Genomic DNA, 101,258 nt, shown 5'->3' with positions numbered 1-101,258 from the left:
CTGCGAAGATCATCGCTGAAAGCGCGGGTCATATTGCCTCCGACCAAATCACCAGTCGGATCATGGAATCAGAAATTGCACCGTAACGGAATCCTTAATCCGATTCCGAGTTCAATGGACGTGCTCTAAAAGCTCACCTCATATCCTCGCCTTGCTCCAAAGCGTTCACCTCAGTTGCAGAGGACTGTCGTGCCACATCCGATGGTCACAACGACAGCGAAGCGATGATTGCAAAATCGATTGCTTTTGTCGGCCAACGGGCAGATCTCTCAGATCGTGAACATCCTGTTGGTGCTGGGGACACGGATACTGCTGCGGCATACCGCAATCTTTCAAGCAGTTGTATCGTCTCGACTATCGACGGATAAGTCCAATTCATATCCCTCTACGAATTTTTGACGCTGCACGCACTCATCAAGAGATGCGATCTGCATCGCTTTATATAGTGACCAGCAATCATCGCCTATCTTGTAAGGCGAGTATATGCCCTTCTTGAACAAGCTATGACGCACCTTCGAAAGTCTTATTATCTCTTTATTGACAACGTCAGATCTCAATTCATTTTTGAAGAAACTTTCTCTCTTCTTGCCGCCGTTGTCACCGGGAAAGCGCTGAGTGATCGCCTCGAATGCTAGCCACATCAATATAAACGTCTCTTCCGGATAAGATTGAGAGAAAGCCTTCTCCAATAGCAGGGAAGCCTCCTTTGGGATTTTGACGATCTTCGCTTCGTGGAGAGGGGGATCCTGGAACCGGTTAAAACCTTGTGAATCGAAGAAGGACGCATAGCCAATTTCGCTAAATGGCCCTCGATATGGTTCATCGCGTGAAAAATCCGAGTGAAGGACCAAGTGCCTTGCTGCGGAAACTCCGAACATAAGACGGATGCCGCTAATTGCAGCCAAAATGTCCCTATCACCGTTCAAGCGTTCCTGCTCGGTAGCAAAAGCGAATGTTAATTTCAGATGATTACTATTCGCTGCGATTGGAATTTCGCATTGAGCACTGTGTGGATTACCTTTGTCATCATAATACTTATTCCAGATTGACCTTTTTGCCCCTTGAGAAGGACGAGCTAGGCATATGTCAAAATTTTTAAAGCTATTTTTGCGAAGGAAGAAATCAATTAATTCTATGTCTGAGCGCTCTGCGTTCGATGAATACAATCTCTCATCATAGAAATATAAGCCGACTTCACCGAAGGATTCTATCAGTCGGTCTCGCGCCTCGAACATCCAAACACCTCAAGCAAATAAAGCCAGCGTTCAAATATCAACATCATCCGATTTTTTATTCAGCCCCCTCATCCGCCCTTCGGGCACCTTCTCTCCGAGGGGAGAAGGGATCACCTCACCGCCCCGGCCGTCCCGTCTTGCCCTTTGTCCGCCCCTTGCGCTTGACCTCGGCCGGGTCCTCGTAGGAGCCGACGCCGACCTTGCCGCGCACGAGGGGGCGGGGATCGTCCGGGGGGGCTGCCCCCTCATCCGCCCTTCGGGCACCGTCTTCCCGTGGGGGAGACGGGAGAACCGGTTTCTCCGGCAGTCTGCCGGGCAGCGGCTTTTCCGTGCGGCCGACGGTCATTTCGTCCAGCGTGTTCTTGCGGAACAGCGGTCCCCGGGCCGAGCCCGAGGATGACGGGATGGCCGTGTCGGTGCCGGGCCCCATGTCGTCCAGCGAGGGTTTGGCGAAGTAGGACGAAGCCTCATCCGCCCTGTCGGGCACCGTCTCCCCGCGGGGGAGACGGGAGGTCGCGCTTGCGGCGGGCCGGCCGCTCTCCGGCGCCAGCGACTGACGCGTGGCTTCGGCATTGCGGCGCACGCCTTCCTGCGCCCGGGTTTCCTCGCGGGCAATCGGATCGTCCATGCTCGCCAGTTCGACGGCCTTGAGGCGCTTGATCTCGTCGCGCAGGCGGGCGGCCTTTTCGAAATCGAGATCGGCGGCGGCGTCGCGCATCTGCTTTTCCAGCGCGTTGAGGTGGCTCTGCAGGTTGTTGCCCACCAGATGCCCGCCATCGGCAAAGCCCTTGGCGCCGCCCTGCACATTGGCGCCGGAAATGTCGGCGCGGACGTGGTCGCGTTCGTAGACGCTGTCGAGAATGTCGGAAATGCGGGCCTTCACCGATTCCGGCGTGATGCCGTGTTCGGTGTTGTAGGCCATCTGCTTTTCGCGGCGGCGGGCGGTTTCCTCCATCGCCCGCTTCATCGAGCCGGTGATGTTGTCCGCATAAAGGATGACCTTGCCATCCACGTTGCGCGCCGCACGCCCGATGGTCTGGATGAGCGAGGTTTCGGAACGCAAGAACCCTTCCTTGTCGGCGTCCAAAATGGCGACGAAGCCGCATTCGGGAATGTCGAGGCCCTCGCGGAGCAGGTTGATGCCCACAAGCACGTCGAAGGCGCCGAGGCGCAGGTCGCGGATGATCTCGATGCGCTCCAGCGTGTCGATGTCCGAATGCATGTAGCGCACGCGAACGCCCTGTTCATGCAGGTATTCGGTAAGGTCTTCCGCCATGCGCTTGGTGAGCACGGTGACCAGCGTGCGGTAACCCTTGAGCGAGGTCTCCTTGATCTCGCCCAGCACGTCGTCCACCTGGCTGCGGGCCGAGCGCACTTCCACCGGCGGATCGATGAGGCCGGTGGGGCGGATGACCTGTTCGGCAAACACGCCGCCGGACTGCTCCAGCTCCCAGCCGCCGGGGGTCGCGGAGACGGCGACCGTCTGCGGCCGCATCGCATCCCATTCCTCGAAGCGCAAGGGGCGGTTGTCCATGCAGGACGGCAGGCGGAAACCGTATTCGGCCAGCGTCGCCTTTCGGCGGAAGTCGCCGCGATACATGCCGCCGATCTGCGGAATGGTGACGTGGCTTTCGTCGATGAAGATCAGCGCATCGTCCGGAATGTATTCGAACAGCGTCGGCGGCGGCTCGCCGGGGCGGCGGCCGGTGAGATAGCGCGAATAGTTCTCGATGCCGTTGCAGGAGCCGGTCGCTTCCATCATCTCGATGTCATAGCGCGTGCGCTGCTCCAGCCGCTGCGCCTCCAGCAGGCGGCCGGCCTTTTCCAGCTCGGCAAGCCGGTGCTTCAGCTCGTCCTTGATCGCCTTGATCGCGCCGTTCAGCGTCGGCCGCGGCGTGACATAGTGCGAATTGGCATAGATTTTCACCGATTTCAGGTCGCCGGTCTTCTGGCCGGTCAGCGGATCGAATTCGGTGATCGCATCGATCTCGTCGCCGAACAGCGAGATGCGCCAGGCGGCATCCTCCAGGTGGGCCGGGAAAAGCTCGATGGTATCGCCGCGCACCCGGAAGGAGCCGCGGACGAAGTTGATGTCCTGGCGCTTGTATTGCTGGGCGACGAGATCGGCGAGAAGCTGGCGCTGGTCGATGCGGTCGCCGACCGACATCTGGAAGGTCATCGCGGTATAGGTTTCCACCGAGCCGATACCGTAGATGCAGGAGACGGAGGCGATGATGATGCAGTCGTCGCGCTCCAGGATCGCCCGCGTCGCCGCGTGGCGCATGCGGTCGATCTGCTCGTTGATCGAGCTTTCCTTCTCGATATAGGTGTCCGAGCGGGGCACATAGGCCTCCGGCTGGTAATAGTCGTAGTAGGAGACGAAATATTCCACCGCATTGTCGGGGAAGAAATTCTTGAACTCCGAATAGAGCTGGGCCGCGAGCGTCTTGTTCGGCGCGAGGATCACGGCGGGGCGCTGCGTCGCCTCGATCACCTTGGCCATGGTGAAGGTTTTCCCCGAACCGGTGACGCCGAGCAGCACCTGGGAGCGCTCGCCGGAGTTCAGCCCGTCGACGAGATCGGCAATCGCCGTCGGCTGGTCACCGGCCGGCTGGTAGTCGGACACCATGCGGATCGGGATGCCGCCCTCGGATTTCTCCGGCCGGGCGGGGCGGTGCGGCGTCCACAGCTTGCCGTCCTTGAACAGCGGATTGCCGCTCTCGATCAGCTTCGCCAGCGCATCGACGGTGGCGGTGACCGCGCCCGGCGCAAGCGACTGGGCCTCTTCCAGCGACACATCCATGCCGGCGACCGGATTGAGGCCGGCGGCGGCGCGCGTCTTCGGATCGGAGGAGGCGCCGATGGATACGCCGCGGGAGGTTTTTTGCGAGGTGGTGTTCTTCGCGGTCGTGGATTTTCCGGCCGGCGTGCTGCGCTTCGTTCTGGCGGCCTCTTCCTTCGCGCGCGCGGCTTCCTCCTCCTTCGCCTCGCGGATCGCCTGTTCGCGGGCGGCGATCTCGATCTTCTTGCGGTGCTTGCCGGCCTTGGAGGCGATCTCGCGCTGGGTTTCCATCGCGCCTGCCTCGGCCTCGGCCTCCAGCTGGCGCACCCAGTCGGCCACCGAGCCCTCCAGGGGCGCTCCTTCGAAGGCGGCCTGCGGCGCTTCCTCGAAACCGTTGCCGGAGGTCTGGGGCGGGGATTTTTTCGGCGATCTGGACATGCCGCGAATATGGAGGGAGTCCGGCCGAAAGGGAAGGGTGCCGGCGAAACAAATTGGGAACGCAGCACGCCCGCGCGCGGTCATCCTGGCGCAAGATGCGGCTGTCTATATCCGACTATTCGGAATCATGCGGGCGCTCCCATGCGCCGGAAAGGACATCATGCAAACGGTCGAGCAGCGCCAGCGCCTCAAGGAAAGCATGCCGCAGACCACGCTCGGGCTGCATCATACGGAACACTGCCGGCTGCTGCCCAATCGCAGCGAGCTTCTGCTGCGGCTGCCGCGCGGCGGGGTCTGCGCCGAGATCGGCGCCGCCTATGGCGATTTCACCGCCGACATCCTGTCGATGAACCATCCCGCCCAGCTGCACCTGATCGACGCCTGGGACACCGACCGCTATCGCATCGGCCTGGAGCAGATCCGCGACAAGTTCGCGCCGCGCATCGAACAGGGGCAGCTGCAGATCCACCAGGGGCTCTCCACCGTGAAGCTGCAGGAGTTTCCCGATCAGTTCTTCGACTGGGTCTATATCGACACCAACCACACCTTCCACACCACCTGGGAGGAACTGGTGCTGAGCCATCGCAAGGTGAAGAAGGACGGGCGCATCTGCGGCCATGATTTCTGCACCGGCAACATCATCACGCCCGTCGTCTATGGCGTGGTCGAGGCGGTGACGAAGTTCTGCAACGATGCCGGCTGGCAGTTCGAATACCTCACCATGGAATCGCACGGTCACTTTTCCTTCTGCCTGCGCCGCCTCTGAGGGGGGGGCGCGTCGGCGGACGGCGGGCAGGGCGGGGATCACGCCGTCGTGCGGCAAAGGCATTGGCCTTTCGCCGCCGCTTGTTCTAGACACGGAGATCATCTGCGTCCGCCGCATTCCCGCCGGCGGGCCGATCGCCGGTCTGGAGGCCTCACCCGAAAATGCTGTCCCTCGAAAAGCGGCAGGCGCTGAAGAACAGCACGCCGCGCACCATGCTCTCGCTGCACCACACGGAAAACTGCCGGCTGCTGCCGAACCGCACCGAACTGCTGCACCGTCTGCCGCATGGCGGCGTAGCGGCCGAAATCGGCGTCGCTTTCGGTGATTACACGTGCGAGATCATGGCGCATAACCGCCCCGCCCGCCTGCACCTGATCGATGCCTGGGACCTCACCCGCTACAACGAGGGTTATGAGACGGTGCGCTCCGCCTTTGCCGGGGAGATCGAAGAGAGCAAGGTGCAGCTGCATGTGGGCGGCTCCACCGACATGCTGCCGACCTTCGCCGATGCCACCTTCGACTGGGTCTATATCGACACCGACCATTCCTATGCCAATACCTGGAACGAACTGGTGCTGTGCGACGCCAAGGTGAAGCGCGACGGGCGCATCTGCGGCCATGATTTCTGCACCGGCAATGTGATCAAGCCGGTGGTCTATGGCGTGGTGCAGGCGGTCAACAAATTCTGCGTCGCGTATGGCTGGCAGTTCGAATACCTGACGGTGGAGCCGGATGCTCATTTCTCCTACTGTCTGAAGCGGCTTTGAGAGGGCGACCGCTCAGGGCGCGACCGTGAGCCGCACGTCCGCCTGATCGAGCCTGGCGCGCAGAACGGCATCGGGCTCGGCATTGCAGACGAGTTCGTGAACGTCGCTGACATGGGCGAGCTTGACGAGGGCATGGCGGCCGAACGTGCTGTTGTCTTCTGCGAGAGGTCGCTGCGGAACCGTTCGTTGCAGGTGCTGAAAGTTCAGCAGGCACAAGGCGCCATCCTCAGCCATGGCTGGTCCGGCGGGGCTGAAGATGGTGGCGCAGCCGCGTGCATGGCAAGGCGCGAAACGCTGGAGCGTCGCGTCACCGGTTCCGTTTCCATGATTGCTATCGGTGGCCCGTGCGGTACAGGGGAAATGCAATTCCATCTGCTGCCGCGAATCGCCCGTCTGCGCGCGGAGCAACAAGCGCGAGGGCGCGATTGACATGCTGGTCTATGATCCCACCCGACCCCTGGTCTCGCTGCACCTGCCGAAGACCGGGGGCACCAGTTTCCGGCAGGTTCTTCAAACCTGGTTTCCAGAAGGGACACTGCACCTGCACTATAGTCTGAATGGCCAGCGGCCGGAACGACACGATCTCAAGGCCGGCGACTGCGTGCATGGTCACTTCAATGGCGCGCGCGGCTTTGGAGTCTGGCACTACGATCCGGAAGCGCGCCAGTGCATTGCCTTTTTCCGTGAGCCCTTCGATCTGTTTCTCTCCTATTGGTTCTTCATCCGCAAACAACAGGCTCTTGGCCATCCCGTGAAGGATCTCGAGGACGATCCGAGCTTCGAGGTCTGGCTGCTGCGCCGGGCCGCCGATCAGGCCGAGGGGCACAACAGTCACTCCTTCGTCTGGCAGATGCCCGTTGCGCCCGGAACCGAGGATCTGGACAGGCTCCTGGACGAACGTTTCGTGTTTGTGGGCATCATGGAACGCTACGAGGAGTCGGTGACGGCACTCGCAAGGTTGCTTGGCAGGCCATTGATCGATCTGCCGCATGTCAACATCACGGAACGCGACAGCGATTTCAACGCGTGGCGGCGGATCTATGAGCGGTGGTTCCCCGATGAATACGATATTTACGAAAAGGCACGTGCGCGCAATGCAGCGCTCATTGCCGGGATCTGACGGCGCCGCAACGCCCGTCGGCAGGCATGACCCGGGCAAGCGTTGCCGAGGTGGCGGTACGACACGCGACTGTTGAGCCGCCGCGCCTTCTCCTTTAAGCCTGTGCTTGCAAGGGTTGTGCAGGCGGGCGAGGGAACCAGGCTGCGGTTCTCGCGTTGGCGGGTCCGAAAATGGCCGCAATCTCAGACTGCTTCCGTCACAATCACACGCCATGTTTCCGCAAGTTGCAAAGGGTGATTTCATGGCCGTTCCCACTTCGATCCTTGCCGCGCGGCGCTTCGGCTATGGCCTGAGGCCGGGTGAAACACCGCCGGCCGATGTGGACGGGCTGATGCTGCAGCTGCGACGCGGGGTGGCCGCCAAGCCGCGTTTCCCCCGCGAGGGCGTGGCCGGACGCCGCGAAACGATCGGCAAGATGCTGACGGTGAGGGCCGTGGAGGCCAAGGCTGCCGTCGAGGGGCGGCCCAATCCGGGTCTGCGGCAGGAAATGCAGGCGGAGGTGCGCCGCATCTTCCGTCGCGATGCGCTGGCACGGATGGCCCAGGCCGTTTCCTCCGAAAACGGTTTCTTCGAGCGTCTGGCGAGCTTCTGGCTCGACCATTTTTCCGTCAGCGCCCGCAAGGCCTACGAGATGCGCATGGTGGTGCCGCTGTTCGAGGCGGAAGCGCTGCGGCCCAATCTGGCGGGCCCGTTCCGCACCCTGCTGCGGGCGGCCGTGCTGCATCCGGCCATGCTGATCTATCTCGATGCCGAGCCGGTGGCGGCCGGCGCGGCCTCGCCGCTCGCTGCGCAGAACGAGCGGCTGGCGCGCGAATTGCTGGAATTGCATACACTGGGCGAGGACGTCGCCTATGGTCCGGGCGACCTGCAGGCTGCGGCGCGCATTCTGGGCGGACTTGCCGTCGATTCGCGCTCGCTCGATGTGTCGTTCCGGGCGGCAGCCGGCAGCGCAGGCGATCTTGCTCTCCTCGGGCGCAACTATGCCGATCGCGCCGCCTCTGCGCATCTTGCCATGCTGGACGATCTCGCAGCGCGCGCCGATACCGCCCGCCACATCTGCACGAAGCTTGCCATGCATTTCATCGCCGACCATCCGCCGGAGGATCTGGTCGCCGCCATGGTGGCCGCCTGGCAGGATACCGACGGGCGGCTGGATGCCGTCTACCGGGCGATGCTGGAGCATCCGCGCGCCTGGGACCCCGCGCCCGGCAAGGTGATCGCGCCCTTCGATTTCGTGATTTCCGGCTTTCGCAGTTTCGAGCGGCAGGGGGGCGAGTTTTCCGCCGTCGCCCGCGCCGCCGAGGAGGGCAATGCCGACTGGCGGCAGGCGGCGCCGGTGGCAAGGCGCGGCGCGGCCGTCGAACAGCCGGATGTCGCCTATGCGCTGACGCTGGAGGCGCTGGCCCGCATGGGCCAGCCGATCTGGCAGCCGCCGAGTGCGGCGGGCTTTCCGGACGGCGAGGCCGTCTGGCTCTATGCCGGGCAGTTGCGCGAGCGGCTGGCCTGGGCGCGGCTGGTGGCGCGCACGCTGGGGCAGGGCATTGCGCCTTCCGATTATGTCGAGATGGCACTTGGCGGGGCAGCGCGGGATGCGACGCGGCAGCTGGTGGCTGACGCCCCGAGCCGGGTTCAGGGGCTGACGCTCGTGCTTGCCTCGCCCGAGTTCAACAGGAGATGACGATGGCCGATGCTTCTCTCTTCAGGCTGTCCAGGCGCGGCTTCCTGTGTGGCGCGACGGGTGCGGCCAGCCTTGCCGTCCTGCCGACGGCATCGTTGGCCGCCGGCTCTGGCGATAATCGTCTGGTGGTGCTGATCCTGCGCGGTGGCATGGATGGGGTCGATCTGGTGCGGCCGCACGGCGATCCCGGCCTTGTCGCGCTGCGCCCCGGCATGGCGCTGTCGCCGGACGCAGATCTGCTCGATCTCGACGGCTTCTTCGGCCTGCATCCGGCGGCGGGCGACCTGATGGGCCTGTGGCAGGCGGGCGAACTGGGCTTCGTGCACGCGGTCGCAAGTTCCTATCGCGGCCAGAAGCATTTCGAGGCGCAGGACGTGCTGGAAACCGCCGAGGCGGAGGGCAAGGCCGGGCGTACCGGCTGGCTGAACCGGGCACTGTCGCTGATGCCGCGCATCGGCCAGCGACGGGCGGTGGATATTACCGCTGCGGTGGAGCCGATTCTTTCGGGTCCCAATCTCGTTGATGTCTGGGCGGCGCGACCCGACCGCCCGCTTGCCAATGACGAGATGCATGGTTTTGGCGATCTTTTCGCCGGCGATGCGGCCTTCGCCGCCTCATTCCAGGATGTGGCGAATGCGGGACCGGGCGGGTTGTTCGATGCCGCGGCGCGGCGTGCCGGCCTCATCGAAATGGCCCGGCAGGTTGGCGCGATGCTGAACGGCGATTACAGGGTGGCGAGCTTTTCGCTGGAGGGCTGGGATACGCATGTGGACCAGCGCGGCCAGTTTCCGCAGGCGGCCGGCGATCTTTCCGCCGCGATCCTCGCCTTGCGCGAGGGCATGGGCCCTGCCGCCTGGAGCGGCACGATCGTGCTGGCGCTGACCGAATTCGGGCGCAGCCTCCGGCTGAACGACCGGGGCGGCACCGATCATGGCGGGGCAAGCTGCGCGGTGCTGGCCGGCGGCGGTCTTTCCGGTTCCGGTCTGTCGCGCAAGACGGTGATGGGCCGCTGGCCTGGCCTTGCGCCGGAGGCACTCTACGAAGGACGCGCCCTGATGCCGACCGGCGATGTGCGCGACGTGGCAGCGGCCGTGCTGCACCGCCAGTTCGACATCACGCCGGCCAACATTACCTCCAAGGTGTTTCCCGGCCTTGCCTTTGATGGCGCGGCATCGCTGCTGCAGGCAGGCTGAGCGAGGCGGCGGTGCCGCGGTGAAACCGCGCCGCCTAGGCAACAGTCAGGGCTTTGCCGGTGCAAACAGTTCCATCGGACTCCAGATCGCCAGAACCCCGATCAGGCTGAACACCACCGAGAGGGCGACGAGGGCGAGGATCGCGCCGAACACAAGTTTTCGCATCATGGTCTGTCACCGGATCGGTTTGAGAAGACGCAGCGCATTCATCGTGACGAGCACGGTTGCGCCGGTATCGGCGAGAATCGCCGGCCAGAGGCCGGTGATGCCGATGATCGTGGTGACCAGAAACACGGCCTTGAGGCCGAGCGCAAGCCCGATGTTCTGCCAGATGTTGCGCATGGTGCGGCGCGACAGGTCGATCATCAGCGCGACGTCGCCCACCCGGCCGTGCAGAACGGCGGCATCGGCCGTTTCCAGCGCGACATCGGTCGCCTTGCCCATGGCGATGCCGACATCGGCGGCGGCGAGCGCCGGGGCGTCGTTGATGCCGTCGCCGATCTTGCCGACCACATGGCCTTCCCGCTTCAAGTCGCCGACGATGCGCTGCTTGTCTTCCGGCAGCAGTTCGGCGCGCACCTCGATGCCGAGCGTGGCGCCGATGGCCTGTGCCGTACGGCGGTTGTCGCCGGTCAGCATGACGGTTCGGATGCCGGCATTGGTGAGGCGCTTCAACCCTTCGGCGGCATCGGCGCGCGGTTCGTCGCGCATGGCGATGGCGCCTGCCAGCCGGTTGTCGACGATCAGCACGGAGACCGTCTTGCCCTCGTCGTTCAGCGCCGCGATGCGCCGGGCATGCGCCATCGGCAGCGTCACACGCTCGCCGGCGGCGACGGGCGAGCCCAGGAATACCTCGACACCTTGTACGCGGGCCATGACGCCCTTGCCGCCGAGCGCCCTGGCATCCGAGGCGGGCAGCGGTTCAATGTCCTCTTCCCGCGCCTTGTCAAGAATGGCGAGCGCCAGCGGGTGGCTGGAGCCGGCCTCGAGCGCCGCAGCCTGGCGCAGCACCTCTGCGCTGTCGAGACCGAAGGGGATGATGTCGGTGACCTTGGGGCGTCCCTCGGTCAGCGTGCCCGTCTTGTCGAAGGCGATTGCCGTAAGCTTGCCAAGGTCTTCCAGCACGACGCCGCCTTTCATCAGCAGGCCGCGGCGCGCACCGGCGGCAAGGGCTGCGGCAATGGCGGCCGGCGTCGAGATGACGAGTGCGCAGGGGCAACCGATCAGCAGGATGGCAAGCCCCTTGTAGACCCATTCGCCCCAGGCGCCGCCGGCGACCAGCGGCGGCAGGATCGCGACGAGGGCCGCGACCGCCACGACGCCCGGCGTATAGTAGCGTGAGAAGCGATCGATGAAGCGTTCGGTCGGCGCCTTGCTCTCCTGCGCTTCCTCGACCAGTTTCACGACGCGGGCAATCGTGTTGTCCTCGGCGGCGGCGGTCACGCGCACGCGCAGTGCTGCATCGCCATTCACCGTGCCGGCAAAGACCGTGTCATCGACGCTCTTGCGCACCGGCACGCTTTCGCCCGTCACCGGTGCCTCGTCGATGGCGCTGTCGCCGGAAAGGATCACGCCATCGGCGGAGATGCGGTCGCCCGGCCGCACGAGGATGACGCTGCCGACGGCAAGCGTTTCGGCCGCGACCTCGCGCGTCTTGCCGCCTTCCTCCAAAAGCGCGGTCTTCGGCACCAGCGCCGCCAGCGACTGGATGCTGGCGCGCGCCTTGCCGGCGGCAACGCCTTCCAGCAGTTCGCCGACCAGAAACAGGAAGACGACGGCGGCCGCCTCTTCGGTGGCGTCGATCACCAGCGCGCCAAGGGCGGCAATGGTCATCAGCATTTCGATGGAAAACGGCGTGCCGGCCCGCGCTGCCATCACCGCGCGGCGCGCGATCTGCACCAGGCCGACCAGCATGGCGGCGATGAAGGCATAGGTGCCGATCGCGGGTACCAGATGGCCGAGCGCATAGGCCGCAAGCAGCGACAGGCCGGCGAGAAGTGTGGCGCGCCCTTTGCGACTCTTCCACCAGGGGCCATCGCTCGGGCCATGGTCGTGGCCGTGCAAGCCTTCCGGCCGGGATGCCTCGTGCGCGTGGTCGTGCCCGCCGCTCTCCGGCGCTTGCGGCCTGTTCGCCGGTCGCTCCATCGGTGCGATGCTGTAGCCGAGGCGCGTCACCTGCGTTGCGACCGCCGAAAGGTCCGTCTGCGGACGATGCGTGAGCGTCATCGTGCCTGAGGTGACGGAGACCCGCACATCCTCGACGCCGGCCTGGCGGCGCATGGCGGTCTCGATCTTGGCGGCGCAGGAGGCGCAATCCATGCCACCGATGCGGAACCGGGATTCTGCCGACGCGGCGTTGCCGGCGGCTGGTTGCGCGTGCTCGCCCGTTTCAGGCGATGACGGTGAAAGAGGTGGATGGTCATGCGGTTCGCGATGTGCGTGGCCGTCATGGTCATGGTCATGGTCATGATCGTGGGCGTGATGGTGGTGCGTGCAGCCGGGGCCGTGCTCATGAGGATGCGCTGCGGGAGGCGCGTGATCGCCTTGGTCATGATGGCGGTGCGCCGCCTTTTCCGCCGGCACCCGTCCGATCGGCGCAGCCGGATAGCCGAGCCCGGTCACGATGCGGCCGATCGCCTGCAGATCCTGCGCGGCCGCATGGGTGACGGTCATCGTGCCTGAGGTGACCGAGACGGCGACATCCGTCACGCCCGGCATCCGCCGCACCGCCGTGTCGATCTTGCCAGCACAGGAGGCGCAATCCATGTTCTCGATCCGAAATCTCGTCTTCACCGCGTCGGTCATCACACCTGTCCTCTATTGACGCGAGGAGGTGTACGACCTCCAGTGACTAGAGGTTCAAGCGGAAAATGAAGAGAGAAACGGAAAAAGATGCAGGCGCTGCGTGTGGCGAAATCCGGGGCGGCGCCGGTTGCCGTCGCAGCCGGCAGCCTCCCTCGGGTAAGACCGGTCTGCTGGTCCCCCGGCGCTCAGTCTGCCGGCACCGGGCGCGGCTGGCCTGTCTCGTCGAGCGCCACCATGATGAATGTGCCTTCGGTGACCTTCTCCAGCATGCCGATGCGCGAGCGGTTGACCCAGGCTTCCACCTGCAGCGTGATCGAGGTGCGGCCGATGCGGGTGACTTCGGTGTAGATGCTGAGCGTGTCGCCGATCTTGACCGGGCGCTGGAAGGCCATTTCCTTCACTGCGGCGGTGACGACGCGGGTTCGCGCCCGTTCGCCGGCGCGGATGCCGGCCGCGAGGTCCATCTGCGCCATGACCCACCCCCCGAAGATGTCGCCGGCGGGATTGGCATCCCCCGGCATGGCCAGCGTGCGGAGCGTCAGTTCTCCCTCGGGCAGGGTCTGTTCGGGCATGGGGCGATCTCCTGTTGCCGTCTTGTGCAGTGCACACTTCCCAAACCTTAGATCCGGCCCGCACGGCTGACAACGGCTTTCCCGCAAGGGTGCACCCGTAGAATTGCAAGTCCTGCGTTTACGGAGCGGAAAGCACGCGCATCATACGCTTTTGCGGCATTCTGTGTGCGAAGAGGTGCAGCATGACGAAATTCCGTCTTTCGACGCGGCTTTACCTGCTGGTGGCGCTGGCCGTCATCATTCTCGTTGCCACCATGGTCCTCAGTCTGTCCCACAATTTCGGCGCGCTCGAAAAGGAGCGCAAGGCCTCGCTGGCGGCGATGAATGCCAATGCGCTGAGCCTGATCAAGACCTATTACGACCAGGAAGTGGCCGGCAAGCTGACGCGCGAACAGGCGCAAGGGGAAGCGAAGCGGCTGATCGGCACCATGCGCTATGACAATGGCAGCGGCTATTTCTGGATCAATGACATGTATCCGCGCATGGTCATGCATCCCATCAAGCCGGAACTGAACGGGTCCGACCTGACGCAGAACAAGGATCCCAACGGCAAATTCCTGTTTGTGGAATTCGTCAACACCGTCAAGGCCACCGGCCAGGGTTTCGTCAATTACGACTGGCCGAAGCCCGGCGCCGAAAAGCCGGTGGAAAAATATTCGCACGTGGCGGGATTTGCCCCCTGGGGCTGGGTCGTTGGCACCGGCGTCTATGTGGATGACCTCAAGGCGCTTTACTGGCAGATGGCCCTGCGCTTTGCCGCCATGTCCGGCATCGGCATGTTGCTGCTGGCCGGCAGCGCGCTGATGATCGTCAAGAGCGTGACGCAGCCGGTCGGGCGCATCCGTGCGGCAGTGCAGCGCATGGCTGCCGGCGAGCCATCGATCGCCATCGACGGTGTGGAGGCGCGGGACGAACTTGGCGACATCGCCCGTTCCCTTGTCGTGCTGCGCGATGCGGTGGATGAGCGTGCACTGCTCCAGAAGCGCGATGCCGACCAGCAGCGGGCCCTGGCGGAGGACCGCGAGCGGGCGGCCGGCGTGGTCCGGCAGGCGGCCGAGCGGCAGTCGGAGGCCATGCAGGCCCTTGGCGCGGCGCTGGAGGCTCTGTCGCGCGGTGATCTGTCCGTGTCGCTCGGTGATCTCGGAGCCGATTTCGCCAAGGTGCGCGATGATTTCAATTCGGCCGTCGGTTCGTTGCGGCGGACCATCGAGGAGATTTCCCGCACGGGCCACGTGGTGGGCGAAAGCGCGCTCGAGATCAGCCGCGCCACCGGCACGCTGCAGCAGCGCACCGAGCAGCAGGCCGCAGCCCTGGAACAGGCGGCGTCCGCGCTGGAGGAAATCACGGCGACGGTGAAGACCGCCTCTGAGCGGGCTGCGGAAGCACGCGCGATGGTGGCCGATACCAAGACCAGCGCCGGCCGTTCCGGCGAGATTGTTCGCGATGCCGTGGATGCCATGGGGCGCATCGAGGACTCCTCGAGCCGCATCGGCCAGATCATCTCCGTCATCGACGAGATTGCCTTCCAGACCAACCTTCTGGCCCTGAATGCCGGCGTCGAGGCGGCACGTGCCGGCGAGGCCGGACGCGGCTTTGCGGTGGTGGCGCAGGAAGTGCGCGAACTCGCGCAGCGTTCCGCCCATGCGGCAAAGGAGATCAAGGCGCTGATTAACAGTTCGGCTCGCGAGGTGGAGGCCGGAGTGTCGCTGGTGCGCACCACCGGCGAGGCGCTGGTGGATATCGTTCGCCTGGTCGAGAAGGTGAATGCCCAGGTGGAGGGCATTGCCACCGCAGCACGCGAGCAGGCCTCCGGTTTGCAGGAGATCAACACCTCCGTCAACCACATGGACCAGATGACGCAGCAGAACAAGGCGATGGTGCACGAGTCGGCCGCAGCCGGGCAGACGCTGGCCGCCCAGAGCCAGCAGTTGCGCGACCTGCTGGAAGGCTTTCGCCTTTCCGGCACCGGCACCGGCACCGGCACCGGCACCGGAATCGGGATTGCCCTGCCAAGACACGCCGCCTGACGCTGCTCGGGCTTGACGGCCGGGACTGGCCTGCTTCCCCGGGGAGCAGGCCTTTCTGTTCGGAGCCTGACCCGGCGGAGGGTCGGGCGGGTCCGGGCACCGCTGCTGCAGCCGGCCATTGTCAGGACAAACGGCACAAGGGCGCATGTCGCGCTCCTTGCCGAACTCCATCCTCATATCGGAGTTGTGCCGGCCGTTCACGCGCTGTCGCGGCGGTGTCGAAGCGTCGCCAGGCGCTTTCCTATCCCGTTACCGCTGACGCACCGTTCTCCGGCGTTACCGGTGTTTCCGACGAAACGATCTGCGCGATCGGCCTTCTTGCGGCCTGCGCATGCTCCGTCTCAAAATAACTCATCCTCGGATTGTGCCCTGAGTTTGCAGGGGTGCAAAATGACTCTTTTTGGGAAAGTTTTCATTTACCTTATCTGGTTACCGTTTCGGCGCTGGGACTCTTCCCGAAACGAGACAGGTGAGCAGTCGGAATGGCACAGGCGACTACCTACCGGCGGGCACTGGCCTTCCTGATGGCAACAGCGCTTGTGGCGGGGTGCTCCTTTACCGATATCGTGCCGCCGGCGCCGATCGACCGTGGCACGCGCGTTTCCGCCATCCAGCCTTCCGGCATGACATCCCCCGTGCAAAGCGTTCGTGACGGCTATCCTGGTCCACCGCAGCCGGTGACATACCTGCAGGGTGGCGAGGCAACGGGCGTGCAGACCGGCACGCCGGGCCATCTCGTCATTCCCGAGGGCGGCGTCAACATGGATGCCGAGCTTGGGGTTGCTCCGCCCGACCCGGCGATGGCGGGGAACGGCCGGGTGGTGGGGCTTGCCGAGGAGCAGCAGTTCGATATTGCCGAGGGCAATGCCGTGCATCCGGTGGTCGATGGCATCGGCACCGATACGCCTGTCCAGCGCCCCTCCGCGATGCCTGTGGAACCGCGTCGCAACGAGCCGCGTCGTCTGGAGGTCCGTCGCCAGCCGGGAGCGGGCGACGAGCTGCTCGGGCCGGTCACGCGTCGCGCGCCGCCCGAGCGCCGCGACAGGGTGGCGGCAGCGCCGCGCTGGAGCGACAACCGGCCCGTGGTCGCGCCGAGCCGGGTACCGGTCGATGAACCTTTCGATGGTCCGTTCGATGCTCCCATGGATGCACCGATGGCCGCACCTCCGCTTGCTGCGCCGCGGCAGGTGGCCATGGTGATGCCGCAGAATCCCGCCTATCCGCCCCGCCAGAGCGACTGGGGCATGAGCCCCATTCCCGAGCCGATGCCCGCATCCGAGATCGCCTGCCGTCGTGAACTGGTGCGGCTTGGCGTGCAGTTCCGCGACAAGCCGCGCATCTATGGCGGTCCGAGCTGCGGGATCGAGCATCCCGTGGAGTTGACCGGTCTTGCCGGCAATATCGGTGTGCGGCCGGGCGTGACGCTCAATTGCCAGACGACGCTCGCCTTTGCCCAGTGGGTCAGGAACGAACTGGCGCCCGCCGCACGGGCGCGATACCTCACCGGCGTGCGCACCATCGAGCCGCTCGGCGGCTATTCCTGCAGGCGCATGAACAACAGCCGCCAGGCCTATAACCCGATGTCGGAACATGCCCGCGGCAATGCCATCGATGTCGGCAAGTTCGTGCTGAAGAACGGTCACGAGATCGACGTACGCCAGAAGGGTTTCTTTGCGTTCCGCGAACGCGGGCTGCTGAATGCCGTGCGCTCCGACAGCTGCCGCTACTTCAATACGGTGCTGGGCCCCGGCAGCAATCCCGAGCATTGGAACCACTTCCACTTCGACCTCAGGAACCGCGCGTCCGGCAACCGGATCTGCGACTGAGAGGCTTTTCACCGGATTGTGAGAGCGGTCCAACTTTCGACACAGACGGGTTGATGCATGGCGGCCGTGTTCCACCAGCGGTCGCTTTCATCCTCCGTGCCGCCTCTTCACGAAAAAGGAAAACCTGCATGAGCCTTCTCACCGTCGGCGTCCTCTATGGTGGCCAGTCGGCCGAGCACGATGTCTCCCTGATGTCGGCCGCCAATGTGATGAAGGCGATGGACCGCGCCCGCTACCGGGTGGTGCCGATCGCAATCGGCCGCGACGGGATCTGGTGGCTGAACGCCGATGCGGGCGAGGGCCCCGTGCCGCAGCCGGGCAGCGGGGTCAGCGTTGCACTGGTGCCGGGCGGCCGCGGTCGTCTGGTGGCGGTCGATGGTGCGCCCGCCGAGCTTTTGCCGACGCTCGACCTGCTGTTTCCTGTGCTGCATGGCCGTTTTGGCGAGGACGGCACGGTGCAGGGTTATGCCGAAATGGCGGGCCTGCCCTATGCGGGCTGCGGCATTCTCGGATCGGCGGCGGCCATGGACAAGGATGTCGCCAAGCGTCTGCTGCGCGAGGCCGGGGTGCCCGTTGCCCGTTCGGTGACGCTTGCGGCCGGCGAGGGTGTCGATGCGGACCAGCTGGCTGACCGCTTCGGCTATCCCTTCTTCGTCAAGCCGGCGCGGCAGGGGTCTTCCTTCGGCGTGTCACGCGTCGATGGCGCCCAGGCGGTGAAGCCGGCGCTGACCAAGGCCTTCGAGTTCGACGACAAGATCCTCGTGGAAGAATTCCTGCACGGCCGCGAGATCGAATGCGCAGTGCTGCAGCATGCCGATGGCCGGCTGACCATTTCGCCGCCCGGCGAGATCGTCACCGCCGCGCATCATGATTTCTACAACTACGAGGCAAAGTATTTCGATCCGGACGGCGCAAAGGTCGTCATTCCGGCCGAGGTGCCGGAGGCGGTGGTGGAGGAGGCGATGGCGCTCTCTGCCCGCGCCTTCCGGGCACTGTCCTGCGAGGGGATTGCGCGCGTCGATTTCTTCCTGCTGGAGGACGGACGCCTGTTCCTGAACGAGGTCAACACCATGCCCGGCTGCACCAATCGCAGCATGTATCCGCTGGCGCTGGCCGAATGCGGCGTGAGCTATTCCGGCTGGATCGACGTGGCGATCGCCTTCGGCCTGAAACGGGGCTGAGGCGTTCCGCACCGGCGGCGGCTCACACAGAGTGCGCCGCCGTTCGCCCTCGCCATTCCGGTTTCGTGCCTATATAAGACGCAGCATCCTGCCCATATTTCATGCGTGCGTTCCCCGAACATGTCCTCCATCGTTTCCGTACACTCCCTGACGAAGACCTATGCCAACGGGTTTCAGGCGCTGAAGGGCGTCGATCTCGAGATCCGGCAGGGCGAGATCCTGGCACTGCTCGGGCCGAATGGTGCTGGCAAGACGACGCTGATCTCGATCATCTGCGGCCTCTCCATGCCGTCCTCCGGCCAAGTGCTGGTGGGTGGCCATGACGTGGTCAGCGAGTTTCGCAAGACGCGCCGGCTGATCGGGCTGGTGCCGCAGGAACTCACCACCGACCAGTTCGAGACCGTGTGGAACACGGTCAGCTTTTCGCGCGGCCTGCACGGGGAAAAGAGCAATCCGGCGCTCATCGAGCGCATCCTGAAGGATCTGTCGCTCTGGGAGAAGCGCGACAACAAGCTGCGCGAACTCTCCGGTGGCATGAAGCGGCGCGTGCTGATTGCCAAGGCCCTGGCGCATGAACCGCGCGTGCTCTTCCTCGACGAGCCGACGGCGGGTGTCGACGTGGAGCTTCGGCGCGGCATGTGGACGGCGATCGACCGGCTGCGCGAGACGGGCGTCACCGTCATCCTCACCACGCATTACATCGAGGAGGCGGAGGAGATGGCCGACCGCATCGGTGTGATCCGCGCCGGCGAGCTGTTGCTCGTTGAGGAGAAGAAAGCGCTGATGGACAAGCTCGGCCGCAAGCAGCTTCGGCTGGAGCTGAAGGCGCCGCTTGCCGTGCTTCCCCAGTCGCTTGGTGCGCTCGGCGTGTCGCTGACGCCCGATGGTCGCCAGCTGGTGCACGAGTATGGCAACGGTGCGGGTGATGGCCGCATCGGCCAGGTGCTGGCGACGGTCGAGGCGGAGGGCATCGCTTTCACCGACCTTTCGACCCGGCAGAGTTCGCTGGAAGACATTTTCGTTTCGCTGGTGGGAGCACGCGCATGAACTGGGAGGCGATCAAGGCCATCTACCTGTTCGAGATGATGCGCATGAAGCGCACGCTGCTGCAGAGCGTCATCTCGCCTGTCATCACCACCTCGCTCTATTTCATCGTGTTCGGCACGGCGATCGGCTCGCGCATCAACGAGGTGGGCGGCGTTTCCTACGGCGCCTTCATCACGCCCGGCCTCATCATGCTGACGCTTCTGTCGCAATGCATCAGCAATGGCGCGATCGGCATCTATTTTCCGAAATTCACAGGAACGGTCTACGAGATCCTTTCGGCGCCGGTCTCGATGGTGGAGATCGTCATCGGCTATGTGGGGGCGGCCGCCAGCAAGGGGCTGATCATCGGCCTGATCATTCTCGCCACCGCCGCCTTCTTCGTGGATTTGAGGATCGAGCATCCGTTCCTGATGCTGCTCTTCATGGTGCTGACGGCGATCACCTTTTCGATGTTCGGCTTCATCATCGGCATCTGGGCCGACAATTTCGAGCAGCTGAACCTGGTGCCGATGCTGGTGGTGCCGCCGCTGACCTTTCTCGGCGGCAGCTTCTATTCCATCGACATGCTGCCGCCGTTCTGGGCGGCCGTCAGCCATCTCAATCCGGTGCTCTATCTCGTCTCCGGCTTCCGCTGGAGTTTCTACGAGATTTCCGACGTCAATCCGCTGATCAGCCTCGGCATGATCGCGGTCTTCCTGACCATCGGATTTTGCCTGCTGCAATGGATCTTCCGCACCGGTTACCGGCTGCGCAAGTAGCGCCCGCTCAGTCGCGCAGGCGCAGCTGGTCGGTCTGCATCTGCAGGGAACCGAGGGTGGAGAGAAAACTCATGCCGAGCAGGCTTTCCTCCAGCCGCCCGCGTTCGGCGACCAGCGCGCGGATGCCGGTGCGGTCGATCGGGCCGACGGCGACGCTGTCGAGCGTGACGGGTGCTGCGCGGGCAGCCCCGTTTGCCGTCATCACCCGCACCGAATAGGCAAGACGCGCGGGGTCGAGCCCCAGCCGTTCGGCATCTGCATAGGACAGCACGATGGTGCTGGCGCCGGTATCGACCAGCATCGGGATCGTCCGGTCGTCGATCTCGACATGCGCCTTGAAGTGGCCGTCGCGGGCGCGGTAGAGCACCACCTCCTGGCCACCCTCGCTCGTCGTCATCACCAGCGGACTGCCGGGAATGAGGCCTGCGCTCATGCGGGCGGCGAACTGGTGCAGGTCCATGCGGTAGAGATAGCCGGCGACCAGCGCCAGCACGATCACGAGCCAGAGCGCGATGTTGCGCAACACCTCGCCGATCGGCCCGCGCCGTCCGGCCATCACGCCGGCAGCCAGCAGCGCGCCGATGGCCGAAAGCTGCACCAGCCGGGCAAAATCGTCATTGGCCAGCCCGAAGGTGAGGCCGGACTCGTGATTGAAGACGAGGAAGGCGAGGCCCGCCGCGAGGATCGCCAGAAGCACGCTCAGCATGGATCGTCCTCCCTGCTGCGGCTCGCCAGTTGCCGACGCCTTGTCTCGCGGCGCGGGCGCCGTTCGATGCCCTCCAGACGGGCCGGCAGCGCCGCCATGATCGCCTGCCGTTCGCCATCCGTATAGGTGGTCCAGAGGCCGATCTCGTCGCGCGTGCGACCGCATCCCAAACACAGGCCGGTCTTGTCATCCAGCGAACAGACGAGAATGCAGGGCGTGAGCATGAAGACTATATCATCCCTTCAGACTGCAACCGCAAGGGTGCACAGCAGTATCGTTTCCGTGATCTGCTGGGTGGCGCCGATCGTGTCGCCGGTATGTCCGCCGATGCGCTGCCGCACGAAGCGGGTGAAGAGCGTGGCGCCGAGGGTGGACAGCGCGAGCGCCAGGAACAGGGTCAGCAGCGGCAGGCCGGCGGGCACCAGCAGCAGGCTGAGCCCGAAACCGGTGACGAGCGCCAGAGTGCGCGCCTCCGGCAGCGGCTGGCCGACGGCAACCGCCGTTCCGTTGGCGCGCGCCGGCGGCAGGGCGCGCCAGTGCCAGACCATCAGCGCCCGCGACACGGCCGCGGCCGCCAGCAGGGCGCCGGCGCCAAGCCCCGGCGAGACGAGCAGCGACAGCGCGACGAGGGCGGAGGCACGCAGGCCGAAGGAGAGAATGAGCGCTATCACGCCAAAGCTGCCGATGCGGCTGTCCTTCATGATGAGGAGCGCCTGATCGCGGTCGCGGCCGCCGAGCAGCCCGTCGGAAGCATCCGCCAGCCCGTCCTCGTGCAGCCCGCCGGTGAGAAGCGTCATCAGGCCGAGCGCCAGGAGGGCGGCCAGCGGATCGACGGCCGGGCTGGTGGCAAAGGTTGCCAGCACCAGCGCCGGCGCGAGCGCCACCAGCCAGCCGGCCAGCGGAAAGGCCCGGCAGGCGCGCGCGCTCGATCCGTCATGCCCTTCGAAGACGCGGGCCGGCACCGGCAGGCGCGAGAGAAAGGCGATGGAGCGGGCGAGGTCGGTGAAAAATTCCGCGGCGTTTGGCAGTTGTTCCTCCGTCGATGCCTGATAAACAGGGGACCAGCAAATCAGATTCCGCTGCCGAAACCTAGGGCAGGGGAACAAGAGCAAAGGAAGATTGATCCGATGAGCATGAGCGGCCTGCCTTTCGACGATTTCAGGGCTTTGCTGCGCGAGCTTCCCGGCCCGGATACCCGCGCGCTGGTGGCGGCCCGCGAGCGCGACAAGCAACTGACCAAGCCTGCGGGTTCGCTCGGACGGCTGGAAGAAATCGCCTTCTGGCTGGCTGCCTGGAGCGGCCGTCAGCCGGCCGTCAACCGGCCGCTGGTGGCGATCTTTGCCGGCAATCACGGCGTGGCGCGCCACGGCATCACCCCCTATCCGCCAAGTGTCACGCAGCAGATGGTGGAAAATTTTGCGGCCGGCGGCGCTGCGATCAACCAGATCTGTGCGGCCTATGACCTCGGTCTCAAGATCTTCGATCTGGCGCTGGACTACCCGACCGGTGACATCACCAGCGAGGCGGCACTGTCGGAGCGCGATTGCGCCGCGACCATGGCCTTCGGCATGGAAGCGATTGCCGGCGGCACCGATCTTCTGTGCATCGGCGAAATGGGCATCGGCAACACCACGGTGGCGGCGGCCATCAATCTTGCCCTCTATGGCGGCGAGGCGGAAGACTGGGTCGGCCCCGGCACCGGCTCGCATGGCGAAATGCTGGAGCGCAAGATCACGGCGGTGAAGCAGGCGGTGGCCTTCCACAAGGACCATCTGTCCGACCCGCTGGAAGTGCTGCGGCGCCTTGGCGGGCGCGAGGTGGCTGCCATGGCCGGCGCGATCCTCGCCTGCCGCGTCGAAAAGATTCCGGTGCTGATCGATGGCTACGTGGCGACTGCCGCCGCCTCGATCCTGAAGGCTGCCAATCCGGCCGCCCTCGATCACTGCCTGATCGGCCACGTCTCGGCCGAGCCCGGCCATCTGCGCGCCATCGAGAAGCTCGGCAAGACGCCGCTTCTGGCGCTCGGCATGCGGCTTGGCGAAGGGACGGGTGCAGCGCTCGCCGCCGGCATCGTGAAGGCCGCCGCCGCCTGCCATTCCGGCATGGCGACCTTTGCGCAGGCGGGGGTCACGACCGCCGGCCAGCCGGTGCCGCACCAGCATTGAAGAACAGGACCGGGCGGGGCTCCGACGGCTTCTTTGCCGGAGAGGCCCCGTCGGTAGGGCGCCCCGCCAGAAGGTGGCGTGCGTTGCTGTCACGGCCACCTCATCTGCCTGCGGGCATCGTCTCCCCACGGGGATAAGAGATCGGCGGCGGCGCCCTGCCGCAGTCAATGCCGGTGGAGCCGCTTCGCGCTGATGCAGGATGTCGCATCCGACTCGTCGGACGACCGTGCGCCGCAAGCCGTGCAGGTCGTCAGCGTTCAGATGGAAAGATGCCGTGCGGCCGTCTCGTCGTCCGTGCCGTCCAGCGGCAGAGATGAGCTGGCAAAGGGCAGGGTGCCGTCCGTCGTGTTAGCGCAATCCTGATCGTCATCAGACGCCAGCATCAGCACGAGGCGCGCGATCTCGTCCTGCCGTTCGGGCGGCAGACGGCGTGCAATGCCGATGGCCTGTTCGAAAAGACGCGTCATTGTCACAGTATGTGTTAGAAAACCTGAAAGTGACAGCGCGGATTACGCGAAACTTCTGCGGCGCGGTTCGACCGCTGGGGTATCCTCCACGGCCGGCAGGCTCTGCAGCACGCGGGTAGCGGGCAGGATGGCGATGGCTTCGGTGCCTTCGCGCAGCTTCGATTTCAGGATGAACTGGCCGTCATGCTTGGCAAGGATCGCCTGCACGATGGGAAGGCCGAGCCCGGTGCCCTGCTCGGCGCTCTTGATGGCGATCGCGCCCTGGCCGAAGGCCGAGAGCACGACCGGGATCTCTTCTTCCGCAATGCCGGGGCCGTTGTCCTTGATCGCCACATACTGTCCGCCGCCGGCTGTCCAGCCGACCTTGACCACCACCTCGCCGCCCTGGCTGGTGAATTTCACCGCATTGGAGAGCAGGTTCAGCAGCACCTGGCGGATCGACTTCTCGTCGGCCCAGACCTGCGGCAGCTTCGGTTCGAACTGCTGGTGGATGGTGATGTTCTTGGCGCGGGCACGCAGCTGCACCATGCCGATGCAGTCTTCCGCCACGTCGAGCAGCGAGAGTGCCTCCTCGGAAAGCTCGTAGCGTCCCGCCTCGATGCGCGACAGGTCGAGGATCTCGTTGATGAGGTTGAGGAGGTGCTGGCCGGATCGGTGGATGTCGCCCGCATAATCCTTGTAGGTGGCGTTCGGCATCGGCCCGAGCACTTCATGTGCCATGACCTCGGAAAAACCCAGAATGGCATTCAGCGGCGTGCGCAGTTCATGCGACATCGAGGCGAGGAAGCGCGACTTGGCGAGATTGGCTTCTTCCGCGCGGCGCCGGGCTTCGTCAGAAACGGATTTCGCCACTTCCAGTTCGGCAATCAGGTCGTCCTTTTCCGACTGATAGGACATCAGCGTGACGCTGGAGCGATAGAGCCGGTCGGAAATATAGTGGAAGAGCGCCAGTGCCGTGACGCACATGCCGGTGAGCCCGATATCCAGCATGGTGCGCGACAGGACGGCGTTGAGGCACAGGACGGCGATCACCGGCAGGAAGGACATCAGCAGCGCGCGGCGCAGCAGCACATTGCCCATGGCCGAGATGGAAATGGCGACCAGCAGCACGCCGCCCTTGTAGAAATAAAAACCCTCGCCGCCACAGGCGCGGCAATCGCCGAAGGCAAAGACGGCCCAGCAGAAGCCGAGGAGAAGCTGGCCGGTCAGCAGGCGGCGGTGCCAGGTCTTGCTCTTTTCCGCCCCCCACTCGCTGCGGGCGGCGCGGCGCGCCAGAAGCAGGTTGATGGAATGGGCGGCGAGCGTCAGCAGCGCCCAGGGAAGCAGGCGCGCATCGCCGCTGAGATAGAGGCCGGCGCCGGCCACGAGGGCAACGAAAAGCGGAAGGATCAGAGCCCCTTGCAGCATGGTCTTGATGTGCAGCCCGAGCATGTCGCGCTCGAAAACCTGCACGCCCTTGCCGCTGCTCTGCAGCCGTTCACGAGTCGCGCGCACGGCCTTAGACACCGCCTTGTTGCGATGGCTGCGCGATTTGTCCACGATGATCTTGTCTGTGGAGCTGCTGACGCCGCTACTCATGGCCTGGGTACTCTTCCGGATATGGCAATCCTAGGGCGAAAATCTTAATAAGATCCTGCCGGGCAAGAAAGCGTTTGCCATCTTCGCCAAGCTTCCGTTTGCAATTGGGGCCCAACCATGTCCAGACGCTTCCATGCCGTGCCGGGAAGGAGGCTTGTCCGCGACCTCGCGCTGACGGCCGCCTTTCTGCTGCTGCTGGCGCTGCTCGCCGCACGGTGGGGCAACGAGGGAACGGATCAGGTCTTCAATGGACCTTTTGCCGTGGTGGATGGCGATACGCTGGCTGAGCACGGACAGCGCCTGCGCCTGACAGGCATCGACGCCCCGGAAATCGACCAGACCTGCGCGCGGGCTGACGGCACTGCCTGGCCCTGTGGCCGGGTGGCGCGCGCAAGGCTCTCGGCGCTGATCGCCCAGGCTGAGCCGCAATGCCGCGGCGCGGCGGTTGATCGCTACGGGCGACCGCTCGTCACCTGCGAGGCCGACGGCGATGATCTGAACGGTCGACTGGTGCGGGAAGGGCTTGCACTGGCGAGCGGATCGGTGCGTTATCGGGCCGAACAGGCGGCGGCGGAAACAGCCCGGCGCGGGCTGTGGAGCGGTTCCTTCGAGACCCCACGCGACTTTCGCCGGCGTGCAGGGCTCGGCGACGACGAGGCGGCGGAGGCAAGGCGCCTGTGGCAGTGGCTTGCGGAGAGGTTTGCGTGGATCTGGGGGTAGGCGAGACGGAGCGCGAGGCGAGGCTTTCGGACCTGCGGCAGGCGATTGCCGGTTGCCGCCTCTGTCGCGATGTGCCGGCACGCGGCATCGCGGACCGGCTGCCGCATGAGCCGCGCCCGGTTGTGGTGTTGTCGGCGCGCGCCCGCATCCTGATTGCCGGGCAGGCGCCGGGGCTTCGCGTGCACGAGAGCGGATTGCCCTTCAACGATGCCTCCGGCGACAGGCTGCGCGACTGGCTCGGCGTGACGCGCGAGGAATTCTACGATCCCGACCGTTTCGCGATCCTGCCGACGGGCTTCTGCTTTCCGGGCTATGACACCAAGGGCAGCGACCTGCCGCCACGTCGGGAATGCGCGCCGCTCTGGCGCGAGGCTGCGGTGCGGGCCATGCCGCAGGTGGAACTGGTGCTGGCGATCGGCGCGCATGCACAAGGCTGGCACTTGCCGGGCCCACACCAGAAGGGCATGACGGAAACGGTCCGGAACTGGCGCCAAAGCTATTTCGTCAATGACGGGCCGCGCGTGCTGCCGCTGCCGCATCCGAGCTGGCGCAACAGCGGCTGGCTGAAGCGCAATGCCTGGTTTGAAGCCGAGGTGCTGCCCGTTCTGCGACAGCATGTGGACAGCCTGATCCGCTGAAAGAGTTTTCGGTTACAGGCGCCGTTTTTCCCTGTATGAAGAAAAATAATCCAAGAGGGAGTGAAAATGGACCGCCTCGACCGCAAGATTCTGCGCATATTGCAGGAAGATTCGACGCTCGCCGTCGCCGATCTCGCCAAGAAGGTGGGCCTGTCGACCACGCCCTGCTGGCGGCGCATCCAGAAGATGGAAGAGGACGGCGTGATCAAGCGGCGCGTGGCGCTGCTCGATCCGGTCAAGGTCAACACCAAGGTCACGGTTTTCGTGTCGATCCGCACCGCCAGCCACTCCATCGAATGGCTGAAGCGGTTTTCCGAAGTCGTGGTGGATTTCCCGGAAGTGGTGGAATTCTATCGCATGAGCGGCGACGTGGACTATCTGCTGCGCGTTGTGGTGCCGGATATCGCCGCCTATGACGCCTTCTACAAGCGCCTGATCGCCCGCATCGAGATCCGTGACGTATCCTCGGCCTTTGCCATGGAGCAGATCAAGTACACGACCGAGCTGCCACTCGATTACATGGTGCTGGACAACCAGAAGAGCGGCGAGGACTGAGCGACGACAATCCGGCGGCGCTCTGCCGGGTAAAATCGCCAGGCCAATCGCAACTGGATCCGATGAAAAAGGGCCGGAGGCGCTAGCTGCGCCTCCGGCCCTTTTTCTGTTCGCATCTGTCTATGGCGTGATCAGGCCCGCGCCCGCTGGCCGACGGCGCGTGCGAGCGAATTGACCATCTGGCGGGCAGGCGAGGCGTGGGAATACTGGCCGGCGGCCGGCATGGTCTGGCCTCGGCCGGGCAGCTGGAAGCTTGCGATGAGAACGCGCAGCTTGTCTGCCTCGCCGGCAAGATGCGAGCTGGCGGCTGTTGCCTCTTCCACCATGGCCGCGTTCTGCTGGGTCACCTGGTCCATCTGGTTGACCGCCGTGTTGACCTCGGAGAGGCCGACGGACTGTTCCCTGGCCGACGTGGCGATTGCATCCAGCTGTGTGTTGATGGCCACGACATGCCCTTCGATCACCTTCAGCGCCGTGCCCGTTTCGGTGACGAGGCGCACGCCGTTGTCGACCTCGGTGGCGGAGGTGCGGATGAGATCCTTGATCTCCTTGGCTGCCTGGGCCGAGCGCTGGGCGAGTTCACGCACTTCCTGCGCGACGACCGCAAAGCCCTTGCCGGCTTCCCCGGCGCGTGCGGCTTCCACGCCGGCGTTCAGCGCCAGAAGATTCGTCTGGAAGGCGATCTCGTCGATCACGCCGATGATGTTGGAGATCTGGTTGGACGACTGCTCGATGCGCTGCATGGCGTCCACGGCATTCGCCACGACCTGGCCCGACTGGTGCGCCGAACGGTTGGCTTCGATGGCAACCGAACGCGCTTCTTCGGTGCGCTTCGAGGAACTGGAGACGTTGGCCGTGATCTGGTCGAGCGCGGCAGCGGTCTCCTCCAGCGACGCGGCCTGCTGTTCGGTGCGGCGTGACAGGTCGTTGGCGCTGTCGCTCATCTCGCGAGATCCGGAATCGATGGCGCCGGCCGAAACGGCAACCTGACTGAGCGTGTCGCCGAGCCGTGCCACGGCGGCGTTGAAGTCGCGGCGCAGACCTTCGAAATCGGAGGCAAACGGGGTTGCCAGCTGGAAGGCCAGATTGCCGTCGGAGAGCTGGCGCAGCCCCTCGGCGAGGCCCTGTGTGGCCTGTTCCATCTCGCTTGCCCGCTGACGCGTCATTTCCGCGTTGCGCGCCCGATCGGCCTCGGAGGTTGTCCGCGCTTCGGCCGCCTGGCGGTCGCTTTCCAGCTTGTTGACGGCGGTCTGCCGGAAGGTTTCGACCGCCTCGGCCATCTCGCCGATTTCATCCTTGCGGCCACGGCCCGGAATGGTGATGTCGTTCTGGCCGCGCGCCAGTGTGAGCATGGAGGCGTTGATACGGGTCAGCGGCCTGACCAGGGCACCATTCAGCATCAACAGGCCGAAACCGGAGATGGCAATCATGCCGATGCCGCCCATGGTCGCCGTGGTGCGTGCCAGTTCGCCGGCCTCGATGGCAGCCGTCTTGCGCACGGCCAACAGACTCGTCTCCGCATCCAGCAATTCCTTGACCTTGCCGCGGATCGCATCCATCGACGCCTTGCCGGCCCCGGAAATCTCGATCTGCCGCGCCTGATCATGGGTGGCCGGGTCGCTCATGAGTTTGGTTTCGGCGGTAACGACCTTTGACGTCCAGGTTTCCGCGAGGGCAGCCATCTCCTTGAGGCGCGTCTGCTGGGCCGGATTGTCGGCAGTCAGCTTCTGGGCGGCTGCGAGGTTTTCAGAAAATGCCGCAGCGCCGGCGATCTGGGGTTCGAGAAACTTCTTGTCGCCTGCGAGCAGGAAGCCGCGCATGCCGGTTTCCTGGTCGATCATCGCGGCGAGCGCGCCATTGACCTTCGACATTACCTCATAGGTGTGGTCGGTCATGTACGCATTTGCGGACTGGATGGAACTGGAACGGTAGCTCACCACCGAAATGACAAGACTGACGACGATGAGTGCAGCAATGACCACTGCAATCTTTGAGATGATCCGGGCATTTTCGAGCAACTTCAAGGGTGCCTCCACGTTCGGGCCTTGAAGCATTGGGCATACGCGATGCGCTCAGGGACCTGGTTAAACAGCCAGAAGCTAGGCCCAAAGCATTAAATTTGAATTTCAGGATGTTATAATATTTAGCCTGTATCGCTGCGTTGATCGCGCGTAGCCCGGGCGATCAGCGCATCCCGCGGATGGAGGTGCGGCAGAGGAAGGGGCGCCGGAGGACGGTCCTCCGGCGCATGGGTGGTCGGCTACTTCTCCAGCCGCGCAAGCAGCGAGGACGTGTCCCAGCGATGGCCGCCGAGCTTTTGCACCTCGGCGTAGAACTGGTCGACAAGGGCGGTCAGCGGCAGCGTGGAGCCGTTGCGCTTGGCCTCGGTCAGCACGATGTCGAGGTCCTTGCGCATCCAGTCGACGGCGAAGCCGAACTCGTAGCGACCCTCATTCATGGTCTTGTGGCGGTTCTCCATCTGCCAGGAGCCGGCCGCACCCTTGGAAATGACATCGACAACCTTTTCAATGTCGAGGCCGGCTTTCTTGCCAAAATGAATCGCTTCGGCCAGGCCCTGCACGACGCCGGCGATGCAGATCTGGTTCATCATCTTGGTGAGCTGGCCGGATCCGACAGGCCCCATCAGCCCGACCATGCGGGCATAGGCATCGATCACCGGCCGCGCCTTTGCAAAAGTCTCCTCGTCGCCGCCGCACATCACGGTCAGCACGCCGTTTTCGGCGCCGGCCTGCCCGCCCGAGACGGGAGCATCGATGAAGGCGCAGGATTTTTCCCGTGCGGCGGCATCAAGCTCACGGGCCACTTCGGCAGAGGCGGTGGTGTTGTCGATGAGGATCGCGCCGGGCTTCATGCCGGCAAACACGCCATCGGCGCCGATCGTGACGGAGCGCAGGTCATCGTCGTTGCCAACGCAGGTGAAGACGAAGTCCGCATCGCGGGCAGCTTCCGCCGGCGTCTTGCCATGGGTGCCGCCAAATTTCTGCACCCAGCTTTCGGCCTTCGCGACCGTGCGGTTGTAGACCGTGACCTCGTGACCGCCCTTCGTCTTCAGATGCCCGGCCATCGGAAAACCCATGACCCCGAGACCGATAAACGCAACCTTCGCCATTTCGCAAACAACCTCCAGCGATTTCTGACGGACGGTCTATTGCCTTTTGGCCCGCTTGGGAACCGTCCGTTTCGTCCTGATGCCGTTCATGCCGACGGTCAGAACGGCTTGACTTCGGCAAGCAGTACCACGACGACGGTGGAGACGAGCACGATCGGCATGCCCTTCGACACGAAGGCCGGCGGATCGAGCAGGGGATTGGCCTCCATGCGGCGCAGCCAGGCGCTCTGCATGCCGTGCAGCGCCGAGAGCATCACGACGATCAAAAGCTTCAGGTGCAGCCAGCCGCCGGAAAAGCCGATATAGCCAAAGGCGAGGATGAGGCCGAACAGCCAGACGCCGGCCAGCGCCGTCGTCGTCACCAGCCGGTCGTAGCGGCGCAGCGCGGTGATTACGCCACCACGGATCGGCGGCGGCACCATGGCGATCACGAAGGCATTGATGAGCATGCCGCCCACCCAGATGATGTCGGAGGTTACGTGCAGCCCCTTGATGATGAAATACAGCATTGATCAGCCCCAGATCTGTGTTTCGGAAAAGCCAAGTTCGGCAAAATCGGCACGCCGCAGCGCCTCTTCGCCGACGGAGAAGAATTCATCGAGTTGCGGCGGCGCGACGGGCGTGCCCGACAGCATGGCATGCACCTGGCCGCGATGGTGGATCTGGTGCTGGAAAAGATGCAGCAGCAGGCGGTCAGTCCGTTCTCGCTGCTCGCTATGGGCGCGCGGAATGACGACGATGCGTGACAACTCGTCCGTCTGGATCTGGCGACAGTGATCGATCAGCCGACGATCGATGGCGCGCTGTTCGCGCTCCAGATCGGAGAAATCCTGAAAGGGAATTTCCGTGTCGAAAGCCGCATATCCCATCGGCCGGCCTTCCAGCGCGCTCACATAGAACCAGTCCACCGTCAGAATGTGGTTCAGCGTATGAATGATCGAGGGAAAGAAGCTCGTGCGGCTGGCGGCGAGATCGTCGGCCGAAAGCTTGCGGCATGCGGTCAGCAGGCGGTGATTGGCCCAGGCATTGTTGTAGGCCTGGGCGAGGAAATAGCGTTGCGGCGACATGGCGACTCCCATCCGGTCGCACGAAATCTAGTGTAAGGGCCTGCATCTGACCAGCCATGCGTCCGGTCTTGCGGGAATTGCCGGGCAGGGCGTTGATACGGCGCGATTTCATCTGGTCCAGTCGGGCGGCCTGACGTAGCATCGTGCATGTGTCACTGCGCGAAAGGATCGGGACGACGATGTTCCTCGACCTGCAAGGCTATTACCGGCGCGAGCCGGACCCGCCGCCGGAAAATCCGCCGCGGCCCTCGCTCTCCGCCAGCCAGCAGAAGCTGCTGGTCTGGCTGATCTGCTTCAACCTGTTTTTTCTGCTGGTCGCGCCGATCGGTGGCGCCACGGTGATCGACGCGCTTCTGGCGCTTCTTTCCGGCTGAGGCACGGCCGGCGGTCATCTGTGACGCCGCCGGCGGTCAGCGGGCTCTCGTTCAGCCGCGCAGGCGGGCAACGACCAGATGGCCGGGCGTCGGTTCGCCATCCTGCATGCGCACGTTGATCTCGGTGATATCGACGAGATCAAAGCCCGTGGCATTCAACCGCTCGCGCACATAGGCTTCCGAATGGGCAAAGCGCTGGTGCGGGCCGACCATGTAGGGGCGGCCGGCCATCACCGCGTCCGGCAGGGTTTCGGAGGAAAAGACGAGAATGCCGCCGGGCACCATGTTTTCGGCTGCCCCGAAGAACAGCGGTTCGAGAGCACCGAGATAGGGCAGCACATCCGTCGCGGTCACGATGTCGAAGGCATCGTCGTCATTGTCCTCGAGAAAGTCCTCGATCTCGGCGACGTAGAGCGTGTCGTAGAGATCCTTCTCATGGGCGATCTCGACCATGTTTTCGGAAATGTCGATGCCGGTGATGTCTTCCACGATGTCGCGCATGGCGCCGCCTGTCAGGCCCGTGCCGCAGCCGAGATCGAGCATGCGCTTGAACGGTCCGAGATCGAGTTCCTGCAGGCGCTGCAGCACCATCAGCGGCACGGCATAGCCGAGCTGCTCGACAAGGATTTCCTCGAAATCCTCCGCATGCTGGTCGAACAGGGTTTCCACATAGGCATCCGGTGCGCGCGTCGGGGCTTCCCCGCGACCAAGGGCAGCAATGCGAACCGATGCGCCGCCGTGATCCTCGGGATCGATGGCCAGCACCTCGTGATAGGCGGCGACGGCGGCGTCGATCTCGCCGGCCTTCTCATGGGCGAGCGCCCGGTTGTAGGCTTCTGCCAGGGCTTCTTCATCGATCTTCGTCATGGCCGCCTCGTTTCATCCGTGCCGGTGGGTCTCTCTCCCCGCGGCTTTAAGGCCACGGGGAGGGCTTGGCAAGGAGAAGCCGATGTCGGCGGGCGATGGCCCACGTCAATGCAGGATGAATTCGCCCTTCAGCGCCCGCCATTCGCTGGCGGCGATCATCTTGCGGTGCACGTAGCGTACCGAATGCAGCGGGCCGTCGAGCTTTTCCTGCCAGAATTTCAGAAAACCGCGCATTTCCGGAAAATCCGGTGCGAGATCGTAATGCTGCCAGATATAGGTCTGAAGCAGCGCCGGATGATCGGGCAAGCGATAGAGGATCTGCGCGGTGGTGAGGCCATAGCCTTTCAGCATCATGTCCATGTCAGGTGTCATCATCGTTCGTTTCCCTCGGAGTTGACCCCGCCGGCGTCGTTGCGCCGGGACTGCCAATTGCAGCACTGCCGGCTTAACCGAGGCTTAACGGCACGTCTTCACGAAGAGTTTTTATCTCTTGTTTTCAAAGTCTTAGCACTCAATATGAACTTCTGCTGCCAGAGGAATTCAGCTTCGGTTCATCTGGCTCTGCTTCTTTTGCCGTGGAACCAGAACGGCCCCAGCTCCGTTATCGCGCGCCCTTGACGGTGCCCGACGGGCCGCCGGATCTGGGCGAAGCAAACGCCAGGGAGAAAACATGGCCAAGCGAACCGGATACCTTGCCAGCGTGGCAATGCCGTTGATGTCGATGAGCCTCCTGGTGCCGCAGGCGCACGCCATGCCGATCAGCATGGCGCCGATGGCACCGGTCGGCATCGCGCAGGATGTGATCCGCGTGCAGGACAATGGCGCCGCACCGCAGGATGGCAGCGCGCCGCTCATCAAGCCGCCACACAAGCCGCAAGCCGGTGGCGGGCAGGAGCCGCCTGCTCACGAAGGACAGCATCCCCCCGCACATGAAGCCGCACCGCCACGCGAAGCTGCACCGCCACGCGAGGCGCCGCCGGCCCGAGAACCGGCCCCGGCGCGCGAGCCCGCGCCGCAGCGCGAACCGGAGCCCGTGCGCCCGCCTCCGGCCCGTGAACCCGCACCACAGCGCGAACCGGCACCGCAGCGCGAACCCGCGCCTGCCCGCGAAGCCGCCCCGCCGCGCGAGGCCCCGCCCACCCGCGAACCGGCACCGCAGCGCGAGCCGGCGCCCGCGCCCAAGCCCGTCGCCCCGAAACCTCCGGCCGCCGAGCCGCCGGCCGCAGAACGTCCGGCCCGCGTGCCGGCGGCGCCCGCCGAAGCTCTGAAGCCGCAGCGCGAGCCACAGCCCGCTGCGGGAGAGGCACCGCGTCCGCGTCCGCAGGAGCCTGCGGGTGCCGAGCGGCCTGCCGCGCCGGCCGAATCCTCCGCCCCGGACGGCCAGAAACCGAACCGCCGTCCGGAACCCGGCGCGGACGCGCCGGCAGACGGCAAGCCGCGTCCGTCGCCCGAAGCGCTGGCGCCTGCCGCACGCCCGGGCACCGCACCGGCGGAAAACCCTGCTGCACCGCGTCCGGTCGAGCCGCCGAAGGATGCCGCACGCCCGCAGCCGACCGAACCCGGTGTGCCGGTAAAGCCGCCGGTTCCACCGGCGGGTGAGGCGCCGCCGAAGCCGCAGGGTGGGGCAGCCGTACCGAGCCCGGCGCCGCAACCGGGCACCCCCGGCAAGCCGCCGGTTCCGCCGGCAGCCCCTGGCGCTCCTGCAGCACCGGGCGCTCCCGCAGCACCGGGTGCAGAACCCGTGCCGCTGCCGCCCGGCCAGGCCGGTCGCCCAGTCGCGCCTGGCAACGAACAGGCGCGTCCGGCGCCAGGCGTTGCGCCGCCAATGACGCCGGAAGAAATCGAGCGCGCTCGTCGCATTGCCGAAAATCCGGCCTCCAGCAACCAGCCGATCGTCCTGCCGGTGCAGAACGGTGCGGCGGTGCTGGACAGTGCCAAGGAGGCACCGGCACCGCTTCCGCCCGGTGCACCGCCGCGTCCCGATGCGCGTGGTCCGGGCGCCGGCCCCCGTCCGGTTGCCGCGCCGGATGCACCGCCCCCGCCGCCGCCGAAATCAGACGCGGACGCCCAGGCCGGTGCCCCCGGCCGGCCCATGCCGCCGATTCGCATCGAGCCTGTTACGGCCGAGCGCGGTCAGGTGATGCAGGCGCCGCCGCGCTACGACATCCCGCGCGGCTTCGAGGATCGGCGCCCGGTGGAGGACAATCGCGTCATCTTCCAGATCGACAACCGCACCTTCGTGCGCCACGACGACAGCGAGCGCTTCTACGAGCAGGGTTATGAACCCCGCTATGAGCAGTTGCGCGGTGGCCGCGTGCGCCAGATCATCGAGCGGGACGGCGGCGTGCAGATCGTGACGATCCGCGACCGGTACGGCAACATCCTGCAGCGCTCGCGCATCGACCGTGACGGCCGCGAAGACGTGCTCTACTATGCGCCGGACCTGCCGGAGGACCGTCCCGGCAATGGTGGCTGGTACGATCCGGGCCGCGACCTGCCGCCGATGCGGCTGACGGTGCCCGTCGACCAGTACATCATCGACACCTCGACGCAGCCGGATCGCGACTACTACCGCTTCCTGGAACAGCCGCCGGTGGAACGCGTCGAGCGCGTCTATTCGCTCGATGAAGTGCGCTATTCGGCCCGTATCCGTGACAAGGTGCCGCGCATCGACCTCGATACGATCACCTTTGCCACCGGCAGCGCCGAAGTGCCCATGAGCCAGGCGAAAACTCTGAGGCGGGTGGCCGATGCCATCCTGGAAATCCTGAAGCGCAATCCGAGCGAGACCTTCCTGATCGAAGGTCACACCGACGCCGTCGGCTCGGACGAGAGCAATCTCGTCCTCTCCGACCGCCGCGCGGAATCGGTCGCCAACGTGCTGACGGATGTTTACGGCATTCCGCCGGAAAACCTCGCGACCCAGGGCTATGGCGAGCGCTATCTGAAGGTGCTGACCGACGGTCCCTCGCAGGAAAACCGCCGCGTCACCATCCGCCGCATCACCCCGCTGGTGAAGCCGGTGGCGCAGAACCGCTAAGCGGTTCCATATAGACAGCGAACAAGGCGGCCGCCGGAGCGATCCGGCGGCCGTTTTCCATGGCATGGGCGCCGATGCCATGATTGGACCGAACCCGCGGGATCAGCTGACGTTATAGCGCAGTGCCGTCCTGCCTTTGTCGATGAATGCTTCGTCGGCCCCCAGAATGGTCAGGAACGAGGGAAGCAGGCCCATGCCGTTCGCCTCTGCCTCGTAGTGCATGACGCGCACGCGACATTTTGCGGCCCGGGAGAGGTTGCGGATCAGGCGGGGATAGTCGAGGTCGAAGCACTTGATCTCCGACATCCTGATGACATTCGTCTCCTCGGCCTGCTGCGTGTACCAGTCCAGCGGATGTCGGGCGCCCTGACGGGTCTGCTCGCGATAGATGGCCTGGATGTAACTCGTCCGTTCACGCAGGTAGAGGATGATTTCGATGCGATAGCCGAGCGCCCGGACCCTGTTGCAGAACTCTCGCAGCTGGTCGGGTCTCGTCGCCACAAATTCGAGGTCTTCGGAGGACACGACAACAACGGGATGCAGGACGTCGCGCAGTTCCGCGATCAGGTCGCTGATCGGGTCCAGGCTCGGATCGATGCGCTTGTCCCGCAGCATCTGCCAGGGCAACAGGTGATGGCCGGCATATTCGGGCGGGCGGCCGGCTTTGGGAACATAGATGCCCTGCCGGTCAAGGTCTTCCCTGTGGTCGTAAAGAAAATGCTGGATTGACGTCGTGCCCGTCTTGTGGGTGCCGACATGCAGGAAGAATGTCTTCTGCTGAGCGCCTGTTGCACGCTGGCATAGCCGCCAGCCGAACTGCCGGACAGCGGAAAGACATGACGAAAGAAGGTTGGCGAGCGACATGTCTCCGTCATGCCATCAGGCGCGACCGACGGCAATCCTTGTGGTCTCCGCCCGGCCACTTTGAGGAAGGTTATTGTCCCTGCCGCAGTCCCGTCACCGTCAGAACGAAATCGGCGATCGCGCCGGTGTCGTCGAGATCGAAGACCGGAAGGTGGATCTCCTCAACGGGATGGTCGGCGGCAATCGCGGCAATGTGCGGGTCGGTCGGGGCCAGCGGCTCGCGTCTGGCCGCCTCCAGCCGGCGGGCCTCGATCTTCGGCACCGGCTCGCGCTTGTAGCCCTCGATCAGCACGAGATCGCAGGGGGCAAGGCGGGACAGGATTTCCTCGAAGCTCGGTTCGGGCGCGCCGCGCAGTTCGTGCATGATGGCAAAGCGGGTGCCGGAGACGAGCGCGACCTCATGCGCACCTGCCTGCCGGTGGCGATAGCTGTCGGCGCCGACCTTGTCGATGTCGAAATCGTGGTGGGCATGCTTGATGGTGGAGACGGTGAAGCCGCGGGCGGTGAGTTCGCTCACCAGTCGCACGGCAAGCCCGGTCTTGCCGGAATTCTTCCAGCCGGCAATGCCGAAGACCTTGGGTCTGCTGTTCGTCATGGATGTGTTTCCAGAAACCGCCGGGCGGTCTCGAGATCGTCCGGCGTGTTGACGTTGAGGAAGGGATCGAGCGGACCAAGTGCGGTAACACGGAGCTCGAAGTCGACGACGGACGTCTTCTGGCCCTCGAGAAAGCCCTTGACCCGCGGTTCGTCGGGACCTTCGAGAAAGGTTTGCAGCGTGTCGGCGAGCGAGACGGGCCACAGGCCGCAGACCGGATGAAGGTTGCCGTCCGAGGAGGCGATGGCGATCGCCTCGCTGGTGGTCGCGACCTCCGCGAAGCGCGCCATCAGATCGCCTGGCAGGAAGGGGCTGTCGACCGGCACCGTCAGCACATGCGTCACATGCGGATGGCTGGCCGCGGTGTGGCGCATGGCGGCGAGAATGCCGGCGAGCGGCCCGCGCCGGCCGGGCAGCGTATCGGGCACGCGGGGCAGGGCAGTGCCCCGGCCGTCGTCCTTGATGTCCCCGAAGGCATCTTCTGCCACATTGAGAGCAAGCGTGGAGACCTGCGGACGGATGCGGTCCACCACATGCGCCAGCAGGGTCTTTGGGCCGAGGAGGACATCTGCCTTGTTCTGCCCCATGCGGCGCGAACGGCCGCCGGCCAGGATCACGCCCGGAGGATTGAGGGGGTCGTCACCGGTCAAAGTCGCACATCCTTCCATTGGGCGGCACCTCTGGCGGCCGCGTTGACGTCAATGCGGCACGCGCGGTTCGGTTGCGCAGGCCAGCGGGCTGGCCCGTCGCTTTTCACGATAGAAGGCATAGAGGCCGGAGGCGACGATCAGGCTGGCGCCGATCGCCATATAGGCATCCGGCTGCTCGCCGAAGAAATAGAAGCCGAGGCTCAGCGAAAAGATCAGGCTCGTATAGCGGAAGGGCGCAACCACCGAGATCTCGCCGGAGCGCATGGCGATGACGATGGTCTGGTAGCCGGCCATCAGCAGCACAGCCGCTGCCGTCAGATGCATCAGCGCCGTGCCGCTGACCGGGCTCCAGCCGCCGAACGGCAGGATGAGGGCCGCGCCGAACACGGTGTTGGTGAGGGCGGCAAACAGCGAGACGAGCAGCGTCGGCAGCGCCGGTGGCAGACGGCGGGTGGTGAGGTCGCGCCCGGCCGTGAAGAACACCGCGACGACGGCGAGCAGGGAAGCGGGCACAAAATCCTCCGGGCTCGGCCTCAGCACCACCAGCACACCGACAAAGCCGACCATGATCGCCGACCAGCGCCGCCAGCCGACCGGCTCCTTGAAGATCAGCCAGGCGCCGAAGGTGACGGCAAGCGGCAGCGACAGAAGAATGGTCGCGGCGACCGCGAGGTCGATATGGGCAAGCGCCGAGATATAGGTGATCGCCGCGCCGATCTCGAAGGTGGAGCGCAGGATGACCTTCCGATGCAGCATCTGCCTGATGTCGCGGAGCAGGCCGGCCTGACGGGCGAGCAGCAGCAGCATGGCCGTCGTCATCAGTCCGCGCAAGAACATGATCTGCCCGACATTCATCTCCGGCGTGACGAGCTTCACGAAGGCATCATTGGTGGTGAAGACACCCATGGCGAGCGTCATCATCACGGCGCCGCGCGCATTCTGCGACAATGGCATTTCCGATTCCCTAGACTGCTTTTCCCAAGGCTTAAAGCACACGGGGGCAGCCTGCCACCCTTGCCGTGTGCACAAATGCGACCGCAACTCGTCTTTTTGTCGAATCCGGCACAGGGTGCGGAAACGTTAACGGATGTGCAAGCTTTCGGGGCCAATTTCCGACAGGCCCGCATGAGGAGGGATGACCAGCGCTGCACGCCGATGACCGGCTGTCGCTTCGCCGTGCACGGAGAGGTGCAATGTCGTTCCTGGATCGTCTTCTCCAGAGCCGCCGGATTGTCACCAAGGTTCTGCTCTTCGTCGTGCCGCTGGTGCTGCTGATTGCCGGCGTGGGGCTCGCGGGCTTCTACACCGCGCGCATGCTGAACGGCCACATGACCGTGACCCGCGCGACCATTGAAAACATCGACGATTTCGAACGTTTGCAGGCAGCCCTCCTTGGTTTTCTCGCAGCGCCCGAAGCCAGCACGCTGAAGGCGCTGCAGGAGGCAATCGCCCGGCAGGATGGCGGCGTCAACCGCCTCGAGAAACTCGTAGCCGACGCGGACGATCGCACGCGGCTTGCCGTCGTGCAGCAGACGGCGCCGGCGCTTGCCGAGCGCACCGCCGCGCTCTGGGCGCTGGAGCAGCGCATCACCGGCACCGAACAGGCCATGCAGGCGAGCATCGATGAAATCCGTGCACTGGCCGGCGGCGTCAGCGCCCAGTTCGAAGGCGTGCGCAAGGAGGGTGAGAGCAAGGAGAAGTTCGCCAAGGGCGCACTTTTTGATGCCTTTGTGTTGAAAAGCATGGCCAACCGCATCGACAACCTGGCCGATTCGATCCGCAATGCCGACAATGATGCCACCCTTGCCCGTGCCGCTGGCACCTATCTCTCCGCGCTGATCAAGGAATTCGACAAGGTGGCGGGTCGCGGCACCTCCAAGGTGGAGCGCATGCTGGAAGCGCTGAAGGCACAGGCGCTCGACCTCGACCGGCTTGTGAAGGGCGATCTTGCCCCCGCCGACAAGGCGGAGGCCATTCGCCAGGCGGTGGCGGCACTCCTGCCGGTGCGCGATGTCTACCGCACCGAGATGGAGAAGAGCACCTCCAATGCCGCAGACCGCTTCGCCAACCTTGAGGGCGATCTGCAGGTGAACCGTGCGCTGGTGACGGAGATTGCCGAGGCCCTTCGGCTCAACGATCTCTTGCAATTGCATGTGGAGCGCCTTCGCGTGACGCTGACCGAGGCGGCACGCAAGGACGTGCTGTCCGATATCGCCGCGCTGAAGGCGGCAGGCGGCCGTGTCTCCGATCTCGGCCAGAAGAAGGAGGCGATGAAGAATTTTGCACCGCAGCTTCTGCCAATCCTCGACAGGCTGACTGGCCATGCCCAGCAATTGCTCGACCTTGCCGGCCAGTGGAAGGCTGCCCGGACGGCCACCGAGCAGACGCTCTCCGCCGGCATGCAGGGGCTGAAGAGCTTCGTGGCGGAGGCGCAGGAAGCGGGCAAGCAGGACAGCACCCTCTCGGCCAACCTGTCGCTGGCGGCGACCGTGATCGGCACGGTGCTGGCGATCATCGGTGCGCTGATGCTGGTGGAAACGTTGCGCGGTCCGCTGCGCCGGGTGACGGAGATCATGACCCGGCTCGCCAATGGCGATCTGGAGGTGAAGATCGAGGGGCGCGAGCGCGGTGACGAGATCGGCGACATGGTCCGCTCGGTCAGCGTGTTCCGCGATGCGGCGCTCGAAAACATCCGGCTCGAACAGGAGGCATCGGCCGCGCGCGAAGCCTCCGGGCTGGAGGCCGAGCGGCGTGCTGCCGAGCGGGCGCGCATCAGCAACGAGCAGCGCCAGGCGCTCTCGGCGCTCTCCGAGGTCCTGCACCGCCTGGCGGGGGGCGATCTCGAACAGGAGATGAGCGAGGCCCTGCCGGAAGACTTCGTGGACATGGCGCGCACCTATAACCAGGCGGTGCGGACCTTGCGTGCCACGCTCGCCGATGTGCGGGCCGTGGCCGACGACATCAACAGCGGAACCGGCAATCTGTCGGCATCGGCCGATGATCTGGCGCGCCGCACCGAGCAGCAGGCGTCTGCTCTGGAGCAGTCGACGCGGGCGCTGCGGCAACTCAGCGATCTCGTCAAGTCCACCGCCGGCAGCGCGCAGCGTACCGCCCAGTCCGTCAACCAGACGGAAGCCTTCGCCACGCAATCCGGTCAGGTGGTGACGAGCGCGATCGCGGCGATGGACGAGATCAGCCGCTCCTCGGAAAAGATTTCCACCATCATCGGCGTGATCGATGAAATCGCCTTCCAGACCAATCTTCTGGCGCTGAATGCCGGGGTGGAAGCGGCGCGTGCCGGCGAGGCGGGCCGTGGCTTTGCGGTGGTGGCGCAGGAGGTGCGCGAACTGGCGCAGCGCTGCGCCAACGCTGCCCGGGAGATCAAGGGGCTGATTTCCGTCAGTGCCCAGCAGGTGGGTAACGGCGTGCATCTGGTGGAACAGACAGGCCTGGCGCTGACCGAGATCATCGCCCATATCGCGACCGTCCAGACACTGGTGGCCGACATTTCGGCCGCCACCGGCGAGCAGTCGATCGGCATCGGCGAGGTGTCGCAGGCGCTCGGCGAGGTGGAGATGATCACCCAGCGCAATGCCGCGATGGTGGAAGAAAACACTGCCGAAATCCACGGCCTGCGCGGTCGCGTCGAGGCACTGGCGGAGAAGATCGAGCATTTCCGGACCAATGAGCCGGGGGCTGCCTCGATGCGCAAGGGATGGGCGGCATGAGCGAATTTTCCGCCACGGTCGCATTCCGGTCGGCAGAACGGTGGCTGCGCGACAAGCGCTTTCCAGAAGGAATCGACGCCATCCTGTCGCGAAGCAATGGTTCTCCGATTGAAACGAATCTGAAAGATTTCCTGCCGGGCAGGGTGAAGCGCTGGGCGCTGGAAAAGGGCCCGATTCCCATTTTTCTCGCCAATGATGAGCGAGCCGAGGCGGCTGTGGCGCTCATTGAGCGGGTGTTGGGTCCCAATGTGTTTTCTGTTCAACCGCAACGCACTCTAGTGCTCGACAATCCGGGTATGATGATCTGGAAGAAAGCAGCTGCCCAAAATATCAAGTGTCTGGAGAAGGTCTGTATCGGTAATGTCGGCAGTGCCCCCCGATCCGCGGCCTGGAATATGGATGTCGTTGCAGTCAGTGGTCACTTCCAGAGAACTCTCTGCATCAATATCGATTCGCCTGCCGGTCACCTGGCGACCTTCGACCAGGTGGTTCACGAATTCGGCCATGCGCTGGGGCTCGGCGATCATTTTCCGGGCTTCGGCGAGCCTGATGGGGCGCCGGCTGTGGATGATGCGTTCTGGCCGGCGCTGGTTCGCCTCTACCAGCTTTCGCCGGGAGACGAGTATGCGGATGCATCGCCGCCGGCGTGACGCCCGCCGCGTCAATCGATCGGGCGCAGTCGCCTGACCTTTTCACCCACATAGACGATGAGATAGCCGCCAGCGGCCTCCGCCTGCCCGGCAAGCAGCCGCAACCCGCTGGCATAGGGTTCGCGGGCGGCGGCGTCCGGCTGGTCCGGACGGACGAGAACGGTCGTCTGCGGTCCCTGCCGGTAGATCATCAGCCCGGCCTTGTCCGGCTTCCATTCGGGACCGAGTGACGGGTCGGTGCGCCAGAGACAGAGGAAATCGCGGCAGAGCGCCGGACGGCGTTCATAGATGCTGCAGCCCTTTGCCGCGATGCCGTGGCGACAGAGCCGGTTCGCCGGCTTGTCCAGCGCCGCGATCTCCGGCAGATCGCAGCAGAGCGTGCAGGTGCCACAGCTGCGCCCGGCAAGCGGCATTTGGGCCGTCTCGGACCTTCTTTCCGTGAGCGTGGTTTGCGTCATGCGAGACGGTGTAGCGGATGAACCGGCCAACCGCCAGCCGGAACGGAAACGGCCCGCCATCGCTGAAGAGGGCGGGCCGTTGTTGCAGGACGGGACGCAAGCATGGGGCTGCGCCCGCTCTTCGGGTGTTTACCGGCGCGCGGCGGCGGCAGCACTCGCGGCCGTGCCGGCGCCGTTGCGGCGATAGAGGAAGAGCGTCGCGGCGAGACCGCAGACGGCGGCAAAGCTCATCCAGTAGCCGGGGGCGGCCTTGTCGCCCGTGACTTCGATCGCCCAGGTGGAAATGGCCAGCGACGAACCGCCGAGCGTGGTGGCGAGGCTGTAGGCGAGCGAGAAGCCTGCCGTGCGCACCGTCACTGGCACCACCTCGGTAAGGCCGACCACCATCGCGCCATTGTACCAGGCATAGATGAAGGAGAGCCACAGCTCGACGATGACCATATGCGCAAAGGTGATGTCGGAGGCGAGCCAGGCGAGTGCCGGATAGGCGGTCAGCACGGCGAGCAGCGTGAAGGTGATGAGGATCGCCTTGCGGCCGATCCGGTCTGAGGCGGCACCGGCGATCGGCAGCCAGATGAAGTTGGAAATGCCGACCGCCATGGTGGCGAGCAGCGCCTGCGATTCGGTCAAATGCAGCACCGTCTTGCCGAACGAGGGCGTGTAGACGGTGATCAGGTAGAAGGAGACGGTGGTCATCATCACCATGCCGACACCGCCGAGCACGACCTGCCAGTTGCCGAACAGCGTGCGGAAGATTTCCGCCGTCGACGGCTGGTGCTTGCGCTCGGAAAACTCTTTGGTTTCCTGCAGCGAGCGGCGGATGATGAAGATGAAGGGAATGATCATGCAGCCGATGAAGAAGGGAATGCGCCATCCCCAGTTCGAAATCTGCGACGGCATCAGCGTGTTGTTGATGATGAAGCCGAGAAGCGCGGCCACCACGATCGCCACCTGCTGGCTGGCCGATTGCCAGCTGACATAGAAGCCCTTGTTGCCGGGTGTCGCCATTTCCGAGAGATAGACCGAGACGCCGCCGAGTTCCACGCCGGCGGAAAAGCCCTGCAGCAGCCGGCCGGTCAGCACCAGGAGCGGGGCGGCGATGCCGATCGTCGCATAGCCCGGCACGAAGGCGATCAGGACCGTGCCCATCGCCATGATCGCCAGCGTGACGATCAGGCCCTTGCGGCGGCCGATGCGGTCGATATAGGGGCCGAGCGTCAGGGCGCCGATCGGGCGCATGACGAAGCCCGCCGCAAAGCTGAGAAAGGTCGCCATCAGCGAGACGAAGGGATTGTCGTTGGGGAAAAATGTCGCGGCAATATGCGATGCATAGATGCCGAACAGGAAGAAATCGAACATTTCGAGGAAGTTGCCGCTTGTGACGCGCAGCACGGTCTTGATGGTTTCGGTGCGTGTTTCCTTCACGACCGTTCTCCTTGCAGTGAGGAATGCCGATGGGGCTGCCGGTTTGGGAAACCGGCTGGAGCGCCGCACGGGGCAGGTGGACATACCTTCGCGATAACAGATGTGCTGGCGATGCCGAAACAGCGGCGCCCGATGGACCGCAGGGCTAAGGTCCGTGCAACGGCTGCAATGGAATCGTCAGAAAAACAGGACTGCGACCGAAAGGCGGCGAAAATCGGTCAAAAAGTGTGATGATTGGGAAAGCATGGCGAAGGGGGCGACTGATCCAAAATCAGCCGCCGGTGACGCTCATGTGGCGGGCAACGGCCGGGCGGTTGTTGCGGTCGATGATGAAGTCGTGGCCCTTCGGCTTGCGGGTAATCGCCTCGTCGATGGCGGCGGAGAGATAGGCGTCATCCTGCGATGCGCGCAGTGCCGTGCGCAGATCCGCCGCATCGTTCTGGCCAAGGCACATATAGAGCGTGCCGGTGCAGGTGAGGCGCACGCGGTTGCAGCTTTCGCAGAAATTGTGCGTCATCGGCGTGATGAAGCCGAGGCGGCCGCCGGTTTCCTTCACCGTCACGTACCGGGCCGGACCGCCTGTCTTGTAGGCGATGTCCTCCAGCGAAAACGTTTCTTCCAGACGCGCACGCAGCTCGGAAAGCGGCATGTACTGGTCGGTCCGGTCCTCGTCGATCTCGCCCATCGGCATGGTCTCGATCACGGTGAGGTCCATGCCGCGCCCGTGGGCGAAGCGCAGCATTTCCGGGATTTCGTGATCGTTGAAGCCCTTCAGCGCAACCGCGTTGAGCTTGATCTTCAGCCCCGCCTTCTGCGCGGCCTCGATGCCCTCCATCACCTTGGAAAGATCGCCCCAGCGGGTAATGGCGCGGAATTTTTCGGAATCGAGCGTGTCGAGCGAGACGTTGATGCGGCGTACGCCGCATTCGTAAAGCTCGGCCGCATGGCGGGCGAGTTGCGAGCCGTTTGTGGTCAGCGTCAATTCGTCCAGCCGGCCGGCCTCGATGTGGCGCCCGAGCGCGCGCACGAGGAACATGATGTTCTTGCGCACCAGCGGTTCGCCGCCCGTCAGCCGGAGCTTGCGCACCCCCTTGGCGATGAAGGCCGAACAGAGCCGGTCCAGCTCTTCGAGCGTCAGCAGGTCCTTCTTCGGCAGGAAGGTCATGTTTTCCGCCATGCAATAGGTGCAGCGGAAATCGCAGCGGTCGGTCACGGAGACACGCAAATAGGTGACCGCGCGACCGAAGGGATCGATCATCGCACGGCTGTCGGCCGTCAGCGGGTGGGAAGCGGCGGGCGGATTGACCAGACTGTTCAAGCGATGTCCTCCATCCGCGGAATCTGGGTTGGCAGGCGCGCGGCGTCAAGTCCAAACTCTGGTCCGGGTGAATGGTCCTGTCACAAAAGAGGGATAGGACCGCCGGCTCACTATTTCTGCCGCTGCCTGTTCGAGCGTGACCGGAAGGGCGGACTGGAGGGCGGCCGCGACAGCGTCAAATGGGACATGATCCGCCACATCCTGGTGGCGACGCCGAAGAACCGGGCGCGCTATGCCGAGCTGTTCCAGCAGATCACGGTGCCGAAGATCCGGGTGGAGTCGCCCGCCGCCCTGCATGCGCTTTACGCGCGCTGGGGGCTTCAGCGATAGCAAGCGGGACGCCCGGCTGCTATGGCAGGACAAGACGCCGTCTGGCGCCCCTTGCCAAGACAGCGCGACAATCCATCTTGCAGGAAACGGATGACGACCATGAACAGCACACCCGATCATGCCTGGCCCACGGAACTGCGCGTCTCGCAGGACAGGCGCACCCTGACGGTTGCCTTCGATGACGGCGCGCGCTTTGCGCTGCCCGCCGAAATGCTGCGCGTTCTCTCACCTTCGGCCGAGGTGCAGGGCCATGGCCCCGGCCAGAAGGTGACCGTGCCCGGCAAGCGGCAGGTGGGGATCCGCAACGTGGTGGCGGCCGGCAATTATGCGGTGCGCATCGCCTTCGACGACGGACATGACAGCGGCATCTACACCTGGCGCTATCTGCGCGAGCTCGGTGAGGACGGCGCCACGCTGTTTGCCGCCTATGAGGCGGAGCTTGCAGCCAAGGGGCTGAACCGCGACACGCCCGCCATGGCGCGTTAGCCCGCATGACAGAGCGCCCCGCAGCGACAGGTCACGGCGCTGGCATACAGAGGAGAGGGCGTGGGAGAGGGCGTGACGATGCTCCGCCCGACACCGGTGACGACTGGCTGCGGGACGAGCCGCAGGGTGATCGCGAGGTTGGCTTCCCTGAACTCTTTTTCGACCTTGTCTTCGTCTTTGCCCTGATCCAGCTGTCGCATGCCATCGTCAGTGACCTGACCCCTGTCGGGCTTTTCGAGGGCGGCCTTGTGGCACTTGCCCTCTGGTGGGTTTGGAACCATACCGCCTGGGTGATGAACACGCTGGATCCGCAGCGCACACCCGTGCGGGTGCTGCTGTTCGCCCTGATGTTCTTCGGTCTGTTGATGGCGTCTGCCATCCCGGAAGCCTTTGCGGAAAAGGGGCTGATGTTTGCAGGCGCCTATGCCGCCATGCAGGTCGGGCGCTCCCTGTTTGCGATCTATGCGTTCCGTCAGGTGCGCCCGGCCCTGCGCCGGAATTTCCTGCGCGTCTTCCTGTGGTTTTGTCTCTCCGCTCTCTTCTGGATCGGAGGCGCGATGTGCGGCGAGGAGATGCGCCTGTTGCTGTGGGCGCTGGCGCTCGTCCTCGAATATGCGGCGCCTGAACTGCGCTTCTTCGTGCCCGGTCTTGGTCGCTCGCATGCCGGTGACTGGGATATTTCCGGCGAACACATGGCCGAGCGCTGTGCGCTCTTCGTGATGATCTGTCTTGGCGAGAGCATTCTGGCGATCGGCCGCAGCTTCGCCGACGAGGACCTTTCCCCGATGCTGGTGGCCACCTTCATCGGGGCCTTCTCGGTGACGGTGCTGATGTGGTGGATCTACTTTCACTTCGGGCAGGCAAAGGCGAGTCGCGAAATCGAGGAGGCAGACCAGCCGGGCGAGGTGGCGCTGCATGTGTTTACCTATGGCCACATGCCCGTTGTCGCGGGCATCATTCTTTCGGCGGTGGCGGCCGAGCATCTGCTGGCCCATCCGGGCGAGGCGGGCGATCTCGGCCGTGCTGCGGTCATCCTCGGCGGACCGGTTCTCTTCCTGGCGGGCAACCTTCTCGTCAAACGGCTGAGCACCGGACGGCTGCCGCGATCGCATCTGGCCGGTCTTGCGCTGGCGCTTCTTGCCGTTCCGCCTGCCCTCTTCGTCCAGACCCACTGGACCGGACTTGCCGGGCTTGTGGCCCTCCTGCTCGTCGCAAGCTGGGAATATCGCGGCCTGGCGCGCACGCCGCATGCTTCCGGCGAGGTGGGCGAACTGGAAGGCGAATGACCGGGCTTGAGGCGTCCGGCGAACATCGCTAGCGTGCGCCGGCCAGCACAGGAGGACCTCATGGCGATCATCACCAGCCCGGAACAGTTGCGCGAAATCTACAGCGGCTGCTCGGAAGCCTCCCTTGCCAAGGTGACGCCGCGGCTGACGGAGGAATACCGGCAGATGATCGAGGCCTCGCCCTTCGTGGCGCTGGCAACCGTCGGTCCGGAAGGGCTGGACTGTTCGCCGCGTGGCGATCTCGGCGGTGTGGTGCGCATCGCGGACGAACGCACGGTGCTTCTGCCGGACTGGCGCGGCAACAACCGCGTCGATTCGCTGATGAACATCGTGCGTGATCCGCGCGTGGCGCTGATGTTCCTCATTCCGGGTTCGAGCAGCGTGATGCGCATCAACGGTCGTGCGGTCGTCTCGATCGAGCCGGCGCTGCTTGCCAGTTTCGAGATGGATGGCAAGCATCCCCGCACGGTGATCGTGACCACGATCGACGAGGTCTATTTCCAGTGCGCGCGTGCGGTGATGCGGGCGGAACTCTGGAACCCCGAGCGCTTCCTGGATCCGCAGAGCCTGCCGACGCCCGGCGCCATGCTGAAGGCCGCCAAGGCGGATTTCGACCAGGAAACCTACGACCGCGAATGGGCCGCCCGCGCCGCGGCAACGATGTGGTGAGCCTTCACTGCTGGTAGATCAGCCAGCCCTTGCCGGAATATTCCTTGCGCATGCCGTCCTCGAACAGCACCGTGCGGTTCTTGCCACCGTGCTTGGCGCAGTAAAGGGCGATGTCCGAACGCACGTAAAGTTCGCCGGGATCGGCGGCCTGCGAGCCCATGGCAAAGCCGATCGAGGCGGTAACCGGTCCGTAGTCGACACCGGTGCGTGAGTTGCGGAAGGGACGGCTTTCCAGCGCGCGGCGAATGCGTTCGCAGATCGCCATCACCTCCTCGGGCGTCTTGTGCTCGAGGATGACGGCGAATTCCTCGCCACCGGTGCGTGCGACGAACATATCCCTGGCAAGGCTGGAGCGGATGATCGCGCCGACGGATGCGAGGATCTTGTCGCCGACCGGATGGCCATGCGTATCATTGATGCGCTTGAAGTTGTCGATGTCGGCGAGCACCAGCGCCGTGACGGGCAGTTGCATGGGCTCGTCATAGATGGCAGCCAGCCGCTCATCGAAAGCGCGGCGGTTTGCAAGCCGCGTCAGCGAATCCGTGTTGGCGATGCGCTTGTATTCGTCGAGTTCCCGGCGGACCTCCTCCATTTCCTGGGAATGGTGGGCAACGCCCTCGGCCGTCTTCTCGCCGTTCGCCAGCGTTTCGTCGGTGGCGGCGGCCAGAATGTCGATGACGTTGCGCAGGAGATCGACCGACAGCGTGCTCTTGGCGCTGATGCGGCTCGCGGTTTCGCCGAGCAGCCGGTTGTAGGTTTCGAGAGAGGCATGCTCCTGCCGAAGCAGGGTCAGCAGCGCATCAAGCTCGCCTTGAAGCCGGCTTTGGGCGCGCTCCACCAGCGCTGCCCCATTGTGACCGAGATGGCTTGCTGCCAGCGCATCCAGTTCCTCCTGCCGCGGCGCACGCAGGGCGAACAGCGAAAGCTCGCGGGTGAGCGCCGGATTGGTGCCGATATAGGCCTCATAGAACAGCTGGTAATTGCGCGGGATGGCGGCCACGCCCATACTGCGCATGGCGTGCATGATCTGCGTCGCGATATCGGAGGCTTGCGCCTTGTGCGCCACGGCCGACGTCATTCTGCCACTCCGGAGCTGCTGGCTTGTTCCGGCACGATGATTAGCGGCAATTGATGTGAAAACCATTAAAACTGAATATAACCGCGCTGCGACCCATGCCGCACGCGATCTCAAAGCTTTTTGGTATCAGGATGTTGCCAGCAGGGGTTGAGGTTCTTGCTGAGCAATACCGCGGTGGTGGGCGCGACAGGGTTCTGCCGGGCAGGACAGGGGCCGCCCGGCAGAAGATGGCGTGCCGCGGCTTACTTCGGGCCGATCATGTTTTCCGGGCGGACATACTGGTCGAACTCTTCGTTCGTCAGGTAGCCGCCGCCAACGGCCTCTTCGCGCAGCGTCGTGCCGTTCTTGTGCGCGGTCTTGGCGATCTTGGCGCAGGCGTCATAGCCGAGCCTGGAGTTCAGCGCCGTTACCAGCATCAGCGAGTTTTCCACGCCGCGCTTGATATTGTCCTCGCGGGCCTCGATGCCGACCACGCAATTGTCGGTGAACGAGACGGCGGCATCGCCGAGCAGCTGCACCGACTGCAGGAAGTTGTAGGCCATCATCGGATTGTAGACGTTGAGCTCGAAATGGCCCTGGCTGCCGGCAAAGGTGATGGCGGCATGGTTGCCGAAGATGTGGGCGCAGACCTGGGTCATGGCTTCCGACTGGGTCGGGTTGACCTTGCCCGGCATGATCGAGGAACCGGGCTCGTTTTCCGGGAGCGCCAGTTCGCCAAGACCGGCGCGCGGGCCGGAACCAAGGAAGCGGATGTCGTTGGCGATCTTGAAGAGGGCTGCCGCGGCGGCATTGATCGCGCCATGGGCAAAGACCATCGCGTCATGGGCGGCGAGCGCCTCGAACTTGTTCGGCGCGGTGACGAAGGGCAGGCCGGTGATCTTGGCGATCTCTTCGGCGACCTTTTCGGCAAAGCCGACCGGAGCGTTAAGACCGGTCCCGACGGCGGTGCCGCCCTGGGCCAGTTCATAAAGGCCGGCCAGCGAGATTTCGAGGCGCTTGATGGCAGACGCGACCTGGGCGGTATAGCCGCCGAATTCCTGGCCGAGTGTCAGCGGCGTCGCATCCTGCGTATGTGTGCGGCCGATCTTGATGATATGGGCAAAGGCCTTCGACTTGGCGTCGAGAGCGGCATGCAGGTGCTTCAGGCTCGGGATCAGGTGACGCACGATCTGTTCGGCGCAGGCAATGTGCATGGCCGTCGGATAGGTATCGTTCGACGACTGGCTCATGTTGACGTGGTCATTGGGGTGCACGGGCTTCTTGGAGCCCATCACGCCGCCCAGCATCTCGATGGCGCGGTTGGAGATCACCTCGTTGGCATTCATGTTCGACTGGGTGCCGGAACCTGTCTGCCAGACGACGAGCGGGAAATGATCGTTGAGCTTGCCGTCGATGACTTCCTGCGCGGCGGCGATGATGGTCTCGCCGATCTTGGCGTCAAGCCCGCCGAGTGCGATGTTGGCGCGGGCCGCCGCCTGCTTGACGATGCCGAGCGCGCGCACCACGGAGAGCGGCTGCTTTTCCCAGCCGATCTTGAAATTGCCAAGGGAACGCTGCGCCTGGGCGCCCCAGTAACGGTCGCTGGCGACCTCGATCGGGCCAAAGGTATCGGTTTCGGTGCGGGTGGTCATCGTCAAGCCTCTGTATGACTGAAAGGTGGCACGGGAACCGCAGCCCGGGGCCGACGGTCGCGTGCAAGCTCGCGGCGAATTACTATACGAATGGGGGGCGACTGCAAGCACTGCGAAGGGCGGATGCGGTAGTTATACTGACACCTGATTTCGTACTCCGGAGGCGCTCCTGTGCCCAGCGGAGGGACCGGGGCGTGCCCTCGCTGCAACGCCCGGCGATAAAGTTGCGGTCTGGATTGCTGGTGTCACGCCAGCGTGAAGGCCGGAATTCGCCGCGTCAGTAAAAATTTAACGAATGGTTTCTTAATCTTCTGGAAACGATATGGCGAAGCCCGTGCTGCCATCGGCACCGAAGCCCCGTCATTCGTTTGCTTTCCACGGCGCGGAGCTTGCATTAGAGACATGCGCAACAGGCTCAAGGCTCGCTGATTCATAGCTTACAAGGTGACGGGGACGAACATTGTCGCACTCCCAGAAAAAGACCAGACTCGCACTTGCCCTTCTTTCGGGCATTTCCTCCGCATGCATGGGGGCTGTCGATGCCCACGCGTTGACCCTCATGGACATGCTGCGTGGCAAGACCCGCGACAGCGTGCAGGAGCAGGTGGAGGGCCAGGCGCGTCCCGCTCCCACCCAGCGCGAGATCGATCTCAGTGATCCCGAGCCTCTGCCGAAGGTCTCCGCACCCAAATACCTGACCTACCGCACCGATGCCATGCGCCAGATCAAGGCGCAGGCTTTCCCGGCCGCGCAGGCGGCCGATGCGACGCGATTCCTCGCCTCCGCCCGCGTATCCGCACCGGCTGATGTCGCTGCCGCCGTCGAAGCCTATTACGCCAAGGGTGGTGCACCGCTCTGGGTGGAAAAGGGGGATGTCAGCGAGCGTGCCCGTGCGGTTCTCGCCCTGTTCGACAAGGCCGCCGACTACGGCTTCGACCCTGCCGACTACAGGCTGCCGGTTCCCTCTATGACGACGGCAAGCGTCGCGGACGCATCCGCGATCCCGGCCGCCCAGCCCGTGGCGTCCACGGATGGCGCAGCGACCGCCCAGCCCGCTGATGCGACCCAGCCTGCCCCGGTGGCAACGCCGGTTGCGCCTGCTCCCGTCGTTGCCGGCGACCAGCGCGATCGCGACCTCATGCAGTTCGAACTTGCCATGTCGGCCAAGGTCGTGCTGTTTGCGCAGGACATGGTGCGCGGTCGCATCGATCCCAACCGCATCTCCGAATATCACGACCTGAAGCGCCGCGACGCCAAGCTCGATCTGGTGCTGCCCTTCATCCAGACCGCACCGGATACGGTGGCCTATCTGCAGGGCCTGGAACCGAAGAGCCCGGAATATCTGGCCCTGAAGGCCGAGTTGACGCGCCTGCGCGCCGAAAGCGGCAATGCCCCGCAGGTCGCCCGACTGCCCGACAATCTGGTGCTGAAGCCCGGCAACAGTAGCGCCGATCTTGCCAATCTCGTCGCCGCCATCGAGCGCCGCGCCTCCGACACGCTGAAGACGACGCATGCGGCGACGCTTGCCGCCTATCGCCAGACGCCGGAATACGGTCCGGACCTGGTCGAACTCGTCAAGGGCTTCCAGAAGGAAGCCGGCCTCAAGGCAGACGGTGTGGTCGGTCCCGCCACCGTGCGTGCCATTGCCGGCCATTCGACCGACGACAAGATCGAGAAGGTCGTCATTGCCATGGAGCAGACGCGATGGCTGCCGGATACGCTCGGCGACCGCTACGTCTTCATCAACCAGCCGGCCTTCCGCGTCTATTATCACGAGCAGGGCCGCGAGCAGTTCTCGATGCGTGTTGTGGTAGGGTCGCCCAGCCACCAGACCTTCTTCTTCCATGACGAGATCAAGACCGTGGAGCTGAACCCCTACTGGGGCGTGCCGCAGTCGATCATCATCAACGAGATGCTGCCGAAGCTGCGCCAGGACCCGAGCTATCTCGACCGCATGGGTTACCAGGTGGAAGTCGGCGGCAAGGCGGTGTCCTCCACGGCCGTCAACTGGTTCGCTTCGACCCAGTCCGTCTCCGTGCGCCAGCCGCCGTCCAGCGACAATGCGCTCGGCGAACTGAAGATCCTCTTCCCGAACGCGCATGCCATCTACATGCATGATACGCCGCAGAAGAGCTTCTTCCAGCGGGACATGCGCGCGCTCAGCCACGGTTGCGTGCGCCTTGCCGAACCGCGCAAGATGGCGGCTGCCGTCCTCGGCATCACCGAGCAGGATCTCGCCGGCCGTATCGCCCAAGGCAAGAACATGGCTGTTCCGGTCACGGCGAAGATCCCGGTCTATGTGTCCTATTTCACGGCCTGGCCGAACAAGGACGGCAAGGTCGAGTTCTTTGACGACGTCTATGGCCGCGACAGCGCCGTGGAAAAAGCCTTTGCCGCCACCAGCAAGGCGCGCGGCGCCTGAGGTTTTCGAGAACGGATGGCACAACGCCCGCGGTGACGAGTCGCGGGCGTTTTGCGTTTTGGGGAATGGGCGAACATCCGCAGGGCGTCGTGTCTTCGATTCGACCCGCTTCGTCCGGCAGAGACAATCAGGCTGCCGATGCCTCCGCAATCACCGTTTCCACCAGATCTGCCGTCAGTTCCTCGAAATGGCTGATGATCCGGGTCGGCGCAAGCGTGGCGACGGGAACATCGGAGTATCCAAAGGTGACGCCGACCGAGCCGATGCCGGCATTCTTGGCGGCCATGATGTCGTTGATGCTGTCGCCGATCAGGAGGCTGTGGGCGGGGTCGCCGCCGGCGCGTTCGATGGTGCCGAGCAGATGGCGGGCATCGGGCTTGCGCACGGGGAAGGTATCGCCGCCGGTGATCGCGGCGAAGCGCCTGGTCAACTGCATCTTGTCGAGAAGCGGCAAGGCCAGTTGCTCCAGCTTGTTGGTGCAGACCGCAAGGCGCATGCCGGCGGCCTCAAGCCGGTCGAAGCAGTCGGTCAGGCCATCATAGAGCCGGCTCTTGCCCGGCATGTGCGCGCTGTAGTGCTCGAGAAAGCGGGCGAGCAGCGGTTCGACGTCGCTGTCCTCCAGCGGCGCTTCGCGCAGGGCAAAGGCGCGGCGGATCATGACGCGGGCGCCCTGGCCGACGAGGTGCGTCAGGTCGTCGAAGGTAACGGGAGCAAGCGCGCGCGCCGCGATCGTGTGGTTCAGGCTGTCGATCAGATCCGGAGCGGTATCGATCATCGTTCCGTCGAGATCGAAGACGACGAGGGTATTCGTCACGGGCGTGCCTTTCCAAGCGCAGAAGGTTTGGCGCCATGTCTTGCTGCATGGCTGGCTCTTCGCTTAAGGCCTCGGGCGCGTTTTGGCAATTTCGCGGGGCCGCTAATCTTCGGGATGCAGGGCGACGGGGCCTTTTGTTTGGCGGCTGGCCCGTGTAAACAGCGATCGGCGAAACAGACGGGAGCTTGTGGCGCATGGACGCCCGCGAAATGAAGGTGAAGGCGGCAGAGGCCGCACTTCAGCACGTTGAAGACGGTATGCGGCTTGGCATCGGCACCGGGTCCACCGCGGAAGAATTCGTTCGCCTTCTGGCGGAAAAGGTGGCCGAGGGGCTGAAGGTTCTGGGGGTTCCGACCTCCGAGCGCACGGCGCGCCTGTGCCTGGAACTCGGCGTTCCCCTGAAATCGCTGGAAGAGCTGCCGGAACTGGACCTGACCATCGATGGCGCGGACGAACTGGATTCGGCACTGAGCCTGATCAAGGGCGGCGGCGGCGCGCTTCTGCGCGAGAAGATTGTTGCGGCGGCCTCGGCCCGCATGATCGTGATTGCCGACGAGACCAAGCTGGTGGAGACGCTCGGCCGCTTTCCGCTGCCGATCGAGGTCAATCCGTTCGGGCTTGCCGCGACCCGCATCGCCATCGAAAAGAGCGCTGCGCGCCTTGGCCTGACCGGCGAGATCCGGCTGCGCCGGGCGGGAGAGGACGTGTTCACCACGGATGGCGGACACTTCATTCTCGACGCATCTTTTGGCCGTATTCCTGATGCAGAGGCTCTATCCATCCAGCTGCATTCCATACCCGGTGTCGTGGAGCACGGGCTGTTCATCAACATGGCGTCCTCTGCGATCATCGCCGGCCCGGCGGGGGCACGGACGCTGAAGGCGAATTAAAGACAGGAGCATTGAAACCAATGATCAGACAAGCGGTTTTCGGCCGCGCAGCGGCGCTTGCAATCCTCTTCTCCGGCGCCGTTTTCGGTGCATCCGCCCAGGCCCAGGAAGTGACCGACGCCCATCTGAAGGCGGCGCGCGACGTGATTGCGGCCCTGAACGCCACCCAGCGTTATGATGAAATCCTGCCGAGCCTCGCCGAGCGGCTGAAGAGCGAATACACGCTGACCTCGCCGAACTATCAGGACCAGATCAACAAGGCCGTCGATGGTGAAGCGCTGGCGCTTGCGCCGCGTCGCGCCGACCTGGAAAAGGAAGTGGCCACCATCTTCGCCCGCTCCTTCACCGAGGACGAGCTGAAGAAGATCGCTGCCTTCTACGCCTCCGATGTCGGCAAGAAGTATCTGAAGACGCTGCCGCTCATCCAGCGCGAATCGGTGCGTGCCGCCCAGATCTGGGCCAACGGCATTTCCCGCGACCTGACGACCAAGAGCTCCGACAAGCTGCGCAACGTCATCGATGCATCTGCCGTCAAGGCGCCGAGCACCCAGGTGGATGCGCCGGCAGCCAAGCCCTGATCGCGGATATCCCCCAAAAGAATATCGAGGAGCCCGGAGCAATCCGGGCTTTTCCTTTTGTGCCTCGCGACATTATATCAGCGGCACCGTAGCAGCTGCCGCCGGGTGCGGGTCCGCCCACGCTCTTTGCCGGCATCGACAGGAGTTTTTCGATGGCCACATTTGATTACGATCTTTTTGTTATCGGCGGCGGTTCGGGCGGCGTGCGCTCGGCACGGCTCGCGGCCGGACTGGGCAAGAAGGTGGCGATTGCCGAGGAATACCGCTTTGGCGGCACCTGCGTGATCCGCGGCTGCGTGCCCAAAAAGCTGTTCGTCTATGCCTCCCAGTATCACGAGCATTTCGAGGATGCTGCCGGTTACGGCTGGACGGTCGGCGAAAGCAGCTTCGACTGGAAGGCGCTTGTCGCCGCCAAGGACAAGGAGATCGCCCGTCTGGAAGGTCTCTATCGTCGCGGACTGGAAAATGCAGGCGCGGAGATCCTCGAGACGCGCGCCGAGCTGGTTGGCCCGCACGAGATCCGCCTGCTGGCGACCGATCGCGTCGTCACTGCCGAGACGATCATTGTCGCGACCGGCGGCACGGCCAATCCGCATGCGGCATTGCCCGGCCATGAGCTTTGCATCACATCCAACGAGGCCTTTCACCTCGAAGAGCTGCCGAAGTCGATCCTGATTGCCGGTGGCGGTTACATCGCGGTGGAATTCGCCAATATCTTCCACGGCCTCGGCGTCGATACCACACTGATCTATCGCGGCAAGGAAATCCTGTCGCGCTTCGATCATGACATGCGCCAGGGTCTGCACAAGGCGATGGAGGCCAAGGGCATCCGCATCGTGCTGACCGACGTGATCGAGGAGGTGACCGCCTCGCCGGCCGGCGGGCTTTCCGCCCGAACCAAGGCGGGCGCGACGATTGCCGCCGACCAGGTGATGCTGGCGCTCGGCCGTGATCCCAACACCCAGGGGCTCGGGCTCGACAAGGCAGGCGTTCTCCTCGACGAGCGCGGCGCCGTTGTCGTCGATGCCTATTCCCGCACCAACGTGCCGCACATCTTCGCGCTCGGCGACGTGACCGACCGCGTGCAGCTGACACCGGTCGCGATCCATGAGGCGATGTGCTTCATCGAGACCGTCTACCGCAACAATCCGACCGCGCCTGACCACGACCTGATCGCGACCGCCGTCTTCTCGCAGCCGGAAATCGGCACCGTCGGCCTGTCGGAGGAAGAGGCTGTGAAGAAGTTCGACGAGGTCGAGGTCTACCGTGCCGAGTTCCGGCCGATGAAGGCGACGCTTTCCGGCCGTGCGGAAAAGATGATCATGAAGCTCGTCGTCAATGCCGCTGACCGCAAGGTCGTGGGCGCCCATGTGCTCGGTCACGATGCCGGCGAGATGGCCCAGCTTCTCGGCATCTCGCTGAAGGCGGGCGTCACCAAGGACGATTTCGACCGCACGATGGCGGTACATCCGACGGCGGCCGAGGAACTGGTCACCATGTACAAGCCGAGCTACCGCGTGAAGGGCGGCCAGCGCATCGACGGCTGACCGGACCGGGTCTGTCTGTTTCCCGATCTTCGGCGGGCTTTGCGGCTCGCCGGAGATTTTTTGTGGCTGGCGCGGAATCAGCCGGTGAGGCGGGGTGCGCTGATCACCTTGCGAAACAGCGACTGCATGGCCTCCTCGATGCCATCATTGGGGCCGACGGCGAAGAAATAGCCGGGCGAGGCGCAGGCCTGCATGTGGGGCGAGATCTTCGCGTCGAACGGCTTGATCCAGTTCTTCCACCAGCTGTCGTTCGGCAGCGGCAGATAGGTGGTGTAGAGCACGGCGATCTTGACGCCGTTCTGTTTCAGGGGCGTGCAGAAGCTCGTATCGATCGGCTCCTGACAGCGCGTGCCCTTCAGTTCCTCGCTGCAGTTCGGCTTTGCGGCATCCGCCACGCCATCGGAGACGAAGAACAGAACCTTCTGGCGATTGCTGTTTGTGGTGCCTGTGCCGCCGGTGCCGATAATGGTTTTCAGCTTGGTCAGCGCCGCATCGAAATCCGTCAGCTGGTTGCTCTTGTAGTTGTTCTTCGGTGTCGTCATCAGGTCGAGTGCGTCGGTGGCGGTGCGGACCTTGGCCATGTCGTCGCTCATGGGCGCGACTTCCGTCAGTCCCGCCGTATCGGCGGTCGCGCCGAAACTGTAGACCGCCATGCGATACTGGCCGACCGTCTGTGCGTATTTTGTCGCGTCATGGGTCAGTTCCTGGGTGGCCTCGCGCACCACGTCGATGCGCATGTTGACCCCGATCGACTTGGCCACGAGGTAGTAATTGTCCGGGTTCTGCGTCTCGTGGCAGGCAAAGGCGCAGCTGTCCGGCGTGTTTCGCTGCATGGCGGCGATGTCGGCGGCGGTGGCGCCAAGCCCCATCGAAGGTGTGTTGTCGAGCAGCATGTAGAAATCGACGAAGGCGTTTGTCTGGTAGGTGGCGGTCGCCGTGCCGCTGATCTGCATGCTGTCATAGCCGAAGATGGTCATGAAGGCGGTCGGGACTTCGGCGGTGAAGGTGAGGGAGGAATAGAGGTCGCCGCCGCTACGGCTGATGTCGATATCGACTCTGGTGACCTTTGCGCCGCTCTGCCCGCCGAGCTGGCCTTCGAAGAGATGCCGGGCATCCTGCGAGCCGACCGCAACCGTGCCGTCGCCCGTCATGGCAAGGGCTGCCGCAACGCCCGCCGATTTTTCCGAGAGTGCGCCAACAGCTGCCGCATCGGCTGCTGCCATCAAGGTGGTGCGTTGATCGAGTGCATAGCCGATATCGACCGCCATGCCGGCAACGCCGACCAGCGGCGCGGCAATCAGCGCTGTCATGATGCCGAAATTGCCGGTCCGATCGCGAAGAAAGCCATGGAGAAAATCGATAAGCTGCATGCCGGGACGCCATCAATCACAAAATGGAACAGTGAAACGCGGCATCATGCTGCGGAAGGGAAGCGACATTGCCCCCATTTGCTGTCAAGCCTAAAGGGTTTTCGTTTGGGAAGCGCCAACGAACAGGGTGAACAAGTGCTTGCGGCGTGGACAGAGTGGCCGGTTTTTCGCGCTAGGCAAGCGAGCTGCAAAGGTTTATAAGCCGCCGACTTGAGAGATCGCTGCGGCCGGGCCGCGGCAAGGAACGGATGACGACGATGGTACAGAACTGGACCCCGACCTCGTGGCGGCACAAACCGATCCAGCAGGTTCCGGACTATCCGGACATGGAGGCGCTGAAGGCGACCGAAGCCCAGCTCGCCACCTTTCCGCCGCTCGTCTTTGCCGGTGAGGCCCGTCGCCTGAAGAAGAGCCTGGCGCAGGTCGCCGAAGGCAACGGCTTCCTGCTGCAGGGTGGCGACTGCGCCGAAAGTTTCATGGAACATGGCGCAGACACCATCCGCGACTTCTTCCGCGCCTTCCTGCAGATGGCCGTGGTGCTGACATTCGGCGCCCAGCAGCCGGTGGTGAAGGTTGGCCGCATTGCCGGCCAGTTTGCCAAGCCGCGCTCCTCCAACATCGAGAAGCAGGGTGATGTCGAGCTGCCGTCCTACCGCGGCGACATCATCAACGGTATCGAATTCACCCCGGACGCCCGCGTGCCGAACCCGGAACGCCAGCTGATGGCCTACCGCCAGTCGGCCGCCACGCTGAACCTGCTGCGCGCCTTCGCGATGGGCGGCTATGCCAACCTCGAAAACGTGCACCAGTGGATGCTGGGCTTCGTCAAGGACTCACCCCAGGCCGAGCGTTACCGCAAGCTTGCCGCGCGCATTTCCGAAACCATGGACTTCATGAAGGCCATCGGCATCACCTCGGAAAACAATCCGAGCCTGCGCGAAACCGATTTCTTCACCAGCCACGAGGCGCTGCTGCTGGGCTATGAGGAGGCGCTGACCCGCGTCGATTCCACCTCCGGCGACTGGTACGCGACCTCCGGCCACATGATCTGGATCGGCGACCGCACCCGTCAGGCCGATCACGCGCATGTGGAGTTCTGCCGCGGTATCAAGAACCCGATCGGGCTGAAATGCGGTCCCTCGCTGCAGCCGGACGATCTGCTGCGCCTGATCGATATCCTGAACCCCGCCAACGAGGCCGGTCGCCTGACGCTGATCTGCCGCTTCGGCCATGACAAGGTGGCCGACCACCTGCCGAAGCTGATCCGTGCCGTGGAGCGCGAGGGCCGCAAGGTCGTCTGGTCCTGCGATCCCATGCATGGCAACACGATCACGCTCAACAACTACAAGACGCGTCCCTTCGAGCGGGTCCTGTCGGAAGTGGAAAGCTTCTTCCAGATCCACCGCGCCGAAGGTTCGCATCCGGGCGGCATCCATGTGGAAATGACCGGCAAGGACGTGACCGAATGCACGGGCGGTGCCCGTGCCGTCTCCGCCGGCGACCTGCAGGACCGCTACCACACCCATTGCGACCCGCGCCTCAACGCCGACCAGGCCCTGGAGCTTGCCTTCCTGCTGGCCGAGCGGATGAAGACCGGCCGCGACGAAAAGCGCCTCGCCGTCGCCAACGGCTGAGATCGGCATTCTCTGAATTGAATGGACAAGGCCGGCGCCCCTCGCGCCGGCCTTTTCGTTTGCGCCCATGTTCAGGCGTTCTGAAGCCTTGCTTCATCGGAACCTGTTTGACCTTTTCCCTCCATCCGTTGACACTGGATCTTCAGGTAACGCAGGAGTGGCGGATGGATGGGACGGAGCATCACGGCGGCTGTGTGTGTGGCAGCGTGCGGTTCAGGACGACGGGTGCGCTCGGGCCGGTGATTGCCTGCCATTGCTCGCAGTGCCGCCGGCAGACAGGCCTCTACTATGCTACCACCGATGTTGCCCTCGACATGATCCGTATCGACGGCGAGGATGCTGTCACCTGGTATCGGGCGAGCGACAAGGCGGCGCGCGGCTTTTGCAGCCGCTGCGGCTCGGCGCTGTTCTGGCGGGCCGACGGTGCGGAACGGATTGCGGTGATGGCCGGCGCCTTTGACCAGCCGAGCGGTCTGGTGATGGACCACCACATCTATTGCGCCGACAAGGCGGATTTTTATCAGATCAGCGACGGCCTGCCGCAGTATGACACCTATCCGCCGGCGTCAGGCGAATAAGGGAAGGCGGAGGGGCGGGCTGCGGGTTGATCGGTGTTCGCGACGTTGCCGGGCGGCGCGGTTGTAAAAATTTCACCCGCGCCGGCGTTGCTCCGTGGCGGAGCGCACGTTAAATCAGGCGCATGACCCAAGCACACGCCCATACGCTTCGCATCGCCCTTGCTCAACTCAACCCGACTGTCGGCGACGTGGCCGGCAATCTGGCGCTGGCGCGCGAGGCGCGTCGCGATGCGGCCGGGCAGGGTGCGGATCTCGTGGTGTTCACCGAGCTTTTCCTCTCCGGCTATCCGCCGGAAGATCTCGTGCTGAAGCCATCCTTCCTGAAAGCCTGCTGGAAGGCGCTGGAAGCGCTGGTGGAGGACACCAGGGATGGCGGCCCGGGCATCGTGATCGGCCTGCCGCGGCAGGGTCCGAAGGGGCGACACAATTCCGTGGCGATCGTCGATGGCGGCACCATTATCGGCCTGCGCGACAAGATCGACCTGCCGAACTATGGCGAGTTCGATGAGAAGCGTGTGTTCGATGAAGGCGAAATGCCGGGCCCGGTGAATTTTCGCGGGGTGCGCATCGGCGTGCCGATCTGCGAAGAAATATGGAACGATCTCGGCGTCTGCGAGACGCTGGCCGAAAGCGGCGCCGAACTTCTGATCGTGCCGAACGGCTCGCCCTATTATCGCGGCAAGGTGGATGTGCGCCATCAGGTGGCGCTGCGGCAGGTGATCGAGAGCGGCCTGCCGCTGATCTTCGTCAACCAGCTGGGCGGGCAGGACGAACTGGTGTTCGACGGCGCAAGTTTCGGTTTCAATGCCGACAGGACGCTGGCCTTCCAGATGACAGAATTCGAGACGGCTCTGGCCGTGACCGACTGGCACCGCGACGGCGACACGTGGCGCTGCACGCATGGCCCGGTCGTGACGGTCCCGGAGCGGGAGGAGGCCGATTACCGGGCCTGCCTGCTGGGCTTCCGCGACTACGTCAACAAGAACGGGTTCAAGAGCGTGGTGCTCGGTCTCTCCGGCGGCATAGACTCGGCGGTCTGTGCCGCGATTGCCGTCGATGCGCTCGGCGCCGAGCGGGTGCGCACCGTGATGCTGCCCTATCGCTACACCTCCGAAGACAGCTTCAAGGACGCCGCCGATTGTGCGAAGGCGCTCGGCTGCCGCTATGACATCGTGCCGATCTCCGAGCCGGTCGAGGGCTTTCTCTCGGCTCTCTCCGACACCTTCGAGGGCACCGAAGAGGGCATCACCGAGGAAAACCTGCAGAGCCGCACGCGTGGCACGATCCTGATGGCGATCTCCAACAAATTTGGCGCCATGGTGGTGACGACCGGCAACAAGTCGGAAATGTCGGTCGGCTATGCCACGCTCTATGGCGACATGAACGGCGGCTTCAACCCGATCAAGGACCTCTACAAGATGCAGGTCTATGCGCTGGCCGAGTGGCGCAACCGCCATGTGCCGACGGGTGCGCTCGGGCCGGGCGGTGAGGTGATCCCGCACAACATCATCGCCAAGGCACCCTCCGCCGAACTGCGGCCGAACCAGACGGACCAGGATTCGCTGCCACCCTATCCGGTGCTGGACGATATCCTGGAATGCCTCGTCGAGGGGGAGATGGGAACCGAGGAGATCGTGGCCCGCGGCCATGACGTGGCGACCGTGCACCGCATCGAGCATCTTCTCTATCTTGCCGAATACAAGCGCCGGCAGTCGGCGCCGGGCGTGAAGATCACCAGGAAGAACTTCGGTCGCGACCGGCGCTATCCGATCACCAACCGCTTCCGTGACCGGGGGTAAGGCCCAGTCGTTGGGCACGGAGTGCGCTGTCAATGCAACACCCCAGTGTTCAAGGCGGACGCGACACGACGAAATGACTGGTCATCAGGATTGTCCTGTGCGCAGAATGAGTTTTTAAGGATCTGCTCATGCGCCTTGCGATCTCGACACTGACTTTTTTCGTGCTTGCCTGCGGCGCAGCCCAGGCCGTGGAGCGCCCGACGGTCGTGACCCTCACGGATCAATCCAAAGTCCAGCAGTTCAAGGGCGTCTCCACCACCGGTGAATCGAAGTCCTACATCGTCAAGACATCGGGCACGCGCAAGGTGACCTTCCACATCGAGGCGGACAACGAAACTTGTGGCGCCGAACTGCGCACCGATGCCGAACTCGGTTTCATGCCGGAATTCCGCCAGTTCCCGACGACCCGCGTCGAAGAGGCGGAGGCGGGCGAAACCTTCCGCATTTCCCTGTTCCAGACGCGCGCCGCCCGCCTCAAGGGCACGCCCTGCAACTTCCTGCTGTCAATCGAGTAAGGCGCCGCCCGCCTTTCAAGACGCGGCCCTGTGACGGAACAGCACCTTGATGACGAACGGTCATCGGGGCTAAGGAAATCCTGACGCCCGAGCCCAGCGACGCGTCCCAGGATCGGGAGGACCATGTGCGCAGTTCCATCGAAATCTATGATCTTGCAAGCCGTTCGTCGCGTGTCGTCTGGCAGACGCCTGATCTGTTCGAGGCCCCGAACTGGTCGCCGGATGGATGCTTCCTGATGCTGAACAGCGAGGGGCGCATGTATCGTCTGCCTCTGTCGGGGGAGGCGATCCCGGAACCGATCGACACCGGCTTTGCCATCCGCTGCAACAATGACCATGGCATTGCACCGGATGGCCGCCACATCGCGATTTCCGACAAATGCGAGTTTGGCAAGTCCGCCATCTACATCCTGCCGGCGGACGGCGGGGTTCCGAAGCTGGTGACGCAGAACCTGCCAAGCTACTGGCACGGCTGGTCTCCGGATGGTGCGCGCTTCACCTATTGCGGCATCCGCAACGATGTCTTCGACATCTACACCATCCGCACCGATGGCAGCGATGAGCAGCGCCTGACGCATGGCGAAGGCCGCAATGACGGCCCCGATTATTCGCCGGATGGTCGCTTTATCTATTTCAACTCCAGCCGCAGCGGCCGCATGCAGGTCTGGCGTGTCCCGGCAGAGGGCGGCAAGGCCGAACGGATCACCGAGAGCCCCTATGGTGACTGGTTTCCCCATCCTTCGCCGGATGGGCGCAAGGTCGTCTTCCTGTCCTATGACGGAGATGTCTTCGACCACCCGCGCGATCTTAATGTCCGGGTGCGGCTGATGAACCCGGATGGCAGCGGCGTGGAGACGCTGTTCGAGCTGTTCGGCGGGCAGGGCACCATGAATTCGCCCAACTGGTCACCTGATGGTGCAGCCTTTGCCTATGTGCGTTATTTTGCGGCGGAGTGAGCGAGCATGAACGACCCCGAAAACCCCTGCGGCCCGGCTGCAGGGCTTGCACCGGCCGGTCCCTTCGCGGATGCCGAGCGCGCCGCGATCTATCATGCCATCCATACACGGCGCGACGTGCGCGACCAGTTCCTGCCGGACCCGCTGCCCGAGGATCTGCTGCAGCGCCTGCTCAACGCGGCCCATGCCGCACCGTCCGTGGGCTTCATGCAGCCCTGGAGCTTCATCCTGATCCGCGATGCAGACCTGCGCCAGCGGGCCTGGGAGGCGTTTTCGAAGGCCAACGACGAAGCGGCGGCCCTGTTTGCCGATGAGAAGCAGTCGCTTTACCGCAGCCTGAAGCTGGAGGGCATCCGCAAGGCGCCGCTCTCCATCGTCGTCACCTCCGATCCGGACCGCGCAGGGCCTGTGGTGCTGGGACGCACCCACAATCCGCGGATGGATGTCTATTCGACCGTCTGTGCCGTGCAGAACCTGTGGCTGGCGGCGCGCGCCGAAGGTGTCGGCGTCGGCTGGGTCAGCATTTTCCGCGACGAGGACGTGCGCGCCCTGCTGGGTATTCCCGACCGCGTCGAGATCGTCGCCTGGCTCTGCCTTGGCTATGTCGAGGAACTCTATCAGGCTCCGGAACTGGCGCTGAAAGGCTGGCGACAGCGTCTGGATCTCGATGACCTTGTCTTTTGCGAGCGCTGGGGCGAGCCCGAACGCACGGAATGAGGGCGCCGGCCTACTGGGTCGGCTGCGTCTGCGGTCCTGCCGGATGGGTGAGATCGATCCTCGGATCGTTGGGGAAGAAGGCCGGGCCAACCATCCGCACCGGCTTGCTCGGGTCCCAGGGGCGATCCGGCGGACCGGCGCGACGGGCCGATTGTTGCGGCTCGATCTTGCCCTGCAGGGGCGCATAGACCGAGGAGGCCGGCGCGGCTGCCGTGGGTTTCGGCGGCTGCGGCGGTTCCGGCAGGATGGCGGCGCGAGGCTTCATCCTTTCCTGCTCGAGCGCCGAAAAATCGATCTCTCCACAGCGCAGAGCCTGCATTTCCCTGCGGATATCCGCCTCGTTGCGGCCGAGCGACCGGATCACCTGCTTCGGTCCCTGGCGATTGGCGATGATCGCGCGCCGGTTTGTTTCCATCGACGCCAGCCGCGCGGTGATGTCGGCGCAGGGGTCCGGATAACCGTCCTGGTAGGTGAGCGTGCTGCTGCCCGGCTGGCCGATGCGGCAGCCGAGCTGCTGGATCTCCACACGGATCTCGCGGATTTCGCGGTTCTGTTCGGCCAGTGCCTCTGCGAAGGTGCGCACCTCGGCACTGTTGCCGGTCACTGTCGGCGTGGCGGCGATCTCCTTGCCGAGCGCCAGGCAGCGCGCGGCATTGTCTGCCGCCATTGCGGTTGCCGGCACGAAGGCCAGCAGGAGGGAAAGAAGCGATGTCACCCGCATCGAAGGTTTCCGGCTCTCGTCGATCGAGGCGGCAGGATGCCGCCCCGAGATTGACAATCTGATAAGGTCCGGATGGAACCTAGCGCAAGGATCGCGTTTAGCCAGTGGTGGCGAAATCCGCATGCGAGGCTTCGACCACCGCAAGGGCTGCCATGTTGACCACGCCGCGCGAGGTGACCGATGTCGACAGGATATGCGCCGGCTGGGCCGTGCCGAGCAGGATCGGGCCGACATGCAACGCGTCCATCATGGTGCGCGCGATGCCGAGCGAGATGTTGGCGGCATCGAGGTTCGGGAACACCAGCAGGTTGGCCTCGCCGGAGAGATCGCTGTTGGGCATGGCGCGCTTGCGCAGCGATTCCGAAAGTGCCGATCCCGCCTGCATCTCGCCATCCACCTCCAGATCCGGCGCCCGTTCGCGCACCAGCTCCAGCGCGTCGCGCATCTTGCGGGCGCTTTCGGAATTACGCGATCCGAAATTGGAATGGCAGATCAGCGCAGCTTTCGGCGTGATGCCGAACCGGCGGATTTCCTGCGCGGCAAGCACGGTGATCTCGGCGATCTCCTCATGCGTCGGATTGTAGTTGACGAAGGTGTCGGTGAAGAAGACCGGCCCCTTCTGGGTGATGAGCAGGCTGAGGCTGGAAAAGGCCTTGACGCCCGGACGCTTGCCGATGATCTGGCCGACATCCTTGAGGTGGCGGTCGAAGCGGCCTTCGACGCCGCAGATCAGCGCATCCGCCTCGCCGCGCTTGACCGAGAGCGCACCGATCACCGTGTTGTTGGTGCGCACAATGGTGCGGGCGGCTTCCGGATTGATGCCGGCGCGGCCAACCAGTGCAAAATAATCATCCACGTAATCGCGGTAGCGCGGATCGTCTTCCGGATTGACCACGGCAAAATCGACATTGGGCCGGATGCGGATGCCGAAGCGCTTCAGGCGCGCCTCGATGACCGAGGGACGGCCGATCAGGATCGGCACGCCGGTCTTTTCCTCGAGCAGAACCTGGGCGGCGCGCAGCACGCGCTCGTCTTCGCCTTCGGCAAAGATCACCCGCTTCTTCTCCGCCTGCCGGGCGCTGGTGAAGATCGGCTTCATGACGAAGCCGGAGCGCCAGACGAAGCGGTTCAGCTGGTCGAGATAATGGTCGAAATCGGTGATCGGGCGAGAGGCGACGCCGGTCTCGGCCGCAGCCTTGGCAACGGCCGGAGCAATGCGCAGGATGAGGCGCGGATCAAACGGCGAGGGGATCAGGTAGTTCGGGCCGAAGACCGGCGTCTCGTCCGCATAGGCGCGGGCCGCGACATCGGAAATCTCTTCGCGGGCAAGGCCGGCAATGGCCTTGACGGCCGCCATCTTCATCTCTTCGTTGATGGTGGTCGCGCCGCAATCCAGCGCGCCGCGGAAGATGTAGGGGAAGCAGAGAACGTTGTTGACCTGGTTCGGGAAGTCCGAACGGCCGGTGCAGATCATCGCGTCGGGGCGTGCCGCACGCGCCAGTTCCGGCATGATTTCCGGCGTCGGGTTGGCAAGCGCCATGATCAGCGGCTTTTCCGCCATCTGTTCCAGAAGTTCCGGCTTCAGCACGCCGGCGGCCGACAGACCGAGGAAGACATCGGCGCCGCCGATCGATTCGGCGAGCACCCGCTTGTCGCTCTTCTGGGCGTAGACTTCCTTCCACGGGTCCATCAGCACGTTGCGGCCTTCATAGACGAGGCCTTCGATATCGTGCACCCAGATGTTTTCCCGCCTGGCGCCAAGCGAGACCAGCAGGTTGAGACAGGCGAGCGCGGCGGCACCGGCGCCCGAGGTGACCACCTTGACGTCCTCGATCTTCTTGCCGGCAAGTTCCAGGCCGTTGAGGATCGCGGCCGCCACGATGATGGCCGTGCCGTGCTGGTCATCATGGAACACCGGGATGTTCATCCTGGCGCGCAGCTGGCTCTCGACCTCGAAGCATTCCGGGGCCTTGATGTCTTCCAGGTTGATGCCGCCGAAGGTGGGCTCCAGCGCCGAAATGGTCGAGACCATCTGGTCGACGGTGTCGGCGGCGATTTCGATGTCGAAGACATCGATGGCGGCAAACTTCTTGAAGAGGACGGCCTTGCCTTCCATCACCGGCTTGGACGCCAGCGGGCCGATATTGCCGAGGCCGAGCACGGCCGTTCCGTTGGAGATGACGGCCACGAGGTTGGCACGCGCGGTGTAATCGGCTGCGGTTTCCGGATTGTCGCGGATGGCAAGGCAGGGGGCGGCCACGCCCGGCGAATAGGCGAGCGCCAGATCGCGCTGGTTGCCGAGCGGCTTGGTCGGCACGATCTCCAGCTTGCCGGGGCGCGGATAGCGGTGGAAGAAAAGCGCCTGTTCGTCCAGGTCCGCCTTGGCCGGGGTCGTTTCGGGCATCCCCTTCTGCTGCTGCTCCATCGCCAACTCCTTGTGTCAGTCGTGTCAGTCTTTCGTCTAGGGCGTCTCTTACATCAAACGGAAGGCAGGAACAGCACTGAAATATCGGTGATCACCGCCGAAAAATGTTGCGCAGGCGCCGATTCTGGCTGTTGCCGTGGACTGGATCCCCTAATCCGCCGCCGCTGTCATGTTCCTGATAAACGAGTCTGGTTTGGAACAATCAGAGGGCGGTGTGTGTAGAAAGGGTGAATTTCGTGACCGAGGCAGCCGAGACACGTCATTTCCGGGCTCTGTTCATTTCCGACGTTCACCTGGGATCGAAGGCCGCGCGCACCGATTTCCTGCTCGATTTCCTGCGTCATCACGAGGCGGACACGATCTATCTCGTCGGTGACATCGTCGACGGCTGGCGGTTGAAGCGCAGCTGGTACTGGCCGCAGGGCTGCAACGACGTGATCCAGAAGCTGCTGCGCAAGGGCCGCAAGGGCGCGCGCATCGTCTACATTCCCGGCAACCACGACGAATTCCTGCGCGATTTTCCGGGCATTCACTTCGGCGGCATCGAGGTGGTGGAACGCACGGTGCATGAAGCGGCAGACGGCAAGAAATATCTCGTGCTGCATGGCGACGAATTCGACGTCGTGGTGCGCAACATCCGTCTGCTCGCCTATCTCGGCGACTGGGCCTATGATGCGGCGATCGCCATCAACGTGGTCCTGGCCGCCGTCCGTCGTCGCCTCAACCTGCCGTACTGGTCGTTTTCGGCCTGGGCCAAGCTGCAGGTGAAGCAGGCCGTCAACTTCATCGGCGAATTCCAGAAGGTGGTGGCGGAGGAAGCGCGGCGTCACCAGGTCGACGGCGTGATTTGCGGCCACATCCACCACGCGGTGATGGAGGATATCGAGGGTATCCGCTACATCAACACCGGCGACTGGGTGGAAAGCTGCACGGCGATTGCCGAGCACATGGACGGGACATTCGAACTGATCAACTGGCAGCGCTCGAGCGTCATCCAGAGCGATAGCGAGGTGCTGGAGCCGATTGCGCTGCCGCAGACACTGGTGTCACCCGCAAGCGACATGCAGGCCGCCTGACGGGCGCGATCCCGTCTTCCTTGCATGCAGGCGGATAGGCAGGACGGACCGGTCGTGCTAGAGGCCATGGCATCCCGCCCGATGCCATGCCGGAGCCCCCGTGGCCCAAGTTTCAGTCTCCACCCCGCCGATTCCCTCTCTGTTTGCTGCCCGATGTGCCTTCGCCTATGCGGTCGCGCTTGGCGTGAACGGCGTTCTTCTGCCCTATTTTCCCGTATGGCTTCGGTCGCTTGCGCTGAACGATGTGGAGATCGGCCTCATCCTGTCGCTGCCGATCGTGCTGCGTGTCATGAGCGCGCCGCTCGCCGGCCTGCTGGCCGACCGGCTGTCAGAGCGGGCGCGCATCCTGCTGATTTCGGCCATCCTGTCTATCGCAACCGCGATCGGCCTGATGGTCGTCAACGGCTTCTGGCTGGTGCTGGTGATCTTCGGACTGCAGGGGGCTGCCTTTGCGCCGTTCACGCCGGTGCTGGAATCGATCACCGTGATGGGCGTGCGCCGCTGGGGCCTCCGCTATGGCACGATCCGCGTCTGGGGCTCCATCGGCTTCGTGGCGGTGACGCTGCTTGCCGGGCAGGCGATGGCACATTTTTCGGTTTCCGTCGTGCCGCTCGCCGCACTTCTGGCCTTCTCGCTGACGCTGATGGCGGCACTGACGGTGCCGCGGCTCGGCCGTGCGGCAGCCCGTCCGGCCTCGGCCGCAGCGCGTGGATCGGCTCGCGCGCTCCCGCCCGGCCTGCATCTGCTGATGATCGGCTGCACGGTCGTGCAGTGCACCCACGGGATGTATTATGCCTTTTCCGCCATTCACTGGGAAAGCATCGGCTTTTCCGGTTCCGAGATCGGCCTTCTCTGGTCGGCCGGCGTGATGGCGGAAATCCTGTTCTTCTTTCTCTCGGGCCAGATTGCGCGGCGCGTGACGCCGATCCGGCTGATCGTCTTCGGCTCGCTGGTGGCAATCCTGCGCTGGGTGCTGTTCGTCCAGCCGCTCGGCATCGTGCCGGCGCTTCTCCTGCAATGCTGTCATGCCTTCAGCTTCGCCTTCCTGCACTTCGGCCTGCAGCAGAAGATCGTGGAGAGTGTTCACGAAAGCCAGGAATCGACGGTGCAGGGCACCTATTTCTTCTACAGCGGCGCCTTCCTGGCCGGCTCGACCTTTCTCTCCGGGGTGATCTACCGGCATTTCGGCCAGGAGGGCTATTATGCCATGGCGCTGACGGCGGCCTGCGGGCTGGTGCTGGTGCTGCTGGCTGCCCGGAAGGTGGTCGATGCGCCTGCCACTGCGCGGTGACGGCGCGTACATCCGGCGTTTCCTGTGTGGTGTGGAAGACAACCTGCGCGATTCGTTGTGGCTTTGCGGTGACGGGAGCCGGTTTTTCCATCCGCCCCGCATGGCAATTGTCCAGCCGGCGGCTATATTGCAGCTCTCATCGGTGGGAACAAACCGTGCGCCCGAGCAGCGATAGATGCATATGAAGCCGAAGCGTGCCAATGGGCCGCAAGCCACGATCGAACAGGACGATTCGGCAGGGACAGGGCAACGCCTTGTCCTGTCCGGTGACTGGCGGAGCCGCGGCATTTCCTCCGTCATCAACCAGTTGCTGGCGATCGAAAAGAAAGGCGGCGAGGGCCGTCTCGAACTCGATGTCTCCGCGATGGAACACGTCGATACCGCCGGTGCATGGCTCATTCGCCGGCTGGTCAGCGCCCGCCAGCAGGCTGGCGCCGACGTCGTGCTGATCGGTGCAAGCGACGCGCTGAAGGATCTGCTCGAGGTTCTGCCCGAAACGACGCCTGCACCCGCCGCAGCAGGCGCCGCGCGCGCCACGCTGTTCCAGCGTATCTTCGATCCTGTTGGCCGCACCGTGATGGAATTCCATGCGGATGCCGTGGCCGGCATGAACATTCTGGGTTCGGCGGTTGCCGGCGCCCAGATGAAGCTTGGCCGCAGCACAGGCGTGACACCGGCATCCGTCGTGACGCATATCGACCGTATGGGCGTGCGCGCCGTACCGATCATCGTCCTGATGTCCTTCCTGATCGGTGCGATCATTGCCCAGCAGGGCGCCTTCCAGCTGCGCTATTTTGGCGCCGAGTTGTTTGTCGTTGATCTGGTCGGCATTTTGCAGCTGCGCGAAATCGGCGTGCTGCTGACGGCAATCATGATTGCAGGCCGCTCCGGCAGCGCGATCACCGCCGAAATCGGATCGATGAAGATGCGCGAGGAAATCGACGCGCTGACGGTGATCGGTCTCAATCCGGTCGGCGTTCTCGTGTTCCCGCGGCTGGTGGCGCTCACCATCGCGCTGCCGCTGTTGACCATCGTTGCCAATTTTTCCGCACTTTACGGCGCCTCCATCGTCGCCTGGCTCTATTCGGACATCACCTTCGAGACCTTCCTCGGCCGCCTGCACGAGGCGGTGGACTATTCCTCGGTGGCGTCAGGCATGATCAAGGCGCCGTTCATGGCGCTTGCCATCGGCATCGTTGCGGCCGTCGAGGGGCTGAAGGTCGGCGGCAGTGCCGAATCGCTCGGCCAGCATGTCACGGCTTCGGTGGTGAAGGCGATTTTCGTCGTCATCCTGATGGATGCGCTGTTCGCCATCTTCTATTCCGCCATCAATTTCTAGGATAACAGAGGCGATGCGGTGCGGGGGCAAAGGCATGAAGAAGACGGCGGGCGCCGGCAAGGGGCCCGTCATCGCGTTGAGTGAGTTTTGACCCAGGGATGCGCATGGCAGTTCAGGAACAGGCGATCGAGGCGGAAAGCCATCCGGATGATGACCGGGTGATCCTCTCCGTGCGCAACCTGACCGTTGGTTTCGGTCAGAAGACGGTGCTTGAAAACCTCGATCTCGACATCTATCGCGGCGAGATCCTCGGTTTCGTCGGGGCCTCCGGCACCGGCAAGTCGGTGCTGATGCGCACGGTGCTCAGACTTCTGCCGCACCGTTCCGGCTCGATCCACATTCTCGGCGTCGATTACGAAAAGGCCGACCAGCGCCAGCGCATGGCGCTCGACATGCAGCTCGGCGTGCTGTTCCAGCAGGGGGCGCTCTTTTCCTCGCTGACGGTCAAGGAAAACATCCAGTTGCCGATGCGGGAATATCTCGATCTGCCGCAGTCGCTGATGGACGAACTGGCCTATCTGAAGATCGACATGGTGGGGCTCGCCCTCGACGCTGCCGACAAGTATCCGTCCGAACTCTCGGGCGGCATGATCAAGCGTGCCGCCCTGGCGCGGGCGCTGGCGCTTGATCCGGCGCTCGTCTTCCTCGACGAGCCGACCTCCGGTCTCGATCCCATCGGGGCCGCCGAATTCGACATGCTGATAGCACGATTGCGCGATACGCTGGGCCTCACGGTCTATATGGTCACGCACGATCTCGACAGCCTCTTCTCCGTCTGTGACCGCATCGCGGTCCTCGGCAAGAAGCGGGTGCTCGTCGAGGGGACGCTGGATGATATGCTCGCCTGCGACGATCCGTGGGTGCAGTCCTATTTCCGCGGCAAGCGGGCCCGCAGTATCGTGACCGACGACCAGAATGCCGGCCAGGTGCCAGGAAAGTCATAAGATCATGGAAACGAAAGCCAACTACGCCATCGTCGGTTTCTTCACGCTTCTGGTTGTCGCAGCCGCCTTCGGCTTCGTCTACTGGATGGCGCAATATGGTCGTGGTGGACCGATGTCGGAACTGGCCATCCGCATTCCGGGGTCGGCCAACGGCCTTTCCGTCGGCTCCGCGGTGCGCTTCAACGGCATCCAGGTCGGTTCGGTGCGCAGCCTTGCCATCGATCCCGAGGATCCGCGCTATTCGATCGCCTTCACCGAAGTGCAGACAACCGCGCCGATCTATCCGTCGACCAAGGCCGTGCTGGAAGTGCAGGGCCTGACGGGAGCAGCCTATATCGAGCTGTCCGGCGGGCGCACCGGCGAGGACAATCTGCTCAAGAAGTCGGAGGAGACCGGGCGCCCGGCCGTGCTGATCGCCGACCAGTCGAGCGTCACCAACCTGCTTGCCACCGCCGACAAGATTCTCCAGCGCGCGGACGATGCAATCGGCCAGATCCAGGGGTTTGTGACCGATGCGCGCGGACCGCTGACCCGCACCATCGAGCATGCGGAAGCCTTCACCGGCGCACTGAGTGCCAATTCCAATGCCATCGATGAGTTCCTGAAGAGCCTGTCGACGCTTGCCGTCACCTTCAATGGCGTCTCCCAACGGCTGGATTCGACGCTGGAAGCCGTGGACAGCCTGGTGCGCGCCGTCGATTCCAACAAGATCAACAACATCGTCTCCAATGCCGAGAAGGTGACGGGTGACATTGCCCAGTCGACCGGCCAGCTCGACACGATCATGTCGCAGGTCCGCGAGGCGGCGAGCGGCTTCAATCAGGCCGGCGTCGAGGCGCAATCGGTGCTGAAGCGCGCCGACAGCCTGCTGGCCGCCGTCGATGCCGACAAGGTAAACCATGCGGTGAGCAACATCACCGACGCCAGTGCCGATGCCCGCAGCGCCATTGCGTCTGCCCGCCAGCTGGTGGATGGCGTGGCCGACCGTCGCGACGATATCAACAAGGCGATCGAGAACTTCCAGGAATTGTCTCAGAAACTGAATCAGGCCTCCAGCCGCGTCGACGGCATTCTTGCCAAGGTTGACGGCATGGTGAGCGGCACGGATTCCCAGGGCCTGTTCGCCGAGGCGCAGAAGACGCTGGAATCGATCCGCGCCACCGCCGACAACCTGAACGCCCGCATAGGCCCGATTGCCGACAATCTGGCGCGCTTCTCCGGCACTGGCCTTCGCGACGTGCAGTCGCTGGTCACCGATACGCGCCGGGCAGTGGACAATCTCAATCAGACCATCACCAACTTCGACCAGAACCCGCAGCGGCTGATTTTTGGCGGTGATACGGTGAAAGAATATGACGGCAGGACCCGGCGTTGAGGGGGAGTGAGACGAGCATGACGGACACCCAGAAGACCAAGGGACCGGTGAGAGCCCGCTCCTTCCTTGCCCTGCCTCTGATGGCACTGCTTGTTGCAGGCTGTGGAACGCAGGCGAAGAACGATACCTTCGACCTGGGGCTTGCGCCCTCGGTTGACGGCCCGGCGCGCAGCAGTCGCCAGATCCTGATTCCGGAGCCGACGGCCCTCAAGCTGCTCGACAGCGATCAGGTGGTGGTGCGCGTCTCGCCCTCCGAGGTGCAGTATCTCGCCAATTCCCGCTGGGGCGACCGTCTGCCGCGCATGGTGCAGGCGAAGCTGGTGCAGGCCTTCGAGAACAGCCGCAAGCTGGCCGGTGTCGGCATCCCCGGGCAGGGGCTGGCGATCGACTATCAGGTCGTGACCGAAATCCGGGCCTTCGAGGTGAGCACTGGCAGCCCGCGTGTGGCGACGGTGGAAATTTCCGCCAAGCTGCTGAATGACCGCAACGGCTCGATCAAGGCGCAGAACGTCTTCCGCGCCAGCGTGCCGGTGACGGGCGAGGCGAACGACCAGTTCATTGCCGGCATCAATCGTGCCTTTGCCAAGGTGGGCGGCGAGATCGTCGACTGGACGTTGCGCGCGCTCTAAGGCGCTGGCCTGGATGGCCGCTCCGCGGCGGCTGCCACTCTCCCTGTCCGAGCCTCGCGGCGGTAGGATCGTGATGCCAGCGGAAAGCCGTGCTCCTTGCAGAGAACGGTTGCTGGGCTCCCGTTGGTTAAGAGCCTCTGCTGGCAATGGTTCGCCGAGGACGTCAACGCTCAGAACCTTGTCTGCCGCCCAGCGTATGCGCCTTGATTGCGGGCCTGCTGTTGCCCGGCCGGCTGTCCGACATCACATCTCCGGCCTGCTCCGGGCCGTTCAGCGCTTCCGGTCCTCGGACGGGAGGGCCGCTAAGAGCCAGCCAGATCTGACCTATATGTTTGCGATCCCGCCCTTTGCCTCAAGATGGCGAAGGAGGAAGCTGCGCGCAGTGATGAAACTCCATGTTTCCGGCGCATCGGCGAGAACGGAACGGCCAGAGAAAAACGCGGCAAGCGGGTAGGCGAGGATCCGGCTGGCTTCGCCGCGATCCCGCGCTTGGCGAGCAACCTTGAGAATGTCCGCCGCGCTCGAACGGCTGGGGGTGACGAAGAAAAGCTCCGGGTGGCAGAAGACCGGATCATAGCCCATGCCGATGGCGGAGGATGCCGACCGGACGAGATCCGTCACGGCGATTTCCTCCGCGATCTCGCGGGCGATTTCCTGGAAGAGATCAACACTGCCATCCACCTCCGGCGGTTCCGCATAGCCTCCGATCAGATAGAGCGCTCCCGGATTCTGATCCGCCGTCAGGCTGCGGCGCGTCACGATGACATGGTCGTCTGCGGTCACCACAAGAGCGGTCATGCCGAGCGGATCGGCTCTCCGGGCATCGGGATGCGCGACCGCAAACTCCGGATGTCGGGTCGCCACATAGGCGGAATAGCAGGTCCGGCTTGCCTGAAGCACCAGTCGCCCCTGGTCCACGCGCAGGTCATCCAGCCGCAGCAGGCTGCCATCGAAGGCCGAGGCATTCTGGGCGCGATGGGCGTCCCATGCAACCCTGCGGGCGGCTTCCACCGGACCGGCGAGTTCGAAGCGTCCGCGACTGGTGCACGCTACGCAGTCGACGGGAATGCTGAACGGTTGACCGGCAAACATGGAGCGCGCCTCCTGTCTTCGGGCCATCGGCCCGGTGACTGTTCGGCCGAAAACCCGCACCGGCCTCAACCGCAATCCTGTCCGGCAGCCAGAGGCAGGCAGAGGCCTAAATGCAAATCAGGTCCCCGTCCGAAGACGGGAACCCGTGATGTGGAAGCCGTCGCGCTCCGCGCCGCTCAGTTGAAACGACCGGCGGCGTGGGCAAGCATGGTATAGACCTTGCCGGTATCCGAGGTCAGATAGCTCTGGGTGACGCTGCGGTCGCGGTCGGTGCGGGCAACATCGTTCAACAGCTTTTCGAAATCGGCGATGTAGCGGTCGACGGCGGTGCGGAATTCCGGCTCGCGGTCGTACTTGCGCTTGATCTCGTCAAAGGTCTGCTGGCCTTTCAGCGTATAGAGCCGGCGGGTGAAGACGTCACGCTCGCCGCGCTGGTAGCGCCGCCACAGTTCGACCGAGGCATCGTGATCGATGGCACGCGCTATATCGACCGAGAGCGAGTTAAGCGACTCGACCATGTGGCGCGGGTTGCGGCCGTCGGCGGCACGTGCCTGCGGCTCGGCGGTCCGCTGCGCCGGCTGGCGTACGGGTGCTGCCGGGGCCTGCGGAGCGTCCTCACGGGAGGCGCCGCGCAACAGGTCGCTGATCCAGCCGCCGCCTTCACCACCGCGTGCGGCGGGCGCTTCCGGCTGGCGCTGTGCGACGGCCGGGCTGCGGTCCGCAGGCAGGCTGCCGCGCAGGCCACCACTCACGGCCTCCTGCCGGGGGGCGGGCCGGGGGGCGGGTTGTGCAGGTGCCATCGGCGGCCGGTTGCCATAGGAGACGGTCTGTTGCTGCGGCCGGGCAGGGGCTGCCGGGGCAGGCGCAAAGCTCTGTGGCTGTGCAGCCGGCTGGCGCGGAGCGGCGGCGGCGGGCTGTGAGATTTCCAGCGTCTGCGCGGACTTGCCGACAATCGCGGAAATATCCTGCAGGGCCTTGATCTGTTCGGCCACCGCGCGCCGCATGGCCGCAGCGCTTTCCTTGGCCTCTTCCGGCAGGTCGAAGGCGCCACGCTTCAGTTCGGCGCGGGTATCGTCCAGTTCGCGGCGGATCTCGCCGGCCGAGCGGCGGATTTCCTCCGTGGCGCCGGCGAAGCGGGAAATCGCCTCCTCGACAGACTGCCGCAGCGTATTCCGCAGATGTTCGGCGGCGACATCGGACTTGCCGGCGGCTTCCGTCATCAGGCGTTCGACATCGGAGAGCGAACCGGCAATGCCGCCGCGCATCCGTTCGGCCAGCATCCGCGAGCGCTTCTCGGCCTCCGTCAGCGTGCCTTCGATGGCGCGCTGCGCGTCGTCGCTCGCCTGGGTCAGCGCCGCGCGCATGCCCTCGGCCGTCTGCTGTGCACGCTGTTCGGCTTCGCCAAGCGAGCGGTTGATGTCGGTGAACGAACCCTGCAGGTTCTGGCGCAGCAGCGCGCCGACTTCCGCCGAGCGGGCCTCGGCGCGGTCGAAGGCGCCGTCAACGACGCCGGACAGCGCGCGCATGCTGGATTCGATTTCCTCGGACCGCTTGACGAGACCGACCGACAGGGTGCGCAGGGCTTCCTGGCGTTCGCTGAGCGTCGAGGCAAGGTTGGACTGAGCGGCGCCGAGCAGCGACGAGGCCTGGTCGAGCATCGTGCTGTATTCGTCGAAGCGGCCGACAATGCCACCGACCTGCGACAGCGTCTGGCCGGAAATCTGGCCGAGGCGGTCGACATTGTTTTCCAGCAGGCGGCTGGAGCTCGAAACCATATCGGCAGCGCGCGTGCTGACATCGGTAAAGCGCGCGGCCGTCTGGCCAAGTTTCTGGTCGGCATCCGCCAGCCGGTCTGCGGCCTGTTCCACCGTCATGCCGATTTCGCGGGCTGCATGCTCCACCAGCGATGCAATGCCGGTATTGCTGTTTTCCAGCCGCGTGATCAGATCATTGACGCTGTGGGCAAGGCTGTGCTCGGCACTGCGGATCGTGCCTGCGGCCTGCTGTGTGCGGTCGCTGATGGCGGCGAGCGTTTCGTTGGTCCGGGCAGAGATCGCCTCGACCAGCGAGCCGTTCTCGTTGCGCAGACGCTGGGCATTGAGCTGGGCGGCGGCAACCAGACGTTCGGCGCTCTCGTCGGCTGCGGCAGCCAGACGCTCCGCTGCGCTGCGGCCGGTTTCGGCATACTGCTCGACGAGCGGACGGGCCTGCTCCTCGATGAGGCGCGAAAGTTCCGCCGAACGGGCCGACAGCATGGAGTTGAGATCGCGGGAACGGTTGTCCAGGCTGGCGCGGATCGCCTCGCCCCGTGCTTCGAGCGCCCGGTCGACGGCCTCCAGCGCGGCATTGACCTCGCCGGTGGTCTCTGTGAGCGCCGTGCGGATGCTTTCGCCGCGGGCGGCAATCGTGCTGTCGACGGTTTCGAGCGTCGAGCCGATTGCGCTTGCCGTGTCCGACAGGGCGGTGCGGATCGCCGAACCGCGTGCATCGAGCGTGCGCCCGGCCTCGTCAAGCGCACCGGTGATGCTGCCGACCTGACGCTGTACGAGGTTTTCCGCCTCGGACACCTTGTTCATGATCGAATTGCCGGCCTCGGAGAAGGCTTGCGCCACGGCTGCGGCCTGCCCGGCCAGACGGTTCTGCGTCTCGCCGATGCGGCCCGCGATCTCGTTGGAGCGCTCCTCAAGCGCGCGGGCGAATTCCGAATTGCGCTGGTCGAGATCGTCGGCAAACTTCGCCCCGGCCTGCGTCAGGGTTTCGGCCGAGCGCATGGCTTCGCTGTCGAATTCACGGGCGGCGGTGGAGACGGCATCCCGCAGCGAGCCGGCGAGGGTCGAAGCCTTGCCCTCGATGGTGCGGCTGACATTGTCGAGGCCGATGGTGATGGCGCGGTCCATGGTCGACAGGCGCTCATCGACGCGGGCGGTGCCTGCCTCGAAGGAACCGGCAATGCGGTCCGTCGCCTCGTTGCTGATGCGCTGGAATTCCTCGGTACCACGGCTGAAGGTGCCTTCCAGCCGCTCGAGGCTTGCGGCATTGGTGCGCTCCAGCGCGTCGGTGCGCTCTGCCAGCGTCTGCGACAGCTGCTGGCCGACACCTTCGACCATCGAAGAGACATCCCCGATCTGGTTGCGAATGCGCGATTCCAGTCCGCTGAAGGTGGACTCGATACGGCGGCCGGTATCGTCCAGCGTGGTCGCAACACCGCCGACGGTGCCTTCGACGCGGCTGGAGAACTGGTCGGCAGAGGCCGTGATCTCGCGGGCGGCATCGCCGAGCCGGCCGGCGATTTCGCCGGCGGTGCTGCGCAGGCGTTCTTCCAGTTCGATCCCCGCGCCATCAATGACCGAGCGAAGCGCATCCTGCTGGCTTTCCAGCGACATTTCCAGCATGCCGGTGCTGGTGGCGATCGTGGTGCCGATCGAGGTGGCCTGATCAAGCAGCAGGTCGCCGAGATGCGCCTGTGCATCGCCCAGCGTGGATGACAGCGCGTCGCGACCGCTGTCGAGTGTGGAGCGCAGACGTTCGTGGCCATCGTCCAGCGTGCTGGCCAGGTTCTGACGAGCGCCATCAACGAGACCGGCGATTCGATCCTGGCTGCTGCCGAGAACCTGTTCGACACGGTCGATGCCGTCGCCAAGACCGGTTTCGAAGCGGCGTGCATTGTCGCCAAGCGTCGTTTCGATGCGGCCCGATGCGGCGCCAAGCGTGCGGTCGATCACATCGTGACCGGCAATCAGCGTGCGGGCGAGTTCGGCGGTGCGGCCTTCCAGCGACTGGTCCAGGCGTTGCTGGTTGTCGGCATAGGCCGCACGCAGTGCCTCCGTGCGGCTGACAAAACTCTGCTCGATGCGCGAATCGGCCTGTTCGACGGTCGACATCAGAGCCGCAGTCTTCTCATCGACCATGCTGGCCAGGCGGTCCTCGCTGACGGCAATGGTGGCGCTCAGCGCCATGGTGCGGTCATCCAGAGTATCGCCCAGGCGCTCTGTGCCCGTGGTCAGCATCTGGCCGAACTCATCGACGCGTCGGCCAAGATCGGTCTCGATCCGGTCACGGCCATCGGAGAGCGTCCGGGAGAGTTCCGTCGCGCGCGCTTCCAGCGTCTGGTCGAGCCGCTGCTGGTTGTCGGCATAGGCAGAGCGAAGGGCTTCCGTGCGGCTCGCGAAGCTTTCGGCAATGCGCGAATCGGCCTGTTCGACGGTTGACATCAGCGATGCCGTCTTTTCGTCGACGACGCTCGACAGGCGATCCTCGCTGAGCGCGATCGTGGCACTGAGTGCCATGGTGCGATCGTCCAAGGCATCGCCGAGGCGCTCGGTTCCGGAGGCAACCATCTGGCCGAACGCATCGACGCGACGGTCAAGATCGGCTTCCATACGGCCATGGCCGTCGGACAGCGTGCGCGACATGGCGTCGATGCGGCTGTCGAGGAGGCCGGCCATGCGCTCCGGCGCGCCGGAGACGGTGTTTTCGAGGGCATCCGCCCGGCTGCCGAAGGTTTCGGCAAAGCGCTGGTGGCCGGTCTCGAGCGACTGCATCAGGGTGGCGGAGCGTTCGGAGAGGCGTTCCTCGAAGCGGGTCTGGCTGTCGGAGAGCGCGCCGGCCAGCATCTGGCTGCGTTCCGAAAGCACGGCGTCGATGCGTTGATGCGCATTGCCGATGCTGTCGGTCAGTTCTGCGGTGCGTGCGGCGAGGGCGCCCGTGATTCGGTTGCCGCGGCTGTCGAGCCCTTCGAGCAGGTCGCGCGAGCGCTCGTCAAAGGTGTCGGTCAGGCTGCGGCCGGTCTGGTCGATGCTCTCGGTCAGGGCCCGTGCGCGGGCATCGAGGCGGCTGTCGAGATCCTGCGTCCGCGTATCGATGTCGCCGATCAGCGTCCGGCTCAGCGTGTCGAGGCCTTCGGTGATCTGCCGGCCACGGGCATCAAGATTGCTGTCCAGGCTCTGGCTGCGGCTGTCGAGATGTTCGAGCAGGCTGCGGCTGCGGGTGTCGATCGATTCGGTGATCTGGCGGCTGCGCGCATCGAGGCTGCTGTCGAGAGACTGGCTGCGCTGGTCGAGATCGTCGACGAGAATGCGGCTGCGGTTGTCGAGGCTCTCTTCGAACACGCGGGCGCGGGCGTCAAAGCCTTCGGTGAGCTGACGGGTGCGCTCGTCCATGCTCTCGGACAGGCGACGATGGCGCTCTTCCAGCGTTTCGGAAAGGCCGCGTGTGCGGACATCAAGCGTGTCGTCCAGCTGGCGGGTGCGGCTGTCCAGATCCTCGATCAGGCCGCGGCTGCGGGACTCCAGCCCCTCGTTGAGGGCGCGGTTGCGCTCGTCCAAGTCGGCGGCGAGGCGACGGGTGCGGGCATCGAGCGCTTCGGACAGCTGGCTGCTGCCCCCCTCCAGCGTGGTTTCGATCAGTTCCTGACTGGTGCCGAGCGTCGTGGCGATCGCCAGCGAATGATCGGTGAAGGTCGAGCTGATGCGCTCGACGCTGCTTGTCAACAGGCCTTCCAGTGAATCCGTGCCGCCGTTCAGGGTGTCGCGGATGCTGGCAAGGCTTTCGGTCAGCTTGGTGCCGAGCGAGCCGGACCGCTGGTCGAAGGCGCTGGTGAATTCCTCAAGGCCCGTATCGAAGGTTGCGCTCAATTGGCCGATGGTGCCCTGCAGGCGCTCTTCGAACAGGCCCGTGCGCAGGTCGAGATCCATGATGGCATCGTCTGCAGCCGTCTGCAGGTTCTGCCGGAAACTTGCACCCTTCTCGTCGAGCGAGCGGTTGAGCGAGGTCAGCACCGTGCCGAGCGTGCCGCTGAGGGCGCGCTCGCCATCGGTCAGCGTCTCGTTGATTTCGCGGGTGCGGGCCAGCAGCGTTTCGTTGAGCAGGCGGGTGCGCTCGTTGAGCGCGGCGTTCAGCTTTTCGGTGCTGGCGTCGAGCGTGGAGGCACGCGTCTCGAACTGGCTGACAATCTCGTTGCCGCGGGCGGCCAGCGTCGAACCGAGATGGCCGAGGCGGCTGTCGAATTCGGCGGCGAGCGTGGAGCCGGAGGTGTTGAGGGCTGCAATGACGCCTTCGGTCTTGGCGGCAAGCAGCGAGCCCAGCGCTTCGCCGGCGGCATTCGATTTTTCCATGAGAAGGGCGGCGCGCGTGTCGATCATCGAGGCGAAGGCTTCGCCCGATGTTGCGAGACGCACGGCAATCTCCTCCGTCGCCAGCGACAGCTCTTCCTTCATCTGCTCATGCGCGCCGACGATGGAGGTGCGGATGCGCTCGGCATGGTTGACGATGGCGTCGCGCTCGGAGCCCAGTTCATGCACGAGGCCGCGCACGCGCATCTCGTTGTCGGCATAGCTGCGCTCCAGCGCATTCACTTCCGAATGCACGAGCGTTTCGAGCTCTGTCGCGCGGGCAATCGTGCGCTCGATGCCTTCGTTCATGGCCGAGACTTCGCGGCGTACGGCCTGACCGACCGACATGATGCGCTCGGAGGCGATGGTTTCCGGCTCGGCGAGACGCAGCGCCACCTCGGCCATGGAGCGCGCCGCATTCCGCAGGTCCTGGGCGCGGGCCATCATGATGGCAAAGGCGAAGAACAGCATGACCGGCACGACGATGCCGATGATGACGGCGACAAGGCCGGGCATGGCGACGAGATCGGCAAGGGATGCCATCTGGCGCATCTGGCCGCCATAGAGAAGCTGTCCGAGGCCGGCGCCACCGACCGCCCAGAGCAGCGAGACGATGCCGGCATTGCGCAGGGCCGAGCGCATCGATCCGCTTTCGAGCGACCGCATGATGCTCGACGTGCTGCGACGGCCGCTGTCGTTGGCGGGCTCGAATGTGGGAGATTTCGGTTCGGCGGCTGCGCCAGGGCGCGGCGTTTCCTGCGCACGCTGGCGGGCGGCCTGTGGGGTCGCCTGTGGAGCCGATTGCGAGGCGGGGCGCTGCTTGGGGGTGTCCTGCACGGCGGATGCCTCCGGCGAAGGGGGAGCGGATCGCTTTTTCGGCGTCGCCTGTGGCTCGTCATTGAAGTCGATCTTCAGCGCGTCTTCCAGCGCCTGGAAGGCCGTCTCGTCGATCGACTCGCTGTTCGGATTCTTAGCCATGCGGTTACGCCTCGTTACCATACTCAACCGGTCGACGGGACATTGCGCCGTGCCGCGAGAGGCGCAACTGGCCGTCTGCCGGGCCGGTTCCGTCGCAAGTCCGGGCTTGCGGCTGTTCCGGTCCATTCCAAACCCGCTGGCAGCCTTCCTGCGCAAACACGTCATAAGAAAGGCTTAGCGGGGCACCCAGGCTGGTACAGGCCTCATGCCCACACCAGTCTTCATCGTACTGTAGTGGCACATTCAGCATGCCGACACAATTCTGGGCCCGGATGCAGTTCCTGCGCGACATTGTTGTTAACAGATTTTAAACCTCGACAGGAGCGGATTTCCCTTGATTTCGTGCGAGTTACGGGAAATTAACCATATCCTAAAAAAAATCTGCCGTCTTTGCGCCGGAATTTAAGGGAATAGCCATGCTGTCCCGGAAATCTGGGGCAGGCCGCGCATCGCTCCTCGGGGAGCCGGACATGCCGGCCCATCCGAACGCGGTGAGCCAGGGCAGTTGGTCATGGTTCGAACCGGTTCGGGAGGCAACAAAGGGATGAACCTGTTCATGGCATCGGTGAACATTGCATTTGAGGCGCCTGACAACGGTCGCGGCGCTGGCGTTTCGTCGCCCCGTCCGATCGATCTCGATCATCTGGCGATCCAGACCATGGGCGACAAGTCTCTGGAAACGGAAGTGCTGGCGCTGTTCACGCGCCAGGCGCGTGCCGCGCTGCATGAAATCGCCGAGGGTTCCGAGGCGGTGACCGTGGCTGCCGCGCACCGGTTGCGCAGTGCCGCCAACGCGATCGGCGCCTTTGGCGTGGTGAAGGCTGCCGAGCAGCTGGAAACCCAGCCCGGCAATGCGGCCGCGCGGGCGGCCATTGCCGCCTCCGTGCTGGAAGCCGAGAACTTCATTCTGAAGCTTCAGCGCTGATTGTGTTTCCGATCGTGCATGCGCGATGCAAGGGCGCAGCGCAGTTGCCCTTGCGGTGTTGATGGGTTCAAAGCGTTGACTGAAACGGCGATTTGTCGGAAGACAACGCCACTTTGACTTCAGTTCGCAGGGACCCGCCATGACGCAACTCACCATCGTCGCCTTCGACGGAACACGCTTTGACATCGATGCGGAGCCGGGCTCCACGGTCATGGAAAACGCTGTCCGCAATTCCGTTCCGGGTATTGATGCCGAATGTGGCGGGGCCTGTGCCTGTGCCACCTGTCATGTCTATGTCGACGACGCCTGGATGACGGCCGTGGGCGGTCCCGCGCCGATGGAAGAAGACATGCTCGACTTTGCCGTTGATGTGCGTTCCAATTCGAGACTGAGCTGTCAGATCAAGATCACGCCGGAGCTGGACGGCCTGGTCGTGACCGTGCCGGAACGCCAGGGCTGATCCTGTTCCGCGGACTTGCCTGTTGGCCAAAAAAAATCGCCTCGCCACGCTTGCGCGCTGGACGAGGCGAAGGCGGGCGTATCGCTGTTGGATGAGGGAGGAAACATCCGCAGCTTTCGGATACGCCAGGAGAACATCGGGAACGCGAATTCAGCATCATATGCATGCGCACCGTAACGGGTGCGGTCCGGCGGCTTTGTCGCCTGCCGAGGAATTGGGGGGCGGTTGTCGCATGCGCCGCCTCACATGCGACAACCGAGCCGAACATCCGGGGCGCCTTGCTGTCTGCCGTGCCCCTTCAGTGATTGTGACTATATGAGAATTGGTGAATTTAGCCAATTGGAAGAAATCACCAGTCATTCACCATAGGTTGCGCAAGTTTCACGCAATCTTCCGAATCGGCCACTTTCTGGACGTCCGGGCCGCCGGAGGTTGCAAGAGGGCTGGCCGGAGCGACAGAGCCCGAACTGCGCCTTTCAGGGGGCGCCGGCGCTGCGATACTTCAGCAGGCGCATCATGCGGTCCTCGAAGTTCCTGGCTTCGACCATGTCGAAGCGCAACTGGTCGCGGTCGTGCTCGTCGATGATACGCCGGCTGATGGTGCCGACCTGCCTTTCCAGTACGGCGCAGTTGTTGGCCGGGGGCAGCGCCAGAAGCGCCTTTTCCAGGTCGCGGGCATGCTGGCGGGCAATTTCCGCATGCCGCTCCTCGTGGCGCTTGATATCGGCCGACAGCGTGTCCCAGATGAGCGCAAGCCCTGGCTCGGCCCGCCTTCGGTTCTTCCAGCGCGGCAGGATGATCTTGGTTCGCAGTGTCACATTGACATCGCCGACGGCGCAGTGGCCCTCGCTCTCGTGGTAGGTGATGTCGCCGCCGAACCTGATTTCCGTTGCCCCCGGATGGCGAAAGCCTGCGGCACCCGTCTGCGGGCCGCGCCTGGCAAGTTCCGCATCCAGATCCTCGGAGGTGCGCCCGGAAATGTTGAAATAGCTGTAGGTCTTGATGATGGCGGGATCGGCAAGGGTGGGGCAGGCCGAAGTGAGCAGAAGCAGCAATGCCGGAACAAGGGGACTGCGAGCAAGCGCTGCGGACATTCTGGTGCCTGTGTGATTGAGTTTGGTCAGAGCTTGGGGCATAGCGCTTACCACCGCAACAGACGTTTGCAAATTTCCTGGTGAGAGATGAGGATCGCAGCCGACGTGACATTTCCCGGCAACAGCATCTGGCAGGTTGGCGGTGGACGCACGCTCGCGCTTGGCGGCAGCGGCCATCTGATGGCGATCATCAACGTGACGCCGGACTCCTTTTCCGATGGCGGGCTGCATTTCTCGGTCGACGCTGCCGTGGCCCAGGCGCTTGCCTGCGTCGCCGACGGCGCGACGATTCTCGATATCGGTGGCGAATCGACGCGACCGGGGGCCGCCCCGGTATCGCCCGCCGAGGAACAGGCACGCATCCTGCCGGTGATTGCCGCGCTGGCCGGTTGCACGGACGCGCTGATTTCGGTCGATACCTACAGGGCCGAGACGGCGCGTCTCGCCGTGGCCGCCGGAGCCCATATCGTCAACGACGTCTATGGCCTCAGCCGTGACCCGGATATGGCCCGCGTGGTGGCGCAGACGGGCGCGGGCCTGGTCCTGATGCATACCGGACGCGGGCGCGAGACGGACAAGGTGGCCGACGTGGTGGCCGATCAGCGGATCTTCCTTGCGCGACAACTGGACATGGCGGCTGAAGCCGGGATCCGTCGCGAGGCAATCGTTCTCGATCCCGGCTTCGGTTTTGCCAAGGACCGCGACGAGGATTTTTCGCTGATGGCGCGGTTTCGCGAGCTGCGGGATATCGGCTTTCCCTGGCTGGTCGGCACCTCGCGCAAGCGTTTCATCGGGGCTGTGACCGGACGCGAACAGGCATCAGACCGTGATGTGGCAACGGCGGCGACCACCGCGCTGCTGCGTCTTTCCGGCGCATCGATCTTCCGGGTGCATAACGTGGCGGCGAACCGGGATGCCCTGCGCTTGGCCGATGCGGTGCTGGCGGCAGATCATGGCGGCGGCCACAAGGAGAATGAGGCGTGAGCATCTACACGATTACCCTGAAGAACTGCGCCTTTTATGCGCGCCATGGCGTGCTGAAGGAGGAATCGGTGCTTGGCCAGCGATTCTTCGTGGACGCCGAACTCGACGTCCCGGCAGGTGCCGCCCTCACCGAGGACGATCTCGACGCCACCATGCATTACGGCCATGCCTTTGCGGTGATCGAGCAGGTGGTGACCTCGACGCGCCGGTCGCTGATCGAGGCCCTGGCGCATGACGTGGCGCTGGCGCTCTGTGCGCGCTTTCCGCAGATCGTGCGGGCCGCCATCACCGTGCGAAAGCCGAGCGTGCCCATTCCCGGAATTCTTGACCATGTCGAGGTGCGCATTGAACACCGTCCCTGAACAAGCCGTGGTGCAGGAAGGCTGGGAGCGGGCAACGCTCGGCCTCGGCGGCAATATCGGCGATCCGCGCGCCGCGATGGCTGCCGCGTTGCAGGCGCTGGATGGCCGCGAGGACTGTCGGGTGATCGCCGTGTCGCGGCTCTATCGCACGCCGCCCTGGGGCAAGATCGACCAGGCGGATTTCGTCAACAGTTGCGCCATGGTCGAGACCCGTCTGTCGCCGAAGGAACTGCTGGACCTGTGTCTTTCCATCGAACGCGGCATGAAGCGCGTGCGGCTGGAGCGTTGGGGGCCGCGCACCATCGATATCGACGTTCTGACCTATGGCGCTTTCCAGGTGCATGAAGAGGGCCTCGATGTGCCTCATCCACGCATGGTGGAACGCGGCTTCGTGCTGATGCCGCTGGCAGACATCGCGCCGGATCTTGTCGTGCTGGGCAAAACAGTTTCGGCCTGGCTCAGCCAGGCCGACACGGCGGGAATTGAGGTTTCCGACGACGCCACCGACTGGTGGCGGGCCTGATGCCTGGCATCGTCCTCGTCAGGGCTTGATCGAGCCCACGGCGATCGGGTCCATCTCGCGCGTCAGCGACAGGCCGATGACCGGCACCATCTGGTCCTCGACCTTGACGGAGATGGTGACGTTCATGGCGTTGCGATCCTGCATGCGGGCGACCATGGCGCCATCGAGCTTGGCACGGTTCAGGCCGACGACCATCTTTTCGCCATCCACCATGCCGGAGACGATGTCGAGGCCCTTGCCCTCGGCGCCATCCAGGAACTTGCCCTTGTAGCTGACGCCGGCCTGGGTGATGACGGCGGACATTGGCTGGGTGAACACACCGACGCGGCAGGTGCCGTTGAGGCGAATGCCCACATCACCCCCATTCGCGGCTTCGCCCGTCAGATCGCAGGTGAATTTCGTGCCCTTGTACTTGCCCGCGACGATTTCGCCGGGGCCTTTCCAGTTGCCGGCTGCCGATGTGAAGAAGGCCTGATCGGCCGGCGCGGCCTGAACCGGGTGTATGGCGACGGCAAGAACCATCGATGCGGCGGCAATGAGCCCGCCAGTCGGGGAAAAGATGCGCGAAACCATGAAACTTTCCTTGGGCGAGCGACGTCCTGATCGATCGTCACAGTAGCCGAGGGATGGTTAATGGAGCGTTTAAATTAACCTTTTTACGCCGGCCTCAATCCGCCTTCTGGCCGCCCGACAGGGCGCTGAGATCGCCGAGGAAATCGGCGATGCCCGGCCGTTTCAGCGCGGTGAAGGGCAGGGGGCGGCAGAGATCCATCGCCGCGATGCCGATTCGCGCCGTGAGCAGGCCGTTGATCACCCCTTCCCCGAGCCGGGCTGACAGTTTTGCCGCCAGTCCGTGCCCAAGCACCTGCTGGGCAAGGCCGTCGCCGACCGCAATGGAGCCTGTGACCGCCAGATGGGCGATCACATCCCGCAGCAGGCGGAGGAGGCCGAGCGTGCCTGGCCTTCCGCCATAAAGCTCGGCCATGGCCCTGACGAGCCGTGTCACTTCGAACAGCACATAGGCGAGATCGACAACCGCGCGCGGGCTGACGGCGGTGACGACGGAAGTGCGCCTGGCGCTCGCAAGAATGAGGGCCCGTGCCTGCCGGTCGAGCGGCGCCAGCAGTTCGCGCTCCGCCAGTTCGATCAGATGCGGGCCATCGATGATGTCGTCTCTGACGGCGTGCAGCGCGGCGCGGCCGCGGGCGGTTTCTGCGCGGTGGGAAAGCAGGGTCTCCAGGCGTGCCACAAGCGCGCGGGCGGGTTTTGCGCTGGCATCGCGGCGGGCGCTTTCCGCCTCCGCCTTGATGGACTGTACGGCATCAAGCCGCAGCAGCCCCGCGACCTCCCGGCCAACGACCACGCCCAGCGACAGGAGGCCAAGCGCCAACACCCCGATCGCGGTGTAACCGAGCCAGTCGGCGCGGGAAAACAGGTCGCGCACCACCTGGTCCGCCCAGAGCCAGAAGGCAAGCGACAGGAAGCTGCCGAGCGCGCCAAGCGCAAGCTTGCCCCAGGAGAAGCCGCGCTTGCGCGGTGTCGCGACCGCTGCTTCGGCGGCCGCCAGTTCGGGCGGGGTGACGAAGGGATCCTCGGCGTCGGGCGTCACGGTAAAGCCGTCGTCGAAGCTCCGCGGCAGACGCAAGGGGGCGCCCGGTCTGCGCGCGCTCTCCTCCTCAAGATCGAAGACGCCGGGGCGGCGGCGCGGGGTCTCGTCACTCATCTCAAGCTCCTTCCTGCGCGACGTATGGGTTTGCGCGACCTCCTGTCGATCCTCTCCGGCAGCAGCATGTCAGGCCAGCCTGTCGCCGACCAGGAACTGCAGCGCGCGGTCGAGGCGGATATGCGGCACCGACACCCGGATTCCGCCGGCATTTTCCTCAACCGCCGGAGGGCGAAAGCGGACGATGTTGAGATGTGGCAGCGAGCCGGCTTCACAAAGCGATTCAACCGCCTGAAAAAGTGATTCCGGTTTTTCCGGCAAGTCACCGGGAAAGATCGCGGTTTTGCGGTTTCCGTCGAAGATTTCGCCGTTGATTGTCTCGCCCGCCATCGGCGTGCCGGTAATGACCGGCAGAAGCTCGCCGTTCTGCCGCACCGTCGCCTCCCGTGTGGCACGGACAGAGGCCATCGCCATCACCTCGATGCCGGCGCCGGCCATGCCGATCCGCTCGATGGCACGGTCAACCAGCCGGCGGGTCAGCGCCTCCAGACGGTCGTGGCTTTCATGGTGCAGGTGGTCCGCCTTGGTGGCTGCGACCAGCACGCGGTCGATGCGCCGGCCGATGAGCGCGGACAGCAGCGAATTGGTGCCGGGGCGGAAGCAGGCCAGCACGTCGGACAGCGCACGTTCCAGATCCTGCACCGCCTCCGGCCCGCGGTTCAGCGCCTGCAGCGCATCGATCAGCACGATCTGCCGGTCGAGCCTGGCGAAATGCTCGCGGAAAAAGGGTTTGACCACCACCGTCTTGTAGGCCTCGTACCGCCGTTCCATCATGGCGGCCAGGCTGCCCTTCTCGAAGCGGCCCTCCGGCAGGTTGGGAAGCGGCGCGAAGGTGAGCGCCGGCGAGCCTTCCAGATCGCCCGGCATCAGGAAACGGCCGGGCGGCAGGGTGGAGAGCGAACGCTCGTCCGCCTTGCAGGCTCCGAGATAGGCGGCAAAGCTTTCCGAAAGGCGGCGGGCCGTCATTTCGTCGGCGGGGGCGATGGGTGACAGCGTGCCGGCAAGGCTCAGCCATTCGCGCGAGAGGTCGCGGCGGATGCCGGTGCCGGCGAGGTCCACCGTCTCGCGGCTGAAGCTGCGGTAATCCTTGCCGAGCAGCGGCAGGTCGAGCAGCCATTCGCCGGGATAATCGACGATATCGATGGAAAGCCGGCCCGGCGAGAAGAGGCGGCCCCAGCCTCTGGCGCTCTGGTATTCAAGCGTCAGGCGCAGTTCGGAGATGGCGCGGGTGGAGGCGGGCCAGACCCGTTCGCGCACCAGCGCCTGGATATGATCCTCGTACTGGAAGCGGGCGATGGCGTCGTCGGGCTGCGGCTCCAGCCGCACGGACGAGACGCGACCGGATCGGACGGCCTCCAGCAAGGGCAGGCGCCCGCCATGCAGCAGATTGTGCACGAGCGAGGAGATGAACACCGTCTTGCCGGCCCTGGAAAGGCCGGTGACGCCGAGCCTGAGGGTGGGATGGACAAGGCCGGAGGCGCGGTCTGCGAGCGTATCCAGCGCAATCAGCGTGTCGTCTTTGAGCGAGGTGAGGGATGGCGGCAAGGCGAGGATCCGATGATGTTGCTCCCCCCTATATAGAGATCATCGGGGCGGGAAAAAGATGAGGTCGCCGCTTGCGCATAAAGCGGTGGAGGACCCTGAGGGATGTTGGCCAGCGGCCGGGAAGCAGGGGCGCCGCCGTGTCTTTCAGGGGACGGCATGCTACGCTGGCCTGTTACCTCCAGCCGGCTCCGTCCTGGCACTATCAGGAGACGGATATGACATTCCCCGCAGCGGACATTCCGCCTCAGTTCCATCTGCTTGAAACGCAGCATTGGCGCATCAATCACCGCATGAACTCCGCCTTGCCCGGCTATCTGATGGTCGGTTCAAAACGTCATGTCGATGATCTTGCCGATCTTTGTCCGGCAGCGCTCTGTGAACTCGGACCGCTGCTGGCACTGGTGCAACGCTTTCTGCAGGCTCGTTTCGGTGCAGAACGCGTCTATCTCTGCCGTTTCGGCCAAACGCCCGGATTTCCGGTGCATTTTCACGCGATACCGGTTTACGGCTGGGTCGAGCAGGCCTTCGCGCAGGATACGCGCTACCACGCGCTGGATGATTTCCGGGAGGCCGATTTCGGGCATGCACCGGATGGCGCCGATCTGACGCTCTATGTGGCCCGGGAATTCTGTGAACGAGGTCCGCCCGCGGCCATAGAAGGGCCGAGCGTGGAAACGGTGATGGCGATCACACGGGAGGAGCTGCCGGATCAGGCGCTAGCGCTCGGCCTCCGGCTGCTCACGCCGTGAGAAAATCCTTCACCTGCCAGGTGCCGGCTGCGGCCATCAGGGGGCCACCGTGGTCGAGCACGGTCAGGCCGGCCGTCGGATAGCCGCCCGGGATCAGGGCGGCCATGCGGTCCGGTCCGATCATTGCCTCCAGCAGTTCTTCCATGGTGGGGTTATGGCCGATCAGCATGACCGCGCCTGCGGCATTCTGGGCATCGAGAACGGCAAGGTAAGTGTCGAGCGAGCCGTTGTAGAGTTCATCGATGAAGCTGAGTTCGGTGTCCTCGCCAAAAGCGCGCTGGATGGCTTCGGCGGTCTGGCGGCAGCGAAGGGCTGTTGAGCACAGGACGAGATCGGGCTGATAGCGGCGGTCTGCCGCCAGGGTCGCCACCACTTCAGCCTCCGCATAACCATGATCATCCAGCGCGCGATCAAAATCGCGACCACCCGGCTGAGGCCAGCCGGAACGGGCATGGCGGAGGAGAAAGATGCGGGAAGGCGGTGGTTCGATGCTGATCATGGAGGGGTCCGCGCGGCTGATCGACGCCTTCGAGTAGCCTGCCGGCGGTCCCTCCGTCAACTGTGCCGCTGAGGCACGCAAGGGTAGTGACACTGTATCACGTCTGCGGGACGGTTTACCCCTCTGTTGCCAAAAGCGCATAAGGAATAGTCAGTTAGCTGATTTTTGTGTCAGTTTTAAAAATGCCCTAATGCCGCCCTAAAGGCTTGAATCAGCATGTCGGAATGGAGTATAGGACGCCGCGTGAGAGCTGTTCTTCAGGAGAATCGCGTTGAGTGAGAAGATCGACCTTAGCAGCTACGTCCTCTCGGAAGATGAAGACTTCATGAATGCCAACCAGAGGGCATACTTCCGAGCCAAGCTCATAGCCTGGAAAAATGACATCCTGAGAGAAGCGCGCGAAACGCTGGACCACCTCGCTGAAGAAAGCGCCAACCATCCTGATCTCGCCGACCGGGCCTCCTCCGAAACCGACAGGGCCATCGAATTGCGCGCCCGGGACCGCCAGAGAAAACTGATCTCCAAGATCGACGCTGCCCTGCAGCGGATCGAAGACGGCACCTATGGTTATTGCGAGGAAACCGGCGAGCCGATCGGGCTGAAACGCCTCGACGCGCGGCCGATCGCGACGCTTTCCATCGAGGCGCAGGAGCGCCACGAACGTCGGGAAAAGGTCTATCGCGACGAATAATCGCGCCGGACCGGGACACCGGCCTCAGAAATTTCCAGGCACGCCGGTTTGCGTGCCTTTTTTATTGCGCGTTTTTTGGGTAGTCAGCATGGGCGGCGCCCCTCCGAAAGAGGCCTACCGCTCGTCGCGGCTGACCGACATTTCCCCGAAGATACGAGCCACTTCCGCCTGAAGCGACGGCTCCGGCGCTGCGCCAGTGATGCGCGGGGCCGCCGGATCGCGACGGGGCAGGGACGGAGAAACGGAGGCTGCCGCCGGCCGTTCGCGCCGGTCTGCTGCGAGGTTGCTGGCCATTTCCTCTTCGAGGATGCGATCAAAATCGCTGCCGAGCGTGCGTGCGGGCGTTGCCGGCGGCGGCGCAGGTGTGGGCAATGGCGCGGACTCCGGCGACAGACCATCGCCGCGACTTTCCCGTTCGCCGTTCGTCTGCGCCGCAGAACCGGACTGGAACACCCGGCGGCGCGCGGCATCCAGCACATCGCTGGCGGCACCGAGATCGGAGGATGGTTGCGCGGCAGTCTGCGGGCTCGCCTGTGATATCGTTGTGTCTGACTTTTCCGCCACGTCTCGCGGTTCGGGCCGGATATCGACCGCGGATGCAGCGTTTGACGCTGCGGTGCCGGTCGCTGGCGCCGCCTTTGCCTCCTCGCGCGCCGGCCGTTCCCGATCCGGTTCGACGCGCGGGGAGCGCGGACGGATGGCGGCGTCTTCGACAGGGGCTGCCGGAACCTCGGCGGTGGACGGAGCGGCAGGCCGTTCGGCGCGCGGTCTGGACCGCGCAGGAACCGGCTCCGGACGTTCCGCCGGCATCACCTGGCTCAGCGCCTGCGGCATCGGCTGGGCAGGAGCCTCCAGCCGCCGCGCCGGCGCGGCAATCGCTGCCGGCTGGGTTGCCGGTTCGAGACGCGTTTCCTCGCGACGCAAGGGCAGGGGTGTGGGCATCGCTGAGAGGGAGCCACCCTCGGCGGGACGGATTCCACTTTCGATGACGATGTCCGTCGGGCCGCCGATCATGACGAGATGTTCCACGTCATCGCGGCGCACCAGCACGATGCGGCGGCGGGCATCGACGGCAGCGGCATCCAGCACCTGAAGGCGCGGCTGGCGGTTCTTGCCGCCACGCAGGAAGGGCGCGGGGCCGCTGCGGCGCCTGACCAGCCACAGGATGAGGACGAGCACCAGCAGCGCCAGCGCCACACCCGCCACGGCAAGGACCAGTCGGTCGCCATAGGCTCCCATCAGATCATCGACCATGCATGCATCTCCCTGTCTGGTTGGCGACCGCGCATCCTGTCGCAGCCACTTATGCCGTTTGTGTGCCCGACCGAAGCCTGCCGGCACCCGAGGCGCGGCGCAAGCGTGCCGCGCGCCGGGTTGAGGTTAGGCAAGTCGCAAGTCCGCCGCAAGCCAGAGCCTGCATAGGAGTGGTTGCCGATCCGGCCGGACGGCTCCATGTTGCATCGCAGATATGGATGCAAACCGGCGCTCGGCAATAGGATTGTGAATGTCTTCAACGGGTTTCTGATCCCAAGCGCTTTTTGGCCGGTCCGCAAATTGCTATGGAAGAGCAATGGACCGATTCCATGGCCGTGACGTTCAGTAACCGGTCGAAATGCGAGGTGTGATGACGAAATCGCAACCGATCGGCGGCTATGACGCGCCCCTGGTGGACCGGGGAACGCGCGGCGGCACCGTGCTGCGCCTGCTTCTTCTGGCGCTGGTGCTGGTCGGCGTGTCGATCGCCTTCGTGCTGTTCAAGGACGTGATGGACAATGAGATCGTGCTGGGCGTGCTCGGCATTCTCGCCATGGTCGGCATCTTCTTCATCGTCTCCTCGATGATCGGCTTCGTCGAGGTGATGCCGCAGTCACGCTCCGACGATTTTGCCGCAAGCTATCTCGCGGGCCATCCCGACGGCATTCTGGTGACCGACCGGCGCGGCCGCATTCTCTATGCCAATGCTGCCTATGGCCGGCTGACCGGTGCCACAAAGGCCAGCAATGCGCAGTCGCTGGAAGCACTGCTTTCCAAGAACAGCGAAGCGACGGAAGCGCTCTACCGGCTGACGACTGCCCTTCGCGACGGCCGTGGCGGGCACGAGGAATTCCGCCTGCTGAAGCCACTCGGACGCGGCTCTTCCAATGGCGCCGGTGCCCACTGGTATCGCCTGAAGGCCCGCATTCTCGTCTCGCCGCTTCTGCCGGCGCCGCTCGATGTCTGGCAGATCGCCGATATTACCTCCGAGCGGGAGGAGCAGGAGCGCTTCTTCCGGGAACTCCAGAACGCCATCGACTATCTGGACCATGCGCCCGTCGGCTTCTTCTCGGCCGGCAAGAAGGGCGAGGTCTTCTATCTCAACGCGACGCTTGCCGAATGGCTGGGGCTTGATCTCACCAAATTCGTGCCGGGTTCGATGACCATGTCGGACATGGTGGCGGGCGAGGGCATGGCGCTCATCCAGTCCGTGCAGGCCGGCCCTGGCCAGAAGCGCACGGAGACGCTGGATCTCGATCTGCGCCGCAGCAACGGCCAGAGCCTGCCGGTGCGGTTGGTGCATTCCGTTTCCTCCATGCGTGACGGGGCGCCAGGCGAAAGCCGGACCGTCGTGCTGGCGCGCTCGCGTGCCGAGGGCGGCGACCAGTCGGCGTCTGCCATGCGCTTTACCCGCTTCTTCAACAACACGCCCATGGCGATTGCCTCGATCGGCGGTGACGGCAAGATCCTGCGCATCAATGCGCCGTTCCTGCGCCTCTTCTCCGGGGTCGTCTCGCGCGACGATATCGATTCGGGCGTGTCGCTGGACGTCATCGTGCACGACAGCGCGCGGGCCGATCTGGAGCGGGCGCTGGACGCCGCCAAGGACCGGCAGGGCGACATCGCGCCCATCGACTGCCGCCATCCGGCCGATGACAGCCGTCACGTGCGCTTCTACGTCAATGCGGTGATCGACGAGAGCGACGAGGCGCCGGAAGAAGTGGCGATCGTCTACGCCGTCGAGACCACCGAGCAGAAGGCGCTCGAAACCCAGATGGCCCAGACGCAGAAGATGAATGCGGTCGGCACGCTGGCCGGTGGCATCGCGCATGATTTCAACAATGTGCTGACCGCCATCCTGCTGTCGTCCGACCATCTGCTGCTGCAGGCGCGCCCCTCCGATGCGAGCTTCGCCGACCTGATGGAGATCAAGCGCAACGCCAACCGCGCCGCGGTTCTGGTGCGGCAGTTGCTGGCCTTCTCGCGCAAGCAGACCATGCGGCCGGTGGTGCTGAACCTGACGGACGTGGTGGGCGATCTGCGCATGCTGGTCGACCGGCTGATCTCCGGCACCAATGTGAAGCTGGAGGTGGATTACGGACGCGACCTCTGGCCGGTGCGTACCGATCTTTCCCAGTTCGAGCAGGTGCTGATCAATCTGTGCGTCAATGCCCGCGACGCCATGCCGGGCGGCGGCGAGATTCGCATCCGCACCCGCAATGTGACGGCCGAAGAGGCCGCAGCCTTCCCGAGCGCCCGGTTGCCGGCCGAGGATTTCGTGATGGTCGAGGTGGCCGATACCGGCACCGGCATTGCGCCTGACATCATGGACAAGATCTTCGAACCCTTCTTCACCACCAAGGAGGTGGGCAAGGGCACCGGTCTCGGGCTTTCGATGGTCTATGGCATCGTGAAACAGTCCGGTGGCTACATCTACCCCGAATCGGAAGTGGGCAAGGGCACGACCTTCCGTGTCTTCCTGCCGCGCCATGTGCCGGAGGTGAAGCCGGTGGTCGAAGCGGAGCCCGCGGCACAGCCGGCCGGCAGTCACAGCCTGCCGCAGGCCGCGGCCGCCGACACGGCACCCGCCTCGCAGGATGTCGATCTGACCGGCAATTCCGCTGTCGTGCTGCTGGTCGAAGACGAGGAGGCGGTGCGGCGTGGCGGCAAGCGCATGCTCGAAACGCGCGGCTATACCGTGCATGAGGCAGGTTCCGGCACGGAAGCGCTCGACATCATGCAGGAGCTGGACGGCAAGGTGGACATCGTCGTCTCCGACGTTGTGATGCCGGAAATGGATGGCCCCTCGCTGCTGCGCGAACTGCGCAAGACCTATCCGGACCTGAAATTCATCTTCGTGTCCGGTTACGCGGAGGATGCCTTTGCCCGAAACCTGCCGGCGGATGCGAAGTTCGGCTTCCTGCCGAAACCCTTCTCGCTGAAGCAGCTGGCCGTGGCGGTCAGGGAAATGCTCGACCGGAAGGATTGAAGGCAGCCTCTGCCGATCTTCGGAAATCCGAGGAAATTCCGGGACTTCGGCGTGGATCAAACCGTGCGGAACGTCTGGAGAACACAGGACGAATTATTTTTGCGATTCAGGGGCTTGGTTGCCCCTTGCGAAAAGAGAACAAAAAGAGTACATCATCTCCATCGGATGCTTGTTGCCCACGCGGCTGCAATAACCTAAAGGTGGATGGGATGGCACAGAATTCATTGCGGCTCGTAGAGGAAAAGACAGTGGACAAAAGCAAGGCGCTGGAGGCGGCACTCTCCCAGATCGAACGCTCCTTCGGCAAGGGCTCGATCATGAAGCTCGGGGCGAACGAGAGCGTGGTCGAAATCGAGACCGTCTCGACCGGGTCGCTCAGCCTCGATATCGCGCTTGGCATCGGTGGCCTGCCCAAGGGCCGCATCGTCGAAATCTACGGGCCGGAAAGCTCGGGCAAGACGACGCTGGCGCTGCAGACCATTGCCGAAGCCCAGAAGAAGGGTGGCATCTGCGCCTTCGTGGATGCCGAACATGCGCTGGACCCCGTCTATGCCCGCAAGCTGGGCGTCGATCTGCAGAATCTGCTGATCTCGCAGCCGGATACCGGTGAGCAGGCGCTGGAAATCACCGATACGCTGGTGCGCTCCGGCGCGGTTGACGTGCTGGTCGTCGATTCGGTTGCGGCATTGACGCCGCGCGCCGAAATCGAAGGTGAGATGGGCGACAATCTGCCGGGCCTTCAGGCCCGCCTGATGAGCCAGGCGCTGCGCAAGCTGACGGCCTCCATCTCCCGCTCGAACTGCATGGTGATCTTCATCAACCAGATCCGCATGAAGATCGGCGTGATGTTCGGTTCGCCGGAAACCACCACGGGCGGCAATGCACTGAAGTTCTATGCCTCGGTTCGCCTCGACATCCGCCGCATCGGCGCCGTCAAGGAGCGCGAAGAGGTTGTCGGCAACCAGACCCGCGTCAAGGTCGTCAAGAACAAGATGGCGCCGCCCTTCAAGCAGGTCGAGTTCGACATCATGTATGGCGAAGGCGTCTCCAAGACCGGCGAACTGGTCGATCTCGGCGTCAAGGCCGGCATTGTCGAGAAATCGGGCGCCTGGTTCTCCTACAACAGCCAGCGGCTGGGTCAGGGGCGTGAAAACGCAAAGGTCTTCCTGCGTGACAATCCGGAAGTGGCGCGCGAGATCGAGATGGCGCTGCGCCAGAATGCCGGCCTGATCGCCGACCGTTTCCTGCAGAATGGCGGGCCGGATGCCAATGACGCTGACGGTGATCCGGACGCCTGATCGGCGCCCTGCACCTTCCGGACAGGTTTGGCCGGCCGCACGACGTGAGACGTTGTGCGGCCGGTTTGTCGTCGTGCTGGACAGGGTTCGGCTGGAACGTTAAAAGCCAGTGGTTTTTGGATGAAGGGACCGCCTGGGGCGGGGGTATAAGGGCTGTTGCATGAGTGGCGTGAATGAAATCCGGTCGACCTTCCTCGACTATTTCCGCAAGAACGGTCACGAGATCGTCTCGTCCAGTCCGCTGGTGCCGCGCAACGACCCGACGCTGATGTTCACCAATGCCGGCATGGTGCAGTTCAAGAACGTCTTTACGGGCCTGGAGAGCCGTCCCTATACGACCGCCTCGACCTCGCAGAAGGTCGTGCGCGCCGGCGGCAAGCACAATGACCTCGACAATGTCGGCTATACCGCCCGCCACCTGACCTTCTTCGAAATGCTCGGCAACTTCTCGTTCGGCGACTATTTCAAGGAGCGCGCCATCGAGCTTGCCTGGAACCTCGTCACCAAGGGCTTCGATCTGCCAAAGGAACGCCTGCTGGTGACGGTCTATGCCGAGGACGAGGAGGCTGCGAGCCTCTGGAAGAAGATTGCCGGCTTCTCCGACGACAAGATCATCCGCATTCCGACCTCCGACAATTTCTGGCAGATGGGCGATACCGGCCCCTGCGGCCCGTGCTCGGAAATCTTCATCGACCAGGGCGAGCATGTCTGGGGCGGCCCGCCCGGCTCACCGGAAGAGGATGGCGACCGCTTCCTGGAATTCTGGAACCTCGTCTTCATGCAGTTCGAACAGACGGCGCCTGGCGAGCGCACGCCGTTGCCGCGCCCGTCGATTGATACCGGCATGGGCCTGGAGCGCATGGCCTGCATCCTGCAGGGCGTCAGCAGCGTGTTCGACACCGACCTGTTCAAGACGCTGATCTCGGCGACGGAAGACGTGGTCGGCGCCAGGGCGGAAGGTGACCAGGCGGCAAGTTTCCGCGTGATTGCAGACCATCTGCGCTCCTCCGCTTTCCTCATTGCCGATGGCGTTCTGCCGTCGAACGAAGGCCGCGGTTACGTCCTGCGCCGCATCATGCGCCGCGCCATGCGCCACATGCAGCTGCTCGGCGCGCGCGAGCCGCTGATGTACCGCCTGCTGCCGGCTCTGGTCGGCGAAATGGGCCGCGCCTATCCGGAACTTGGCCGCGCCGAGGCGCTGATTTCCGAGACGCTGAAGCTCGAGGAAGGCAAGTTCCGCACGACGCTCGCCCGCGGCCTTTCGCTTCTGTCGGATGCGACGGAAACTCTTGGCAAGGGCGATTCGCTTGACGGCGAAACCGCCTTCAAGCTCTACGATACCTATGGCTTCCCGCTCGATCTCACGCAGGATGCGCTGCGCGCCCGTGGCATCGGCGTCGACCTCACCGGCTTCAACGATGCCATGCAGCGGCAGAAGGCGGAAGCGCGCGCCAGCTGGGCCGGTTCCGGCGAAAAGGCCACCGAAGGTGTCTGGTTCGAACTGAAGGAAAAGTTCGGCGCCACCGAATTCCTGGGTTATGACACCGAATCGGCGGAAGGTGTGGTGCAGGCAATCGTCCGCGAAGGCACGGTTGTCGGCGAGGCCAAGGCCGGCGAGACGGTGCAGATCGTCGTCAACCAGACGCCGTTCTACGGCGAGTCGGGCGGCCAGATGGGCGATACCGGCGTGATCTCGACCGATGGGGCGAAGCTTTCGGTCACCGACACCCAGAAGAAGGGCGAGGGTCTGTTCGTGCATGCGGCGGTGGTTGCCGAAGGTGTGCTGAAGACCGGCGATGCCGTGGTGCTGACGGTGGACCATGCCCGCCGTTCGCGCCTGCGCGCCAACCATTCCGCCACCCACCTGCTGCACGAGGCGCTGCGCGAGGTGCTCGGCACGCATGTGGCCCAGAAGGGCTCGCTGGTCTCGCCGGAGCGGCTTCGCTTCGACGTTTCCCATCCCAAGCCGATGTCAGCCGAGGAACTGGCACGCGTCGAGGACATGGCGAACGCCATCATCCTGCAGAATGCCCCGGTCACGACGCGTCTGATGAGCGTCGATGACGCGATTGCCGAGGGCGCCATGGCCCTGTTTGGCGAAAAATACGGCGAGGAAGTGCGCGTCGTTTCGATGGGCACCGGCATCGAGGGCGCCAAGGCCGGCAAACCCTATTCGATCGAACTGTGTGGCGGCACCCATGTGGCCTCGACCGGCGAGATCGGTCTGGTGCGCGTGCTGGGCGAAAGCGCCGTCGGTTCCGGTGTGCGCCGCATCGAGGCGGTGACGGGCGAGGGCGCCCGCGCCTATCTTGCCGAACAGGACGAGCGCGTGAAGGCGCTGGCCTCCGTCCTCAAGGTGCAGCCGTCCGAACTTCTGCCGCGCGTCGAGGCACTGATGGACGAGCGCAAGAAGCTCGAGAAGGAACTGGCGGATGCCCGCCGCAAGCTGGCCATCGGCGGCGCCCAGGGCGGAGTTGCTTCCGAGGTGCGCGAGCTTGCCGGTATCAAGTATCTCGGCAAGGCCGTCAGCGGCGTCGATGCCAAGGACCTGAAGGGTCTGGTGGATGAGGCCAAGACCGGTCTGACCTCCGGCGTCGTGCTGCTGATTGCCGTCAGCGATGATGGCAAGGCGAGCGCGGTTGTCGGCGTGACGGCCGACCTGACGGAACGCTTCAGCGCCGTCGATCTGGTGCGGGTCGCTTCCGTCGCCCTCGGCGGCAAGGGCGGTGGCGGCCGTGCGGACATGGCGCAGGCCGGCGGTCCGGACGGTGCCAAGGCTGATGAGGCCATCGAAGCGGTGGCAGCCGCCATCGCGGGCTGATCGAAAGAGGCAAGGGCCGGGCACCGGCACGGCCCTTCTCTATGGTTCCCGGGCGAAACCCGTGACGGGGAGCGCCGGCATGGCTGACGTGGCCCGTATCTGTCGGGAAAGACCGGAACGTGGTTTTTCCGCAGAGACGGCGGACCAGACAGACGAAGCAAGGAAAACCCAGGGGCTGCCGGGTTCGGAATGAACCTGACGGGTGCTTGGCAAGGGAAGGGACAGGGCGTGACGCTGGCGGTGGCGATCGACGAGACGGACGATATGCCGGTGGAAGCGGATGGCTTTCTCAACGGCCTGTTTGCCCATGCGCCGCAGACGACCGCCTTCAACAAGCTGCGCAAGCGCCTGCTGCGGCAGGTGCGGCAGGCGATTGACGATTTCGGCATGCTGAAGGGCCAGACGCGCTGGCTGATCGGGCTCTCCGGTGGCAAGGATAGCTATTCCCTGCTGGCGCTGCTGATGGATCTGCAGTGGCGCGGGCTTCTGCCGGTCGAGCTTGTCGCCTGCAATCTCGACCAGGGCCAGCCGAATTTTCCCAGGCACATCCTGCCGGAATACCTGACGGGCATTGGCGTCAAGCACCGCATCGAGTACCGCGACACCTATTCGGTGGTGAAGGAAAAGGTGCCGGAGGGTGCCACCTACTGCTCGCTCTGCTCGCGACTCAGACGCGGCAACCTGTACCGGGTGGCACGCGAGGAAGGCTGTGATGCGCTGGTGCTCGGCCATCACCGCGACGACATTCTCGAAACCTTTTTCATGAACCTGTTTCATGGCGGACGGCTGGCCGGCATGCCGGCCAAGCTTTTGAACGACGAGGGCGACCTCTTCGTGCTGCGGCCGCTCGCCTATTGCGCGGAAGAGGATC

General features: G+C 64.5%; 87 protein-coding genes (1 of these 87 cut by a window edge). 49 read left to right on the top strand and 38 right to left on the bottom strand.

Features of this window, described 5'->3' with window-relative positions; genetic code table 11:
- Positions 1-332 precede the first annotated feature (332 nt).
- Both F3H95_RS20915 and uvrB read right to left on the bottom strand, forming a co-directional pair.
- Complete coding sequence (locus F3H95_RS20915; RefSeq protein ID WP_149747427.1) at positions 333-1,235, bottom strand: hypothetical protein; 903 nt, start codon at positions 1,233-1,235, stop codon at positions 333-335.
- A 115-nt stretch (positions 1,236-1,350) separates the two neighbouring features.
- Positions 1,351-4,455: an excinuclease ABC subunit UvrB gene (gene uvrB / locus F3H95_RS20910; protein WP_149747426.1), complete on the bottom strand. Its 3,105-nt coding sequence runs from the start codon at positions 4,453-4,455 to the stop codon at positions 1,351-1,353.
- A gap of 160 nt (positions 4,456-4,615) precedes the next feature.
- Between uvrB and F3H95_RS20905 the strand changes: the two genes are divergently transcribed.
- Together F3H95_RS20905 and F3H95_RS20900 are read left to right on the top strand one after the other, a co-directional pair.
- Positions 4,616-5,221: a class I SAM-dependent methyltransferase gene (locus F3H95_RS20905; RefSeq protein ID WP_143126391.1), complete on the top strand. Its 606-nt coding sequence runs from the start codon at positions 4,616-4,618 to the stop codon at positions 5,219-5,221.
- 161 nt (positions 5,222-5,382) lie between these two features.
- Positions 5,383-5,988, top strand: coding sequence for a class I SAM-dependent methyltransferase (locus tag F3H95_RS20900; protein WP_149747425.1), 606 nt, complete (start codon positions 5,383-5,385; stop codon positions 5,986-5,988).
- Between the two features lie 12 nt (positions 5,989-6,000).
- Here the strand turns inward: F3H95_RS20900 and F3H95_RS20895 are convergent, their stop codons facing one another.
- A complete protein-coding gene (locus tag F3H95_RS20895; RefSeq protein ID WP_149747424.1) occupies positions 6,001-6,420 on the bottom strand; it encodes a hypothetical protein in 420 nt (139 codons plus the stop codon).
- Between F3H95_RS20895 and F3H95_RS20890 the strand changes: the two genes are divergently transcribed.
- From F3H95_RS20890 to F3H95_RS20880, 3 genes are all read left to right on the top strand, one after another.
- Complete coding sequence (locus F3H95_RS20890) at positions 6,419-7,108, top strand: sulfotransferase family 2 domain-containing protein (protein WP_149747423.1); 690 nt, start codon at positions 6,419-6,421, stop codon at positions 7,106-7,108. The genes F3H95_RS20895 and F3H95_RS20890 overlap by 2 nt on opposite strands.
- Before the next feature lie 241 nt (positions 7,109-7,349).
- Positions 7,350-8,786: a DUF1800 family protein gene (locus tag F3H95_RS20885; RefSeq protein WP_188134446.1), complete on the top strand. Its 1,437-nt coding sequence runs from the start codon at positions 7,350-7,352 to the stop codon at positions 8,784-8,786.
- Positions 8,787-8,788: 2 nt separating this feature from the next.
- Positions 8,789-9,979, top strand: a complete 1,191-nt coding sequence (locus F3H95_RS20880) for a DUF1501 domain-containing protein (protein ID WP_244618094.1) — start codon at positions 8,789-8,791, stop codon at positions 9,977-9,979.
- 45 nt (positions 9,980-10,024) lie between these two features.
- On the opposite strand, the gene F3H95_RS27660 is transcribed toward F3H95_RS20880, so the two are convergent.
- The 3 genes from F3H95_RS27660 to F3H95_RS20870 all read right to left on the bottom strand — a co-directional run bounded on the left by F3H95_RS27660 (position 10,025) and on the right by F3H95_RS20870 (position 13,356).
- Positions 10,025-10,147 carry a hypothetical protein gene (locus tag F3H95_RS27660; RefSeq protein ID WP_280177854.1) on the bottom strand — a complete coding sequence of 41 codons (123 nt, stop codon included), beginning with the start codon at positions 10,145-10,147 and terminating at the stop codon, positions 10,025-10,027.
- Between the two features lie 6 nt (positions 10,148-10,153).
- Positions 10,154-12,784: a heavy metal translocating P-type ATPase gene (locus tag F3H95_RS20875; protein WP_149747420.1), complete on the bottom strand. Its 2,631-nt coding sequence runs from the start codon at positions 12,782-12,784 to the stop codon at positions 10,154-10,156.
- Positions 12,785-12,969: 185 nt separating this feature from the next.
- Entirely contained in the window at positions 12,970-13,356 is a 387-nt protein-coding gene (locus tag F3H95_RS20870) for an acyl-CoA thioesterase (protein ID WP_143126398.1), read from the bottom strand.
- Positions 13,357-13,538: 182 nt separating this feature from the next.
- On the opposite strand from F3H95_RS20870, the gene F3H95_RS20865 reads away from it, so the two are divergent.
- From F3H95_RS20865 to F3H95_RS20845, 5 genes are all read left to right on the top strand, one after another.
- Entirely contained in the window at positions 13,539-15,383 is a 1,845-nt protein-coding gene (locus F3H95_RS20865; RefSeq protein WP_149747419.1) for a methyl-accepting chemotaxis protein, read from the top strand.
- A gap of 482 nt (positions 15,384-15,865) precedes the next feature.
- Positions 15,866-17,209, top strand: coding sequence for an extensin family protein (locus F3H95_RS20860; protein WP_149747418.1), 1,344 nt, complete (start codon positions 15,866-15,868; stop codon positions 17,207-17,209).
- Positions 17,210-17,337: 128 nt separating this feature from the next.
- The gene (locus F3H95_RS20855; RefSeq protein ID WP_143126401.1) at positions 17,338-18,390 is read left to right on the top strand and encodes a D-alanine--D-alanine ligase family protein; all 1,053 of its coding nucleotides are present in this window, start codon (positions 17,338-17,340) and stop codon (positions 18,388-18,390) included.
- A 120-nt stretch (positions 18,391-18,510) separates the two neighbouring features.
- The gene (locus F3H95_RS20850) at positions 18,511-19,437 is read left to right on the top strand and encodes an ABC transporter ATP-binding protein (protein ID WP_149747417.1); all 927 of its coding nucleotides are present in this window, start codon (positions 18,511-18,513) and stop codon (positions 19,435-19,437) included.
- On the top strand, positions 19,434-20,195 hold the full coding sequence (locus F3H95_RS20845; RefSeq protein WP_143126403.1) for an ABC transporter permease: 762 nt from the start codon (positions 19,434-19,436) through the stop codon (positions 20,193-20,195). The genes F3H95_RS20850 and F3H95_RS20845 overlap by 4 nt, the downstream gene beginning before the upstream one ends.
- Positions 20,196-20,202: 7 nt before the next feature.
- Here F3H95_RS20845 and F3H95_RS20840 read toward each other — a convergent pair whose 3' ends face one another.
- Genes F3H95_RS20840 through cobS form a run of 3 tightly spaced genes read right to left on the bottom strand, consistent with a single transcriptional unit; the run spans position 20,203 to position 21,929 of the window.
- Positions 20,203-20,901, bottom strand: coding sequence for a TIGR02281 family clan AA aspartic protease (locus tag F3H95_RS20840; RefSeq protein WP_149747416.1), 699 nt, complete (start codon positions 20,899-20,901; stop codon positions 20,203-20,205).
- The gene (locus F3H95_RS20835) at positions 20,895-21,125 is read right to left on the bottom strand and encodes a DUF1289 domain-containing protein (RefSeq protein ID WP_149747415.1); all 231 of its coding nucleotides are present in this window, start codon (positions 21,123-21,125) and stop codon (positions 20,895-20,897) included. Before F3H95_RS20835 ends, F3H95_RS20840 begins: the two co-directional genes overlap by 7 nt.
- A gap of 18 nt (positions 21,126-21,143) precedes the next feature.
- Positions 21,144-21,929, bottom strand: a complete 786-nt coding sequence (gene cobS, locus F3H95_RS20830) for an adenosylcobinamide-GDP ribazoletransferase (RefSeq protein WP_149747434.1) — start codon at positions 21,927-21,929, stop codon at positions 21,144-21,146.
- 99 nt (positions 21,930-22,028) lie between these two features.
- On the opposite strand from cobS, the gene cobT reads away from it, so the two are divergent.
- On the top strand, positions 22,029-23,066 hold the full coding sequence (cobT, locus tag F3H95_RS20825; RefSeq protein WP_149747414.1) for a nicotinate-nucleotide--dimethylbenzimidazole phosphoribosyltransferase: 1,038 nt from the start codon (positions 22,029-22,031) through the stop codon (positions 23,064-23,066).
- A 257-nt stretch (positions 23,067-23,323) separates the two neighbouring features.
- Here the strand turns inward: cobT and F3H95_RS20820 are convergent, their stop codons facing one another.
- Together F3H95_RS20820 and F3H95_RS20815 are read right to left on the bottom strand one after the other, a co-directional pair.
- Positions 23,324-23,533: a hypothetical protein gene (locus F3H95_RS20820; RefSeq protein WP_143126407.1), complete on the bottom strand. Its 210-nt coding sequence runs from the start codon at positions 23,531-23,533 to the stop codon at positions 23,324-23,326.
- 42 nt (positions 23,534-23,575) lie between these two features.
- Positions 23,576-25,111, bottom strand: a complete 1,536-nt coding sequence (locus F3H95_RS20815) for an ATP-binding protein (RefSeq protein WP_143126408.1) — start codon at positions 25,109-25,111, stop codon at positions 23,576-23,578.
- A 117-nt stretch (positions 25,112-25,228) separates the two neighbouring features.
- On the opposite strand from F3H95_RS20815, the gene F3H95_RS20810 reads away from it, so the two are divergent.
- The 3 genes from F3H95_RS20810 to F3H95_RS20800 all read left to right on the top strand — a co-directional run bounded on the left by F3H95_RS20810 (position 25,229) and on the right by F3H95_RS20800 (position 27,024).
- A complete protein-coding gene (locus F3H95_RS20810) occupies positions 25,229-25,831 on the top strand; it encodes a thermonuclease family protein (protein WP_149747413.1) in 603 nt (200 codons plus the stop codon).
- Complete coding sequence (locus F3H95_RS20805) at positions 25,822-26,469, top strand: uracil-DNA glycosylase family protein (RefSeq protein ID WP_149747433.1); 648 nt, start codon at positions 25,822-25,824, stop codon at positions 26,467-26,469. The genes F3H95_RS20810 and F3H95_RS20805 overlap by 10 nt, the downstream gene beginning before the upstream one ends.
- A gap of 66 nt (positions 26,470-26,535) precedes the next feature.
- Positions 26,536-27,024 carry an Lrp/AsnC family transcriptional regulator gene (locus F3H95_RS20800; RefSeq protein ID WP_143126410.1) on the top strand — a complete coding sequence of 163 codons (489 nt, stop codon included), beginning with the start codon at positions 26,536-26,538 and terminating at the stop codon, positions 27,022-27,024.
- Between the two features lie 131 nt (positions 27,025-27,155).
- Here the strand turns inward: F3H95_RS20800 and F3H95_RS20795 are convergent, their stop codons facing one another.
- The 4 genes from F3H95_RS20795 to F3H95_RS20780 all read right to left on the bottom strand — a co-directional run bounded on the left by F3H95_RS20795 (position 27,156) and on the right by F3H95_RS20780 (position 31,221).
- Positions 27,156-29,048, bottom strand: a complete 1,893-nt coding sequence (locus F3H95_RS20795) for a methyl-accepting chemotaxis protein (protein ID WP_244618093.1) — start codon at positions 29,046-29,048, stop codon at positions 27,156-27,158.
- Positions 29,049-29,284: 236 nt separating this feature from the next.
- Complete coding sequence (locus F3H95_RS20790; protein ID WP_149747411.1) at positions 29,285-30,154, bottom strand: NAD(P)-dependent oxidoreductase; 870 nt, start codon at positions 30,152-30,154, stop codon at positions 29,285-29,287.
- Positions 30,155-30,252: 98 nt separating this feature from the next.
- Positions 30,253-30,663: a CopD family protein gene (locus F3H95_RS20785; RefSeq protein ID WP_149747410.1), complete on the bottom strand. Its 411-nt coding sequence runs from the start codon at positions 30,661-30,663 to the stop codon at positions 30,253-30,255.
- A 3-nt stretch (positions 30,664-30,666) separates the two neighbouring features.
- Positions 30,667-31,221, bottom strand: a complete 555-nt coding sequence (locus F3H95_RS20780; RefSeq protein WP_143126414.1) for a DinB family protein — start codon at positions 31,219-31,221, stop codon at positions 30,667-30,669.
- 179 nt (positions 31,222-31,400) lie between these two features.
- On the opposite strand from F3H95_RS20780, the gene F3H95_RS20775 reads away from it, so the two are divergent.
- The gene (locus F3H95_RS20775) at positions 31,401-31,595 is read left to right on the top strand and encodes a hypothetical protein (protein WP_149747409.1); all 195 of its coding nucleotides are present in this window, start codon (positions 31,401-31,403) and stop codon (positions 31,593-31,595) included.
- Positions 31,596-31,646: 51 nt separating this feature from the next.
- Here the strand turns inward: F3H95_RS20775 and F3H95_RS20770 are convergent, their stop codons facing one another.
- Together F3H95_RS20770 and F3H95_RS20765 are read right to left on the bottom strand one after the other, a co-directional pair.
- Entirely contained in the window at positions 31,647-32,462 is an 816-nt protein-coding gene (locus tag F3H95_RS20770) for a methyltransferase domain-containing protein (RefSeq protein WP_143126416.1), read from the bottom strand.
- 105 nt (positions 32,463-32,567) lie between these two features.
- On the bottom strand, positions 32,568-32,834 hold the full coding sequence (locus tag F3H95_RS20765; protein WP_143126433.1) for an usg protein: 267 nt from the start codon (positions 32,832-32,834) through the stop codon (positions 32,568-32,570).
- A gap of 298 nt (positions 32,835-33,132) precedes the next feature.
- Between F3H95_RS20765 and F3H95_RS20760 the strand changes: the two genes are divergently transcribed.
- On the top strand, positions 33,133-35,502 hold the full coding sequence (locus tag F3H95_RS20760; RefSeq protein WP_149747408.1) for an OmpA family protein: 2,370 nt from the start codon (positions 33,133-33,135) through the stop codon (positions 35,500-35,502).
- A 102-nt stretch (positions 35,503-35,604) separates the two neighbouring features.
- Here F3H95_RS20760 and F3H95_RS20755 read toward each other — a convergent pair whose 3' ends face one another.
- The 4 genes from F3H95_RS20755 to F3H95_RS20740 form a co-directional block, all read right to left on the bottom strand.
- A complete protein-coding gene (locus F3H95_RS20755; RefSeq protein WP_149747407.1) occupies positions 35,605-36,366 on the bottom strand; it encodes a hypothetical protein in 762 nt (253 codons plus the stop codon).
- A 70-nt stretch (positions 36,367-36,436) separates the two neighbouring features.
- Positions 36,437-36,961 (bottom strand): molybdopterin-guanine dinucleotide biosynthesis protein B, encoded by a 525-nt coding sequence (gene mobB, locus F3H95_RS20750; RefSeq protein WP_149747406.1) that lies wholly within the window; start codon positions 36,959-36,961, stop codon positions 36,437-36,439.
- Entirely contained in the window at positions 36,958-37,611 is a 654-nt protein-coding gene (mobA, locus tag F3H95_RS20745; protein ID WP_244618092.1) for a molybdenum cofactor guanylyltransferase MobA, read from the bottom strand. The genes mobB and mobA overlap by 4 nt, the downstream gene beginning before the upstream one ends.
- 48 nt (positions 37,612-37,659) lie before the next feature.
- Positions 37,660-38,565 (bottom strand): DMT family transporter, encoded by a 906-nt coding sequence (locus tag F3H95_RS20740; RefSeq protein WP_143126420.1) that lies wholly within the window; start codon positions 38,563-38,565, stop codon positions 37,660-37,662.
- A 239-nt stretch (positions 38,566-38,804) separates the two neighbouring features.
- Here F3H95_RS20740 and F3H95_RS20735 point away from each other — a divergent pair, with 239 nt between their 5' ends.
- Positions 38,805-41,339, top strand: coding sequence for a methyl-accepting chemotaxis protein (locus F3H95_RS20735; protein WP_149747404.1), 2,535 nt, complete (start codon positions 38,805-38,807; stop codon positions 41,337-41,339).
- Positions 41,336-41,989, top strand: a complete 654-nt coding sequence (locus F3H95_RS20730) for a hypothetical protein (protein WP_149747403.1) — start codon at positions 41,336-41,338, stop codon at positions 41,987-41,989. The genes F3H95_RS20735 and F3H95_RS20730 overlap by 4 nt, the downstream gene beginning before the upstream one ends.
- An 11-nt stretch (positions 41,990-42,000) precedes the next feature.
- On the opposite strand, the gene F3H95_RS20725 is transcribed toward F3H95_RS20730, so the two are convergent.
- From F3H95_RS20725 to moaA, 3 genes are all read right to left on the bottom strand, one after another.
- A complete protein-coding gene (locus F3H95_RS20725) occupies positions 42,001-42,402 on the bottom strand; it encodes a hypothetical protein (protein ID WP_149747402.1) in 402 nt (133 codons plus the stop codon).
- Between the two features lie 174 nt (positions 42,403-42,576).
- Positions 42,577-43,872 (bottom strand): MFS transporter, encoded by a 1,296-nt coding sequence (locus tag F3H95_RS20720; protein WP_244618091.1) that lies wholly within the window; start codon positions 43,870-43,872, stop codon positions 42,577-42,579.
- 271 nt (positions 43,873-44,143) lie between these two features.
- A complete protein-coding gene (moaA, locus tag F3H95_RS20715) occupies positions 44,144-45,130 on the bottom strand; it encodes a GTP 3',8-cyclase MoaA (protein ID WP_244618098.1) in 987 nt (328 codons plus the stop codon).
- A gap of 246 nt (positions 45,131-45,376) precedes the next feature.
- Between moaA and F3H95_RS27220 the strand changes: the two genes are divergently transcribed.
- From F3H95_RS27220 to F3H95_RS20700, 4 genes are all read left to right on the top strand, one after another.
- Positions 45,377-45,520, top strand: coding sequence for a hypothetical protein (locus F3H95_RS27220; protein ID WP_188134445.1), 144 nt, complete (start codon positions 45,377-45,379; stop codon positions 45,518-45,520).
- Positions 45,521-45,619: 99 nt separating this feature from the next.
- On the top strand, positions 45,620-46,006 hold the full coding sequence (locus tag F3H95_RS20710; protein WP_149747399.1) for a DUF971 domain-containing protein: 387 nt from the start codon (positions 45,620-45,622) through the stop codon (positions 46,004-46,006).
- Positions 46,007-46,011: 5 nt separating this feature from the next.
- Entirely contained in the window at positions 46,012-47,292 is a 1,281-nt protein-coding gene (locus tag F3H95_RS20705; RefSeq protein WP_149747398.1) for a low temperature requirement protein A, read from the top strand.
- A 60-nt stretch (positions 47,293-47,352) separates the two neighbouring features.
- Positions 47,353-47,961 (top strand): pyridoxamine 5'-phosphate oxidase family protein, encoded by a 609-nt coding sequence (locus F3H95_RS20700; protein WP_149747397.1) that lies wholly within the window; start codon positions 47,353-47,355, stop codon positions 47,959-47,961.
- A gap of 4 nt (positions 47,962-47,965) precedes the next feature.
- Here the strand turns inward: F3H95_RS20700 and F3H95_RS20695 are convergent, their stop codons facing one another.
- Both F3H95_RS20695 and fumC read right to left on the bottom strand, forming a co-directional pair.
- On the bottom strand, positions 47,966-49,039 hold the full coding sequence (locus F3H95_RS20695) for a GGDEF domain-containing protein (RefSeq protein WP_143126428.1): 1,074 nt from the start codon (positions 49,037-49,039) through the stop codon (positions 47,966-47,968).
- A 242-nt stretch (positions 49,040-49,281) separates the two neighbouring features.
- A complete protein-coding gene (fumC, locus tag F3H95_RS20690; protein WP_143126429.1) occupies positions 49,282-50,670 on the bottom strand; it encodes a class II fumarate hydratase in 1,389 nt (462 codons plus the stop codon).
- 526 nt (positions 50,671-51,196) lie between these two features.
- Between fumC and F3H95_RS20685 the strand changes: the two genes are divergently transcribed.
- Positions 51,197-53,092, top strand: a complete 1,896-nt coding sequence (locus tag F3H95_RS20685) for a L,D-transpeptidase family protein (RefSeq protein WP_149747432.1) — start codon at positions 51,197-51,199, stop codon at positions 53,090-53,092.
- Positions 53,093-53,219: 127 nt separating this feature from the next.
- On the opposite strand, the gene gph is transcribed toward F3H95_RS20685, so the two are convergent.
- Positions 53,220-53,906 carry a phosphoglycolate phosphatase gene (gene gph / locus F3H95_RS20680; protein ID WP_149747396.1) on the bottom strand — a complete coding sequence of 229 codons (687 nt, stop codon included), beginning with the start codon at positions 53,904-53,906 and terminating at the stop codon, positions 53,220-53,222.
- Positions 53,907-54,100: 194 nt separating this feature from the next.
- Between gph and rpiA the strand changes: the two genes are divergently transcribed.
- From rpiA to gor, 3 genes are all read left to right on the top strand, one after another.
- Positions 54,101-54,796 (top strand): ribose-5-phosphate isomerase RpiA, encoded by a 696-nt coding sequence (rpiA, locus tag F3H95_RS20675; protein WP_143128099.1) that lies wholly within the window; start codon positions 54,101-54,103, stop codon positions 54,794-54,796.
- A 20-nt stretch (positions 54,797-54,816) separates the two neighbouring features.
- Entirely contained in the window at positions 54,817-55,374 is a 558-nt protein-coding gene (locus F3H95_RS20670) for a DUF2059 domain-containing protein (protein WP_149747395.1), read from the top strand.
- 152 nt (positions 55,375-55,526) lie between these two features.
- On the top strand, positions 55,527-56,921 hold the full coding sequence (gor, locus tag F3H95_RS20665) for a glutathione-disulfide reductase (RefSeq protein WP_149747394.1): 1,395 nt from the start codon (positions 55,527-55,529) through the stop codon (positions 56,919-56,921).
- 77 nt (positions 56,922-56,998) lie between these two features.
- Here gor and F3H95_RS20660 read toward each other — a convergent pair whose 3' ends face one another.
- Positions 56,999-58,291 carry a TadE/TadG family type IV pilus assembly protein gene (locus tag F3H95_RS20660; RefSeq protein ID WP_149747393.1) on the bottom strand — a complete coding sequence of 431 codons (1,293 nt, stop codon included), beginning with the start codon at positions 58,289-58,291 and terminating at the stop codon, positions 56,999-57,001.
- Positions 58,292-58,548: 257 nt separating this feature from the next.
- On the opposite strand from F3H95_RS20660, the gene F3H95_RS20655 reads away from it, so the two are divergent.
- The 6 genes from F3H95_RS20655 to bluB all read left to right on the top strand — a co-directional run bounded on the left by F3H95_RS20655 (position 58,549) and on the right by bluB (position 64,490).
- The gene (locus tag F3H95_RS20655) at positions 58,549-59,925 is read left to right on the top strand and encodes a 3-deoxy-7-phosphoheptulonate synthase class II (protein ID WP_149747392.1); all 1,377 of its coding nucleotides are present in this window, start codon (positions 58,549-58,551) and stop codon (positions 59,923-59,925) included.
- Positions 59,926-60,089: 164 nt separating this feature from the next.
- Complete coding sequence (locus F3H95_RS20650) at positions 60,090-60,503, top strand: GFA family protein (protein WP_149747391.1); 414 nt, start codon at positions 60,090-60,092, stop codon at positions 60,501-60,503.
- Positions 60,504-60,625: 122 nt separating this feature from the next.
- Positions 60,626-62,302, top strand: a complete 1,677-nt coding sequence (locus F3H95_RS20645) for an NAD+ synthase (protein ID WP_149747390.1) — start codon at positions 60,626-60,628, stop codon at positions 62,300-62,302.
- A 128-nt stretch (positions 62,303-62,430) separates the two neighbouring features.
- Positions 62,431-62,817 (top strand): hypothetical protein, encoded by a 387-nt coding sequence (locus F3H95_RS20640; RefSeq protein ID WP_149747389.1) that lies wholly within the window; start codon positions 62,431-62,433, stop codon positions 62,815-62,817.
- A gap of 125 nt (positions 62,818-62,942) precedes the next feature.
- Positions 62,943-63,773, top strand: coding sequence for a TolB family protein (locus F3H95_RS20635; RefSeq protein ID WP_149747388.1), 831 nt, complete (start codon positions 62,943-62,945; stop codon positions 63,771-63,773).
- A gap of 6 nt (positions 63,774-63,779) precedes the next feature.
- A complete protein-coding gene (bluB, locus tag F3H95_RS20630) occupies positions 63,780-64,490 on the top strand; it encodes a 5,6-dimethylbenzimidazole synthase (protein WP_149747387.1) in 711 nt (236 codons plus the stop codon).
- Positions 64,491-64,500: 10 nt separating this feature from the next.
- Here bluB and F3H95_RS20625 read toward each other — a convergent pair whose 3' ends face one another.
- Together F3H95_RS20625 and F3H95_RS20620 are read right to left on the bottom strand one after the other, a co-directional pair.
- On the bottom strand, positions 64,501-65,211 hold the full coding sequence (locus F3H95_RS20625; RefSeq protein ID WP_149747386.1) for a hypothetical protein: 711 nt from the start codon (positions 65,209-65,211) through the stop codon (positions 64,501-64,503).
- A 97-nt stretch (positions 65,212-65,308) separates the two neighbouring features.
- A complete protein-coding gene (locus F3H95_RS20620) occupies positions 65,309-67,636 on the bottom strand; it encodes an NADP-dependent malic enzyme (RefSeq protein ID WP_149747385.1) in 2,328 nt (775 codons plus the stop codon).
- A 236-nt stretch (positions 67,637-67,872) separates the two neighbouring features.
- Here F3H95_RS20620 and F3H95_RS20615 point away from each other — a divergent pair, with 236 nt between their 5' ends.
- From F3H95_RS20615 to F3H95_RS20590, 6 genes are all read left to right on the top strand, one after another.
- Positions 67,873-68,712, top strand: a complete 840-nt coding sequence (locus tag F3H95_RS20615) for a UDP-2,3-diacylglucosamine diphosphatase (protein WP_149747384.1) — start codon at positions 67,873-67,875, stop codon at positions 68,710-68,712.
- Positions 68,713-68,812: 100 nt separating this feature from the next.
- On the top strand, positions 68,813-70,003 hold the full coding sequence (locus F3H95_RS20610; protein WP_149747383.1) for an MFS transporter: 1,191 nt from the start codon (positions 68,813-68,815) through the stop codon (positions 70,001-70,003).
- A 181-nt stretch (positions 70,004-70,184) separates the two neighbouring features.
- Complete coding sequence (locus tag F3H95_RS20605; protein ID WP_149747431.1) at positions 70,185-71,342, top strand: MlaE family lipid ABC transporter permease subunit; 1,158 nt, start codon at positions 70,185-70,187, stop codon at positions 71,340-71,342.
- Between the two features lie 98 nt (positions 71,343-71,440).
- A complete protein-coding gene (locus tag F3H95_RS20600) occupies positions 71,441-72,286 on the top strand; it encodes an ATP-binding cassette domain-containing protein (protein ID WP_149747382.1) in 846 nt (281 codons plus the stop codon).
- Positions 72,287-72,290: 4 nt separating this feature from the next.
- Positions 72,291-73,661, top strand: a complete 1,371-nt coding sequence (locus F3H95_RS20595) for an MlaD family protein (protein WP_149747381.1) — start codon at positions 72,291-72,293, stop codon at positions 73,659-73,661.
- A 17-nt stretch (positions 73,662-73,678) separates the two neighbouring features.
- Positions 73,679-74,290 (top strand): ABC-type transport auxiliary lipoprotein family protein, encoded by a 612-nt coding sequence (locus F3H95_RS20590; RefSeq protein WP_149747380.1) that lies wholly within the window; start codon positions 73,679-73,681, stop codon positions 74,288-74,290.
- 324 nt (positions 74,291-74,614) lie between these two features.
- On the opposite strand, the gene F3H95_RS20585 is transcribed toward F3H95_RS20590, so the two are convergent.
- Both F3H95_RS20585 and F3H95_RS20580 read right to left on the bottom strand, forming a co-directional pair.
- Positions 74,615-75,382, bottom strand: a complete 768-nt coding sequence (locus tag F3H95_RS20585; protein WP_149747379.1) for an NUDIX hydrolase — start codon at positions 75,380-75,382, stop codon at positions 74,615-74,617.
- Positions 75,383-75,558: 176 nt separating this feature from the next.
- Positions 75,559-82,470, bottom strand: coding sequence for a hypothetical protein (locus tag F3H95_RS20580; RefSeq protein WP_149747378.1), 6,912 nt, complete (start codon positions 82,468-82,470; stop codon positions 75,559-75,561).
- 556 nt (positions 82,471-83,026) lie between these two features.
- On the opposite strand from F3H95_RS20580, the gene F3H95_RS20575 reads away from it, so the two are divergent.
- Both F3H95_RS20575 and F3H95_RS20570 read left to right on the top strand, forming a co-directional pair.
- Positions 83,027-83,395, top strand: coding sequence for an Hpt domain-containing protein (locus F3H95_RS20575; RefSeq protein WP_149747377.1), 369 nt, complete (start codon positions 83,027-83,029; stop codon positions 83,393-83,395).
- A 139-nt stretch (positions 83,396-83,534) separates the two neighbouring features.
- Entirely contained in the window at positions 83,535-83,855 is a 321-nt protein-coding gene (locus F3H95_RS20570; RefSeq protein WP_149747376.1) for a 2Fe-2S iron-sulfur cluster-binding protein, read from the top strand.
- A gap of 476 nt (positions 83,856-84,331) precedes the next feature.
- Here F3H95_RS20570 and F3H95_RS20565 read toward each other — a convergent pair whose 3' ends face one another.
- The gene (locus tag F3H95_RS20565) at positions 84,332-84,949 is read right to left on the bottom strand and encodes a DUF922 domain-containing protein (RefSeq protein ID WP_244618090.1); all 618 of its coding nucleotides are present in this window, start codon (positions 84,947-84,949) and stop codon (positions 84,332-84,334) included.
- 105 nt (positions 84,950-85,054) lie between these two features.
- Here F3H95_RS20565 and folP point away from each other — a divergent pair, with 105 nt between their 5' ends.
- Genes folP through folK form a run of 3 tightly spaced genes read left to right on the top strand, consistent with a single transcriptional unit; the run spans position 85,055 to position 86,818 of the window.
- Positions 85,055-85,933 carry a dihydropteroate synthase gene (folP, locus tag F3H95_RS20560; protein ID WP_244618089.1) on the top strand — a complete coding sequence of 293 codons (879 nt, stop codon included), beginning with the start codon at positions 85,055-85,057 and terminating at the stop codon, positions 85,931-85,933.
- Entirely contained in the window at positions 85,930-86,295 is a 366-nt protein-coding gene (gene folB, locus F3H95_RS20555) for a dihydroneopterin aldolase (protein ID WP_149747375.1), read from the top strand. The genes folP and folB overlap by 4 nt, the downstream gene beginning before the upstream one ends.
- The gene (gene folK / locus F3H95_RS20550) at positions 86,279-86,818 is read left to right on the top strand and encodes a 2-amino-4-hydroxy-6-hydroxymethyldihydropteridine diphosphokinase (protein ID WP_280177853.1); all 540 of its coding nucleotides are present in this window, start codon (positions 86,279-86,281) and stop codon (positions 86,816-86,818) included. Before folB ends, folK begins: the two co-directional genes overlap by 17 nt.
- Before the next feature lie 18 nt (positions 86,819-86,836).
- On the opposite strand, the gene F3H95_RS20545 is transcribed toward folK, so the two are convergent.
- The 3 genes from F3H95_RS20545 to F3H95_RS20535 form a co-directional block, all read right to left on the bottom strand.
- On the bottom strand, positions 86,837-87,391 hold the full coding sequence (locus tag F3H95_RS20545) for a hypothetical protein (protein ID WP_149747373.1): 555 nt from the start codon (positions 87,389-87,391) through the stop codon (positions 86,837-86,839).
- Positions 87,392-87,485: 94 nt separating this feature from the next.
- Positions 87,486-88,541 carry a TIGR01620 family protein gene (locus F3H95_RS20540; RefSeq protein ID WP_149747372.1) on the bottom strand — a complete coding sequence of 352 codons (1,056 nt, stop codon included), beginning with the start codon at positions 88,539-88,541 and terminating at the stop codon, positions 87,486-87,488.
- Between the two features lie 69 nt (positions 88,542-88,610).
- The gene (locus tag F3H95_RS20535; protein ID WP_149747371.1) at positions 88,611-90,086 is read right to left on the bottom strand and encodes a YcjX family protein; all 1,476 of its coding nucleotides are present in this window, start codon (positions 90,084-90,086) and stop codon (positions 88,611-88,613) included.
- Between the two features lie 215 nt (positions 90,087-90,301).
- Here F3H95_RS20535 and F3H95_RS20530 point away from each other — a divergent pair, with 215 nt between their 5' ends.
- Entirely contained in the window at positions 90,302-90,835 is a 534-nt protein-coding gene (locus F3H95_RS20530) for an HIT domain-containing protein (protein ID WP_149747370.1), read from the top strand.
- Here F3H95_RS20530 and F3H95_RS20525 read toward each other — a convergent pair.
- Entirely contained in the window at positions 90,825-91,334 is a 510-nt protein-coding gene (locus F3H95_RS20525; RefSeq protein ID WP_149747369.1) for a histidine phosphatase family protein, read from the bottom strand. The two genes, F3H95_RS20530 and F3H95_RS20525, sit on opposite strands and share 11 nt — an antisense overlap.
- Before the next feature lie 271 nt (positions 91,335-91,605).
- On the opposite strand from F3H95_RS20525, the gene dksA reads away from it, so the two are divergent.
- Positions 91,606-92,025, top strand: coding sequence for an RNA polymerase-binding protein DksA (gene dksA, locus F3H95_RS20520; protein WP_149747368.1), 420 nt, complete (start codon positions 91,606-91,608; stop codon positions 92,023-92,025).
- 114 nt (positions 92,026-92,139) lie between these two features.
- Here the strand turns inward: dksA and F3H95_RS20515 are convergent, their stop codons facing one another.
- Positions 92,140-93,279 carry a flagellar biosynthetic protein FliO gene (locus tag F3H95_RS20515; RefSeq protein ID WP_149747367.1) on the bottom strand — a complete coding sequence of 380 codons (1,140 nt, stop codon included), beginning with the start codon at positions 93,277-93,279 and terminating at the stop codon, positions 92,140-92,142.
- Positions 93,280-93,649: 370 nt separating this feature from the next.
- On the opposite strand from F3H95_RS20515, the gene F3H95_RS20510 reads away from it, so the two are divergent.
- The 4 genes from F3H95_RS20510 to ttcA form a co-directional block, all read left to right on the top strand.
- Positions 93,650-96,268 (top strand): PAS domain-containing sensor histidine kinase, encoded by a 2,619-nt coding sequence (locus F3H95_RS20510; RefSeq protein WP_149747366.1) that lies wholly within the window; start codon positions 93,650-93,652, stop codon positions 96,266-96,268.
- A 209-nt stretch (positions 96,269-96,477) separates the two neighbouring features.
- Positions 96,478-97,566 (top strand): recombinase RecA, encoded by a 1,089-nt coding sequence (gene recA / locus F3H95_RS20505; protein ID WP_142880818.1) that lies wholly within the window; start codon positions 96,478-96,480, stop codon positions 97,564-97,566.
- A 160-nt stretch (positions 97,567-97,726) separates the two neighbouring features.
- Positions 97,727-100,387 carry an alanine--tRNA ligase gene (gene alaS / locus F3H95_RS20500; RefSeq protein ID WP_149747365.1) on the top strand — a complete coding sequence of 887 codons (2,661 nt, stop codon included), beginning with the start codon at positions 97,727-97,729 and terminating at the stop codon, positions 100,385-100,387.
- 228 nt (positions 100,388-100,615) lie between these two features.
- A protein-coding gene (gene ttcA, locus F3H95_RS20495; protein WP_188134447.1) for a tRNA 2-thiocytidine(32) synthetase TtcA crosses the window boundary here: on the top strand, positions 100,616-101,258 show its 5' portion. Its footprint extends 230 nt past the window's final position; the window shows 643 of its 873 coding nt (coding positions 1-643); its start codon is at positions 100,616-100,618; the stop codon falls past the right edge of the window.

This window comes from Rhizobium sp. RU35A, from assembly GCF_900156005.1.
GTDB lineage: Bacteria > Pseudomonadota > Alphaproteobacteria > Rhizobiales > Rhizobiaceae > Neorhizobium > Neorhizobium straminoryzae.
The sequence above is the reverse complement of the archived record's forward strand: the minus strand, read 5'-3'. Positions and strand labels throughout refer to the sequence as shown.

Bases quoted from the DNA above. Each gene is read 5' to 3' on its own strand.
- F3H95_RS20915 (WP_149747427.1), bottom strand. From the start codon at position 1,235: ATGTTCGAGGCGCGAGACCGACTGATAGAATCCTTCGGTGAAGTCGGC.
- uvrB (WP_149747426.1), bottom strand. From the start codon at position 4,455: ATGTCCAGATCGCCGAAAAAATCCCCGCCCCAGACCTCCGGCAACGGT.
- F3H95_RS20905 (WP_143126391.1), top strand. From the start codon at position 4,616: ATGCAAACGGTCGAGCAGCGCCAGCGCCTCAAGGAAAGCATGCCGCAG.
- F3H95_RS20900 (WP_149747425.1), top strand. From the start codon at position 5,383: ATGCTGTCCCTCGAAAAGCGGCAGGCGCTGAAGAACAGCACGCCGCGC.
- F3H95_RS20890 (WP_149747423.1), top strand. From the start codon at position 6,419: ATGCTGGTCTATGATCCCACCCGACCCCTGGTCTCGCTGCACCTGCCG.
- F3H95_RS20895 (WP_149747424.1), bottom strand. From the start codon at position 6,420: ATGTCAATCGCGCCCTCGCGCTTGTTGCTCCGCGCGCAGACGGGCGAT.
- F3H95_RS20885 (WP_188134446.1), top strand. From the start codon at position 7,350: ATGGCCGTTCCCACTTCGATCCTTGCCGCGCGGCGCTTCGGCTATGGC.
- F3H95_RS20880 (WP_244618094.1), top strand. From the start codon at position 8,789: ATGGCCGATGCTTCTCTCTTCAGGCTGTCCAGGCGCGGCTTCCTGTGT.
- F3H95_RS27660 (WP_280177854.1), bottom strand. From the start codon at position 10,147: ATGATGCGAAAACTTGTGTTCGGCGCGATCCTCGCCCTCGTCGCCCTC.
- F3H95_RS20875 (WP_149747420.1), bottom strand. From the start codon at position 12,784: ATGACCGACGCGGTGAAGACGAGATTTCGGATCGAGAACATGGATTGC.
- F3H95_RS20870 (WP_143126398.1), bottom strand. From the start codon at position 13,356: ATGCCCGAACAGACCCTGCCCGAGGGAGAACTGACGCTCCGCACGCTG.
- F3H95_RS20865 (WP_149747419.1), top strand. From the start codon at position 13,539: ATGACGAAATTCCGTCTTTCGACGCGGCTTTACCTGCTGGTGGCGCTG.
- F3H95_RS20860 (WP_149747418.1), top strand. From the start codon at position 15,866: ATGGCACAGGCGACTACCTACCGGCGGGCACTGGCCTTCCTGATGGCA.
- F3H95_RS20855 (WP_143126401.1), top strand. From the start codon at position 17,338: ATGAGCCTTCTCACCGTCGGCGTCCTCTATGGTGGCCAGTCGGCCGAG.
- F3H95_RS20850 (WP_149747417.1), top strand. From the start codon at position 18,511: ATGTCCTCCATCGTTTCCGTACACTCCCTGACGAAGACCTATGCCAAC.
- F3H95_RS20845 (WP_143126403.1), top strand. From the start codon at position 19,434: ATGAACTGGGAGGCGATCAAGGCCATCTACCTGTTCGAGATGATGCGC.
- F3H95_RS20840 (WP_149747416.1), bottom strand. From the start codon at position 20,901: ATGCTGAGCGTGCTTCTGGCGATCCTCGCGGCGGGCCTCGCCTTCCTC.
- F3H95_RS20835 (WP_149747415.1), bottom strand. From the start codon at position 21,125: ATGCTCACGCCCTGCATTCTCGTCTGTTCGCTGGATGACAAGACCGGC.
- cobT (WP_149747414.1), top strand. From the start codon at position 22,029: ATGAGCATGAGCGGCCTGCCTTTCGACGATTTCAGGGCTTTGCTGCGC.
- F3H95_RS20820 (WP_143126407.1), bottom strand. From the start codon at position 23,533: ATGACGCGTCTTTTCGAACAGGCCATCGGCATTGCACGCCGTCTGCCG.
- F3H95_RS20815 (WP_143126408.1), bottom strand. From the start codon at position 25,111: ATGAGTAGCGGCGTCAGCAGCTCCACAGACAAGATCATCGTGGACAAA.
- F3H95_RS20810 (WP_149747413.1), top strand. From the start codon at position 25,229: ATGTCCAGACGCTTCCATGCCGTGCCGGGAAGGAGGCTTGTCCGCGAC.
- F3H95_RS20800 (WP_143126410.1), top strand. From the start codon at position 26,536: ATGGACCGCCTCGACCGCAAGATTCTGCGCATATTGCAGGAAGATTCG.
- F3H95_RS20790 (WP_149747411.1), bottom strand. From the start codon at position 30,154: ATGGCGAAGGTTGCGTTTATCGGTCTCGGGGTCATGGGTTTTCCGATG.
- F3H95_RS20785 (WP_149747410.1), bottom strand. From the start codon at position 30,663: ATGCTGTATTTCATCATCAAGGGGCTGCACGTAACCTCCGACATCATC.
- F3H95_RS20780 (WP_143126414.1), bottom strand. From the start codon at position 31,221: ATGTCGCCGCAACGCTATTTCCTCGCCCAGGCCTACAACAATGCCTGG.
- F3H95_RS20775 (WP_149747409.1), top strand. From the start codon at position 31,401: ATGTTCCTCGACCTGCAAGGCTATTACCGGCGCGAGCCGGACCCGCCG.
- F3H95_RS20770 (WP_143126416.1), bottom strand. From the start codon at position 32,462: ATGACGAAGATCGATGAAGAAGCCCTGGCAGAAGCCTACAACCGGGCG.
- F3H95_RS20765 (WP_143126433.1), bottom strand. From the start codon at position 32,834: ATGACACCTGACATGGACATGATGCTGAAAGGCTATGGCCTCACCACC.
- F3H95_RS20760 (WP_149747408.1), top strand. From the start codon at position 33,133: ATGGCCAAGCGAACCGGATACCTTGCCAGCGTGGCAATGCCGTTGATG.
- F3H95_RS20755 (WP_149747407.1), bottom strand. From the start codon at position 36,366: ATGTCGCTCGCCAACCTTCTTTCGTCATGTCTTTCCGCTGTCCGGCAG.
- mobB (WP_149747406.1), bottom strand. From the start codon at position 36,961: ATGACGAACAGCAGACCCAAGGTCTTCGGCATTGCCGGCTGGAAGAAT.
- F3H95_RS20740 (WP_143126420.1), bottom strand. From the start codon at position 38,565: ATGCCATTGTCGCAGAATGCGCGCGGCGCCGTGATGATGACGCTCGCC.
- F3H95_RS20735 (WP_149747404.1), top strand. From the start codon at position 38,805: ATGTCGTTCCTGGATCGTCTTCTCCAGAGCCGCCGGATTGTCACCAAG.
- F3H95_RS20730 (WP_149747403.1), top strand. From the start codon at position 41,336: ATGAGCGAATTTTCCGCCACGGTCGCATTCCGGTCGGCAGAACGGTGG.
- F3H95_RS20725 (WP_149747402.1), bottom strand. From the start codon at position 42,402: ATGCCGCTTGCCGGGCGCAGCTGTGGCACCTGCACGCTCTGCTGCGAT.
- moaA (WP_244618098.1), bottom strand. From the start codon at position 45,130: ATGATCGATCCCTTCGGTCGCGCGGTCACCTATTTGCGTGTCTCCGTG.
- F3H95_RS27220 (WP_188134445.1), top strand. From the start codon at position 45,377: ATGATCCGCCACATCCTGGTGGCGACGCCGAAGAACCGGGCGCGCTAT.
- F3H95_RS20710 (WP_149747399.1), top strand. From the start codon at position 45,620: ATGAACAGCACACCCGATCATGCCTGGCCCACGGAACTGCGCGTCTCG.
- F3H95_RS20705 (WP_149747398.1), top strand. From the start codon at position 46,012: ATGACAGAGCGCCCCGCAGCGACAGGTCACGGCGCTGGCATACAGAGG.
- F3H95_RS20700 (WP_149747397.1), top strand. From the start codon at position 47,353: ATGGCGATCATCACCAGCCCGGAACAGTTGCGCGAAATCTACAGCGGC.
- F3H95_RS20695 (WP_143126428.1), bottom strand. From the start codon at position 49,039: ATGACGTCGGCCGTGGCGCACAAGGCGCAAGCCTCCGATATCGCGACG.
- fumC (WP_143126429.1), bottom strand. From the start codon at position 50,670: ATGACCACCCGCACCGAAACCGATACCTTTGGCCCGATCGAGGTCGCC.
- F3H95_RS20685 (WP_149747432.1), top strand. From the start codon at position 51,197: ATGGGGGCTGTCGATGCCCACGCGTTGACCCTCATGGACATGCTGCGT.
- rpiA (WP_143128099.1), top strand. From the start codon at position 54,101: ATGGACGCCCGCGAAATGAAGGTGAAGGCGGCAGAGGCCGCACTTCAG.
- F3H95_RS20670 (WP_149747395.1), top strand. From the start codon at position 54,817: ATGATCAGACAAGCGGTTTTCGGCCGCGCAGCGGCGCTTGCAATCCTC.
- gor (WP_149747394.1), top strand. From the start codon at position 55,527: ATGGCCACATTTGATTACGATCTTTTTGTTATCGGCGGCGGTTCGGGC.
- F3H95_RS20660 (WP_149747393.1), bottom strand. From the start codon at position 58,291: ATGCAGCTTATCGATTTTCTCCATGGCTTTCTTCGCGATCGGACCGGC.
- F3H95_RS20655 (WP_149747392.1), top strand. From the start codon at position 58,549: ATGGTACAGAACTGGACCCCGACCTCGTGGCGGCACAAACCGATCCAG.
- F3H95_RS20650 (WP_149747391.1), top strand. From the start codon at position 60,090: ATGGATGGGACGGAGCATCACGGCGGCTGTGTGTGTGGCAGCGTGCGG.
- F3H95_RS20645 (WP_149747390.1), top strand. From the start codon at position 60,626: ATGACCCAAGCACACGCCCATACGCTTCGCATCGCCCTTGCTCAACTC.
- F3H95_RS20640 (WP_149747389.1), top strand. From the start codon at position 62,431: ATGCGCCTTGCGATCTCGACACTGACTTTTTTCGTGCTTGCCTGCGGC.
- bluB (WP_149747387.1), top strand. From the start codon at position 63,780: ATGAACGACCCCGAAAACCCCTGCGGCCCGGCTGCAGGGCTTGCACCG.
- F3H95_RS20625 (WP_149747386.1), bottom strand. From the start codon at position 65,211: ATGCGGGTGACATCGCTTCTTTCCCTCCTGCTGGCCTTCGTGCCGGCA.
- F3H95_RS20620 (WP_149747385.1), bottom strand. From the start codon at position 67,636: ATGGAGCAGCAGCAGAAGGGGATGCCCGAAACGACCCCGGCCAAGGCG.
- F3H95_RS20605 (WP_149747431.1), top strand. From the start codon at position 70,185: ATGAAGCCGAAGCGTGCCAATGGGCCGCAAGCCACGATCGAACAGGAC.
- F3H95_RS20600 (WP_149747382.1), top strand. From the start codon at position 71,441: ATGCGCATGGCAGTTCAGGAACAGGCGATCGAGGCGGAAAGCCATCCG.
- F3H95_RS20595 (WP_149747381.1), top strand. From the start codon at position 72,291: ATGGAAACGAAAGCCAACTACGCCATCGTCGGTTTCTTCACGCTTCTG.
- F3H95_RS20590 (WP_149747380.1), top strand. From the start codon at position 73,679: ATGACGGACACCCAGAAGACCAAGGGACCGGTGAGAGCCCGCTCCTTC.
- F3H95_RS20585 (WP_149747379.1), bottom strand. From the start codon at position 75,382: ATGTTTGCCGGTCAACCGTTCAGCATTCCCGTCGACTGCGTAGCGTGC.
- F3H95_RS20580 (WP_149747378.1), bottom strand. From the start codon at position 82,470: ATGGCTAAGAATCCGAACAGCGAGTCGATCGACGAGACGGCCTTCCAG.
- F3H95_RS20575 (WP_149747377.1), top strand. From the start codon at position 83,027: ATGGCATCGGTGAACATTGCATTTGAGGCGCCTGACAACGGTCGCGGC.
- F3H95_RS20570 (WP_149747376.1), top strand. From the start codon at position 83,535: ATGACGCAACTCACCATCGTCGCCTTCGACGGAACACGCTTTGACATC.
- F3H95_RS20565 (WP_244618090.1), bottom strand. From the start codon at position 84,949: ATGTCCGCAGCGCTTGCTCGCAGTCCCCTTGTTCCGGCATTGCTGCTT.
- F3H95_RS20545 (WP_149747373.1), bottom strand. From the start codon at position 87,391: ATGGTTTCGCGCATCTTTTCCCCGACTGGCGGGCTCATTGCCGCCGCA.
- F3H95_RS20540 (WP_149747372.1), bottom strand. From the start codon at position 88,541: ATGAGTGACGAGACCCCGCGCCGCCGCCCCGGCGTCTTCGATCTTGAG.
- F3H95_RS20530 (WP_149747370.1), top strand. From the start codon at position 90,302: ATGACATTCCCCGCAGCGGACATTCCGCCTCAGTTCCATCTGCTTGAA.
- F3H95_RS20525 (WP_149747369.1), bottom strand. From the start codon at position 91,334: ATGATCAGCATCGAACCACCGCCTTCCCGCATCTTTCTCCTCCGCCAT.
- F3H95_RS20515 (WP_149747367.1), bottom strand. From the start codon at position 93,279: ATGGTCGATGATCTGATGGGAGCCTATGGCGACCGACTGGTCCTTGCC.
- F3H95_RS20510 (WP_149747366.1), top strand. From the start codon at position 93,650: ATGACGAAATCGCAACCGATCGGCGGCTATGACGCGCCCCTGGTGGAC.
- recA (WP_142880818.1), top strand. From the start codon at position 96,478: ATGGCACAGAATTCATTGCGGCTCGTAGAGGAAAAGACAGTGGACAAA.
- alaS (WP_149747365.1), top strand. From the start codon at position 97,727: ATGAGTGGCGTGAATGAAATCCGGTCGACCTTCCTCGACTATTTCCGC.